The organism is Paraburkholderia ginsengisoli NBRC 100965 (genome assembly GCF_000739735.1).
GTDB lineage: Bacteria > Pseudomonadota > Gammaproteobacteria > Burkholderiales > Burkholderiaceae > Paraburkholderia > Paraburkholderia ginsengisoli.
This window is the reverse complement of the sequence record NZ_BBJF01000006.1, coordinates 1-115,343: the sequence shown is the minus strand read 5'-3', so window position 1 is coordinate 115,343 and position 115,343 is coordinate 1. Positions and strand designations below refer to the sequence as shown.

Annotated in this window: 101 protein-coding genes and 1 pseudogene; 71 read left to right on the top strand and 31 right to left on the bottom strand. The window is 64.6% G+C overall.

The features are described 5' to 3' along the window. The first annotated feature begins 39 nt into the window (after positions 1-39). Together epsC and BGI01S_RS13495 are read left to right on the top strand one after the other, a co-directional pair. The gene (epsC, locus tag BGI01S_RS13500) at positions 40-966 is read left to right on the top strand and encodes a serine O-acetyltransferase EpsC (RefSeq protein ID WP_042326243.1); all 927 of its coding nucleotides are present in this window, start codon (positions 40-42) and stop codon (positions 964-966) included. A 93-nt stretch (positions 967-1,059) separates the two neighbouring features. Beyond that, complete coding sequence (locus BGI01S_RS13495) at positions 1,060-1,914, top strand: AraC family transcriptional regulator (protein ID WP_232624423.1); 855 nt, start codon at positions 1,060-1,062, stop codon at positions 1,912-1,914. Here the strand turns inward: BGI01S_RS13495 and BGI01S_RS13490 are convergent. From BGI01S_RS13490 to BGI01S_RS13480, 3 genes are all read right to left on the bottom strand, one after another. Beyond that, entirely contained in the window at positions 1,896-2,411 is a 516-nt protein-coding gene (locus tag BGI01S_RS13490; protein WP_042326241.1) for a metal-dependent hydrolase, read from the bottom strand. The two genes, BGI01S_RS13495 and BGI01S_RS13490, sit on opposite strands and share 19 nt — an antisense overlap. Before the next feature lie 141 nt (positions 2,412-2,552). After that, positions 2,553-3,023 (bottom strand): hypothetical protein, encoded by a 471-nt coding sequence (locus tag BGI01S_RS13485; protein WP_042326239.1) that lies wholly within the window; start codon positions 3,021-3,023, stop codon positions 2,553-2,555. A 195-nt stretch (positions 3,024-3,218) separates the two neighbouring features. After that, the gene (locus tag BGI01S_RS13480) at positions 3,219-4,370 is read right to left on the bottom strand and encodes a porin (protein WP_042326783.1); all 1,152 of its coding nucleotides are present in this window, start codon (positions 4,368-4,370) and stop codon (positions 3,219-3,221) included. A 626-nt stretch (positions 4,371-4,996) separates the two neighbouring features. On the opposite strand from BGI01S_RS13480, the gene BGI01S_RS13475 reads away from it, so the two are divergent. Next, positions 4,997-5,533: a hypothetical protein gene (locus BGI01S_RS13475; protein ID WP_042326237.1), complete on the top strand. Its 537-nt coding sequence runs from the start codon at positions 4,997-4,999 to the stop codon at positions 5,531-5,533. A gap of 160 nt (positions 5,534-5,693) precedes the next feature. On the opposite strand, the gene BGI01S_RS13470 is transcribed toward BGI01S_RS13475, so the two are convergent. Then, complete coding sequence (locus tag BGI01S_RS13470; RefSeq protein WP_042326782.1) at positions 5,694-6,125, bottom strand: hypothetical protein; 432 nt, start codon at positions 6,123-6,125, stop codon at positions 5,694-5,696. Positions 6,126-6,365: 240 nt separating this feature from the next. Here BGI01S_RS13470 and BGI01S_RS13465 point away from each other — a divergent pair, with 240 nt between their 5' ends. From BGI01S_RS13465 to ggt, 6 genes are all read left to right on the top strand, one after another. After that, complete coding sequence (locus BGI01S_RS13465; RefSeq protein WP_042326235.1) at positions 6,366-7,067, top strand: CDP-alcohol phosphatidyltransferase family protein; 702 nt, start codon at positions 6,366-6,368, stop codon at positions 7,065-7,067. Next, entirely contained in the window at positions 7,064-7,894 is an 831-nt protein-coding gene (locus BGI01S_RS13460) for a HalD/BesD family halogenase (RefSeq protein WP_042326233.1), read from the top strand. Before BGI01S_RS13465 ends, BGI01S_RS13460 begins: the two co-directional genes overlap by 4 nt. After that, positions 7,891-8,910 carry a lysylphosphatidylglycerol synthase domain-containing protein gene (locus BGI01S_RS13455; RefSeq protein WP_042326232.1) on the top strand — a complete coding sequence of 340 codons (1,020 nt, stop codon included), beginning with the start codon at positions 7,891-7,893 and terminating at the stop codon, positions 8,908-8,910. The genes BGI01S_RS13460 and BGI01S_RS13455 overlap by 4 nt, the downstream gene beginning before the upstream one ends. 27 nt (positions 8,911-8,937) lie before the next feature. Continuing rightward, a complete protein-coding gene (locus BGI01S_RS13450; protein WP_042326230.1) occupies positions 8,938-9,702 on the top strand; it encodes a phosphocholine cytidylyltransferase family protein in 765 nt (254 codons plus the stop codon). A 265-nt stretch (positions 9,703-9,967) separates the two neighbouring features. Next, positions 9,968-11,371: an MFS transporter gene (locus BGI01S_RS13445; RefSeq protein WP_042326228.1), complete on the top strand. Its 1,404-nt coding sequence runs from the start codon at positions 9,968-9,970 to the stop codon at positions 11,369-11,371. Between the two features lie 213 nt (positions 11,372-11,584). Further along, on the top strand, positions 11,585-13,318 hold the full coding sequence (gene ggt / locus BGI01S_RS13440) for a gamma-glutamyltransferase (RefSeq protein WP_042326226.1): 1,734 nt from the start codon (positions 11,585-11,587) through the stop codon (positions 13,316-13,318). A gap of 104 nt (positions 13,319-13,422) precedes the next feature. On the opposite strand, the gene BGI01S_RS13435 is transcribed toward ggt, so the two are convergent. Continuing rightward, positions 13,423-14,475 carry a S1C family serine protease gene (locus tag BGI01S_RS13435; RefSeq protein ID WP_042326224.1) on the bottom strand — a complete coding sequence of 351 codons (1,053 nt, stop codon included), beginning with the start codon at positions 14,473-14,475 and terminating at the stop codon, positions 13,423-13,425. Between the two features lie 274 nt (positions 14,476-14,749). Here BGI01S_RS13435 and BGI01S_RS13430 point away from each other — a divergent pair, with 274 nt between their 5' ends. Together BGI01S_RS13430 and ppk2 are read left to right on the top strand one after the other, a co-directional pair. Beyond that, on the top strand, positions 14,750-15,148 hold the full coding sequence (locus tag BGI01S_RS13430; protein ID WP_042326222.1) for a VOC family protein: 399 nt from the start codon (positions 14,750-14,752) through the stop codon (positions 15,146-15,148). 214 nt (positions 15,149-15,362) lie between these two features. Further along, complete coding sequence (ppk2, locus tag BGI01S_RS13425) at positions 15,363-16,289, top strand: polyphosphate kinase 2 (RefSeq protein ID WP_042326220.1); 927 nt, start codon at positions 15,363-15,365, stop codon at positions 16,287-16,289. A 118-nt stretch (positions 16,290-16,407) separates the two neighbouring features. Here the strand turns inward: ppk2 and BGI01S_RS13420 are convergent, their stop codons facing one another. Beyond that, positions 16,408-17,994 (bottom strand): inorganic phosphate transporter, encoded by a 1,587-nt coding sequence (locus BGI01S_RS13420; RefSeq protein ID WP_042326218.1) that lies wholly within the window; start codon positions 17,992-17,994, stop codon positions 16,408-16,410. A gap of 258 nt (positions 17,995-18,252) precedes the next feature. Then, on the bottom strand, positions 18,253-18,846 hold the full coding sequence (locus tag BGI01S_RS13415) for a short chain dehydrogenase (RefSeq protein ID WP_042326216.1): 594 nt from the start codon (positions 18,844-18,846) through the stop codon (positions 18,253-18,255). A gap of 229 nt (positions 18,847-19,075) precedes the next feature. On the opposite strand from BGI01S_RS13415, the gene BGI01S_RS13410 reads away from it, so the two are divergent. Next, positions 19,076-19,957, top strand: coding sequence for a CHAD domain-containing protein (locus BGI01S_RS13410; protein WP_042326214.1), 882 nt, complete (start codon positions 19,076-19,078; stop codon positions 19,955-19,957). A 115-nt stretch (positions 19,958-20,072) separates the two neighbouring features. After that, on the top strand, positions 20,073-21,647 hold the full coding sequence (locus BGI01S_RS13405) for a GGDEF domain-containing protein (RefSeq protein ID WP_042326211.1): 1,575 nt from the start codon (positions 20,073-20,075) through the stop codon (positions 21,645-21,647). Positions 21,648-21,939: 292 nt separating this feature from the next. Here BGI01S_RS13405 and BGI01S_RS13400 read toward each other — a convergent pair whose 3' ends face one another. Next, entirely contained in the window at positions 21,940-22,977 is a 1,038-nt protein-coding gene (locus tag BGI01S_RS13400; protein ID WP_042326209.1) for a VTT domain-containing protein, read from the bottom strand. Between the two features lie 277 nt (positions 22,978-23,254). Between BGI01S_RS13400 and BGI01S_RS13395 the strand changes: the two genes are divergently transcribed. Next, on the top strand, positions 23,255-24,178 hold the full coding sequence (locus BGI01S_RS13395) for a DMT family transporter (RefSeq protein ID WP_042326206.1): 924 nt from the start codon (positions 23,255-23,257) through the stop codon (positions 24,176-24,178). Positions 24,179-24,284: 106 nt separating this feature from the next. Here BGI01S_RS13395 and folE read toward each other — a convergent pair whose 3' ends face one another. Together folE and BGI01S_RS13385 are read right to left on the bottom strand one after the other, a co-directional pair. Next, the gene (gene folE / locus BGI01S_RS13390; RefSeq protein WP_042326780.1) at positions 24,285-24,917 is read right to left on the bottom strand and encodes a GTP cyclohydrolase I FolE; all 633 of its coding nucleotides are present in this window, start codon (positions 24,915-24,917) and stop codon (positions 24,285-24,287) included. 157 nt (positions 24,918-25,074) lie between these two features. Then, entirely contained in the window at positions 25,075-26,004 is a 930-nt protein-coding gene (locus BGI01S_RS13385; RefSeq protein ID WP_042326204.1) for a LysR family transcriptional regulator, read from the bottom strand. A gap of 407 nt (positions 26,005-26,411) precedes the next feature. Here BGI01S_RS13385 and BGI01S_RS13380 point away from each other — a divergent pair, with 407 nt between their 5' ends. From BGI01S_RS13380 to pcaC, 5 genes are all read left to right on the top strand, one after another. Then, positions 26,412-27,119, top strand: coding sequence for a 3-oxoacid CoA-transferase subunit A (locus BGI01S_RS13380; RefSeq protein WP_042326201.1), 708 nt, complete (start codon positions 26,412-26,414; stop codon positions 27,117-27,119). A gap of 14 nt (positions 27,120-27,133) precedes the next feature. Beyond that, complete coding sequence (locus BGI01S_RS13375; RefSeq protein WP_042326198.1) at positions 27,134-27,793, top strand: 3-oxoacid CoA-transferase subunit B; 660 nt, start codon at positions 27,134-27,136, stop codon at positions 27,791-27,793. A gap of 363 nt (positions 27,794-28,156) precedes the next feature. Further along, the gene (locus BGI01S_RS13370) at positions 28,157-29,536 is read left to right on the top strand and encodes a 3-carboxy-cis,cis-muconate cycloisomerase (RefSeq protein WP_042326779.1); all 1,380 of its coding nucleotides are present in this window, start codon (positions 28,157-28,159) and stop codon (positions 29,534-29,536) included. 5 nt (positions 29,537-29,541) lie between these two features. Beyond that, positions 29,542-30,333: a 3-oxoadipate enol-lactonase gene (gene pcaD / locus BGI01S_RS13365; RefSeq protein WP_042326197.1), complete on the top strand. Its 792-nt coding sequence runs from the start codon at positions 29,542-29,544 to the stop codon at positions 30,331-30,333. Next, a complete protein-coding gene (pcaC, locus tag BGI01S_RS13360) occupies positions 30,330-30,728 on the top strand; it encodes a 4-carboxymuconolactone decarboxylase (RefSeq protein ID WP_042326195.1) in 399 nt (132 codons plus the stop codon). The genes pcaD and pcaC overlap by 4 nt, the downstream gene beginning before the upstream one ends. 57 nt (positions 30,729-30,785) lie before the next feature. Here the strand turns inward: pcaC and BGI01S_RS13355 are convergent, their stop codons facing one another. Then, a complete protein-coding gene (locus BGI01S_RS13355; protein ID WP_042326193.1) occupies positions 30,786-31,529 on the bottom strand; it encodes a TetR family transcriptional regulator in 744 nt (247 codons plus the stop codon). A 369-nt stretch (positions 31,530-31,898) separates the two neighbouring features. Here BGI01S_RS13355 and BGI01S_RS13350 point away from each other — a divergent pair, with 369 nt between their 5' ends. From BGI01S_RS13350 to BGI01S_RS13335, 4 genes are all read left to right on the top strand, one after another. Next, positions 31,899-33,851, top strand: coding sequence for an ABC transporter permease (locus BGI01S_RS13350; RefSeq protein WP_042326775.1), 1,953 nt, complete (start codon positions 31,899-31,901; stop codon positions 33,849-33,851). Next, positions 33,848-34,666 carry an ABC transporter ATP-binding protein gene (locus BGI01S_RS13345; protein WP_042326192.1) on the top strand — a complete coding sequence of 273 codons (819 nt, stop codon included), beginning with the start codon at positions 33,848-33,850 and terminating at the stop codon, positions 34,664-34,666. Before BGI01S_RS13350 ends, BGI01S_RS13345 begins: the two co-directional genes overlap by 4 nt. Further along, entirely contained in the window at positions 34,663-35,376 is a 714-nt protein-coding gene (locus BGI01S_RS13340; protein WP_042326190.1) for an ABC transporter ATP-binding protein, read from the top strand. Before BGI01S_RS13345 ends, BGI01S_RS13340 begins: the two co-directional genes overlap by 4 nt. A 181-nt stretch (positions 35,377-35,557) precedes the next feature. After that, entirely contained in the window at positions 35,558-36,766 is a 1,209-nt protein-coding gene (locus tag BGI01S_RS13335) for an ABC transporter substrate-binding protein (RefSeq protein ID WP_042326188.1), read from the top strand. Between the two features lie 263 nt (positions 36,767-37,029). Here BGI01S_RS13335 and BGI01S_RS13330 read toward each other — a convergent pair whose 3' ends face one another. Next, positions 37,030-37,281, bottom strand: coding sequence for a hypothetical protein (locus BGI01S_RS13330; protein WP_042326185.1), 252 nt, complete (start codon positions 37,279-37,281; stop codon positions 37,030-37,032). 303 nt (positions 37,282-37,584) lie between these two features. Here BGI01S_RS13330 and BGI01S_RS13325 point away from each other — a divergent pair, with 303 nt between their 5' ends. Then, entirely contained in the window at positions 37,585-38,109 is a 525-nt protein-coding gene (locus BGI01S_RS13325; protein ID WP_042326184.1) for a DUF6496 domain-containing protein, read from the top strand. A gap of 171 nt (positions 38,110-38,280) precedes the next feature. On the opposite strand, the gene BGI01S_RS13320 is transcribed toward BGI01S_RS13325, so the two are convergent. Then, positions 38,281-39,609 (bottom strand): omega-aminotransferase AptA, encoded by a 1,329-nt coding sequence (locus BGI01S_RS13320; protein ID WP_042326181.1) that lies wholly within the window; start codon positions 39,607-39,609, stop codon positions 38,281-38,283. Positions 39,610-39,858: 249 nt separating this feature from the next. On the opposite strand from BGI01S_RS13320, the gene BGI01S_RS13315 reads away from it, so the two are divergent. Then, positions 39,859-41,274 carry an aminotransferase-like domain-containing protein gene (locus tag BGI01S_RS13315; protein ID WP_042326179.1) on the top strand — a complete coding sequence of 472 codons (1,416 nt, stop codon included), beginning with the start codon at positions 39,859-39,861 and terminating at the stop codon, positions 41,272-41,274. A 28-nt stretch (positions 41,275-41,302) separates the two neighbouring features. Here the strand turns inward: BGI01S_RS13315 and BGI01S_RS13310 are convergent, their stop codons facing one another. Both BGI01S_RS13310 and BGI01S_RS13305 read right to left on the bottom strand, forming a co-directional pair. Next, the gene (locus BGI01S_RS13310) at positions 41,303-41,926 is read right to left on the bottom strand and encodes a LysE family translocator (protein ID WP_042326176.1); all 624 of its coding nucleotides are present in this window, start codon (positions 41,924-41,926) and stop codon (positions 41,303-41,305) included. A 296-nt stretch (positions 41,927-42,222) separates the two neighbouring features. Further along, positions 42,223-43,434: a GGDEF domain-containing protein gene (locus BGI01S_RS13305; RefSeq protein ID WP_042326174.1), complete on the bottom strand. Its 1,212-nt coding sequence runs from the start codon at positions 43,432-43,434 to the stop codon at positions 42,223-42,225. 434 nt (positions 43,435-43,868) lie between these two features. Here BGI01S_RS13305 and BGI01S_RS13300 point away from each other — a divergent pair, with 434 nt between their 5' ends. From BGI01S_RS13300 to BGI01S_RS13295, 3 genes are all read left to right on the top strand, one after another. Beyond that, positions 43,869-44,396 carry an Ohr family peroxiredoxin gene (locus tag BGI01S_RS13300; RefSeq protein WP_042326171.1) on the top strand — a complete coding sequence of 176 codons (528 nt, stop codon included), beginning with the start codon at positions 43,869-43,871 and terminating at the stop codon, positions 44,394-44,396. 66 nt (positions 44,397-44,462) lie between these two features. Next, on the top strand, positions 44,463-44,627 hold the full coding sequence (locus BGI01S_RS30170; protein WP_157004166.1) for a hypothetical protein: 165 nt from the start codon (positions 44,463-44,465) through the stop codon (positions 44,625-44,627). Between the two features lie 52 nt (positions 44,628-44,679). Continuing rightward, positions 44,680-45,087, top strand: a complete 408-nt coding sequence (locus tag BGI01S_RS13295) for a hypothetical protein (RefSeq protein ID WP_042326169.1) — start codon at positions 44,680-44,682, stop codon at positions 45,085-45,087. Between the two features lie 17 nt (positions 45,088-45,104). Here the strand turns inward: BGI01S_RS13295 and fabI are convergent, their stop codons facing one another. From fabI to BGI01S_RS13270, 5 genes are all read right to left on the bottom strand, one after another. Beyond that, the gene (gene fabI, locus BGI01S_RS13290) at positions 45,105-45,887 is read right to left on the bottom strand and encodes an enoyl-ACP reductase FabI (RefSeq protein ID WP_042326167.1); all 783 of its coding nucleotides are present in this window, start codon (positions 45,885-45,887) and stop codon (positions 45,105-45,107) included. Between the two features lie 2 nt (positions 45,888-45,889). Beyond that, positions 45,890-47,068, bottom strand: a complete 1,179-nt coding sequence (locus tag BGI01S_RS13285) for an acetate/propionate family kinase (RefSeq protein WP_042326165.1) — start codon at positions 47,066-47,068, stop codon at positions 45,890-45,892. Between the two features lie 9 nt (positions 47,069-47,077). After that, positions 47,078-48,019, bottom strand: coding sequence for a phosphate acetyltransferase (locus BGI01S_RS13280; protein WP_042326163.1), 942 nt, complete (start codon positions 48,017-48,019; stop codon positions 47,078-47,080). Between the two features lie 85 nt (positions 48,020-48,104). Then, on the bottom strand, positions 48,105-50,378 hold the full coding sequence (locus BGI01S_RS13275; protein ID WP_042326161.1) for a DUF3141 domain-containing protein: 2,274 nt from the start codon (positions 50,376-50,378) through the stop codon (positions 48,105-48,107). A gap of 339 nt (positions 50,379-50,717) precedes the next feature. Further along, positions 50,718-51,641: a LysR substrate-binding domain-containing protein gene (locus tag BGI01S_RS13270; protein ID WP_042326159.1), complete on the bottom strand. Its 924-nt coding sequence runs from the start codon at positions 51,639-51,641 to the stop codon at positions 50,718-50,720. Positions 51,642-51,778: 137 nt separating this feature from the next. On the opposite strand from BGI01S_RS13270, the gene BGI01S_RS13265 reads away from it, so the two are divergent. Continuing rightward, positions 51,779-52,945 carry a mandelate racemase/muconate lactonizing enzyme family protein gene (locus tag BGI01S_RS13265; protein ID WP_042326157.1) on the top strand — a complete coding sequence of 389 codons (1,167 nt, stop codon included), beginning with the start codon at positions 51,779-51,781 and terminating at the stop codon, positions 52,943-52,945. A gap of 162 nt (positions 52,946-53,107) precedes the next feature. Next, the gene (gene dctA / locus BGI01S_RS13260; protein ID WP_042326155.1) at positions 53,108-54,472 is read left to right on the top strand and encodes a C4-dicarboxylate transporter DctA; all 1,365 of its coding nucleotides are present in this window, start codon (positions 53,108-53,110) and stop codon (positions 54,470-54,472) included. An 83-nt stretch (positions 54,473-54,555) separates the two neighbouring features. Here dctA and BGI01S_RS13255 read toward each other — a convergent pair whose 3' ends face one another. Next, positions 54,556-55,689 carry a retroviral-like aspartic protease family protein gene (locus tag BGI01S_RS13255; RefSeq protein ID WP_052400466.1) on the bottom strand — a complete coding sequence of 378 codons (1,134 nt, stop codon included), beginning with the start codon at positions 55,687-55,689 and terminating at the stop codon, positions 54,556-54,558. A gap of 263 nt (positions 55,690-55,952) precedes the next feature. On the opposite strand from BGI01S_RS13255, the gene BGI01S_RS13250 reads away from it, so the two are divergent. Next, positions 55,953-56,723: a tetratricopeptide repeat protein gene (locus tag BGI01S_RS13250; protein ID WP_042326153.1), complete on the top strand. Its 771-nt coding sequence runs from the start codon at positions 55,953-55,955 to the stop codon at positions 56,721-56,723. Between the two features lie 256 nt (positions 56,724-56,979). Here the strand turns inward: BGI01S_RS13250 and BGI01S_RS13245 are convergent, their stop codons facing one another. Then, positions 56,980-57,234, bottom strand: coding sequence for a hypothetical protein (locus tag BGI01S_RS13245; RefSeq protein ID WP_042326151.1), 255 nt, complete (start codon positions 57,232-57,234; stop codon positions 56,980-56,982). A gap of 644 nt (positions 57,235-57,878) precedes the next feature. Here BGI01S_RS13245 and BGI01S_RS13240 point away from each other — a divergent pair. The 5 genes from BGI01S_RS13240 (at position 57,879) to BGI01S_RS13220 (ending at position 62,655) form a co-directional block, all read left to right on the top strand. Continuing rightward, a complete protein-coding gene (locus BGI01S_RS13240; protein ID WP_042326150.1) occupies positions 57,879-58,964 on the top strand; it encodes an alpha/beta fold hydrolase in 1,086 nt (361 codons plus the stop codon). Positions 58,965-59,156: 192 nt separating this feature from the next. After that, positions 59,157-60,125, top strand: a complete 969-nt coding sequence (locus BGI01S_RS13235; protein ID WP_042326149.1) for a hypothetical protein — start codon at positions 59,157-59,159, stop codon at positions 60,123-60,125. Between the two features lie 212 nt (positions 60,126-60,337). Continuing rightward, complete coding sequence (locus tag BGI01S_RS13230) at positions 60,338-60,616, top strand: hypothetical protein (protein ID WP_042326148.1); 279 nt, start codon at positions 60,338-60,340, stop codon at positions 60,614-60,616. Positions 60,617-60,666: 50 nt separating this feature from the next. After that, the gene (locus BGI01S_RS13225) at positions 60,667-60,927 is read left to right on the top strand and encodes a hypothetical protein (RefSeq protein ID WP_052400480.1); all 261 of its coding nucleotides are present in this window, start codon (positions 60,667-60,669) and stop codon (positions 60,925-60,927) included. Between the two features lie 57 nt (positions 60,928-60,984). Next, positions 60,985-62,655 (top strand): PepSY-associated TM helix domain-containing protein, encoded by a 1,671-nt coding sequence (locus tag BGI01S_RS13220; protein ID WP_042326146.1) that lies wholly within the window; start codon positions 60,985-60,987, stop codon positions 62,653-62,655. A gap of 177 nt (positions 62,656-62,832) precedes the next feature. Here the strand turns inward: BGI01S_RS13220 and BGI01S_RS13215 are convergent, their stop codons facing one another. After that, on the bottom strand, positions 62,833-65,028 hold the full coding sequence (locus tag BGI01S_RS13215) for a TonB-dependent receptor (protein ID WP_042326145.1): 2,196 nt from the start codon (positions 65,026-65,028) through the stop codon (positions 62,833-62,835). Positions 65,029-65,409: 381 nt separating this feature from the next. Here BGI01S_RS13215 and BGI01S_RS13210 point away from each other — a divergent pair, with 381 nt between their 5' ends. Beyond that, complete coding sequence (locus BGI01S_RS13210; RefSeq protein WP_042326142.1) at positions 65,410-65,841, top strand: response regulator; 432 nt, start codon at positions 65,410-65,412, stop codon at positions 65,839-65,841. Between the two features lie 50 nt (positions 65,842-65,891). Here the strand turns inward: BGI01S_RS13210 and BGI01S_RS13205 are convergent, their stop codons facing one another. Beyond that, complete coding sequence (locus BGI01S_RS13205) at positions 65,892-66,221, bottom strand: ArsR/SmtB family transcription factor (protein WP_042326140.1); 330 nt, start codon at positions 66,219-66,221, stop codon at positions 65,892-65,894. Between the two features lie 87 nt (positions 66,222-66,308). Between BGI01S_RS13205 and BGI01S_RS13200 the strand changes: the two genes are divergently transcribed. The 4 genes from BGI01S_RS13200 to BGI01S_RS13185 all read left to right on the top strand — a co-directional run bounded on the left by BGI01S_RS13200 (position 66,309) and on the right by BGI01S_RS13185 (position 70,097). Further along, positions 66,309-67,409, top strand: coding sequence for an NADH:flavin oxidoreductase/NADH oxidase (locus BGI01S_RS13200; RefSeq protein WP_042326138.1), 1,101 nt, complete (start codon positions 66,309-66,311; stop codon positions 67,407-67,409). A gap of 225 nt (positions 67,410-67,634) precedes the next feature. Further along, on the top strand, positions 67,635-68,672 hold the full coding sequence (locus BGI01S_RS13195; protein WP_042326137.1) for a MerR family transcriptional regulator: 1,038 nt from the start codon (positions 67,635-67,637) through the stop codon (positions 68,670-68,672). A gap of 34 nt (positions 68,673-68,706) precedes the next feature. Continuing rightward, positions 68,707-69,342 (top strand): RNA polymerase sigma factor, encoded by a 636-nt coding sequence (locus tag BGI01S_RS13190; protein ID WP_084585358.1) that lies wholly within the window; start codon positions 68,707-68,709, stop codon positions 69,340-69,342. Between the two features lie 71 nt (positions 69,343-69,413). Continuing rightward, positions 69,414-70,097, top strand: coding sequence for a RibD family protein (locus tag BGI01S_RS13185; protein ID WP_042326135.1), 684 nt, complete (start codon positions 69,414-69,416; stop codon positions 70,095-70,097). Between the two features lie 125 nt (positions 70,098-70,222). Here BGI01S_RS13185 and BGI01S_RS13180 read toward each other — a convergent pair whose 3' ends face one another. Further along, the gene (locus tag BGI01S_RS13180; RefSeq protein WP_042326134.1) at positions 70,223-71,002 is read right to left on the bottom strand and encodes a DUF4410 domain-containing protein; all 780 of its coding nucleotides are present in this window, start codon (positions 71,000-71,002) and stop codon (positions 70,223-70,225) included. 658 nt (positions 71,003-71,660) lie between these two features. Next, positions 71,661-72,098 carry a hypothetical protein gene (locus BGI01S_RS13175; RefSeq protein WP_042326132.1) on the bottom strand — a complete coding sequence of 146 codons (438 nt, stop codon included), beginning with the start codon at positions 72,096-72,098 and terminating at the stop codon, positions 71,661-71,663. Between the two features lie 350 nt (positions 72,099-72,448). Here BGI01S_RS13175 and BGI01S_RS13170 point away from each other — a divergent pair, with 350 nt between their 5' ends. From BGI01S_RS13170 to BGI01S_RS13160, 3 genes are all read left to right on the top strand, one after another. After that, positions 72,449-72,871, top strand: a complete 423-nt coding sequence (locus BGI01S_RS13170) for a phasin family protein (protein ID WP_042326130.1) — start codon at positions 72,449-72,451, stop codon at positions 72,869-72,871. Between the two features lie 574 nt (positions 72,872-73,445). Continuing rightward, positions 73,446-73,895, top strand: coding sequence for a DUF2844 domain-containing protein (locus BGI01S_RS13165; RefSeq protein WP_084585380.1), 450 nt, complete (start codon positions 73,446-73,448; stop codon positions 73,893-73,895). A 10-nt stretch (positions 73,896-73,905) separates the two neighbouring features. Further along, positions 73,906-75,183, top strand: a complete 1,278-nt coding sequence (locus BGI01S_RS13160; RefSeq protein ID WP_042326125.1) for a DUF3443 domain-containing protein — start codon at positions 73,906-73,908, stop codon at positions 75,181-75,183. A gap of 456 nt (positions 75,184-75,639) precedes the next feature. On the opposite strand, the pseudogene BGI01S_RS13155 reads toward BGI01S_RS13160, so the two are convergent. Continuing rightward, positions 75,640-76,704: pseudogene (locus tag BGI01S_RS13155) on the bottom strand (zinc-binding metallopeptidase family protein); the annotation flags it as partial. Between the two features lie 322 nt (positions 76,705-77,026). Between BGI01S_RS13155 and BGI01S_RS13150 the strand changes: the two are divergent. From BGI01S_RS13150 to BGI01S_RS13030, 25 genes are all read left to right on the top strand, one after another. Continuing rightward, entirely contained in the window at positions 77,027-80,524 is a 3,498-nt protein-coding gene (locus tag BGI01S_RS13150; RefSeq protein WP_042326121.1) for a transglutaminase family protein, read from the top strand. A gap of 29 nt (positions 80,525-80,553) precedes the next feature. Beyond that, the gene (locus BGI01S_RS13145; protein ID WP_042326118.1) at positions 80,554-83,193 is read left to right on the top strand and encodes a circularly permuted type 2 ATP-grasp protein; all 2,640 of its coding nucleotides are present in this window, start codon (positions 80,554-80,556) and stop codon (positions 83,191-83,193) included. Then, positions 83,190-84,080, top strand: a complete 891-nt coding sequence (locus BGI01S_RS13140) for a transglutaminase family protein (RefSeq protein ID WP_042326116.1) — start codon at positions 83,190-83,192, stop codon at positions 84,078-84,080. Before BGI01S_RS13145 ends, BGI01S_RS13140 begins: the two co-directional genes overlap by 4 nt. Positions 84,081-84,216: 136 nt before the next feature. After that, positions 84,217-84,966, top strand: a complete 750-nt coding sequence (locus BGI01S_RS13135; RefSeq protein WP_042326770.1) for an IclR family transcriptional regulator — start codon at positions 84,217-84,219, stop codon at positions 84,964-84,966. Between the two features lie 84 nt (positions 84,967-85,050). Further along, on the top strand, positions 85,051-85,806 hold the full coding sequence (locus tag BGI01S_RS13130) for a transporter substrate-binding domain-containing protein (protein WP_042326114.1): 756 nt from the start codon (positions 85,051-85,053) through the stop codon (positions 85,804-85,806). A gap of 17 nt (positions 85,807-85,823) precedes the next feature. Further along, positions 85,824-86,492 carry an amino acid ABC transporter permease gene (locus BGI01S_RS13125; RefSeq protein ID WP_042326112.1) on the top strand — a complete coding sequence of 223 codons (669 nt, stop codon included), beginning with the start codon at positions 85,824-85,826 and terminating at the stop codon, positions 86,490-86,492. Continuing rightward, positions 86,489-87,265 (top strand): amino acid ABC transporter ATP-binding protein, encoded by a 777-nt coding sequence (locus tag BGI01S_RS13120; protein ID WP_042326110.1) that lies wholly within the window; start codon positions 86,489-86,491, stop codon positions 87,263-87,265. Before BGI01S_RS13125 ends, BGI01S_RS13120 begins: the two co-directional genes overlap by 4 nt. Continuing rightward, positions 87,262-88,227: a formimidoylglutamase gene (hutG, locus tag BGI01S_RS13115; RefSeq protein ID WP_042326108.1), complete on the top strand. Its 966-nt coding sequence runs from the start codon at positions 87,262-87,264 to the stop codon at positions 88,225-88,227. Before BGI01S_RS13120 ends, hutG begins: the two co-directional genes overlap by 4 nt. 255 nt (positions 88,228-88,482) lie before the next feature. Continuing rightward, the gene (locus tag BGI01S_RS13110) at positions 88,483-88,905 is read left to right on the top strand and encodes a MarR family winged helix-turn-helix transcriptional regulator (protein WP_042326106.1); all 423 of its coding nucleotides are present in this window, start codon (positions 88,483-88,485) and stop codon (positions 88,903-88,905) included. A 93-nt stretch (positions 88,906-88,998) separates the two neighbouring features. Then, positions 88,999-89,421 (top strand): MarR family winged helix-turn-helix transcriptional regulator, encoded by a 423-nt coding sequence (locus tag BGI01S_RS13105; RefSeq protein WP_042326104.1) that lies wholly within the window; start codon positions 88,999-89,001, stop codon positions 89,419-89,421. A gap of 81 nt (positions 89,422-89,502) precedes the next feature. Then, a complete protein-coding gene (locus BGI01S_RS13100) occupies positions 89,503-90,603 on the top strand; it encodes an HlyD family secretion protein (protein ID WP_174447407.1) in 1,101 nt (366 codons plus the stop codon). Between the two features lie 7 nt (positions 90,604-90,610). Next, entirely contained in the window at positions 90,611-92,182 is a 1,572-nt protein-coding gene (locus BGI01S_RS13095; RefSeq protein WP_042326100.1) for a DHA2 family efflux MFS transporter permease subunit, read from the top strand. A gap of 10 nt (positions 92,183-92,192) precedes the next feature. Next, complete coding sequence (locus tag BGI01S_RS13090; protein ID WP_042326098.1) at positions 92,193-93,632, top strand: efflux transporter outer membrane subunit; 1,440 nt, start codon at positions 92,193-92,195, stop codon at positions 93,630-93,632. Between the two features lie 81 nt (positions 93,633-93,713). After that, on the top strand, positions 93,714-94,901 hold the full coding sequence (locus BGI01S_RS13085) for a thiolase family protein (protein ID WP_042326096.1): 1,188 nt from the start codon (positions 93,714-93,716) through the stop codon (positions 94,899-94,901). Between the two features lie 196 nt (positions 94,902-95,097). Continuing rightward, a complete protein-coding gene (locus tag BGI01S_RS13080; protein ID WP_042326094.1) occupies positions 95,098-95,487 on the top strand; it encodes a cytidine deaminase in 390 nt (129 codons plus the stop codon). Then, positions 95,484-96,458, top strand: coding sequence for a nucleoside hydrolase (locus BGI01S_RS13075; protein ID WP_042326092.1), 975 nt, complete (start codon positions 95,484-95,486; stop codon positions 96,456-96,458). Before BGI01S_RS13080 ends, BGI01S_RS13075 begins: the two co-directional genes overlap by 4 nt. A gap of 282 nt (positions 96,459-96,740) precedes the next feature. Next, positions 96,741-97,676: a 2-dehydropantoate 2-reductase gene (panE, locus tag BGI01S_RS13070; protein WP_042326091.1), complete on the top strand. Its 936-nt coding sequence runs from the start codon at positions 96,741-96,743 to the stop codon at positions 97,674-97,676. Positions 97,677-97,771: 95 nt separating this feature from the next. Further along, positions 97,772-98,071 carry a hypothetical protein gene (locus tag BGI01S_RS13065; protein WP_042326088.1) on the top strand — a complete coding sequence of 100 codons (300 nt, stop codon included), beginning with the start codon at positions 97,772-97,774 and terminating at the stop codon, positions 98,069-98,071. A gap of 405 nt (positions 98,072-98,476) precedes the next feature. Further along, on the top strand, positions 98,477-100,000 hold the full coding sequence (locus tag BGI01S_RS13060) for a peptide MFS transporter (protein WP_042326086.1): 1,524 nt from the start codon (positions 98,477-98,479) through the stop codon (positions 99,998-100,000). 301 nt (positions 100,001-100,301) lie between these two features. Next, positions 100,302-101,777 carry a MocR-like pyridoxine biosynthesis transcription factor PdxR gene (gene pdxR / locus BGI01S_RS13055; protein WP_042326084.1) on the top strand — a complete coding sequence of 492 codons (1,476 nt, stop codon included), beginning with the start codon at positions 100,302-100,304 and terminating at the stop codon, positions 101,775-101,777. Positions 101,778-102,150: 373 nt separating this feature from the next. Beyond that, positions 102,151-102,603, top strand: coding sequence for an HU family DNA-binding protein (locus BGI01S_RS13050; RefSeq protein ID WP_042326082.1), 453 nt, complete (start codon positions 102,151-102,153; stop codon positions 102,601-102,603). Positions 102,604-102,990: 387 nt separating this feature from the next. Continuing rightward, complete coding sequence (locus BGI01S_RS13045) at positions 102,991-104,400, top strand: circularly permuted type 2 ATP-grasp protein (protein ID WP_042326080.1); 1,410 nt, start codon at positions 102,991-102,993, stop codon at positions 104,398-104,400. Positions 104,401-104,584: 184 nt separating this feature from the next. After that, on the top strand, positions 104,585-105,535 hold the full coding sequence (locus tag BGI01S_RS13040) for an alpha-E domain-containing protein (protein ID WP_042326078.1): 951 nt from the start codon (positions 104,585-104,587) through the stop codon (positions 105,533-105,535). Positions 105,536-105,546: 11 nt separating this feature from the next. After that, positions 105,547-106,365: a transglutaminase family protein gene (locus BGI01S_RS13035; protein WP_042326075.1), complete on the top strand. Its 819-nt coding sequence runs from the start codon at positions 105,547-105,549 to the stop codon at positions 106,363-106,365. Positions 106,366-106,535: 170 nt separating this feature from the next. Continuing rightward, positions 106,536-107,408 carry a proteasome-type protease gene (locus BGI01S_RS13030; protein ID WP_042326072.1) on the top strand — a complete coding sequence of 291 codons (873 nt, stop codon included), beginning with the start codon at positions 106,536-106,538 and terminating at the stop codon, positions 107,406-107,408. A gap of 258 nt (positions 107,409-107,666) precedes the next feature. Here BGI01S_RS13030 and BGI01S_RS13025 read toward each other — a convergent pair whose 3' ends face one another. Together BGI01S_RS13025 and BGI01S_RS13020 are read right to left on the bottom strand one after the other, a co-directional pair. After that, positions 107,667-108,848, bottom strand: a complete 1,182-nt coding sequence (locus tag BGI01S_RS13025) for a porin (RefSeq protein WP_042326069.1) — start codon at positions 108,846-108,848, stop codon at positions 107,667-107,669. Positions 108,849-109,281: 433 nt separating this feature from the next. Beyond that, on the bottom strand, positions 109,282-110,571 hold the full coding sequence (locus BGI01S_RS13020; RefSeq protein ID WP_042326067.1) for a YihY/virulence factor BrkB family protein: 1,290 nt from the start codon (positions 110,569-110,571) through the stop codon (positions 109,282-109,284). Positions 110,572-110,849: 278 nt separating this feature from the next. Between BGI01S_RS13020 and BGI01S_RS13015 the strand changes: the two genes are divergently transcribed. Both BGI01S_RS13015 and BGI01S_RS13010 read left to right on the top strand, forming a co-directional pair. After that, positions 110,850-111,389: a YbaK/EbsC family protein gene (locus tag BGI01S_RS13015; RefSeq protein WP_042326065.1), complete on the top strand. Its 540-nt coding sequence runs from the start codon at positions 110,850-110,852 to the stop codon at positions 111,387-111,389. 281 nt (positions 111,390-111,670) lie between these two features. Further along, entirely contained in the window at positions 111,671-113,230 is a 1,560-nt protein-coding gene (locus tag BGI01S_RS13010) for a methyl-accepting chemotaxis protein (RefSeq protein ID WP_042326063.1), read from the top strand. A 15-nt stretch (positions 113,231-113,245) separates the two neighbouring features. Here BGI01S_RS13010 and BGI01S_RS13005 read toward each other — a convergent pair whose 3' ends face one another. Beyond that, positions 113,246-113,692 (bottom strand): response regulator, encoded by a 447-nt coding sequence (locus BGI01S_RS13005; RefSeq protein WP_042326061.1) that lies wholly within the window; start codon positions 113,690-113,692, stop codon positions 113,246-113,248. A gap of 168 nt (positions 113,693-113,860) precedes the next feature. Then, positions 113,861-115,288, bottom strand: a complete 1,428-nt coding sequence (locus BGI01S_RS13000) for a SulP family inorganic anion transporter (protein ID WP_157004186.1) — start codon at positions 115,286-115,288, stop codon at positions 113,861-113,863. Positions 115,289-115,343: the final 55 nt, after the last annotated feature.

The following is a 115,343-nucleotide window of genomic DNA, read 5'->3' as shown; positions in this document are numbered from 1 at the left end:
TCACTTCGAACCGTGCTTGCCGCACGGCGTCGTTCTTCTATGCCTAACGTGCCTTCCCACAACTGGGGTCTCGAACAGATCGTCGCGGACCTGCGCGCGTCGCGTGAACAATTGCATCGCACGCGCCATCCGCTCGGCATTCGCGAGCTGCCTTCGCGCGATGCGGTGGTCAACATCGTCGCCGGCCTGCGCGCCGCGCTGTTCCCCACGCATTACGGCGCGCCCGATCTGACCGACGAAACCGTCGACTACTACGTCGGCCACACGCTCGAGAGCACCTTGCGCCTGCTCGGCGAGCAGATTCGCCGCGCGTTGCGCTTTCTGCCCGAGTACGCCGCGGCCTCCGACGCGGAGTTGCATGAGCGCGCGTTCGACGTCGCACGCGAATTCGGCACGCAGTTACCGGGGATTCGCGCGCTGCTGGTGAGCGACATTCAGGCAGCCTTCACCGGCGACCCGGCCGCGCAGCACATCACCGAAATTCTGCTCTGCTATCCGGGCGTGTGGGCGATGACTCACCACCGGCTCGCGCATGCGCTGCATCGCCTCGGCGTGCCGTTGCTCGCGCGCTTCATCAACGAGATCGCGCACTCGGCGACCGGCATCGACATTCACCCAGGCGCGACGATCGGGCCGAGCTTCTTCATCGACCACGGCACGGGTGTGGTGATCGGCGAGACCGCGATCATCGGCGAACGCGTGCGCGTATATCAGGCGGTCACGCTCGGTGCGAAGAGTTTCGCCGCCGATAGCGACGGCTCGCTCATCAAGGGCAACGCGCGCCATCCGGTCGTCGAGGACGACGTCGTGATCTACGCCGGCGCGACGATCCTCGGACGCGTCACGATCGGACGCGGTTCGGTGATCGGCGGCAACGTGTGGCTCACGCACAGCGTGCCGCCGGGCAGCAGCGTGTCGCAGGGCAAGGTGCGTGAAGGCGAGCGCACCGACGAGAGCCGGCGATGATGCGCGCCGTGGCACCGCTCACGCGTTCCTCCTGCTCCTCTCGTCGCAGCTACCGCTGCTAAGGCATACCTGATGCCGCGCGGCTGCGTCCACATGCCTCGTTGCGCGCTGACCGGCGTCGAAGCGACGGTGGCCGACACCGCGCATTCGTTTCCGCGTCATTCGCATGACCGCTTCGGCGTCGGCGTGATCGTCAGCGGCGGCCATCGATCGGCGAGCGGACGCGGGCAGGTCGAAGCGCGCGCGCACGACGCGATCATGGTCAATCCTGGCGAGGTGCACGACGGCAGTCCGCTCGACGAACGCGGGCGCGCGTGGCGCATGCTGTATGTCGAACCGTCGATGTTGACGCGCGCCGCCGTCGAGCTGACCGGCGCGGCGCCGCGCGAGATCGAACTCACGCAGCCGGTGGCGCATGATCCCGTGTTGAAGCGATTGTTCGAGCGGCTCTTCGCGGTGTCGGTGCAAGCGCAGGTCGTGCCCGACGAACTGGTGCGAGAGGAGGCGTTGCTCGCATTGCTTGGGCATCTGGTGCGCGCTCACGCAACCGGGCCCGCGCATGCGCGAATCACGGAGGCGCGGGGCCCGATTGCGCGAGCGAAAGCGCGCATCGACGACGACCCCACGGCGCCGCTCACACTGGCCGATCTCGCCGCCGACACCGGCCTGAGCCGCTTCCAGTTATTGCGCGGCTTCGCGCATGAGACGGGATTGCCGCCGCACGCGTACCGGATGCAGCGGCGCATCGCGCTCGCGCGGCAATCGATCGCACACGGCGCGCCGCTTGCCGACGCGGCGGCCGCGGCCGGCTTTGCCGACCAGAGTCATATGACGCGCGCGTTCGTGCGCCTGCTCGGCGTGACACCCGCGAACTACGCGGCGGCCACGCACGGTGCGTCTGCAACGCGGCGACGGGTAATGGACGATGCTTATCCCGTGCGCAGATAGCGCAGCAGCGACAACTCATGCGCGCCATGCCACCACACATGCTCGCCGATAAACCACGCCGCCGCCCACGAAGCCGCCACGACGATCAGATCGCAGTGGCCGCTTTTCCACAGATTCAGCGAATGACGTCCGGCAATCCACGGCACGCCTAGCGGATTCGGCCAGTCGGCCAGCAGATGCATCAACCCGCCGCACGCGAAGCCGAAGGCGGGCGCGGCATAGATCGAATGTCCGAGCCAGTGGTAGGAAAATGCGAACAGCGCGAGCCAGCCCACTCCCCAATGCGTCAACGTGCGATGCGTGATCCACAGACGCCGCGCGCGCGACCACCATGCCACCTCCAGCCAGTCCGGCGCGGTGCTGCCCGCGAGGCCCGCGAGGAAACTCAGCAACACGCCGAGATGGTACGAGTCGGCGTCGCCGATGCGTGCGACGATGGCCGCCGCGATGACGCCGGCTGCGAAACCAGTTGCGTGATGTGCGTTGCTCGATGCCATGAAACTCGCGGCACGGTGCGCCGCATGAAAGACGAAGGGCGCGTATGTTCGCAGATGAGCCGATAAAAAAATAGCCGCCGCGCGAGATAAAAATGTCGGGCGGCGGCAGCGTCTTCACGAGTCGAACGCGTGAGCGGAATTTCAGGTCGCGCAGCGGGCGATGTCGAAGCGGAGTTCCTCTTCCGGTGGATCGTCGGGTGAATTCGCGGGGCGCATCACCTTGATGGCCGACCCCGCGTTCTGCGGTGTCAGCGTAATGAAATACGAGTTGTTCGAATCCGAGCCGACGGCAAGTTCCGTCGCCGAGCCGACTTGCGACGCGCGTACGCGCGGCAGACGGTCTTTGAGGCAAGCGGCGATGGAGGCGGGGGCGCGTTGCGACGACACGTACATCAGCGGCACGGATGCATCGCGGGCGGGGCCTTTGGAAGAACCGCAGGCAGCGAGAGAAGCAATGACGGCAACAGCGGGAGCTAGCAGGAGAAGTCTTTTCATAGTCCGATCGTCGGCGTCCCCGGTCGTACGCGGGAACTTGGGGCGCGGGCGAAGCTCGGTGCGTTTCAGCACAACGTGATGCTTCGCGACGAAGCCGCCGTGCCATCGCAGCGACACTCGCGGCGGCACGGACAGCTGCGTCAGTATACCGAGCGAGCGGCGACGTGGTCACTTCGCGTTGTTGCGAGGCGCGGTGATTGCCACTACGTCGAATCGCAGGCATAAGAAAAAACCCGCGATGTGATCGTGTCACGCGCGGGTCGAAATGCAGCGGAATGGATAGACTCGCGCTGCGGGTACTGCGTGGAGAACTTAGAAGCGGTGCCGCAGGCCGACAGCCGCCGCCACCTGATTGCCCGTCGACGACGGCGCCAGCGTGTTGATCGCCGCCACGTTCGCACCGAAGTTGCCGAGCTCGCCGGACGCATGCTGGTACACGCCTTCCACATACACGTCCGTCCGCTTGCTCAGCGCGTAGTCGCTTTGCAGCGACACGGTGTGCCACTTCGGATCACCGGTGCCGTTCGAGCCGGTCACGCGGCCGTCGGTGAACGTGTACGCCGCCGCGAGGCTCAGTGCCGGCGTCAGTGCGTAACGGCCATTCAGTTCGTAGTTGTCGAGGCGCAGGTTGGTGCCCGCCACGCCAGGCAGCGTCACGCCGCCCACGTTCACGCCGCTGATGCCGTCGAGTTGCGTGTGCGTGTACACGAAGCCGGCGGTGGCCGGGCCGTACGTGTAGTTCAGGCCCGCGCCGAACGAGCGTTGCAGATTCGCCGCGATTGCCGCGGTGCCGTTGCCTTGCGACACGGCGCCGCCCAGGTTCGAACTGCCCGAGTTGTTCAGTTGCAGATACGAGGCCGCGAAGCTCAACGGACCGTTGTCATACGAAGCGCCGGCGCTCCATGCACGATTGTTCGCGAACTGGCCGGCCGCGTTGCTGAAGCCATACAGACCGCCGAATTTGAGGCCCGCGTAATTCGCGCTCGTGTACTTGACCGCGTTCTTGATCGAGAACGATCCGTCGAGATTGTCGTTGTCGAACGGGTGGGCCGCGAGATTGTTGCCGTAGCCCGCGCCCGAGGCGGCCAGCGGCGACAGATAGTCGACCATCGAGTCATATTGCCGGCCGAGCGTCAGCGTGCCGTACTGATCGCTTTGCAAACCGACGAATGCCTTGCGGTTGAACAGCGTGCCGCCTTCCGAGTTCTGGCCGTTGTTCAGATTGAAGCCGCTTTCCAACGTGAAGATGGCATGCAGACCGCCGCCGAGGTCTTCGCTGCCGCGCAGGCCGAAGTACGTGTTCGACACCGAGCCGCTGCCTTGCTGCCAGTTGTTGTGGCCGCCCTGGTTGTTCGAGTACACGAGGCCGGCGTCCAGCGAGCCGTACAGCGTGACGCTGCTCTGTGCGTGCGCGGTGACGGCGAACGCGCCCATGAGGCTGGCTGCGATGAGGGTTTTTTTCATATTCAGATAGCTCCGGGACAGTGCGTGGAGAATCGCATTCCAGCGCTTATCGGCAATGACGCCGGCTGCCTGACGATTCGCAACGAAGTGTATTCCTGCCATTCGTATCTTTAATCTCGCACGGCGCAACAATTAATTCGCGAATCCGTAATGACTGATTCGAAATTGTCTAAGTGATGGTAAATAAAGAAAAAACCATTTTTGAGATCGAGGCGGGTGAGGCCTGGCAATCATCGTGGTGTTGCTGGCTCGCGACGCGCTCGCTCTGCCATACGTGACGGGCATTACAAGGACTTACAGAGAAGTCGATGATTCATTCCGTTTTCGGCAATGCACTCTTCCGGATTGCACCATCTATCTCGATGAGTTGCGGCTTTACAATTCCGGCACCCTCTGACCAAGGGTGTCTTTTTCATTTTATACGCGGCCTTCGGGTCGCGTTTTTTTATGGGGTTTTTATTACGGTTTTAATAAATGACGGCGAATTGGAAAAAAGAGCACTGCGCCGGACCATCGGCGCATTGCGGCTTGTCCGTTCGTCATAGAGACGCGGGCGGCTCGCGCAGGGCGGGTAGAATTGCGTGCTTGAGATGTGTTTCCGCCCCGCGAACGTGAGTGAACCTGTAATGACCGATACACCCCTTCCATCGTCCGACACCCCTGCTGATTTCACGACGGAAGGCGCGCCCGAACTGGACGAAAGCGTGCATGAAGCGCGTCTGTGGCGCGACGACGGCTGGACCGCGCGCGTCATCAAGAATGAAGACGACGAAGGCTGGGCCGTCGAAATGATCAAGGACGGCGAAGCGGAACCCGCGCTCGTCGGACCGTGGACCATGGGCCGTAACAAGAAGGACCCGAAGCCGCTCGACACGTCGGCGTTCAACACGCTGGTGAAGACCGCGTCGGAAGTGCTGCGCCGTCACGAGCAGCAACTGCGCGCGCAGTTGCATAAGGAAGTGCGGGTCGCGAGCGCGGACGGTAACGACGAACTCACCATCACGCTCGACATCGTCCCCGATGAACTCGAACCGTACGCGCTGTTGACCGCGCTCGACGTGTTCGGCGAACAGCTCGCGCAAGTGCAGGTTGCGCCCAACTTCAAACTTGGCAAGGCGAGCGCCGCGGCCTGGGTTGAAAACGGGTTTCGTCGTCCGGGTTGATGGTGTGCGGGTGGTGTGCGGGTTGACCAAGGCCAGGATGCTCGTTAGCCGGCCGGTGCCGAGTGCGGGCGCTTCGATCATCGCCATGCTGTTCGACGGGGCGCTTCGGGCAAGCTGATTGACCGGCGCATCCCGCAAACGGGGCCGCCGCCTTCGCGCATTAACTGCGCTTGCAGAAAATCGCCGTGACGAGCGGCGCGACGCGATGCACGATTGCCGTGCTGCCACTGCCGGCCAGTGCATTGCGCACCCTGGATTCGCTGCCGAGCACCACGACGCCGTAGGCCGAGCGCGCGACCGGCTCGCCGTCGCCGACGCGGAATATCGGATCGTCCTTTTCGTAGCCGACCACCGCGAACACGTGAAAACCGAATGCGCTCAGATCGGCGCCGGAGGCCGGCGAGAACGCGTTGATCGAGTTCTGTTCGACGCGCGTCGGCTTTGGATCGATCAGCTGTTGCTGCGAGAGGTCGGCAATGAACTGATGCCCGCTTTGATTGCAGGTGAGCGCGTTGTCGAGCGACGCGGCGAAACCGCTGAGCGGCAACGCGGCCGTCAGAAGCAGGAGTACAGAAGAAATAAAACGTTTCATAAGCGTGAGCGGCAAATCGGATTCGATGTCGTGGTTTTGCAACGGGCGACGGCGCGAGGCCCGGTCCCGAAAGACGTTGCGCATCGAAGGGATTCCGCGTAACAGGCGCAACTGGGTTCGCACTGTATCGCGATTCGGCAAATCTTGCTTTGCGGCGGACACGCGCCGGTAACGAACGCACCTCAAAGAAACGCGCGGGAAGAAAGCAATCTTTTTCGATCCCGTATATATTTCCGGGTTATGACTTCGCCACGCCAAACTCCAATCAACGTTCCGCCGCCCCGCACCTGGGACGCCCGGCTCGCCCGCCGGCTCGTCACTCCGCTGGTGAATACCTGGGTCACGCCGAATCATCTCACGACGCTGCGCCTGCTGATCGGGCTCGCAGGCGCGCTGTGCCTGGCTCACGGCGGATTCGCGTGGGCCAATGCGGGCGCGCTTCTGATCGTGCTGTCGAACTTCGTGGACCACACGGACGGCGAGCTCGCGCGTATCGGCGGCAAGTCGAGCCGGATCGGTCATTTTTACGACCTCGCATGCGACGCCCTCGTGACCGTGATGCTGTTCGTCGGCATGGGCGTCGGGGTGGGTGTGTCGCAGATCGGCGGCCTGAAGGTCGCGCCGGGCGTGCTCGGCGCGGTGGCCGGCGTGGCGATCGCGTTGATCTTCTTTCTGCGCATGCGCATCGAGGAAATGGCGGGCAAGGCCGGCACGAAGCAGGCCTCGGTCGGCGGCTTCGAAACGGAAGACGTGCTGTACCTGCTGCCCATCGTCACGCTGACGAACGTCGTGATGCCCTTCGTGGTGGTCGCGTCGATTGGCGCGCCGCTGTTCGCCGCATGGGTCGTGATCGACTATTGGCGCGTGGCGCGCCGTGCCGCGCGTCCGGCGGCCGTCGCCAAGGGGACGGCCGAAACCAGTCAAATGTGGGCCAGTGAATGAGTACGCATGCCGAAGGCGACGTGATCGCCGCCGAGTCTGTCGAAGCTTCCTGCGCCGCGGCGCAGGAAGCGTCCGTGCCGGCCGCACCGGATGCGGACCGCGCGATCGCGAGCCGCACGCGCACGTTCGACACCCCGCGTTTGCGCAAGGACTTCGCCGCACAGGACGCGTTTCTCTATCTGGAAGATTTTCTCGCGCCTGAAGTGACGGCGCAGCTCGCCCACAGCGCGCGTGCGCTGCTCGACGAGGTGAACCGCAACTATCTGCCGGGTCACAAGCAGGGCGGTAGCGTGAGCCGGCATACGATCGACCGCCTTGCGCCGTTCGTCGCCGAGTTGTATCGCTCGAAGGAATTGATCGGCTGGCTCGAACAACTGAGCGGCGACAAGCTGCAGGTCTCGCCGCCCGACGACCCGCACGCGTACGCGCTGTACTACTACACGCGGCCGGGCGACCACATCGGCTGGCACTACGACACTTCGTACTATGACGGCCGCCGCTACACGCTGCTGCTCGGCGTGATCGACGACTCGTCGTGCCGGCTCGACTACGAACTGCATACGCGCAATCCGGACGTGCCGGACCAGCCGGGTTCGGTGCAGTATCCGCCAGGCAGCCTCGTGTTTTTCGACGGCGACAAGCTGCGTCATCGCGTGACGCCTGCCGGCGAGAACGAAATGCGTGTATCGCTCACGTTCGAATACGTGACGGATCCCAACATGCGACCGTGGCGCCGTTTCATCTCGAACATGAAGGACGCGATCGCGTACTTCGGTTTCCGCCAGGTGTTCCGCCAACTCGCCGCGCGCGGCAAGGAACGCGCATGAGTCGCGCGGCCCTGCTTCTGCTGTCGATCGGGACGGCGCTGTTCGTCGGCCTGCTCGCGTGGCAGGGCTTCGGCTCGGTTGCGTCGACGTTGCTCGCGGCCGGTTGGGGACTCGCGCTCGTCGCGGCGTTCCATGTCGTACCGCTGGTGCTCGACGCCGGCGCGATCTCCGTGTTGTTCAAGCGTCGTCGCGACGGCGCGCATCACGACCTGTCGTTGCGCGACGCGCTGTTCGCGCGCTGGATCGGCGAATCGGTGAATAGCCTGTTGCCGGCAGGGCAGATCGGCGGCCCGGTCGTGATGGTGCGGCAGTTGTCGCAACGCGGCATGCGCATGCGCGACGCCGCCGCCGCGATCACCGTCAGCACGACCGCGCAGGCGCTCGCGCAAATCGTCTTCGCGCTCGGCGGGCTGCTGCTGTTCGGCGCGTATGCCGCGAACGGCGCGCTGCACGACCTGCAAACCGCGACGCTGATCGCCACAGGCGTGCTCGGCGCGATGATCGTCGGCTTCTATTATGCGCAGCGGCGCGGGCTGTTCGGCCGGCTGCTCGGCGTGGTCTCGAAGGTATTCGGCAAGCGTGACTGGTCCTCGCTGATGACCCGCGCGGAAGCCGTCGACGCCGCCGTGCAGGCGCTCTACCGCGAACGCGGCCGCGTCGCGGCGAGCTTCGCGCTGAGTCTCGCGGGCTGGATCGTCGGCACGGTCGAGGTGTGGCTCGCGCTGCGCTTTCTCGGCCATCCGGTCGACTGGATCGACGCGCTGCTGCTGGAAAGCATCGGGCAAGCGATTCGGGGCGCGGCGTTCATGATTCCGGGCTCGCTCGGCGTACAGGAAGGCGGCTATCTGCTGCTCGCACCGCTGGTGGGTTTGCCGCCGGATGCGGCGCTGGCGTTGTCGCTCGCCAAGCGCGCGCGTGAAATCCTGCTAGGCTTGCCAGGTTTGCTGGTTTTGCACTTCAGCGAAAGAAGCTGGCAACGGCGGCGTGCCACGGGGCGTGTGCCGATTACCGATTAATCTCCGTATTTTTTCAAAGGACCGCGCATGCGTGCCATCATTCTCGCGGCGGGCCTCGGCCTGCGTCTTCAGCAACCGCCGCAAGCTCAGTTTCCGAAATGTCTGTTGCAGTTCGACGGCATGAGCCTGCTCGAACGGCATCTGCAAATGCTCGAGACCGCCGGCGTGACGGACGTCGTGCTGGCGCTCGGCTTTCAGCCGGAATCGGTGCAGGCGGAACTGGAGCGCATCAACTGGCCGCATCAGGTTGAAACGGTGCTGAACCCGCGCTTCGATCTGGGCAGCGTGCTGACGGTGCATACGGTGGCGGACGCGCTCACGCGCGGCGGCGACGTGCTGCTGATGGACGCCGATGTGCTGTACGACGAGCGCATTCTGAGCGCGCTGGTGGCGGGCGAGACGGTCAACCGCCTGTTGATCGACCACGATTTCGAAGCGGGCGACGAGCCGGTCAAGCTGTGTCTGAAAGACGGTGTACCGGTCGAATTGCGCAAGCAGCTCGCGGTCAATCTGGAGTACGACACCATCGGCGAGTCGGTCGGCTTCTTCCGCTTCCGCCAGGAAACCGCGCAGCGTTTCGCGGAGATCGTCGCCGGTTATATCGACAGCGGTCGGGCCAACATGCCGCACGAGGAAGCCGTGCGCGATCTGCTGCTGGAGCGCAGCCAGGTGTTCGATACCGCCGACGTGACCGGCGCACCGTGGATCGAGATCGACTTCCCGAACGACGTCGTGCGCGCGAGCACCGAGATCCTGCCGCAACTGCAACCACTCGTCAGCGCATCGCGCTAAGCGGTTTCTCGAAGCATCCCGCTGTATTGCGAGGGTGAACCGGCTGCATGCCGGTTCACCTTCGTTTCGTTGTGTATGCTCATCGTGGCGTGCATGACCAAGGCTGCGCACGCACGTACACGCACCACGACAGCCAACTGCTGCCGCGCAACTGCGCGCCACTTCACGCAACCGCGCGAAAGCCCCGGCGCAACAACAAATGTTGCCGCTGCAATGCCATAATCGCCGCTTTACCTCGACGGCCTAGCAGCCCATCGTCCTGCCAATGCCTCTCGCTTTAGGCACCTTCATTGTTCCGCTGATCGTCGCGTGCGCGATGTTCATGGAAAACGTGGACGGCACGGTCATCGTGACGTCGCTGCCGGTTCTGGCGCGCGATCTCGGCCAGGATCCCATCACTCTCAAGCTCGCGGTCACGGCCTATGTGATCGGCCTCGGCGTGTTCATCCCGATCTGCGGCTGGGTCGCCGACCGCTTCGGTTCGCGCACGGTGTTCCGCACGGCGATCGGCGTTTTCATGGCCGGCTCGCTGATGTGCGCTGCCTCCACGTCGCTTGGCACGTTCGTGGTTGCGCGCTTCGTGCAGGGCATCGGCGGCGCGATGATGGTGCCGGTGGGCCGCATCATCATCTTCCGTTCGGTGCCGAAGTCCGAGTTCATCCGCGCGGTCAACTATCTGACGGTGCCTGCCCTGCTCGGGCCGGTGGTCGGGCCGCCGCTCGGCGGCTTCATCACGACGTATCTGCATTGGCGGCTGATTTTCGTCATCAATATTCCGATCGGCCTGCTGGGCATCTGGCTCGCCAACAAACACATCGCCAACGTGCGCGAAGCGCATCCTGGCCGCCTCGACTGGACCGGCTTTCTGTTGTCCGCGAGCGGCGCGTCGTTGTTCATGCTCGGGCTCTCGCTGGTGGGCGGCGAACTGGTGGCGACCAGCGTGTCGATCGCCATGTGCGCGAGCGGTGTGCTGCTGCTGTTGCTGTATGCGCTGTACGCGAGCCGCGTCGAGATGCCGGTGCTCGATTTGCGGCTTCTGCGCATTCCGAGTTTTCATGCGAGCGTGGTGGGCGGCTCGCTGTTTCGCATCGGACTCGGCGCGGTGCCGTTCCTGTTGCCGCTCGCGCTGCAGGAAGGCCTCGGCATGACCGCGTTCAGGGCCGGGTCGATCACCTGTGCGTCCGCGTTCGGCTCGATCTTCATGAAGGCGGCCGCGTCGCGCATTCTCGGACGCTTCGGCTTTCGCACCGTACTGATGTTCAACGCGGCTTGCGCGGGCCTGGCGATCGCCGTGTATGGACTGTTCTTTCCCGGCACGCCGCACTGGTTGATCTGGTGCGTCGTGCTGTTTGGCGGCTTCTTTCCGTCGTTGCAATTCACGTCGTTGAATACGCTGGCCTATGCGGATATTCCGAGCAGCGACGTCGGCCGCGCGACGAGTGTGGCGAGTGTGATCCAGCAGATTTCGTTGGGACTCGGCGTGACGATCGCGGGCATCGTGCTGCAGATTTCGCACAACGTGCAAGGCCATTCGACTATCGTGTTCTCCGACTTCTGGCCGGCGTTCCTCGTGGTCGGCCTGTTCTCGTTCCTGTCGATTCCGGTCACGGCGCGCATGCCGCACGATACGGGCGATGAAATCGCAAGGGGGAGTCGCGGGCGGGCGTGAGTGAGGGAGGGGCGGGGCGGTCATGAGCCATCGCGCTGGCCGACGCACACCGCCAACGTCCCCGCGCCGCGCCCCTTCGCATGCGATGTTTGTGTGCCGCAGCATGCCCCCTACGAAATGTAGCGGCTTCGCAAACCGCAGCTTCGCATGTTATAAGCCCAAGGCAGCTTGAATCGTCGTCAGATGAAACAGTCGTCCCTGGGGGTATTCATAATGAGGTTGTTCCGCAACGCCAAAGCTTCTGCCAGCGGATTCGCGCTGGTCGCACTCGTTTCCGTATCGACCGGTTTTCTCGAAGTCACGCCGGCCTTCGCGAAGGCGCCCGAGAAAGCGCAACCGGCCGTCCTCACCGCGTCCGCGATTGCGGTCGCCGATAAATACAGCGCCGACGCCGCCGAGCAGATCTTCAAGCAAGGCGGCAATGCCGTCGATGCGGCCGTCGCGATTGCCTTCACGCTGGCCGTGACGTATCCGGAAGCGGGCAACATCGGCGGCGGCGGTTTCATGACGCTGTATGTCGACGGCAAGCCGTACTTCCTCGACTATCGCGAACGCGCGCCGCTGGCCGCGACGCGGAACATGTACCTGGACGACAAAGGCGAAGTCATCAAGGGCATGAGCCTGTTCGGTTATCGCGCGGTGGGCGTGCCGGGCACCGTCGACGGCATGTGGCAGGCGCAGCGCCGCTTCGGCAAGCTCAAATGGAAGCAGGTCCTCGCCCCGGCGATTCACTATGCGCGCGACGGCTTCGAAGTCAGTGAACAATTGCAGGAGCGTCGCGATGCGTCGGCGAAAGACTTCGCGGGCAAGACCAACTTCGATGCGTACTTCGGCAATCTGAAGCAGGGCGTCAACTTCAAGCAGCCCGATCTCGCCGCGGTGCTGCAACGCATTTCGGATCAGGGCGCGAAAGATTTTTACTCGGGCAAGACGGCCGATCTGATCGCCGCGTCGATGCGCGGCCACGGTCTCATCACGAAGGCCGATCTGCAGCAGTACAAAGCCGTGTGGCGTGAGCCGATCCAGGCCGACTGGAACGGCTATCGCGTGGTCACCGCGCCGCCCCCGAGTTCGGGCGGCATCGGCCTCGTGCAACTGCTGAAGATGAAGGCCGATCTTGCGCCCGACTTCAAGGACGTGCCGCTCAATTCGCCGCAATATGTGCATTTGATCGCGGAGATCGAGAAGCGTGTGTTCGCGGACCGCGCGCAATATCTCGGCGACCCGGACTTCTACAAGGTGCCGGTCGCGCAATTGACCGACGACGCGTACATCGCGAAACGCGCCGCCGAAGTGAACCCGAGCGCGCCGTCGGACACGAAGAGCGTGCAGCCGGGGCTCGGCACCAACATGCCCGAAAAAGCCGAAACGACGCACTTCTCGGTGATCGACAAGTGGGGCAACGCGGTGTCGAATACGTACACCATCAACGGCTATTTCGGCTCCGGCGTGGTGGCCGATCGCACGGGTATCGTGCTGAACGACGAGATGGACGACTTCTCCGCGAAGCCGGGTGTCGCGAACATGTTCGGCGTGGTGGGCAGCGATGCGAATTCGATCGAACCGAAGAAGCGCCCGCTCTCGTCGATGAGCCCGACCATCCTCACGAAGGACGGCAAGGTCGCGCTCGTGATCGGCACGCCGGGCGGCTCGCGCATCTTCACGTCGATCTTCCAGGTGATCAACAACGTGTACGACTACAACATGCCGTTGCCGGAAGCGGTTGGCGCGATGCGCTTCCATCATCAGCTGTTGCCGCCGAACACGATTTTCTGGGAGCCGTACAAGCCGATCGACGGCGAACTTGCGCAGCAGATCGAAGCGAAGGGCTACACGCTGAAGGGGCAGGATTTCAGCGGCGATATCCAGGCGATCAAGGTCAACGGCGATACGCCGGAAGCTGCGGCCGATCCGCGTGGGCGTGGAGTGACGCGGGTGATTCAATAGGCGCGCTTCGGAGCACGCATGGCTGAAAACGAAAAGCCTCGCGCTCGATGGAGCGCGAGGCTTTTTTGTAGCTCATTCCCGGCGCGACGAACTCGCCGCTTCCCTCAACTCACCTGCTCAACCGGCGTCAACGTCAACTCGACCCGTTGCGCCCCCCGCAGCACCGTCACGTTCACCGGCTTGTCGATCTTCGACGCGTCGAGCGTGCGTTGCAGCCCATCGACATCCTGCACCGCCACTGAGTCGATCGCGACGATCGTATCGTCGGTGCGCAAGCCGCCGAGCGCGGCCGGGCTGCCTTTGACGACCTCCATCACGTGCACGCCGCTCTCCGAGCTCAAGCCGAAGTACCGCTGCACGCGACGCGACAGCGGCGTCGTGGTGCCCGCCACGCCGATATACGCGCGTCGCACGCGGCCGTGCGCAAAGATCTGCATGATGACCCACTTGGCCGTATCGATTGCGGTCGCGAAGCAGATCGCCTGCGCGCCCGGAATGATCGCGGTGTTCACGCCGATCACCTGGCCCGCCGAGTTGATCAACGGGCCGCCCGAGTTGCCGGGATTGAGCGCGGCGTCGGTCTGGATCACGTCGTCGATCATGCGGCCGGAGTTCGAGCGCAGCGAGCGCCCGAGCGCCGACACCACGCCGGTCGTCACGGTTTGCGCGAGGCCGAGCGGATTGCCGACGGCAATCGCAATCTGCCCGACGCGCAGCTTCGACGATTCGCCGAGTTCGACGTGCGGCAGCGGTTCCGGCGAGCCGATGCGCAACACGGCCAGATCGCTGCCGGGGTCGTCGCCGACCAGGTCGGCGTCGAACTTCGCGCCGTCGGCGAGCGTCACCTGGATATGCGTGGCCCCGTGCACGACGTGACTATTGGTGAGCAGGTAGCCGTCGGGCGTGAACAGAAAGCCCGAGCCGGTGCCGCCGCGTGTGCCCCGGCCGCGACCGGGCGACTCGGACGGTTCGCCGGGCAAGCGGCGTTCGACGGAGATGAAGGCGACCGCCTGCTGCACGCGTTCTAATGCACCGATCACGGTGCGGGAGTACGCGTCGAGCAGGGCGTCGTCGGATAAGGCGTTGAGTGAATGGGGCCCGGGGGCGTCGGATGCGGCGCGCGACAGGTCATCGATGAAGCGTGGACGGCTTCCCATGGCGATGCTCCGGATAAACGGAGTCGCAGATGCAGGGCGCGGTTCGGGTTTTCAAGGGTGAGCGCGGGGCAGGGCGGTTGGGCCGGCTGTGAGACACTTTCTTCGTGAGTCGCGCCTGTGTGCATTGCAGGCGAAGTGCGAGGCAAGCTCGCATGGCTAGCGCAGCGGCGGGCGCGGTTGCTGCTGCGTAGTTGGCGCCGGCGCCCATCGCCACGAACCACCGGCGCGCATCCGCGCCCGCCCACGCTCCACCCACGCCGAAGAGGAGACACCCATGTCCGCACCGACGCCCCCATCCTCCATCGACACGCCCGCACAACCGCGCATCGAATCGCTCAGCGCGATCACGCTCGCGACCCGCGATATGTCGCGCGCCGTATCGTTCTACGACGCGCTCGGCTTCCCGATGAAGTTCGGCGGTCCGCAGGAGGCATTTACATCGTATGCGTTTGGCGGCGCGTACCTGAACCTGATTGTCGATACGCGCGCGCCGGTCAACTGGTGGGGCCGTGTGATCGTCTACGTATCGGACGTCGATGCGCTTTACCGCAAGGCGCTGGCCGCCGGCCTGAGGCCCTCGCTCGAACCGTCCGATGCGCCCTGGGGCGAGCGCTATTTCCATATCACCGACCCGGACGGCCACGAGCTGAGTTTCGCGCGGCCCTTGCGTTAGCGGCGGGTGCGCGTGCAAAACTCGCTATCATCGATGTTCACGCTGCGTGCCGATCGCACGCGCGCAGCGCCGGCGCGAACCTATCCGCCGCTACGCGGCCGGGCGGACAGCCGCAGCGGTAACACGGCTGACACTTGGCGCTTCGATAATCGAACGCGTTCGCGTCGCGCTTGCCGCCGCGCGCCTAATCATGTCTGTTGCCAGGAGAGCCGCAATGAAAGAGCAGGACCCGAGACCTGAAGCCGAGTGGCTCGCGGAGCGGCAGCGCCGTTTCGAGGAAGACCTCATCGACGCGTACGACGAAGAACTCGAGATGGAGGTCGATGACCGCATCATCGACGGGGCGGACGGCTTTACGCCTGAGCATCGCGAAGCACGCAAGATGTACTTTCGCGAGCTGTTCCGCTTGCAGGGCGAGCTGGTCAAACTGCAGGACTGGATCGTGCAGACCGGGCATCGCCTCGTGGTGATTTTCGAAGGACGCGACGCGGCGGGCAAGGGCGGCGCGATCAAGCGCATCACGCAGCGGCTCAATCCGCGCGTGTGCCGCGTGGCGGCGCTGCCTGCGCCGAACAACCGCGAGCGCACACAGTGGTATTTCCAGCGCTACGTATCGCATCTGCCGGCGGGCGGCGAAATGGTGCTGTTCGATCGCAGCTGGTACAACCGCGCGGGCGTCGAACGTGTGATGAATTTTTGCAGCGACGAAGAGTATGAAGAGTTCTTCCGCTCGGTGCCGGAATTCGAAAAGATGCTCGCGCGCAGCGGCGTGCAGATTCTCAAGTACTGGTTTTCGATTACCGACGAAGAGCAGGAAATCCGCTTCCAGAATCGCATTCACGATCCGCTGAAGCAGTGGAAGCTCAGTCCGATGGATCTCGAGAGCCGACGTCGCTGGGAAGCCTATACGCAGGCGAAAGAGGTGATGCTGCAGCGCTCGCATATTCCCGAGGCGCCGTGGTGGGTCGTGCAGGCGGTCGACAAGAAGCGCGCGCGGCTGAACTGTATTCATCATCTGCTGAGCCAGGTGCCGTATCACGAGATCGAGCATCCGACCATCGAGTTACCGGCGCGTGTCTATCACGACGAGTACAGCCGTCAGCCAGTGCCGGGGTCGATGATCGTGCCCGAGGTGTATTGAGGGAAGCGGGAGAGCCTCAACGAATCAATGAAAAAGCGCGGCCTGGCCGCGCTTTTTTCATGCTGATCGCGATCAGGCCGGCCAGTCGCGAAGACCGGCCGCCCCGATTGACACGAACCTAGAACACCATCCGGAACACCCAGTACAAGCCCGCCGCCAGCGCGATCGATACCGGCAGCGTCAGCACCCAAGCGAGGATCAGGCTACGCACGGTGGCCCATTGCAGACCCGAGCCATTGGCCGCCATCGTGCCCGCTACCCCCGAGGACAGCACGTGCGTCGTCGACACCGGCAAGCCGTACATGTCGGCGGCGCCGATCGTCACCATCGCGACCAGTTCGGCCGATGCGCCCTGTCCATACGTCAGATGCTGCTTGCCGATCTTCTCGCCGACCGTCACGACAATGCGCTTCCACCCGACCATTGTGCCCAGACCCAGCGCAATCGCCACCGCCACCTTGACCCACGTCGGGATGAACTTGGTGGCGTGATCGGTTTGCGCCTTGAAGTTGCTGATGATCTTCGCGTGCTCCGGCGCGAAGGCGGGCTGTTGCGCCTTCAGCATCAGGCGGATCGCTTCGGACGCGACGTACATGTTGTTGCGCACGTTATCGACATTGCTCTGCGGCACCGCCGCCATCGAGCCCGATTCGCCGACCTGGTCGCCGATCTGCGTGGTCAATTGCTGCAACGCCGGCACCGTGGCGGGCGTCAACTGGCGGGTGCGCACGAATGCTTCGACGTCGGCACGTGGATTCGCGGACGGCGCGGCGCCTTGTGTATAGTGCGCGAGCGTCGCAGCCGTTTGCTGCGCGACCGCGATGAAGGTCTGCGTTTCCGCCGGCGTGACCGCCTTGTTCAGCGCGTAGGCGGTCGGCACTGTGCCGATCAGGATCAGCATGATGAGGCCCATGCCCTTCTGGCCGTCGTTCGAGCCGTGCGCGAACGACACGCCCGTGCAGGTCAGAATCAGCAGGCAGCGAATCCAGAACGGCGGCGGTTCCTTGCCTTTCGGCTCCGCGTACAACGCGGGCACGCGCACCACGGCTTTCAGGATCAGCAGCAGCAAGCCGGCCGCGAGAAAGCCCACCAGTGGCGAAAACAGCAGCGACTTGCCGACGCCGAGCGCCTGACTCCAGTCGACACCGCTCGTCCCGTTGGTGCCATGCAACAACTGGTTCATCAGGCCCACGCCGATGATCGAGCCGATCAGCGTGTGCGAGCTCGACGACGGCAGGCCGAAATACCAGGTGCCGAGATTCCAGATGATCGCGGCAATCAGGAGCGCGAAGACCATCGCGAAGCCGGCGCTGCTGCCGACCTGCAGAATCAGCTCGACGGGCAGCAATTGCAGAATGCCGAAGGCGACCGCGCCGCTCGACGTCAGCACGCCAAGGAAATTCCACGCGCCGGACCATACGACCGCGAGGTTCGGCGTCAGCGAGTGCGTGTAGATCACCGTGGCGACCGCGTTGGCGGTGTCATGGAAGCCATTGACGAATTCGAAACCGAGCGCGATCAACAGCGCGATGCCGAGCAGCAGATAGGGCAGAGCCGAGCTTTCGCGGACCGGCTGCAAATCGTCCAGCAAGTGCATTGCGCAGTAGACCGCGCCGACCGCGATTACCGCGAGGAAAATGAAGAGGCTGATATTGCGCCCTTTACCGTTTGCAGCGGCTGGCTGCGGATACGAAATTTCCGGCATGACGTAAGCCCTGAGTTTGTCGCGGAGCTTTCGATGCTGCGACGGCTGTGTGTCGCAATGATGACAGCAACGTGACGGCGCGCCGGGAAGCGGCGGCACAAGGCACGGCGCGGGCGACGGCCGCGCGCGCTGCTGGGTGAGCGTCCGTTGCTATGCAGGATCGCAATGGCGCGATAGCCGAAAAGAACTACATGAACCCTTTTCAAGAACCTTGACGAAGCCCGGGCGGCGTTCTCATGAAGCGCTTCCGCTGCGCAACTAGGAAGCCCCGACGACCTCCCCACTCGCACTGCCCCCGAGCGTGCGTTTATAGGCTTGCGCGACCATCGCGGCCGGCACGCCTTGCGACGGATCGCGGCCCATCGACTCCAGCGTCTCGGCGACCCAGCCGGGACTCACCGCATTGACGCGCGCCTTGCCGCGCAGTTCGAGCGCCGCCGCGCGCACGAACGCTTCCACGCCAGCATTCACGACGCTCACCGCCGCGCTGCCTTCCATCGGCTGTTGCGCGAGCACGTCGCTCGTTAGCGCGAAGCAGCCGCCTTGCGATACGTGAGGCGCGCCGCAACGCACCAGATTGATCTGCCCCATCAATTTGTTGGCAAGACTAAACGAGAAGTCGTCGTCGGAAAGCGATGCGAACGGCGCGAATTTCGCCGAGCCGGCCGCGCAGATCACGGCGTCGAGCGTGCCCGCTTGCCGGTACATCGACTCGATGCTCGCCTTGTCCGACAGATCCACGTGCAAGTCCGAACCCTTGCGGCTGGCGGTCACGAGTTCGTGTTCTGCCGACAGCAGCTTCACGACTTCGCCGCCGAGCAGCCCCGTGGCGCCGACGATAAGTATCCGCATACATCCCTCCTGGCGGTTGGCGGTGAAGCGCGTCCGCTCGCAGGTCGAGCGCGACAGCGGACCGCTATGTTCAAGATAGACGTTCGCGCTTCGACACGCCATCGCTCGCGACAAACGAAACGCCAGCCATGCGCCGTCCGCTTGCGTACCGCGCGCAGAAATACGCCATGCAAACACCCGCAAGGAACTATTTTTGCTACGCTGCCTGTAAAGCCATCAGGGAGCATCGATGAAGCGAGACAGCGGGAAGAAGGACAATCGTTCCACCGCCGGCGAGCCAGATGCCGCTCAGGCCAGCCCAGCGCCGTCGGCGCAGGCGGCCTTCGCGTCGTATGCGGCGCCGCTCGTCGCCGATGCAATCGAATTCGCCGAGGCGGTGCGCGAGGACACGTCGCCTGAAGCATTGCACAAACTACGCGTTTCGCTGCGGCGCTTGCGCTCATTGTGGTGGGCCTTCGAGCCGCTGCTGAAGAAAGAGGAAAATACCCGCCAACGCGCGCTCTTCAAGTTTCTCGCGACGGCGGCCGGCAAGACGCGCGACTGGGACATCCTGATCGAATTGTTGGCGCACGAGGACAGCGGCGCACACGAGATCGCGCCCACATTCCAGGAAGCGCGAGGCGACGCGTTGGCAGTCAGCCGTGAAACGCTGGCGAACGCCGACGTCAAACATCTGCTGCGCGAGGCGTTGAGCGGCGCCTCCAAAGAACTGAACACCGCGCATGAGCGAGTGGCGCTGCGCAAGTTCGCCACCCGCCGTGTGGACTCGGCGAAGCGTTCGTTGAAAAAGCGCACGAAACGCGCGAGCCGCGCGAAGCGCTCCGATTACACGGCCTTTCACGATGTCAGGAAAGCGGGCAAGAAGCTGCGTTATCTGCTCGACTTTTTCGCGCCGGTTCTGAAGGGCAATTGCAAGCGCACGGTGAAGCGTTTGAAGCAGATTCAGAAACGCTTCGGTGCCCTGAACGATGTAGTCGCGAGCGAGGGGCTGCTGCGCGAGCATGCCGCGTCGCTCGCCGGCTCGGGCGATACCGGCGCGGTGCTGGCGTGGTTCAGGCAGGAGCGCAAACGGCGCCTGCGCACGGCGGCGCAACTACTGCGCAAACGGTGAAGAACTGACGAGCCGGGCGTCGGCGACACGCGCCAGGCGGCATGTATAACGACATCCGCAGTGTGTCCTCACCCGGCAGGCGGTGCGGATCATTTGCGAAGGAGGCGCTGCGCACGTGGCACGTCAAACGCTTTCGCTGCGCCGGAGGCTGCGCAAAAGGTTGCGCGCGGCCGGAGCCGGCGTGACGCGATATGTGGGCAACCATCCGCTGGTCGCCGGGGTGGCCGGTACGCTGATCGCCGTGGCGATGGCGGGCTTGACGCTGCTCACACTCGGCACCGGCCGCGCCGACGCGCTCGACCATGCGCGCCAGACGTCGCAGAATCTTGTCGCGATCATTTCCGGCGATCTCGCGCGCAACGTCGAAATTTACGACCTGTCCTTGCAGGCGATGGTCGACGGTGCGCGTGACAACGTCGCCGCGACGCTGCCCGCCGACGTGCGCCGTGCGGTGCTATTCGACCGCGCGACCACGGCGGCCTATCTGGGCGGCGCGTATCTGATCGGGCCCAAGGGCGAGGTGATCGCTTCGCAGAACGACGATGTCAACGATGCCGTTCGCCTTGCCGACCGCGACTATTTTCTGGTGCATCAGCGCAGCCCGACAGTCGGCCTGTATTTCTCGCATCCGTTCCGTTCGCGGCTGCGCGACGGCAAGCTCTCGGTCGGCCTCACGCGACGCATCGACGACGCCAGCGGCGCGTTCGCCGGCGTCGCGTTGCTGGCGATCCGCATCGAGTACTTCCAGCATCTGCTGGACCGGATCGACACCGGCCAGCTGGGTTCGGTTTTCATCGTGATGGACGACGGCACCTTGCTCGCGCGCAAGCCTTTCGTGCCGCGTGATATCGGCTCGAGCATGGCGAAGTCGCCGACCTTCGAGCGGATGTCCGCGCACACCGCCGGCACCTACGTGGCGCGGTCGTCGATGGACGGCGTGCGCCGCATGTACACCTACGCGCGCGTGCCGGGCACGCCGCTGATCGCGGCAGTGGCGCCCTCGGTCGATGAAGTGCTCGCGCCGTGGTGGCATCGCAGCCGCATCGCGGGCGCGATGACGCTCGCGTTCGGCGCGGTCTTCGTGACGGTGTCGTGGCTGCTGGCGTTCGCGTTGCGCGACAAGCTGCGCGCGCAGGCCGCGCTGCTGCGCCTCGCCGCCACCGACCCGCTGACCGGCCTGGGCAACCGGCGCGTGCTCGATAACCGGCTCGACGAAGAGTGGCGGCGCGCGCAGCGCAGCGGGCAGCCGCTGTCGGTGCTGTTCATTGACGTCGATCACTTCAAGCACTTCAACGACGCGTACGGTCACGCGAGCGGCGACGAGGCGTTGATCACGGTGGCCGAATGCATCTCGGCGGCGGTGCGGCGCTCGGTCGACGTGGTCGCGCGTTATGGCGGCGAGGAGTTCGCGGTGGTGTTGCCGGACACCGCGGCCGAGGGCGCGCTGAGTGTCGCGGAGAAAATCCGTCGCAAGGTGCAGGGTCGGGATGTCGTGCAGAGCGACGGCGCGCCGGTCACGGTGACGGTGAGCGTTGGCTGCGCGACCTGCGTGCCGGCGATGGGCGAGAGCGCGCACGATCTGCTCGCCGCCGCCGACCGCCAGCTCTATGCGGCGAAGGCGGGCGGGCGCAACCGGACCTGCTCGGCGCAGTGGGCGGCGGCTTCGGTGGCGCAGGATTCGTCGGCGTGAAGGAGGGGGGGCGGTTCCGGCGGTGCGTTGCCGGAAGGCGTGCGTCCATGCAGCGACAGCGCTCTGCTTCTCCAGACAGCGCAGTGGTGCCCGCTGCGCGAACTACCTCGAAAGGTCAGCGTCCCGCGCGATGCGCGTCCCGCAGCGCGAACACATGGCTTCTCCTTAACGGCGGTCGATACCCGCCGCTTCGCCAAGCTTCACCGCTTCCTGCCGCCGCCCCTTGCAGCCCTTCGTGAATCCGGGCGCCTTGTCTCTGCCTCGCGCGCGTCGGCAAGCGTCGCCGGACGCCTCACGTCGCCTGACTGCTCCGCGGTGCAAACCCGCGCAGCGTGATTGCGCCGAGCGCCGCGTCGCGCGACTGCTGGGTGCGTGCGCCGATGCCGAGCTCATCGGCGGGTGCGAGCGGCTCGACGGGAAAGCCGCGCCGCTGCCACGCGTCGAGGCCGCCGCGCAGCGCGCGAATTCGTGTGTAGCCGTTGCTGCGCATGCGTTGCGTGACTTCGACGGCGGTCGCGCTGTCCGGGCAGATGCAGTAAATCACCATGTCGTGCGCGCGCAGTGCGCCGTCGATCTGTTCGGGCGAGGAGGGGTCTAACGCGAGCGCACCGGGAATGCGGCGCGCCGCGTCGAACGCGCGTGTTTCGGGGCGCGCATCGAGTACGAGCGACGGCGCACTGCGGCGCCATCTTCCGGCGGCTCGGCGTGCGGCCTGCGCGTACGCGAACTTGCGCCGCGCGCGGCGTCGCTGATACAGCCGATAGAGCAGAAAAAGCAGCGCCGCGCCAAGCAGGATATCGACGATCGTGCCGCCGCGCGATTCGACGAAATCGTGCAGCATGTGCAGCTCGCGCTGTGCGGCGGCGCCGCCGAGCAGCCAGAAGGTCGCCCAGGCGAACGCGCTGGCCAGATCCCATAGCGCGTAAATGCGGATATCGACGGCGGTCGTGCCCATCAGCGGCGGCGTGATGAGGCCGAGTCCGGGGACGAACTTCGAGATCGACACGAGCGGCACGCCGAAGCGCTCGAACAGCGAGCGCGCGTTCTCGACTCGGGTATCGACGGCGGGCGACAGGCGGCCAAGCATCGCCAGCAGCTTGCGGCCATACAGACGGCCAGCCGTGAACCACGCGCCGTCGCCGAGCACCGCGCCCAACACGGCGGCGCCGAGAATCGGCCAGAACGACAGGGTGCCGGCGGCTATCGCCGAGCCCGCGAACAGCAGCACGGGCACCGCGGGAATCGGCACACCGAGGCGCGTCAGCAGGACGTTGACGAATACCACTGCGCCGCCCCAGGTCGACACTGCCGAAGACGGAAATGCTACCAATTGAGGCGCTCCTGTGAGTGCGGTTGACGTGCGCCTGTGTGCGCTTGAAGTGGGCCGGGCCGCCATGCTGCGAGGGCCGCCTCGCGGACATGCAAAGTACGTTCCCGATACCGCGTTCGATCAGCATACCCCGATGGCGGCGGCCACGTCCCCGGCTCGGAGACTCGTCGATCCATTGGTTTGCCGGAGCGGCCATGCGCTGCAATTTCGTTCAAGACTGTCGGCGGCGCTCCACCTACTCTGCGTGTTCGTCCCCCTCCCCAACCGACAGGTCAGCATGAATTCGCGCTACACCGGATACCTGTTTTGCGCGCTGGCGATGCTCGGAGTCGGCAGCACGGTGGTGGTCAGCAAGGCGATTGCCGCCGGACTGCCACCGTTCAGCGCGACCGCGCTGCGCTTCGCCATTGCGTTTCCGTTGTTCGTGCTGGCGATGCGCTGGCGCCGTGTGCGCTGGCCGCGTCTGGATCGGCGCGATGCGTTGCTGGTGATCGCGCAGGCCGGAGCGGGCAGCGTCGGCTATACGGTGTTGCTGATCAGCGGGATGAGACTCGCGTCGGCCGCCGATGCCGGCGTGATCGCCGGCACCTTGCCGGCCGTGTCGGCGGGCGTCGCGATGCTCGCGCTCGGCGAGCGCCCCGCGCCCGCGTTGCTCGGTGCAATCGTGCTCGCGACGGCGGGCGTGCTGGTGTGCACCGTACGCATCGACTCTTTCGACGCCTCCGACGCTTTCGCCGCGCCGCATGCGGGCGGCTCGCCGCTCGGCAACGCGCTGGTGTTCGCGGCGGTGGTCTGCGAGGCGCTTTTCATCCTGCTCAACCGCAAGCTGCGTACGCCGGTCGCGCCGCTGCCGCTGTCGGCGCTGATGTGCGGAATCGGCTTCGCGGTGGCGCTGGTGCCGGCCTGCTTCGAAAAGCCGTGGAATTTGCCGCTCGACGCGAGCGCGCTGCGCGGCGTGTTGTACTACGCGCTGGTGCCGACCGTGCTGGGTTTCGTGCTCTGGTATGCGGGCGCCGCGCGCATCAGCGGCGCGGAGGCCGGACTGACGACCGCGCTCGTGCCGGTGAGCGCGGTCGCGTTTGCCGCGCTGGTACTGCGCGAGCCGGTGGGGGCGGCGCAACTGGCGGGCGTCGCGTGCGTGCTGGGCGCGGTGCTGCTGGCTACCTTCGGACGCCGGCGCGTGCCGCGCGGCGCGGGGTGAGAGGTCGGGTGAGAGGTTGCATCAGAGGTCACGTGAGAGGACGGGCCGCCTGCCTGGCAGCATGAGAGAACGCAGGTTTCAGCGCGCTTTTGCTCACTTCGCCGCCTCACGTATTAGCGATCGCCACCGCCCCCGGATTGCCGACGATCGACAAAAACTCGCGGCGCGTCGACGGGTCCGAGCGGAACGTGCCGAGCATGCGCGACGTGACCATCGTGACGCCGGCCTTGTGCACGCCGCGAGTCGACATGCACTGATGCGCGGCTTCGAGGATCACGCCGACGCCTGCCGGTTGCAATACTTCGTTCAACGTATCGGCGATCTGCACCGTCATTTTTTCCTGGATCTGCAGCCGCTTGGCGAACGCATCGACCAGCCGCGCCAGCTTCGAGATGCCGACCACCCGATGCTGAGGCAGATACGCGACGTGCGCGCGCCCGATGATCGGCACCATGTGGTGTTCGCAATAGCTTTCGAAGCGGATGTCTTTCAGCACGATCATCTCGTCGTAGCCATCCACTTCGGAGAAGGTGCGGGCAAGGATCTCGCGCGGGTCGACCTGGTAGCCCGCGTAGAACTCCTCATACGAGCGCACCACGCGCGCCGGCGTGTCGAGCAGGCCTTCGCGTTCGGGATCGTCGCCGGCCCAGCGCAGCAGCACGCGCACCGCGGCTTCAGCTTCATCGCGGCTCGGACGCTCCGCTGCGGGTTGGGTCTTGTTTGCCTTGCTGCTGGTCATGCGGGGTTCCTCCGGGATCGCGCGCCGGCGCTGCGCGGGGCGCGCGGGGTCAATGAGTGCGGCCATTGTTCCATGTTTTGTGTCCGCTCGTGCCGATGCCCCCTTTGACTGTCGGGGCGCGCCGGGCGGGACTGTTGCAGGTGCGCCGCACGCCGCTTTACTTCGGCCACTCGTCCATCGCGTCGTTGAAGAGTTCGGCGACCACGCCGCGCAGCCAGGTCAGGCGCGGATCGTTATGGAATTTGCGATGCCAGTGCTGGCGCAGATCGAAGCGCGGCAACGGCAGCGGCGGCTCGACCAGCATGATCGACGCATGCTCCGACACGTACGCGAAGCCGATCGCGTGAGGCACGGTCGCGATGAGATCGCTGCGCGCGAGAATGAACGGCAGGCTCATGAAGTGCGGCGTTTCGAGCACCGCGCGGCGCTTGATGCGCTTCTTCTCCAGATACTGTTCGAGGACCTCCTGGCTGCGGCCTTCGGCGCGCACGACCGCATGGCCCGACGCCACGTATTGCGCGAGCGTGAGCGGCGCCTTCGACAGCGGATGACCCGAGCGCATCAGGCAGATGAAGCGGTGCGTGAAGAGCCGTTGCTGGAAGAAGTTATTGCCCGACAGATCGGGGAAATAGCCGACCGCGAGATCGACGTCGCCCGATTCGAGCCCGCGCTCCACCTGCGAAGGCGACACCGTCACCGAGCGCAGATTCGCGGACGGCGCGCGTTCGGCGAAGAGTTGCAGCAGGCGCGGCAGGAACACGATTTCGCCGACGTCGGACAGCGCGATCGAAAAGGTATGCGTGCTGGTGGCCGGGTCGAACTCCTGCACGTCGAGCATCCCTTTCTCGATGCGCAGCAGCGCGTCGCGCGCGGCGGGCAGGATCGCGAGCGCGCGCGGCGTCGGCTCCATGCCTTTGGAAGTGCGCACGAATAGCGGGTCGTTGAAGTATTCGCGCAGGCGGCCCAGCGCGGCGCTCACGCGCGGCTGGTTCACGCCGAGCTGCTCGGCGGCGCGGCTGACGTTGCGGGCGTCTCCCATCGCGACCAGATAGGGGATCAGGTTCAGATCCAGTTGTGTCTCGGACATGCTCTTGTTGGCTGTGTGCTGAAAGTGGGGCGATACGCAGCTATCGGCCGGTGACATAAAGGGTAGTTGAAAAATCGCCCTCGTGGATAGTGCGATCTGCTTTGCCGCGCATGGGCGCGCGCGCCGCGCGGGGCAACGAACCCGTCATTATCCCCGCCGAGAACCTATGATTAAGGGGATTTCCCTGCCTTGACAACCCGCCCGAAGGACAACCATAATCGCCTGAGCGTTCGCTAAACGAATCCATGTTCATATAACGAACAAATCGCCAGCGAACCAACCGAGGCGCCAGCCCGCATCCCTATCGGCGAGCCGCCGCCAGCATTGGCCCGGAGACCGTCCCGCGAGCCCCGCCATTCCAGCGCGGCCAGCTCGGCGGCACGCAGCGCCCCAAAAGGAAATTCGACATGATCAACAAGATTTTCGAGTCACTTCAATCGGCGGTTGCCGATGTCCACGACGGCGCGACCGTTATGATCGGCGGCTTCGGCACGGCCGGCATGCCGTCGGAGCTGATCGACGCGCTCATCGAGCAGGGCGCGCGCGAACTCACCATCGTCAACAACAATGCGGGCAACGGCGACATCGGCCTCGCGGCGCTGCTCAAAGCGAAGCGCGTGCGCAAGATCATCTGCTCGTTCCCGCGTCAGACCGACTCGTATGTGTTCGACGCGCTGTATCGTGCGGGAGAGATCGAACTCGAACTGGTGCCGCAGGGCAATCTCGCGGAACGCATTCGCGCGGCGGGCGCGGGCATCGGCGGTTTCTTCACGCCCACCGCGTACGGCACCAAACTCGCCGAAGGCAAGGAAACCCGTTTGATCGACGGCCGGCACTACGTGCTGGAGGCGCCGCTGCATGCGGACTTCGCGCTGATCAAGGCATATAAGGGCGACCGCTGGGGCAACCTCGTGTATCGCAAGACGGCCCGCAACTTCGGCCCGATCATGGCGAGCGCGGCGAAGACCGCGATCGTGCAGGTGTCGCAAGTGGTGCAACTCGGCGAACTCGATCCGGAAAACATCGTGACGCCCGGCATTTTCGTGCAGCGCGTGATCGAAGTGCCGCAAGCGGCCCACGCCCCGACGCCCAATCCCCACGACGCTGCCGCCTGAACCGGAGACCCGACATGAAAAAACTGACTCGCGATGAAATGGCCAAGCGCGTTGCGCTGGACATCCCCGAAGGCGCTTACGTGAACCTCGGCATCGGTGTGCCGACGCTGGTGGCCAATCACCTCGGCGCCGACAAGGAAATTTTCCTGCACAGCGAAAACGGCCTGCTCGGCATGGGCCCCGCGCCCGCGAAGGGCGAAGAGGACGATGAGCTGATCAACGCCGGCAAGCAGCACGTGACGCTGCTCACGGGCGGTGCGTACTTCCATCACGCGGACTCGTTCGCGATGATGCGCGGCGGCCATCTCGACTTCTGCGTGCTCGGCGCGTTCCAGGTGTCGGCCAAGGGCGATCTGGCGAACTGGCACACCGGCGCGCCCGACGCGATTCCGGCGGTCGGCGGCGCGATGGATCTGGCGATCGGCGCGAAGCAGGTCTACGTGATGATGGAGCACCTGACCAAGCAGGGCGAAAGCAAAATCGCCGCCGAGTGTTCGTATCCGGTGACGGGCGTGGGCTGTGTCGACCGCATCTATACGGACCTCGCGATGATCGACGTGACCGAGCAGGGCCTCGTGGTGCGTGAGATTTTCTCGGACATCGATTTCGACGCGCTGCACAAGCTGACGGGTGTGCCGCTGATCGACGGCACGCAAGGGGCTCGCGCGGCCTGACGCGAAACGCCGGCGAGTGGCGAGCTGTTCGCTCGCCGGCACGGTGCGTGATAGCACACAGGTTCGACGCGGCGCGCGAGATTTCAGGAATGCGGCGGCGGGTGTGGAGCAGAGCTCCGTGCCCGCCCCCATGCCAACCTGAACGACATGCGGGCCGCGTTTGGCGCACAATACGCCGCAATGCTGTGTGCGCTGCGCCGGCTACGGTTCATGCGGCACGAAGCGGCGCCGAGCGGCGCCAGGCAACACGAGCCGCGCCGAACCGCGCTTCACCGCCTGCATTCAACGCATTGCGGCGCGGCGCGCCGCGCCGGCAAACCGCGCCAACCTTCATTCCCGATTCTCTCGATTCTCGACGTCATCATGCTCGACTCCAGCGCCCGTCTGACCGGCCTTCTTTGCGGCACACAGCCAATGAACGACATCTGGGCGCCGCGTGCGACGCTGCAACGGATGCTCGACGTGGAAGCGGCGCTCGCGCGTGCGTCGGCCGCACATCAGGTGATTCCGCAGTCCGCCGTGCCCGCGATCGAAGCGGCCTGCCAGGCCGATCAGCTCGACGCCGACGCGCTCGCGCGCGACGCCGCGCTCGGCGGCAACCTCGCGATTCCGCTCGTCAAGCAACTCACCGCGCGCGTCAAGGCGGCCGATGCCGAAGCCGCGAAGTACGTGCATTGGGGCGCAACGAGCCAGGACATCATCGACACGGCGACGGTGCTGCAATTGCGCGACACCTTCGATCTGCTCGACACGAGCCTGCGATCCACTTGCGACGCCATTGCGAAACTCGCGGCCACCCATCGCGCGACGCCGATGATCGGCCGCACATGGTTGCAGCAGGCGTTGCCCATCACGCTCGGTCTGAAATTCGCGCAATGGCTCGACGCGCTGCTGCGTCATCGCGATCGGCTCGATGCGCTGCGCGCGCGTGTGCTCGTGCTGCAATTCGGTGGCGCGGCGGGCACGCTCGCGAGTCTGCGCGATGCCGCACCGCAAGTCACGCAGTCGCTCGCAAAAGAACTCGGCCTCGCGGTGCCCACGTTGCCGTGGCACACGCAGCGCGACCGCATCGCTGAAACGGCGGCGCTGTTCGGCATGCTGATCGGCACGCTCGGCAAACTCGCACGCGACATCTCGTTGCAGATGCAAACCGAAATCGACGAACTCGCCGAGCCCGCTGCGGCAGGCAAGGGCGGGTCGTCGACGATGCCGCACAAGCGCAACCCGGTCGGCTGCGCGGCGGTGCTGACCGCCGCAACGCGCGCGCCGGGGCTGGTCGCCACGGTGTTCGCCGGCATGGTGCAGGAGCACGAGCGCGCGCTCGGCGGCTGGCAGGCCGAGTGGGATGCGCTGCCCGACCTCGCGCGCCTCGCGGGCGGCGCGCTCGCCAACATCGAGACGATTGCTGCCGGGCTGAACGTCAACGTGCCGCGCCTCGCCGCGAATCTCGATGTCACGCACGGCCTGATTCTCGGCGAAGCGGTGATGCTCGCGCTCGGCGACAGCATCGGCCGGCTCGACGCGCATCATCTGGTCGAACGCGCGTCGAAGGCCGCGATCCGCGACGGGCAGACGCTCTTCGACGTGCTCGCCGCCGACGCAGCCGTCACCGAACATCTTCCGCTCGAGCGCCTGAAGCAACTGCTCGACCCCGCTCACTACGTCGGCCAGGCACACGCTTATGTGGACGCCGCGCTGGCACTTCACACCTCGCGCGCTGAGCGCGCCCATTCCAAGGAGTAACCGGCATGCCCTACGCCGCAGTCAACGGCACCGAGCTTCACTATCGAATCGATGGCGACCGTCACGGCAACGCGCCGTGGATCGTGTTGTCGAATTCGCTCGGCAGCGATATGTCCATGTGGACGCCGCAAGTCGCGGCGCTGTCCAAACATTTCCGCGTGCTGCGCTACGACACGCGCGGTCACGGTCACTCGGAAGCGCCGAAGGGTCCGTACACGATCGAACAGCTGACCGGCGACGTGCTCGGCCTGATGGATACGCTGAAGATTGCCCGCGCGAATTTCTGCGGGCTGTCGATGGGCGGCCTGACCGGCGTCGCGTTGGCCGCGCGTCATGGCGAGCGCTTCGAGCGTGTCGTGCTGTGCAACACGGCGGCGCGCATCGGGTCGCCGGAAGTGTGGGTGCCGCGTGCCGCGAAGGCGCGCAGCGAAGGCATGCTCGCGCTGGCCGACGCGGTATTGCCGCGCTGGTTCACGGCCGACTACTTCGAACGCGAGCCGGTGGTGCTGGCGATGATCCGCGACGTGTTCGTGCATACCGACAAGGAAGGCTACGCATCGAATTGCGACGCGATCGACGCGGCCGATCTGCGCCCTGAAACGGCCGGCATCAAGGTGCCGACGCTGGTGATCAGCGGCACGCACGATCTCGCCGCAACGCCCGCGCAAGGCCGCGACCTCGCGCAGTCGATTCCCGGCGCGCGTTACGTCGAGCTGGACGCCTCGCATATTTCCAACATCGAGCAGGTCGACGCTTTCACGAAGACCGTGCTCGACTTCCTGACGGAGACGAAATGAACGACGAAGACCGCTACGAAGCCGGACTCGGCGTACGCCGCGCGGTGCTGGGCAGCGCGCACGTCGACCGCTCGCTCGCGAATCGCACCGAACTGACGGACGAGTTCCAGAACCTGATCACGCGCTATGCGTGGGGCGAAATCTGGACGCGCGATGGCTTGCCGCGGCATACGCGCAGCCTGCTGACCATCGCGATGATGGTCGCGCTCAATCGCAGCGAGGAACTCGCGCTACATTTGCGCGCCGCGAAGAACAACGGCGTGACGCGCGAGCAGATCAAGGAAGTGCTGCTGCAAACCGCAATTTATTGCGGTGTGCCGGCGGCTAATTCCGCGTTTCATCTGGCGGATAAGCTGTTTCGTGAGGATGATGCGGCGGCGGCAGCGAACCCGTAACACTGTTGGTTCATCGTCTTGCGATGAGAAAAGCGCGCCGTCGATCGGCGCGTTTTTTTATGCCGCGCCGCGCGCGGGCTCGTTTCCACCCCTCTCGGTGGAGGCGATGCCTGCGGTCGAAATCGCCGACGCATTCATCGGCAACTCCACCCGCACCGCCCGCAACACCGTATCCCTGATAACCTCGCGCCAATGTTCGAGCGCTGCCTTTTCCATCAGCGGCTCCCCGAGAAACGCACCCAGCGTGTACTGATTGGCATTATAAAAATACCCAAGCGATACGATGATCAGATACACGTCACGCGCTTCGATGTCGGCGCGAAAAACGTTTTGCTCACGGCCCGCATCCAGCAACTGCTGCACGACCGAAATCGCATGGCCCGAAATCTCTTTCAGCTTCAGCGATTTTTTCGCGTGCTTGCCCCGATGCAGATTCTCGCTCGACAGCAGCGTGACGAACTCGGGGTGATCGAGGTAGTACTGCCAGACGAATTCGACCATCTGTTCGAGGCCATGCACCGGATCGTCCAGATCGAGATCGAGTTTGCTTTCCGCTTCGGTGAACTGCGTGTAGATCGTTTCCAGTACTTCGACGAACAACTGCTCCTTGCTGCCGAAGTAGTAATAGATCATGCGATCGTGCGAATGCGCGGCCTTCGAAATGCTTTCGACGCGGCCGCTCGCATATCCCTGTTTTGCGAACACCTTGATGGCCGCTTTCAGCAGCTTGGCGCGCGTGTCCTGTGCCTGTTTCGCACGGATGCCGGGGGCGCCCGGCTTGCGGGCGGCTGTGGGACTCATGGCGGTCTCGAAGCTGGATGTTCGCATCGGTTCGACAGCATGCGCCGCAGCCGGTCACGCGTGGCGACTTTTGCACGGGCGCGCCTTCATGATACAGCCCGCTTGGGCGGCAGAGGCATGCGCTGCGCGATGCCCCGCTTCGGCGTAGATTGAGGCGTGATGGACGGCGGCAGCAGCGCACTCGATCCGGCCGACGGGCAACGGCACCGCGTGGGTGGGTTCGCCGGTCTCGCCGGCTCTCAGTGAAACTTGACGTACCATCTCGCCGTTGACGCGGGCGCGCATGGTGCCGCACGCGCTGCAACGACCTGCCGAACGTGCCGTGTGCGCCCGCCGCGCGCGCCGTCCGGCAAGCTGCCGAGGGGCGCGATGTTTTCGAATTTGCTGGTACAACTGGTCAACGGACTCGCCGATGCGTCGACGCTGTTTCTCGTCGCCGCCGGTTTGTCGCTGATCTTCGGTGTGACGCGCATCGTCAACTTTGCGCACGGCTCGTTCTATATGTTCGGCATCTACGTCGCGTATAGCATCGCGAGCCGTTTCGGGCAGACGACCGGCGGCTTCTGGCTGTCGATGCTGGCCGCCGCGCTGGTGGTCGCGGTGCTCGGCGCGCTGGTCGAGATAGTCGTGTTGCGGCGCATCTATCAGGCGCCCGAGTTGTTCCACCTGCTCGCCACGTTCGCGCTGGTGTTGATCTTTCGCGATGCCGCGCTATGGCTGTGGGGCCCGGAAGATCTGTTCGGACCACGCGCGCCGCATCTGGCGGGCGCGGTCGATTTTCTCGGCCATCCGCTGCCGACTTACGACATCGCGTTGATCGTGATCGGGCCGGCCGTGCTGCTGCTGCTCTGGTATGCGTTGACGCGCACGCGCTGGGGCACGCTGGTGCGCGCGGCGACCCAGGATCGCGAGATGCTCGGCGCGCTCGGCATCAATCAGGCGTGGCTGTTTACCGGCGTGTTCTTTGTCGGCGCGTTTCTCGCGGGACTTGGCGGCGCGCTGCAAGGGCCGCGCATGTCGGCGAATCTGTCGCTGGACCTGGAGACGATCGGCAATGCGTTCGTCGTGGTGGTGGTCGGCGGCATGGGCTCGATTCCGGGCGCGTTCATCGCCGCGTTGATCATCGCGGAGATCAAGGCGCTGTGCATCGGCATCGGTCACGTGACGATCCTCGGCGTCGGGCTTTCGTTGAGCCGTTTCACGCTGGTCGCCGAATTCGTCGTGATGGCGGTCGTGCTGGTAGTGCGGCCGTGGGGACTGCTCGGCCGCGCGAGCGCCGCCGTGCGTGGGATGGCGGCGCCGGAAACGCCGTTGCGTCCGGCAGGCAAGCGGCTCAAGTGGCTAGCCGCACTCGTGTTGCTGGTCCTCGCACTCGCACCGCTCGCGGCGAACGCGTTTCCGTATTTGCCGGTGCTGCTGGTCGAAATACTGATTGCGGTACTGTTCGCGACGAGCCTGCATTTCATCATGGGACCGGGCGGTATGCATTCGTTCGGTCACGCCGCTTACTTCGGCCTCGGTGCATACGGCGCGGCGCTGTTCCTCAAAGTGCTGAATTTGCCGATGGAAGCCGCGCTGCTGCTCGGACCGTTGCTGGCGATCGGTGGCGCGCTGGTGTTCGGCTGGTTCTGCGTGCGCCTCTCCGGCGTCTATCTGGCGATGCTGACGCTCGCGTTCGCGCAGATCGTCTGGTCGGTCGTGTTCCAGTGGGACGACGTGACCGGCGGCAGCAATGGCGTGCTTGGCTTATGGCCGTCGAACTGGCTGTCGTCGCCGGTGGCGTTCTATTACCTGACGCTCGTGTGCGCGGTGCTCGGCGTGTGGCTGTTGCGCAAGATGCTGTTCTCACCGCTCGGTTACGCGATGCGCGCGTCGCGCGATTCGGCCTTGCGCGCCGAGGCAATCGGCATCGACGTGAAGCGCGTGCAGTGGGCCGCGTTCGTGATCGCGTCGCTGTTCTGCGGGCTGGCCGGCTCGCTGTACGCGTTCTCGAAGGGGACGATCTCGCCGGAAGTGATCAGCGTGAGCCGTTCGGTGGACGGGCTCGTGATGGTGCTGCTCGGCGGCTTGCAGACCCTGAGCGGACCGATCGTCGGGGCGGCCGTGTTCACGTGGCTGCAGGACACGGTCGCGCGGCAGACCGATTACTGGCAGGCGCTGCTGGGCCTCGTGATCCTGCTGCTGGTAATCGCGTTTCCGCAAGGGGTCGTCGGCTTCGTCCGCGAGCGTTTCGGCGATGACGGCGATGGCGGTGCGGACCTGCAGGGCAGCAGCGCAGCACAGCCTGCGCAGCGCGGCGCCGCGATCGAGGAGGGGCTATGAGCTTGCTGCGCGTCTCCGGCCTTTCCAAATCGTTCGGCGGCCTGAAGGCGGTCGACAACGTATCGTTCGATCTCGAAGCCGGTCAACTGCTCGCGCTGCTCGGCCCAAACGGCGCGGGCAAATCGACCTGCTTCAACATGGTCAATGGGCAGTTGCCGCCGTCGTCCGGGTCGATTTGCCTGAACGGTCATGAGCTGGTCGGCATGCGTCCGCGTGACATCTGGCGGCTCGGCGTCGGCCGCACGTTCCAGATCGCCGCGACCTTCAATTCGATGACCGTGCTCGAAAACGTGCAGATGGCGCTGGTGTCGCGCGAGCGCAAAACCTTTGGCCTATGGAGAGCCACGGGCGCGCGCTACGCGGACGAAGCCTTCGCTTTGCTCGAACAGGTCGGCATGGGTGCGGACGCGAAGCGCGCGTGCGGCGTGCTCGCGTATGGCGACGTGAAGCGCGTCGAGCTGGCCATCGCGCTGGCCAACCGGCCGAAGCTGCTGTTAATGGATGAACCCACCGCCGGCATGGCGCCGAAGGAGCGCAACGAATTGATGGCCCTGACCCAACGCCTCGTCACCGAACATAAGATCGGCGTGCTGTTTACCGAGCACAGCATGGACGTTGTATTCGCGTACGCCGATCGCCTCATCGTTCTTGCGCGCGGCAAGCTGATCGCCGAGGGCGACGCCGACAAGATCCGCAACGACCCGCGCGTGCAGGAAGTGTATTTCGGCACCGGCAAGACGTTCCGCCCGCATGTGCCGCTACGCGGCGCGGCGGGCGGTGCGGATGGCGCGGTGGAACGGGGCACGACGCCATGAACGAGCCGATGCTGAAAGTTTCCGGTCTCAACGCGTTCTATGGCCGCGCGCATATTCTGTTCGACGTCAGCCTGGAAGTGGGGCGCGGGGAAGTCGTCGCGCTGATGGGCCGCAACGGTGCGGGCAAGTCGACCACGATGAAAGCAGTGATGGGTCTGCTGCCGCGCCGTCACGGGGAGGTCACGTTCCGTGGCCGGAACATCGCCGCGTTGCCGCCGTACAAGATCGCGCGAATGGGCATGGGCTTCGTGCCGGAAGACCGTCGCGTGTTCGCCGATCTGACGGTGATGGAAAACCTCGACGCCGGCCGTCAGCCGCCGCGCGAAGATGCGCCGCAATGGACGCCCGAAAAATTGTTCCGGCTCTTTCCGAATCTCGGCGAAATGCCTCGGCGTCCGGGCGGCCAGATGAGCGGCGGCGAGCAGCAGATGCTGACCGTCTCGCGCACGCTGATGGGCAATCCGTATCTGGTGCTGCTCGACGAACCGTCGGAAGGCGTCGCGCCGTTGATCGTCGAACAGATGGCGAACATGATCCTGGAACTGAAGCGCGAAGGGCTGTCGATACTGTTGTCAGAACAGAATCTGCATTTCGCCGAGCTGGTCAGCGACCGTGCGTATGTGCTCGAAAAAGGGCAGATCCGTTTTAGCGGCACGATCGGCGAACTCGCACGGAACGAAACGGTGAGGCGCGCCTATCTGAGTGTGTGATTCCCGCCGGCTTCGGCTCGCCTGCGCGGCCCGAACTCGGTACGATGCCGGCTTACCGCGCCGGTTTCAACGACGCCCAGCTGGCCGAATCCGTGTCGCACCTGCGTCGACGGTTCGGCGGCTCGAACGCCTGATAAAAATCACCAGCATTCACGCAATCCCATTGATAACGGAGAAACGCATGACCACGCGCGCAGGATGGATGTCTCGCCTGATGGTGTCGACGGTGTGCTCGCTTGCCGCGTTCAGCGCGAGCGCCCAGCAGACCATCAAGATCGGCGAGATCAACAGCTACAAGGCGCAGCCCGCCTTTCTCGGGCCTTACAGGAACGGCTGGAATCTCGCGCTCGAACAGGTGAACGCGGCGGGCGGCGTGCTCGGCAAGCAGCTTGAAGTCGTCTCGCGCGACGACAACGCCAACCCCGGCGACACGATTCGCGTCGCGCAGGAATTGATCGCGCGCGAGCAGGTGCAGTTGCTGTTCGGCGGGTACCTGTCGAACACCGGGCTCGCGCTGAGCGACTTCGCGAAGCAGAAGAAGATGTTCTTCCTCGCCGCCGAACCGCTGACCGACAAGATCGTCTGGGCCGACGGCAACAAATACACATACCGTCTGCGTCCTTCCACGTACATGCAGGTCGCGATGCTGGTGCCGGAAGCGGCGAAGCTGAAGAAGAAACGCTGGGCGCTGGTGTACCCGAATTACGAGTACGGGCAATCGGCGGTGGCGACGTTCAGGAAGCTGCTGACGGCCGCGCAGCCGGACGTGCAGTTCGTCGTCGAACAGGCGACGCCGCTCGGCAACGTCGACGCGGGCGCCGTGACCCAGGCGATCGCCGACGCGAAGCCCGACGCGATCTTCAACGTGCTGTTCGGCGCGGACCTCGGCAAGTTCGTGCGTGAAGGCAATACGCGCGGGCTCTTCAAGGACCGCAGCGTGGTGTCGCTCCTGACCGGCGAGCCGGACTATCTCGACCCGCTGGGCGCGGAAGCGCCGACCGGCTGGATCGTGACCGGCTACCCGTGGTATTCGATCGATACGGCGGCGAACAAAAAATTCGTCGATGCGTATAAGGCCAGATATCACGACTATCCGCGGCTCGGCTCGGTGGTGGGTTACTCCGCGCTGATGTCGATTGCCGAGGGTATCAGGAAGGCCGGCACGGTGGACTCCGACAAGCTCGCCGCCGCATTCAAGGGCCTCAATGTGCAGACGCCCTTCGGGCCGATCAGCTATCGCGCGCAGGACAATCAATCGACGATGGGCGCGTATGTCGGCGTGACGGGCTTGAAGGACGGCAAGGGCGTGATGACGTCGTACCGGTATATCGACGGTGCGAGCGTGCAGCCGTCGGATGCCGAGGTGAAGAAGCTGCGGCCTGCTGATTGAGCGGTATATGTGACGGAGTCGCGGGGCGGCGCGTCGGCTTGCATGCCGGGGCCGCCGCGTCGAGTCGTTTTTTTTGCGGCTTGTGTCTCGTGTCTTGCGGTGGGTGCTTCGCCGCGGGCGCTGGCGGCGTTGAATGTTGCCGGCGTCGCCAGACTCCGCTCAGCGCAATCTGCGCGACCCGAGCGGCACACTCCGGTCAGCGCGGCTGGCGGCGCCCGTGCCCAACTGCGGAAAGCAAACCCGGCCGCTTACGTCACGGCCGGCTACTCCTCCGCGTCGTGCTCGATCACAAAGCGCCTCAGATAAGCCAGCACGGCGGCTTCGACCGCGCGATGATCGGCGGTGCTCTTCGAGCCCGCGTTCTCCTCATCGCCGAACAGGGTGGAGGGCGCGTTGTGCACATCCACCTCCTGGCCTTCGCGAAACACGCGAATCTCGTGCACGTCTTCCGCGTATTCGGCGACCCAGTGCACGCCTTCGATATGCGCACCCGCGCGAACGGTAGGTATCTTCATGGCCGTCTCCCGTCGGGCCGGACCACGCCGCCGACCCTTGCCCACACCATACGCCGTCCCGTGAACGGGCGCGAGCCCCGGCCGCTGATTTGCCGGCGCAGCGGTTTGGTCCGGTTCGGGCGCTGGCGCGAGCTTGTCTCGGCCGGTAGCGAGCGCGCTGCCATTCGTGATGATCGGCGAACCGGCGGCACGGTGCCAACGCACCCGGTAGCCGGTGTCTCTCGAAGGATTTCTTCGCACGCCGCCGACACGCGGCACAGCCGTTGCTGCATCACAGAGGCCATAGCCAACTGGAGAACCATCATGCCCGAACAGAAAACCCTCAAGCGTGCCACAGCCGACAAACGTGCTGGCAAGGCAGCGAGTACCCAGGCGGGAGAGTTCGTCAAGGAGCAGGTCGACAAGGTGCGCGCCGGCAAGCACGGCGTCAGGTCGGCGAAGCAGGCGATTGCAATCGGCCTGTCGGAAGCGCGGCGTGCGGGCGTCGCGGTGAAGTCGCCGAAGAAGGGCACCACGAGCGAAGCGACCCGCAAGAAAGCGGACAAGGACAACGCCGCCGGTCAGCACAAGAGCACCGCGCGCAAGAGCGCGAGCACCGAGTCGACGGCGAAGCGCTCACGCGCCGCGACCAATGCGTTGAAGCGTGAGGGCACGGCTGGTGCGTCGCCGACGGCAATGTCGAAGCAGGCGAAATCGGCAGCGGCCAAGCGTCCGGCGGCGAGCCGGTCGGCGGCGGCGAAGAAGGCCGCCGCGACGAAGGGTGCGGCGGGTCGCTCGGCGGCTGCGAAGAAAGCGGCGCAGACGCGGGCTTCGCGGGCGCATCACTGAGGCAGGGGCGCATTCGCGGGTTCGCGGGTGCGCATCGTAGAGCAGGCAGTGCATACACGCGCGTTGCAACTCTGCCGGCCCTCCCAAACGAAAAACGGCGCATGCAATCGCATGCGCCGTTTTCGCTCCAGCGTTGCTGCTACCGCACAGCGTTACTGCTACCGCACAGCGTTACTGCACAGTCGCCAGCACGTCGCGCACAGTCTTGAAGATGTGCGCAATCTGCTCTTCGTTGATGATCAACGGCGGCGAAAACGCGAGGATGTCGCCCGTAAAGCGCACCAGCACGCCCGCTTCAAAGCACTTGACGAACGCTTCGTAGGCCCGCGCGCCCGGCGCGCCGTCGCGTGATTCCAGCTCGATGCCCGCGACCATGCCGAGGTTGCGCACGTCCTTCACGTGCTTCGCGTCGCGCAGCGAGTGAGCGGCAGCTTCGAACGTCGGGGCGAGCGAAGCCGCGCGCTCGAACAGGCCTTCGCGGCGATACAGGTCCAGCGTCGCCACGGCAGCGGCGGCCGCGGCCGGGTGGGCCGAATACGTGTAACCGTGGAACAGCTCGATCGCGCCTTGCGCGCCGCTATTGACGACCGTGTCGTGGATCGTGCGGCTGGCTGCGACCGCGCCCATCGGGATCGACGCGTTGTTGATCGCCTTCGCCATCGTGATCAGGTCGGGCGTGACGCCGAAGTATTCGCTCGCGGTGGCCTTGCCGAGGCGGCCGAAACCGGTAATCACTTCGTCGAAAATCAGCAGGATGCCGTGCTTAGTGCAGATTTCGCGCAGCTTCTGCAAATAGCCTTGCGGCGGAATCAGCACGCCGGTCGAGCCGGCCACCGGTTCGACGATCACCGCGGCGATCGTCGACGCATCGTGCAGCGTGACGATGCGCTCCAGTTCCTCGGCGAGATGTGCGCCCCACGCGGGCTGACCCTTCGAGAACGCATTGTGTTCGAGGCTGTGCGTGTGCGGCAGATGATCGACCGACGGCAGCAGCGCGCCGGAGAAGGTCTTGCGATTCGGCGCGATGCCGCCGACCGAGATGCCGCCGAAGCCCACGCCGTGATAGCCGCGCTCGCGACCGATCAGCCGGGTGCGCTGCGCTTCGCCGCGCGAGCGGTGGTAGGCGAGCGCGATCTTCAGCGCGGTGTCGACCGATTCGGAACCCGAGTTCGTGAAGAAGATGCGATCGAGGCCGGCCGGCATCAGCTCGGCGACCTTGGTGGCCGCTTCGAAGGCGAGCGGGTGGCCCATCTGGAAGGTCGGCGCGAAGTCGAGCGTCGACAGTTGCTGGGTGATCGCGGCGACGATCTCGTCGCGACTGTGACCCGCGTTCACGCACCATAGACCCGCGCAGCCGTCGAGCACTTCGCGCCCGTCCGTACTGCGGTAGTACATGCCCTTAGCCGATTCCAGCAGGCGCGGCGCGGCCTTGAACTGACGGTTGGCGGTGAAGGGCATCCAGAAGGACGACAGGTCGTCGATGACGGGGCGCGAAGTCATGGGTATCTCCTCGAAGGGGTGGCCGAAGGGCGTAGCGAAACTGTAGCGTTCGCGGTCTAATGGCGGCATAAACAGTTGTCGTAGTGTGGTGCTAACTGTGTTGGCGGATTCGCATCAACTGTGTCGTCGAAGGCGCTGCGCCGGACGGCGGCACGGTCAGCGTTTCCTCAGGCGCCGCATTCAGCGCTCCGGCCGCAAGCCGCGTGCGTTTTCTTCGCCCCGTGTCTTTGCCCCGATTCCGTGCTGACCATGATCGAACTAGAACTTGAGCGCGACCGGCGCGCCGCTCCGACGCTCGTCGAGCAGGTGGTGCAAGGCTTCGCGCGCGCCATCGAGGCGCAGTCGCTGCGCGCCGGCGCGTTGCTGCCGTCGGTGCGTCAGCTCGCGCAAAGCCATGAACTGAGTACCTTCACGGTCACCGAGGCGTACAACCGGCTCGTGTCGATGGGCCTCGTGGTCGCGCGGCGCGGCTCCGGCTATCGCGTGGCGGCGCGTGCGCCGGCCCCGCGCGTCGCCGTCACCGACTGGCAGCCGCCGAGCCTCACCGCGACCTGGCTGCTCTCCGACGTGTTCGCCGATCATTCGGTGCCGATCAAGGCGGGCGGCGGCTGGCTGCCGAACGAGTGGATCAACGAGACCGGCTTGCAGCACGCGTTGCGCGCGACCAGCCGGGTCCCGGCCGCGCGCCTGGGCGACTACGGGCATCCGTACGGGTTTGCGCCATTACGCGAACGGATTGCCGAACAGCTCGACCGGCGCGGCCTGCCCGTCGACGTCTCCAATGTACTGCTCACGCAAGGCGCGACCCAGGGGCTGGATCTGATCGTGCGCACGTTGCTGCGCGCGGGCGATGTGGTGATTGTCGAGGATCCCGGCTACTGCAACCTGCTGCAGATTCTGAAGCTCGCCGGTCTGGTCGTGCATGGCGTGCCGCGCACGCCGGCGGGCGTCGATACGGACGTGCTCGAAGCGCTCGTCGCCGAGCACAAGCCGAAGGCGATCTTCGTCAATACGACGCTGCAGAATCCGACCGGCGCGACCTTCGGCATGTCGGCGGCGTTCCGGCTGTTGCAGATCGCCGAGCGCCAGCGCATGTGGGTGATCGAGGACGACGTGAGCCGCGAACTCGCGCCGTCCGGCGCGCCGCTGTTCGCCGCGATGGAAGGCTTGCAGCGCGTGCTGTACGTGGGCGGTTTTTCGAAGACGGTGACGCCGGGGTTGCGCTGCGGTTACGTGGTCGCCGAGCAGGCCGTGCTGCGCGAACTCGCGCGCACGAAGATGGCGGTGGGGCTGACGTCGTCGGAGGCGATCGAGCGGATCGTCGACAAGGTGCTGCTCGAAGGGCGCTACGCGCGTCACGTCGAAGCGGTCAACGAGCGGCTCAAGCTCGCGCACGCGACCGTCGAAGATCGGCTCGATTCGCTCGGTCTGGAGGTGTTTCACCGGCCGCGCGCCGGGCTCTTTCTGTGGGCGCGTCTGCCGATCGAAGCGCAGCGGGCCGGCGAAGTGGCAACGGCCGCGCTCTCGCATGGCATCTGGCTCGCGCCGGGCTCCTACTTCCGTCCCGACGATGCGCCGAGCGCGTGGTTCCGCTTCAACGCGCCGTACTCGACTGACGACGCGTTGTGGCGCTTCATCGAGCGAGTCGGGCAGGGGGCGTTGTAGGCTTGCCGACTCAGTCTGCCCAGTCTGCTCACGCGCTGAGGCCGAGCAAGCGCAATGCGATCGGGTACAGAGAGAACACGAGCAGCAACGCCATCGCCACGTTGAAGATGCGCAAGCGCTTCGGGTCCGCCAGCACATTGCGCATCGCGGTGCCGAAGCCCGCCCATAGACAGATGCACGGAAAGCCGATCACGTAGAAAATCACCGCCATCGCGACGGCGTTCATGCTGTAGCTCTCGCTGAGGTGGATCGTCGTCGCGGCGGTCAGCACCATCATCCATGCCTTCGGATTGACCCACTGGAACGCGACCGCTTCATGAAAGCGCATCGGTCGACGCTCGCCCGATTTCACCTTCAACTCGCCCGACGTGCCGATTTTCCACGCGAGATAGAGCAGATAGGCGACGCTCGCGACTTCGAGCACCGTGTACAGCACCGGGAAATGAACGAAGGCTTCGCCGAGACCGATGCCGACCGACAGCATCAACAGAACGACCCCGAGGCTGATGCCGGACAGATGCGGCAGCGTGCGGCGAAAGCCAAAGTTGACGCCCGACGCGAGCAGCATCGTGTTGTTCGGACCGGGCGTGATGGTAGTGACGAGCGCGAACAGAATGCCGGCGGGCAGCGCGCTGAGCGTGAGGTAAGACATGATGACTCCGGTGTCGGGGAAGACGGTGGAGTACATTCTAGCGAGGCGGTCCGGTACAGTACCGGTACGATTGTGGGGATGAAAACCGGTACGGGCGAAGCGGTCCAAGACTTCGAGAACGGGGCGGCTGACGCGCGGAATGGTCGATGCCGGTCCGGTTGTCGGGCGTGAGACACCGCTTTCTTGGGGCCGATAGCACGCTGAACGCGGCTTCATCGATGAATGAATCTGCTTTGGCTGGCGCGGGGTCCGCGTTGACGACCAGGCCTTTGGGCGGAGAAGCGCCCCGGCCCGCGTTAAACGGCGCTTTTGCGGCGACGGCTTGCGACCTCCTCGGCCGACTGCGGGTCGACGGCGTCCGCCGTCCATTCAAGCCGATTGCCGCCCAGCGACTTCGCGCGGTACAGCGCCTGGTCGGCGGCGGCGAGGAGATCGGTGAGCATGGGCGTGGCGCTTCCCGACTGCGCGAGGCCGACGCTGACCGTGGCCCGTATCTCGACGCCGTTAGTCCGGTGAGAGATCGTGCCGGCGAAACGTCGAACGAGCGCTTCGCCGACCTGTTGCGCACGCGGGCCGTCATGACCGGGCAACAGCGCGGCAAACTCTTCGCCGCCGATGCGTGCGAGCATTGCCTCCGGTCCCAGCGCGTTGCGTGCGACTTCCCCAAACGACTTCAGGACCTGATCGCCTGTTTCGTGTCCGTATCGATCGTTGATCGTCTTGAAGTGATCGAGGTCGAAGGCGAGAAGCGAAACCGGCCGCGACACGGTGCCGTCGCGAATGACTCGCGCGCCCGTTTCGAAGAACCATCGGCGATTGCCGAGACCGGTCAGATAGTCCGTTTGCGATTCCTGCAGAAGCTGGCCATGGGCTTCCTCGCGGATGAGCGTCAGCAAGGTCATCGGCAGAATGACCGAATACAGGACGCCCTCGTACATCGTGATCTGGCTGAGTACCAGGAGCATGTCTCGCCCATGCCATGCCACCAGCCACGGCAGGATCAACGCGCGAAAGGCATAGAAGAGCGCATGGCCGCCCGACACGATCACGGCGATATAGCGCGATTGCAGCGATTTCATGCCGTCGTTGCGCAGCAGCTCGCGGGATGTCATGCCGCAAGCGATCGCGATGGGAAGCGCGCTCACGTAGTCCCACATCACGGTCTGCCATGGCGTGCCCGCAATCGCCCACGCCAGCGCCAGCAAGCCGAGCATGACGATGGAACCGACGCGGTACTGCCGGCGGTTCAGTGACGCGACGCCGTGCAGGATCAACAGATAGCCGCTGACGATGATGAGATTGCTCAACGCGGAGCCGGTCACGCCGGGCAGTCCGCGGCGGAACGCGGCCGCCGCGCAGCCGATTGCAAGCGTGGCGTAGCCTGCTGCCAGAATCTTCAGTTCCCTGCTGCGCTTGGGATGCGTTCGATGCTCCCACAGCGTCATCCCGGCGCTGGCGAGAAGCGTTCCGATCGCTAGGAGATAAAGGGTAATTAGATCGACATGCATCGCTGACGTGAGGGCTTTTCTACGCCGGTACATCGCGGCGGCACGCGCATTTTACGCTGAAAAACCCAACAGTATGATGATAGTCGGGGCTGGAGGTAGGGAGGGAAGGTCGCTTGGGGTGGTGCATGAAGCGATGCTCACGATCGAGCGATTCTCGCCCTCGCGATCGACGGGGCTCGATGTCGGGGGTCGATTGTTTCCTGAACGGCAACACCGTGCGTTCCAGTACAGGGCTTCCGCGCGGCATCTGTCGAGGCTACGATTTGCGCCAGCATGACCGCGTCTGTTTCATCCGCATGCGCGAGCTGATCCGTAGAAACCCGCAAGAGCCGGAAGCGCAGTAGCGCCGCGAACGAGCCGTCAGTTTGCAGGCCACCTACTCATCCTCTGGCCCATCGCGTTGAACGGGTTCGACGAATCACCGGATCGACACCATGGACAATCTCACTCCGCCCCCCTTGACCGTGCTCGATAAATATCACGGGCCGGACTTTCAGGGGCTCTATACCGGCACCGTCAGGGTGACGGGCGGCGACGCCAAACACGGCAGAGCATCCGGCGTCGTTCGTTCGGACGACGGCAATCTCGAACTCGATCTGCGCTTGCCGGAAGCCCTGGGCGGTCCGGGTGGCGGCACGAATCCCGAGCAGTTGATCGCAGCCGGCTATGCCGCCTGCTTCCACGGCGCGTTGACGCTGATCGCCGCCAGAAACAACATTCCGCTCGTCAATGCCGTGGTCGACGCGTCCGTTACGTTCGGCCGCGACCCGGTGGACGGGATGTACATGCTGAGCGCGGACATCCGTATTCAATTGCCGGGCGTGGATCGGGCCATCGCCGAGCAGCTGGTGCGCAGCACCGAACGTGTGTGTCCGTACGCGAAGATGGCGAGACAAGGAATGGTCAATGTCGTCGCGCTGCATGTGGAGCCACATTCAGCAGGCGGCATCGATCCTGGATGACATCGGCGCGACCTGGCGACTGTCCGGAGACGGCGTCACGATGAAGCCCTGCTGCCTGTCAATCAGATGCATGGCGATCTCTCACTGCCGGAATATGAGCAGATCGTGCAGGTGATCGGCGCGAATCCGTCGATACCGAGGATCATGCTCGTGCCCATTCTGACCGATGCGGTGGCGCGCAGCTTTACATGTCGCGAGGCGCGGCGCATTTTTCCACGCGTCGCGCGCTGATCGATCTGGCGAAGCTGTGCGAACAGGCGGGCAACTGGACGGACGCCCACAAGTGGCGGGCGAAGGCGCTGCGCCGCTTCGACATTGCCGATTCCGCCGATGCGAGTTCTTTGCGATCAACGCGCCCGATCTTGCACGCGAGTACATCTGGCTGAGGGATCCGTTGGCCGCCGTGCGTCTGCTGTCGACGTTCAAATCTCTGAGCGAGGACCTGTTTCCGCAAGGGTCGGTGCTCTGGTGGGACATTCATCGCGTCGAGGTGCGCGCCAGGCTCGAAACGGGCGATGCCGGTCAAAGCGGCGACCCGGCACATCCTGTCGCCGGCGCCGAGCAGCTGGCTTTGCCGACGTCGTCGCGAGATAGTTGGCAAATGCTGCCGCCGAAGAAGACGGCCGATGTCGTGAACGCGGTAATAGCGAACCGGGAACGCGGGGCGACATCATCCTGCCCGAGCGCGTAAACGGGTTCGTCGCGAGACTACCCGTTCATGATGCTCACACCTCCATCCACGAAGATCGTATTGCCCGTCATCCTGCGCGCGTAAGGCGTCGCCAGAAACGCGCAGGTGTACCCCACATCCATGATGTCGACCAGCTCGCCGATCGGCGCGCGCTCGGCCGCCTCGGTGAGTAGCAGATCGAAGTCCTTCAGCCCCGACGCCGCGCGCGTCTTCAACGGCCCCGGCGAGATCGGATGCACGCGGATGCGCTTCGGCCCGAGCTCGTGCGCGAGATAGCGGCACGACGCTTCGAGCGCCGCCTTGACCGGGCCCATCAGGTCATAGTTGGGCACCACGCGGCTCGCGCCCAGGTAGCTCATCGCGAACAGCGAGCCGCCTTCGGTCATCAGCGGCGCCGCGAGCCGCGCCATCCGGATGAACGAGTGACACGAGATATCCATCGCCTGCGCGAAGCCCTCGGCGGAACTGTTGAGCAGACCGCCTTGCAGATCGCTCTTCGGCGCGAACGCGATCGAATGGACCGCGACGTCGAGCCGTCCCCAGCGCTCGCGGAGCGTGTCGAATACGCTGTCGAGTTCGCCCGGCTTCGAGACGTCGAGCGGCAGCAGGATCGACGCGCCGAGTTCTTCGGCCAGCGGTTCCACGTAGGCCTTCGCCTTGTCGTTCAGATAGGTGATCGCGAGGTCCGCGCCCAGCTCGCGAAAGGCGCGCGCGCAGCCATAGGCGATCGAGTGTTCGTTGGCGATGCCGACGATCAGCACCTTGTGTTGCGCGAATGGCTGCGCGGAAAGCTTATCCATCGTCATCCCTCCAGTCGTTCGAGCGTGTGCCGGGCAATCATCAGTTCCTCATTGGTCGGAATGACCCAGACTTCCACCGCGCTTTGCGCATCGTTAATGCGCGGTCCGTGCCGTTCGTTCGCGCTCGCGTCGAGCGACACGCCGAGCCACGCGGCCGCGCGGCATACGCGTTCGCGCACCGGCGCCGCATATTCGCCGATGCCCGCGGTGAACACGAGCGCGTCGAGCCCGCCGAGCGCGGCCCCGAGCGAGCCGAGTTCGCGTGAAATCCGGTAGCAGAACAGATCGACCGCCTCGGCCGCGGCGGGCGCATCGCTGGCGAGCAGCGTGCGCATGTCGCTCGAAATGCCGGAAACGCCGAGCAGCCCCGAGCGCTTGTACAGCAGCGAGCCGATCGCGCGTGCGTCCATCTGCGCTTCTTCGATCATCCACAACACGACGCCGGGATCGAGACTGCCCGAGCGTGTGCCCATCACGAGTCCTTCGACGGCGGTGAAGCCCATCGTGCTCGCAACGCTCCTGCCTTGATCGAGCGCCGCCATGCTCGCGCCGTTGCCCAGGTGCAGCACGACCGTCTTGCCGCGCGCCGCACGCTCGCTGTATTGCGGCAGCACGCTCGCGACGTACTCGTACGAGAGGCCATGAAAACCGTAGCGACGCACGCCTCGGTTCGTGATCTCGGGCGGCAACGCATAGCGCGTCGCGAGTGGCGGTTGCGTGTGGTGAAACGCGGTGTCGAAGCACGCGATCTGCGGCACGTCCGGATTGCGCGCTGTGATCGAACGGATCGCCGCGAGGTTATGCGGCTGATGCAGCGGCGCGAGCGGCACGAACGTCTCGAGCACGGCAAGGACCTCCGCGTCGACGCGCACCGGCTCGGTATAACGGCCGCCGCCGTGCACGACCCGATGACCGACGGCCTGCAACGTCGCGCCGTCGGCATGCGAGCGCAGCCAGTCGAACAGGAACGCGATCGCGTTGTCATGGCCGAGACTTTCGCCCTCCGGCCAGCGCCGTTCGTCGATCACTTCGCCGTCGTGCCGCTTCACCATAAGACGCGGCGCGGTGTAGAGTTCTTCGAGCTTGCCGCCCGCGATCGGATCGAGCGCGTGGCCGTCGACCGCGTAGGCCTGGAACTTGATGCTCGACGAGCCGGAGTTGATAACCAGAATGACGTCCATGCCGGCGCCTCAGACGATGGCCGCGGCGAGCGTCTCGCGCCGCGCGAGCGCGACGAGCGAGGCGACCGCGCAGGACGCGAGCCGGGTGATCACCGAGTCGGCGCGGCTCGTCAGGATGATCGGCACCTTCGCGCCGAGCACGATGCCGGCGGCGTCCGCACCCGCGAGAAACGACAGGCTCTTCGCGAGCAGGTTGCCTGCTTCGAGGTCCGGCACCACGAGGATGTTCGCGCGCCCCGCGACCGGCGACACGATACCCTTGATTTTCGCGGCCTCTACGCTGATCGCGTTGTCGAGCGCGAGCGGGCCGTCGAGAATGCCGCCGGTGATCTGCTGCCGGTCGGCCATCTTGCACAGCGCGGCCGCGTCGAGGGTCGACGGCACTTTCGAGTTGACGGTTTCCATCGCCGAGAGAATCGCGACGCGCGCGGCCGGAAAGCGCAGCGCGTGCGCGAGGTCGATCGCGTTCTGCACGATATCGCGCTTGTCGTCGAGTGTCGGCGAGATATTGACGGCCGCATCGGTGATGATGAGCGCGTCCTCGCGGCCCGGCACATCCATCACGAAGCAATGGCTGACGCGGCGCTCGGTGCGCAGACCCGTGCCACGCGCGACGACTTCAGCCATCAACTCGTCGGTGTGCAACGAGCCTTTCATCAACGCCTGCGCCTGGCCTTCGTGAACGAGTTGCACGGCGGCCGCCGCCGCAGCATGACTATGCGGCACGTCGACGATCGGCAGATCGCCGAGTTCGAGATTGCCCGCTTGCGCGGCGGCGCTGATCTTCGCGCGCGGCCCGACGAGAATCGGCGCGATCAGCCCGAGCCGCGCCGCTTCGATCACCGCCGACAGCGAATCGTGATCGGCCGGATGTGCGACCGCGGTCGGCGTGGGCGGCAGCGTGGCGGCAAACGAAACGAGCCGCTCGTACTTGTCGCGCTGGTGTTCCATATGATGAACCCTCGATGTCTCAACGTGGGGGGCGCCCAGCGCGAATTCGGCGCCGGGCGAACGTGCGAATGTCCGGCGCCGAGCGTTATTCGACCTTCTGACGAACCTCGTCACGCTGCGTCGTTTTCGCTTTCTCCGCGGCTTTGAAAATCGCCAGCACGCGAGCGAGATCGGCGCGCTCGTGTTCGTCGAGGGCGAGCGTCGCGGAGAGCTTGTCGAGGTGGCGCGCGGCGGAGCGCACATCGGCGGGCGGCACGCCCTTCAGCAGGACGGGCAGCGCGTCGATCGCGGCGTCGCTGTCGAAACGCAGCAGCGCGGCCTGCTCGCGAACCACCGTTTTGAAAGCGAGAATCCCGCGATCGGAGAGCGTGCCAAGCATCGCGCGCGCGAGATTGAAGCGCCGCTCATCCGCTTCGCCATGCGTGCGGCGCACGAACAGCAACGCACGCACGCTCGCTTCGACGAGTCCGCCCGTCGCCATGGCCGCGCGCAGGCGGTCGTGGCCGGCCGCGATCGGCGCGTCCTGTTCCTGCACCGCGCCCGCCTGGGTCACGGCGGCGGTGGCTTCGTCGTCACGCGCGGGGGGAAGGCCGGCCATTGCCTGCAGCCAGGGCGCGCCGTAGATCGTCTCGAACATCTGCTCGACCGCCGCGTCGCGTACGTCGCGGTAGTAGTCGAGCGAAGCCTCGATCGCGTTCGACATATGCGTTTGCATCTGCCAGAACGGATTGTCGGCGCCGACGCTCTTGCGCTGCTCTTTCACGCTGTCCGCGAGATGAGCGACGCTCGACGCGAGCGGATGACGATCGGACCAGCACTCATACGGCACGCGCAGCGGGTGCACACGGCTTGCGACACCGGCGGACTCCGGCGTCGTGCAGGCACGTACCCACGGCTGCACGAAGCTGCGGTACAGCCCGAGATTGAAGTTGGACACATAAGCCGCCGTCGCGAAGCGGCGGTCGCTCGCCGGGTCGGGCTGCACGATCGCGCGCACATCGTCGACGCTGCGCCGCGTGACGGCCAGCACATGTTCGCCCTCGACGAGTTCCGCGCTAGCGGTGGCGGCGACCTTCTTTCCCATCTGCGCTTCGTACACACCCGACGGAAGCAGATCGATCAGATCGATATTGCTGACGAACTCGTGATGCTCCTTGCGCCCCGTGCTGCTCGACACGAAGATGCCGAGATGGCCGATGTTCTCGTGCGTGGCGTACACGATCGTCTGATCGTGGGCGAAAAGCTCGGCGTCGTCGCGGTACAGGTCGGTGATCCAGCCGAGCGCTTGCGGTGGCGGAGTGATGTTGTCGCCGTACGAGCAGAACACGACGATCGGCGAACGGATATTGCGCAGATCGAGGCGAATGCCGTCCGAGGTGACGATCTCGCCACGCACGAGCCGGTTGCCGACGAACAGGTTATCGACGATGTACTGCATTTCGTCCGCGTTCAGAAACACGTGGCCGCCCCAGTACTTTTCGAAGCCGAGATAGCGTTGCGCCTCGGTGTCGATGTTCGCATACAGGTTGTACTGCTTGTGCCACAGCGTGTTGGCCGGGTTCATGTTCTCGAAGTTCTGCACGAGCCATGCACCGTCGAAGCGTCCGCCGCCGAGGTCGCCGGTGAGCGCGGTCAGCCACGAACCGCCGAGCAGTCCGCCGGAATAGCGCATCGGATTCTTGCCGCGCCATCCGGCCCAATACGACACCGGCGCACCGGCGACGATGATCGGTCCGAACAGTTCGGGCCGCATCGCGGCGGTCATCAGCACTTGCCAGCCGGCCTGGCAATTGCCGATCACGGCGGGCTTGCCGGGGCTGTCGGGATGCAACTCGATGACTTTCTCGAGGAACGTCGCTTCCGCGCGCATCACGTCTTCGACCGTCTGGCCCGGCACCGGGTCGGGCAGAAAGCCGACGAAGTAGCACTTGTGGCCGGCGCGCAAGGCGGCGCCGATTTCGCTGTCGCGCTTGAATCCGCCGATGCCCGGACCATGCCCCGCGCGCGGATCGAACACGACGAACGGGCGCAGGCGGCCGGGATCGTGCGCGCTGACGGCGTCGCGCTCGGGCTTGAGGTCGTCGGGGGCGACGATGCGCACGAGCCCGTAGTTGACCGGTCGCGGCAAGGTTCTTCCGTCGACGATCAATTCGGCGGCGAAGTCGAGCACATTCGGTGTGCGTTCGCGCAGATGCGCCTGATACTGGTTGCCGCGCTCGCGCAGCACGTCGGCGAACAGAACGCCGCGTTGCCAGGCGTCGATGGAGTAGTCGACAGCGGCCTGCACGAACGGCACACCAACCGGAACGGCGGGCGCGCTAAAGTCGGGCGAGGCGGGTAGCGGTGGTGACTGGGTCATGATCGCTTCGAACTCCTCAGGTAGTCGGCTCGACCCTGTCGCATCCCCTATGCGCGGTTTTACGCGGCACGCGTGGGACTGGGCGAGACTGAGTGCGCCGTGTGGAGGGCGCGGCTTTTACCAGAATCAGCGAGGAAAACGCGCAGCACGTCCAGGTGGGTTATCACCGCCGTTTGTCACGCGCGTGACACGGACCCGCAACGCCATGTGCTGCACCGCATCAACCAGACCAGTTTAGACGGTCAAGTTTCCACTGGCAAACCGAAATGACCCGCGGTGGCTTGTGGCGAACGTGCCGCCGCTCTGTGCGCCGCGCTGCATGGACCGCTCGCTCGCGCGTTATGGGGAAAGAGATGGAAGAGTATTTGCGCTTCGTTTGAAGCGATCGACGAGGAAGTCGATGAAGGCCCGCGCGCGCGCCGATTGATTGCGTTTATTCGGGTAGTAGACGAACAGGTCGGCCGACGGTTGCGCGAACTCGGGAAGCACGATCCGCAAGCGCCCGCTCTCCAGGTACTTCGCGAGATCCCATTCCGAGCGCACCAGAATGCCGTGGCCGTCCAGCGCCCAGCCCAGCACGATGTCGCCGTCGTTGCTCGACAGCATGCCGTGCACCTTGATCGCCTGGGCGTCGCCGTTGTGCATCAGGCGCCAGATACCGTACGCGTCGTCGTTCTGGCGATGCACGATGCACTGATGATCCGACAAGTCAGCAAGCGTTTCAGGCGTGCCGTGCAACTCGAGATAGCGCGGCGATGCGCAGAGAAAGCGGCGATTCGACATGACGCGGCGCGCGTTGAGACGTTTGTCCGGCAATTCGCCGAAGCGGATCGCGAGATCCACGCCGCTTTCGACGAGATCGATCGGCCGGTCGGTGACATCGAGTTGCACTTCGACGTGCGGGTAGCGCTTTGCGAATTCGGAAACGAGTGGCGCGATCGTCGTGCGGCCGAATCCCAGCGTTGCATTGATCCGCAACAGCCCTCGCGGCACCGAGCGGCTCGACGATACGACTTCTTCCATCTCGCGCACGTCAGCCAGAATGCGCGTCGCGTAGTCGAGGTACGTCTCGCCTTCGGCGGTCAGGCTGATGCTGCGCGTAGTCCGATTGACCAGTCGCACGCCGAGGCGCGCTTCGAGTTGCGCGAGCCGTTTGGTGGCCGCCGGCGGCGTGATGTCCATGTCGCGCGCCACGGCCGACAGATTGCCGTGCCGCGCCAGCAGCACGAAAAACTCCAGTTGGGACGACAGGTCGCTTTTCACCCGGTTCTCACCCGCTTTTCACCGTAAGTTAATAAAGAAGTGACTTTGGGTGAATCATAACGCCGGTCCCCGCGAATAACCTACGCATTCCCACCGCCCGTTGCCCGGTCAACCGGCAGTGCAACAAGGAGACATCCATGAGAATCGTAGAAATCCGCGAGAAGACCGTTCCGATCAGCTCGCCGATCCGTAATGCGTACATCGACTTCAGCAAGATGACGCTGAGTCTCGTCGCCGTGGTGACCGACGTGATCCGTGACGGCAAGCCGGTGATCGGTTACGGCTTCAATTCCAACGGCCGCTACGGCCAGGGCAAGCTGATGCGCGAGCGTTTCATTCCGCGCATTCTCGAAGCCGATCCCGCGACGCTCGTCGATGCCACCGGCAACAATCTCGATCCGCACAAGATCTGGGCGACCATGTTCACCAACGAGAAGCCGGGCGGTCACGGCGAGCGCTCGGTCGCAATCGGCACGATCGACATGGCGATCTGGGACGCGGTCGCGAAGATCGAAGGCAAACCGCTCTTTCAGTTGCTCGCGGATCGTTATGGCAACGGCCAGCCTGACCGCAAGATTTTCGTGTACGCGGCGGGCGGCTATTACTACCCCGGCCAGGATCACGGAAAACTGAAAGACGAAATGCGCAGCTATATCGATCGTGGTTACACGGTCGTGAAGAAGAAGATTGGCGGCGCGTCGCTCGATGAAGACCTGCGCCGTATCGACTCGATTCTGAGTGTGCTCGGCGACGGACAGAAACTCGCCGTCGACGCGAACGGCCGCTTCGATCTGGATACGGCGATCCAGTACGCGAAGGCTCTGTCGCAATACGATCTGTTCTGGTACGAGGAACCGGGCGACCCGCTCGACTTCGAATTGCAGGCTACGCTGCGCAACTACTACGACAAGCCGATGGCGACCGGCGAAGATCTGTTCTCGATGCAGGACGCCCGCAATCTGATTCGCTACGGCGGCATGCGTCCGGATCGCGACTGGCTGCAGTTCGACTGCGCATTGAGCTACGGCCTCGTCGAGTATCTGCGCACGCTCGACATGCTGCATCAGCACGGCTGGTCGCCGAGCCGCTGCATTCCGCATGGCGGGCATCAGATGTCATTGAACATCGCGGCCGGCCTGGGTCTGGGCGGCAACGAATCGTACCCGGATCTGTTCCAGCCGTACGGCGGCTTTCCGGACGGCGTGAAAGTGGACAACGGCTATATCACGATGCCCGATTTGCCGGGTATCGGCTTCGAAGGAAAAGCCGATCTGATTGTCGAGATGCGTAAGTTGTCCGCTTGAGATTAAGCGGCGAGTTTTAAGCGCCGATCTGAAAGGTCGGCGCAGCGCTTGGAAAACATAAAAAGAATGCAGGCGAAATCCGGCCGTATTCGCGGCAGCGGTAGGCGCTGTTGCGAATGCCGGTCCGAACTCTCATGAAGACGCCACGCATAGGAGACAGACATGCGGGTTTCAAAGATCGGAAAATATCTCAGCAGACTCTATGTACAGGTACTGATCGGCATTGTGGCCGGCATCCTCGTCGGACACTTCTACCCCGATATCGGTTCGCAGTTGAAGCCGCTCGGCGACCTGTTCATCAAACTGATCAGAATGCTCCTTGCGCCGATCATCTTCGCGTCGGTCGTGGTCGGCATTGCGCGGATGAACGATCTGCATGAGGCGGGTCGAGTGGGCGTGAAGGCGGTGCTTTACTTCGAGGTGGCGTCGACGATCGCGCTGATGATCGGCCTCGTGATCGTCGATGTGATACGGCCCGGCAGCGGGATGAACATCGACCCCGCGCATATCGACAGTTCGTCGATTGCCAGCTACACCCACGCGGCCCAGCAGCACGGCATGCTGGATTTCTTCATGAGCATCGTGCCGAACAGCATTGTCGGCGCATTTGCGAACGGCGAAATTCTGCCCATCATCTTCTTCTCGGTGCTTCTCGCCATTTCTCTCGCGAAGCTGGGGCCGCGCACCGCGCCATTCGTCGATATGCTCGACATGTTCCTGCAAGGCATGTTCGGCGTGGTGCGGATCGTGATGTACGTGGCGCCGATCGGCGCATTCGGCGGAATGGCGTTTACGATCGCGAAGTACGGGATCGGCACGCTGGCATCGTTCGGTCAGTTGATGCTTTGCCTGTATCTCACGTCGATCTTCTTCGTGGTCGGCGTGCTCGGACTCGTGATGCGATTGTGCGGACTGTCGTTGTGGAAGTACCTTCGCTATATCAAGGATGAGATCTTTATCACGCTCGGCACTGCGTCGACCGAGGCCGTACTGCCGCAGATGCTCATCAAGATGGAAAAGCTCGGCTGTTCGCGGCCGGTGGTCGGAATGGTGTTGCCGACCGGCTATACCTTCAATGCCGACGGCACCGCGATCTATCTGACGATGGCGGCGATGTTCGTCGCTCAGGCGATGAATATCCACCTGACGATCTGGGATCAATTGCTATTGCTCGGCGTGCTGCTGCTCACCTCCAAAGGCTCGGCGGGTGTGGCCGGAGCGGGCTTCGTGGCGCTAGCCGCGACGCTTGCCAGCATGCACAAGATTCCGGTGTCCGGACTCGTGCTATTGCTGGGTGTCGACCGCTTTCTCAACGAGGCGCGCGCGGTGACGAATCTGATCGGCAATGGCGTTGCGACTATCGTGGTCGCGCGCTGGGAAGGGGCGCTCGATATGAACAAGGCGCGCGCGGTGCTCGACCGGCAATCGGCGGGCAGCGACATCGACGCATTGCGGCCTGCCGGCAGGGAGGCTCAGGAGCGGCCGGTGTCGGCAGAGGAAACGTTGCTTCGCTCCGGAACGCATTGATTCGCCGAGTCGATGCTCACGCCTGGTCCTGGTGCGCCAGATGACGGTCGTGCCGGGAACACGTTCGCGGTTCTGACCGGCTATTAACCTTTTAATCCGGTCGGCCGGATGGACCAGTGGGTCGGCGTGAACTCGGTCTGGAATCGGGACAGGAACGACTGTCCCAGCAAACCGTCGATGCCATTGCCGAGCGGCGAACCAGTGCGCTCGTCCACAGTCAGTACGATGCGGTCCGCGCTGGCGTGGCCGACATTGACCGACGAAGCCTGCGTCAACAATCCGGCCCGCTGGCCGTTCGCTGTCATCAGTTGAATCTTCCGCGCGTTGTCGACCGGCACGTGCGCGCGTTGTGCGAACGTGCGCGTCAACAACACGTAGCTCGCCCCCGTATCGACGATGAATGTCCCGCTCACGCCGTTGACGAGCGCCTTCACGCGGATCGTCTTACCGGCCTCGCGCGCGAAGCTGTCGTCGCCCGACGCGTACGACGACGGGCAGGACTGGTGCGCCGCATAGTCGGCGATCTGCCGGTTGGCCTGCGGATTGTTCGCGCGTCCGGGTTCGGCCGATGTCCACATGTGAATCATGCTGATCGCCTCGCAATAGCGTCCCGCTTTGGCGTGCATGTCAGCGGAGCGAATGAACAGATTGCTCGTGATATGCGACACATCCGGCACCAGCGCGATGGTTTGCATGTAGTCCGCGAGCGCGCTTTCATAGTCGTGCGCGCCTTCTCTCGCCTGGCCGCGCAGGAAGTAGTACTGCGGATTGATGCCGTCGGTTTGTACGAGACGGTCCGCGACGCCAACTGCGGCGTGATAGTCGCTGACCGCCATCAGGTCGTTCGCCGCCGCACTCAGAAAGCCGTCCATACGCCCGCACCGGTCGACGAACTGCGTCAGCGCGTTCGCCGCTTCCCGCCGGTAACCGGTACGTTCGAGCCGCACCGCCAGGGTGTTCATTGCGTCGCGATTGCAGGCGTCCCGGCCCAACTGGGACAGTGCGCGCGAGGTATCCGCAGCGGTCAGATCGCTCGCGGCAACTGTGCCCAGATGGTAGTGATCGACCGCGGGTTTGAGTTCCTCCGGAACGGATTGGCCGCATCCGCCCAGCGAAAACAATAGCGACAGTGCGCCGATACGGAGCAGTGATGCGCTATTCGTGCCGCTCGAAACGCCGGTGCGCCTGCCAATGGTCCAGTATGCAAGTCGCGCCATAACCGAGAGCGGTTGAATGGATGATCTATCGGCGTTCTTTATCGTTCTGAACCACATGCGCTGATCTTTTATCGTGAGTTAGGCTGATGCCGTCGCTATTCTAGAAAGCAATTGGCTCAAAGTCGATCCATCAACAATGAATGCGTTGACCTGTCGACGCAGTGAAATGTCGCGTGAGCATTCCGCTGTAATAAACTTGCCGATAAAGAATCAGCGCGGCCATTTCCGGCAGGTGCTCTCATCGGCTCGAAGGTTGAATAAACATGCGATATTTTTTCGGAATCGGTCTTCACGTCATTGTCGCGATCTACTTCGCCGTACACGCGGTGCGCAGCGGACAGGGCCTGTACTGGCTTTTCATCCTGTTCGCCTTCCCGATGCTGGGCAGCCTCGTGTACCTCTTCGCGATCTATCTGCCGAGCTTGCGCCAGTCGCCTGGCGCACGGGCGGCGACGCAGGCCCTCACGCAGTTCGTCGATCCCAATCGCGCGGTACGCGAGGCGCGCGCTCAGTTCGACCGCGCGCCCACGGTCCAGCACCGTCTGCGGCTCGGCGATGCGTTGCTGGCAGCCGGCAATCCCGGCGAAGCGCTCGAGCATTATCAGGCCGCCGCGAACGGCCCATTCGCCAACGACCCCGCACTGCTGCACGGCCTCGCTCGCGCGCAGTTTGCGCTGGGCAACTACACCGCCGCCGACGCCACTTTGTCGAGCCTGTTCGCCGCCAATCCGCAGGCCCGCAATCAGGGAGAGCCGGCGCTGTTGTATGCGCGCACGCTCGCCGCACTCGGCGCGCCGGGGACGCGCGCGGCGTTCGAGCAGGCTTTGACCTGCGCGAGCGACGTGGCTCCGCGCTGCCTGTTCGCGGACTGGCTGGCAGTGCAACCGGACGCGGCGGATCGTCGGCGAGCGGACGAGTTGTATGCGGAAATCGTTCAGGACGCGAGGCACTGGCCGCGCCACGCGAGGGAGCACAATCGCGAATGGCTGCAGCGCGCGCAGACAGCGCAGGCGACGGCGTCGACGCGTCGTTGAGCGGGTGGGGAAAAGCGTTCGGCGGCGGTGTCAGGCGGTCGGCGAGACCGCGTCAGCGATTTTCCGCCCGCGATTTACAAGGCGGGCGATCTCGGTGATTTCGATTGATGTCCGGACGCGGGTCTATGGATACCCGAAATACAACTGGTCCATCCGACACGGCACTTCGGTGCGTTTTACGAAGACCTGCGGGTATAAACCTCGTGGAGGCCACGCATATGGGTGTCGATGCGCGTGGCGCCAACACTGCGATTCTTTACTCGACAATCCCGATCAGATTGTCGATGTCCTCCTGAATACGCATCTGTGCTTCGCGTACTGCGGCGTCGGGTGTATTGGCGACGAGTGGCAGCATCAATCCCGAACCCTTGAATTCGGCTTCGAAATGCACCCATGCCGCGTATGTGCAAACACCGGAGGCCTTTTGCACGAGGTTCACCGTGATGTCATAAGTGCGTCGCTTGCCGTGCCGACGGGTGTATTGAAAGCGGCTTAGTACGGGTTTGTACATTGCGTCTCCTTTGCGTCGCGTTGCTGTTTGACCGACGGCTAGCTATGTACCGCTTTGTCAACGGTGGATGATTGGCCGAACGGGCAGCGGGGCATTGGCAGACCGTCGACAAAAGCACTCGCACAGCGCACGGCGAATTCGTAGGCGCACACGGGGCTTGCGAACTGACCCAAGTCACCCAGCGAGGTGGATTCGCCGTCTTCTTTCAGAATGCAGGCACGGGCGACGAAGGTGTGGCCGTGCCTGACGCTCGACGCTTGAATTGCCGCGCCGCGGTGAAATAGAACCATTGCGTGCCTTCCAATTGTTAAGAGAAAGGTCATTGTAATGTTGTCAAATATGTATTGGGTGACTGTTACCTTTTCTCATGTGGCGTTTAAGTACGAATGAAGTGAGATGCCGCGGGACAACGTTTGCACGCGGTGTTTGTATTGGGTAGTGCATTGACGAATGCTCTCTCGCATAAGCGGCCTATATACGATTCAATCCATCGCTGATGGTTTCTGCGTTTGCTGTCCCGCCTTGGGAACTCGCCCGCTTGACTTCACAAACACGCCTTCCTATGTTGGAAGTCGGCCTGCAGTGCGCGCTATTTCAAGTCCCGCAGCCGCCAGCTTTTAAGTCATCGGTTACATGCTGACTTCATGTCCGCCAGCCCGCCCAGTCTCAGGCAGCAGATACGCTTCTGTACCAGTAGCGACGGCGTACGCATCGCCTATGCACAGTCCGGCGCGGGACCCGCGATTGTCAAAGCCGCAAACTGGCTGAGTCATCTCGAACTGGATCTGACGAGCCCCGTCTGGAGTCATCTGATTGCCGAGTTGAGTCGCAAGCACACGCTTGTGCGTTACGACCAGCGCGCTTGCGGACTGTCCGATCGCGAGGTCGCGGATATCTCCTTCGACGCGTGGCTGCGTGATCTCGAAGCCGTAATCGACGCGAGCGGCGCCGAACGCTTCGCACTGCTCGGCATCTCGCAAGGCGCATCGATCGCGGTAGCTTATGCGGTCGCGCATCCCGAGCGTGTCACGCAGTTGATCCTGTACGGCGGCTACGCGCGTGGCAAGCTCAAGCGGCAGGCCGGCGACGCGGTACGCGACGAGGCGGAGACGCTCGTCAAGCTCGCGGAACTCGGCTGGGGACAACAGAATCCGGCGTTCCGGCAATTCTTCACGACGCAGTTCATACCCGGCGGCACGCCCGAACAGCATCGCTGGTTCAACGAACTCGAACGCATGACCACCACGCCGCACAACGCCGCGCGCATCATGCGGGTATTCAATGATATCGACGTCGTCGACCTGCTCGATCGGGTCGCGTGCCCGACCCTCGTGTTGCATGCGAGCGGTGACGCGCGTGTGCCGTTCGAGGAAAGCCGTTTGCTCGCAGGCCATATTCCGGATGCGCGTTTCGTGCCGCTCGAAAGCGAGAACCATCTGTTGCTCGACACCGAACCTGCGTGGCTGCGATGGCGCGACGAAACAAGAGGCTTTCTGTCGGCCAATGCGCCCGCTGATCCCGTATTCGCCACGCTGACGCCGCGCGAGCGCGATATTGTCGAATTGATTGCCGGCGGACGCGACAACGCCCAGATCGCCGCGCGTCTCGCGCTCAGCGAGAAGACCGTGCGCAATCACATCACGAGTATCTTCGCGAAGCTCGAAGTGGAGAACCGCTCTCAAGCCATCGTGCTGGCGCGCAAGGCCGGCTTCGATTCGCCGGCTGCGTGACTGCGGACGGTTTAACCGGCATCCGGGACACAGGTCCCGCTCTTTTGAATCGATCCGCGTTATTCCGGGTGCCGGCCGGGACAACCGCCTCATTCGGTGTGCCGCTTCGATGCGGAGAATTCGATCCAGACGGTGACTCATGCGAACGCGTGCTGCACCGCTCGAATCCCTTTTCCAATCGAGGAGACAGATATGAACATCCATCAGGCCGAATTGCCGTCGCAACGTTACGCAAAATGTATTGAAGTGTCCCGCCGTATTCGCTGGGATATCGACCGCGACGTCATTCGCGCACGCGGCTTCGATGTCGCGCATAAGTTTTTGCCCGACGGATTGACCGAGGTGGCGCGGCTGCCGTTTCTGAGCGAAGACGAACGACGCTTGATGTCGCAAGTGCAAGGGCGCACCTACGCGAACATGTTCAGGCTGGTCGAGCGCTTCGTCGGCGCGAAGATGCTCGAAGTCGGCCGCGACCACGCGCTCGGCGATCAGATTGCGCTTGAAGCGGTAATGCGTTTTACCGAAGAGGAACTTAAGCATCAGGAATTGTTCCGCCGCATCGAAATGCTGGCCGCTGAAAACATGCCGGCGGGCTATCGCTTCATGCCGCCGACCGACGACGTCGCGAACTTCGTGCTCGGCAAATCGACGTGGGCGATCCTCGCGCTGACCTGTTGCATCGAGATCGTGACACAAGTGCATTACCGGCAGAGCATGGAACTCGACGACTCGCTGTCCCCGCTATTCAAGGACGTGTTCCTGTTTCACTGGAAGGAGGAGTCGCAGCACGCGATCATCGACGAGCTCGAATGGGTTCGCGACGATGCGAAGCTCGACGACATGGCGCGTCATCGCGCGGTCGACGATCTGATCGAATTGATCGGCGCTGTCGACGGTTTGCTGCAATTGCAGGCCACGGCCGATGCGGAGTACTTTCTGGCCAATGCGGGGCGGCCTTTCACGGAGCACGAGCAGGCCGACGTGCGCGCCGGGCTGCTGGATGCGTACCGCTGGCAATACATCGTGTCGGGTGTCGAGGAGCCGCGCTTCTCCAAACTTCTGACGAGTCTGATCGACGAACGTCAGGGGGAGCGTCTCGGTGCCGCGCTGGCGCCGATCGTACGGCGCACGTTGAACCGCGAGATGTTTGGCCGGATATGACGGCGAGGAAGGCAGCCGGGGCCGCCTTCCTGTTGAAACACCCGATCGAGTGCGAGTTCGATGTTCGTGCACATGCCGGCAGCAGGTGACGACGGATGTTCACCTGGTGCCGAACGAACCGCGGCGGGCGGTTTGACCGACTAAAAAGCGACCCTCCGTGTATGATAACGATTCTCATTGGTGGGTTAGGGCCGCACGCCGCTTCGTAGAATATGGGGAATGTTTTGATCGTCGTGTCGGCATTGGCCGGCGCATTGCTGTTCTATGTGGGTGCGCCGAGCCAGCGTTGGCTGCGCGCGCCTTTGCCGGCAAGGCCAGCGCGTTTCGCGGCGACGGCGTGCATCGCACTCTCGCTCGTTTGCGCGGCTCGCGCGTTGCAGCCGGCTACGTCGCTGTCGGTTGTCGTGACGATGTTGATGGCGGGCCTGACCGCGTACCCGTTCATCGGCGCGCTGCTCGAACGTCGTCGCGCGCGGCTCTCCGCTCGATGACGCGCGCGTCCGCCAGCCGGCGCGCCGCAGGTTCAATCGAGCGCGCGCTGATGACGAAGTTCGTCGCCGGTGTGGTCGGCGGTTTCGGCCTCGCAATCGCGGCGAGCGCGCTGTTCGCGCGCCTGTCGCCGGGTGGCCTGACGGCGGCCAGCAAATTCCACGTGACGATGTGGCTCGTGCCGCCGCTGTGGATCGCTGTCGCGTCCGCGTCGTTCATGTTTCGCAGCGGTGCGCGCGCGCTCGGCTGGCTCGCGCTCGCCAATCTGGCTGCGTTCTCGCTGGTTCTGCTCTGTCAGCGCGTGCCGTTCTGAGCGCTTCAGCCGTTTATTCCGTGAGCGGTGCGCCGCTCCCTCCCTCTCCGTTCCAGCATGCGCAGCGATACTCTTCGCGTCTATAAGACCGTTCATACGTGGACCGGCATCGTCGCCGGTCTGCTGCTTTTCATCGCGTTCTACGCGGGCGCGATCACGATGTTCAAGGACTCGTTGAGTGCGTGGACGACGCCGCCCGCAGTCGTCGCGACGCCGTCGGTGCCGCTTGATCGCGCCGATGTGTTGATCGCGCGCACGCTCGACGCGCATCCGGCGGCGCGCAAGCTGTTCACGCTGTCGCTCGTCGACGGCGATCGCGTGCGGATGTCGTGGCAACCCTCTGCCGGCCAGCGTTGGGATGCGTGGCTCGACGATCAGGGCCAGTTGCACACCGCGCAAAGCCGGCCGTCGGACGCGGCGCGCTTCATCGACCTGCTGCACATGACCGCGGGCGTGCCGGGCGGTTACGACGTCGGCGTTGGCGTGATGGGCGTGGTCTCGCTGCTGTACGGGCTCGCGCTGGTGGCCGGCGTGATCGTGCTGCTGCCGACGCTGGTGAAGGACCTGTTCGCGTTGCGCATCGGCAAGAACCTGAAGCGGATGTGGCTGGACGCGCATAACGCGGTCGGTATTCTGAGTCTGCCGTTTCATCTGGTGATGGCGCTGTCGGTGGTCGCGTTCGGCTTGAGCGATTACATCTTCGACGTGCAGGACAGGGTGATCTACGCCGGTGCGCTCAAGCCGATGATGGTCGCGCAGAACCCGTACTTCGCGAAGGCGCCCGCCACGCCGCGTGCGGACTCGGCCCCGCCGCCGACGATGCTGCCTCCCGCGCGACTGCTCGCGAAAGTCCGCGAGCGTGCGCCGCAATTCGAACCGACGGCGCTGCGCTATCGTCGCGCGGGACAGGACGGCGCCACCGTGTTCGTGGCCGGCGACGACGCGCGCTACCTGGCGCGCGACGGCGGCTTCGCGTTGATGGACCCGGTCAGCGGCAAGTTTCTCAACGCGCAGTTCCTGCCGGGCGATGGCGAGGACGAGGGCAGCAACTGGTCGGCGTCGACGAGCGCGTTTTACGCGTTGCACTTCGGCAGCTATGGCGGTGCGCCTGTGCGCTGGGGCTATTTCGTGCTCGGGCTCGCGGGCGCGTTCCTGTTTTACTCGGGCAACCTGCTGTGGATCGAGAGCCGGCGCAAGGCATTGCACCGCGACGGCGTGCCGGTGACGCAGCGGCGTTCGACGTACGTGATGGCATCGTTGACGGTGGGCGTTGCGCTCGGCTGCATCTGCGGGATTTCGCTGACGCTCGTCGCGGGCAAGCTGTTGGCCGGGCGTGTGGGAGATCTGCACGCGTGGCATGTCGGCATCTACTACGCGACGTTCGTCGCCGCGATCGTTTGGGCGATGGTGCGTGGCGCCGCGCGCGGGTCGGTCGAATTGCTCGCATTGGCGACTCTCTCGAGCGCGGCGATTCCGGTGACGAGCCTGGTCGGCGCGCTGCTGCCCGCGAGCGGATTGTGGTTCTCCACCGACCCGGGAGCGCTCGGCGTCGATGTCGGCGCGGCGCTCGGGGCTCTGTGTTTCGCGTGGATGTGGCGCAAGACGTGTCGGCGTATCGAGGCGGGGCGGGTGGATAGTGTGTGGTCGGTGCGGAAGGGAAGCGACGCGCGTATCGACGACGTGGACGAGCGTGTCGATGAGGTCGTGGAGACGCAGCAGGGGCGTTGAGAGGCGGCGATTGTCGGTTGCGTGCGCGATGCAAGCGCTGGCGGCTGTAGTGGCTGTTGTGATGGCAAGGCGCAGCATGCTTATCACTCACGCAAACAAAAACGCCGCCGGGCGCAAAGCCCAGCGGCGTTTTTTATCATGCGTCGAAATCGCCGCAAGGCGATTCGCATTCGACGATTAGAAGTCCGTCGTCATCGACAGCAGGAACGTGCGCGGCGCACCTTGCGTCAGATAACCGCCCGTCGACGATGCCCAGTACGACTTGTTCGCGACGTTCAGCACGCTCGCGCGGAACGTCGTCGGCTTGCCGAACAGCACGGCCGCGTAGCGCGCGCCGAGGTCGACCGTATCCCATGTCGGGATCGACAGCGTGTTGGTCGTGTTCAGGTACTGCGGGCCGGTATGCGTCCAGCGTGCGGTCAGCGTCAGGCCGTTGACCATTGGCACGTCGTACTCCGCGCCCAGATTGAACATGAAAGTCGGCACGCCGATCGGCCGCTTGCCGTCCGTCGCGCCGCTTTCGGTGTTCTGTTGCGTCGCGTTGATGTACGTCGCGCCAGCGATCACGCGCACGCCCTTGACCGGTTCGCCGAACACGGACGCTTCGATACCGCGATGGCGCTGGTCGCCGTCCGCGACGAAATAGCCCGCGCTATTCGTGAAGGTTTCCGGCTTCTCGATCTGGAACGCGGCGAGCGATGCGCCGAACTTGCCGTTGTCGTATTTCGCGCCGACTTCGTACTGTTTTGAACGCTCCGGCGGCAGCAACTGGCCGAAGTTCAGCGCACTGCTTGGCGCCGCATCGCCGATGGTCAGCGCTTCGCTGCGGTTCGCGAAGAACGACACGTTCTGCCACGGCCTGACGACGAGGCCGAACAGCGGCGTCGTGATCGAGTCGTTGTAGGCTTCGGTCTGCTTGCCCGTGTAGTCGAACGAGTTGGACACGAGCGACTGGTGACGCGCGCCGACCGTGAACAGCACGCGATCGTTCAGGAATCCGAAGGTGTCGGAGACGGAGACGCTACGCAGCAGAGAGTGTGCGGTGGTCTGCGGATCGGCCATGTTGCCGCCGAAGTAGATCGACGGCGGCGACGGCACTTGCGGCGTGTTGTAGAGATCGGTATTGAACGAGCCGCTCATCGTGTAGGCGGACTTCGCGTCGAGCCGCACGATCGACGCGCCCGCGGTCACGAAGTGCGACACGGGGCCGGTGTTGAAGCGGCCGCGCACGCCGGTTTCGGCGGAGGTGGCGTCTTCCTTGTGAGGCGCGGTGAGACGCGAGGCGGTCGTCGCGGTATTGCCGACGTACGGCGACGAATAGCTGCCCTGTTCGTCGGTGTGGCGCGCGCCGCCTGCGACGTACGCGGTCCAGCCAGGCAGGAAGTCGTATTCGGCGCGCACGATGCCGACCGTGTCTTCGAGCGAGCTATAGGTCCACGTTTGCGCGTAGTTGTAGGTGGCCGACGGCGGCTCCGGCACGGTGTCGCCCGTGACGTAGACGACCGGGCGGCCGCCGTTTACGCGCTGGCGCTGGTACAGGAAGTCGCCGGACAGGCGCAGCTTTTCACCGCGCCAGTCGAGCGAGACCGCCGTGGTGTTGTCGCGCCGGTGCTCGCCGTCGATCGAGGTTTCGCCGTCGTGGTTCGCCTGGTTCACACGAATGCCGAACTGATCCTCGCTGCCGAAGCGGCGGCCCACGTCGATGTGTGCGCCGATCTCGCCCGAGCCCGTGCCTTCCAGCGTGACGCGGGTGAGCGGCTTGTCGTCGGCGCGCTTCAACTGCAGGTTGATGCCGCCGCCGACGGCGGTGCCGGTCGGCGAGGCGCCGCCGAGGAATGCATTGGCGCCTTTGAACACGTCGACACGTTCGAGCGCGTCGGTCGCGACCAACTGGCGAGGCGTGACGCCGTAGAGTCCGTTCAGCGACACGTCGTCGCCGTTGAGCTGGAAGCCGCGAATCACGAACACCTGCGCGAAGTTGCCGTAGCCGTACGCGGTGCGGACCGCGGGGTCGTTCGCGAGCACGTCCGCGAGGGTGCGGGCCTGCTGGTCTTCGATCAGCTTCGACGTGTACGTGGTCATGCTGAACGGCATGTCGATGTTCTTCTGCTGGCCGAGCACACCGAAGTTGCCACCGCGAGCCACCTGGCCGCCGGCGAAAGTCGGCGCGAGATCGCCGGGCAGCACGTCTTTGGCTGCCTGAACCTTCACGGCGGGCAGGGTGTTGCCGGCGGGCGGGCTCGTGTCGGTGGACTGGGCGGAGGCGATGGCCGGGATGCTGAAGGCGACGGCGATGGCTGCGAGAATGGCGGCGCGATGAGCCGCGGTTTTAGCAGGCGCTGCCTGCAGTTCCTGCAAACGTGAAACAGACATGAAGTGAAAGTTGGTGTGATCGTCGATTTTCCGTCCCGGGGCGCGTTTGGAATCCGGGCGGCATTTTTCTGGGTTGCTGGCGCGGGCGTTTGACGGCGGTTTGTACGCAGCGAGAACTATTGTTCAGCATATTATAGTGCAAATGGGAATCGTTCTCATTGTAGAAAAACAACGATCGCCTGTTCCTGGATTGTAAAGATTGCGAAAGTGTGGTTGAAAGGGCGCAGAAGCGGGGCATGCTTCGGCGTGTGCTGGAGCGGCGGGCCCGTCGCGATAAACGAGTGAAAGGAGGAGGCCGAAACACGTGTTGGCGCCGCGCCGATTCCCCTGCCGTGGTACGCCGTTTGCTGGGCAACGGTGTTTTTTTCGCACGTTGCCTACATGTCTCGAACACCGTCTACTTGTCAAAGGTGGAGCGCCCGCGAAGTCCGGGTATTGCACGAAGTGCCGCGCGTCCTGGTCGTCGACGACAATGCCGGAGCGGCCGAAGCGCTCGCCACCTATCTCTCCTATGAAGGCGTCGAAGCCCGCGCCGCCGTCGGTTGCGCGGAAGCGCTGCGCTGCGTGAAAGACTGGGTGCCCGATGTCGTCGTGCTCGACATCATGATGCCGGAGCGCGACGGCTATGAAACGGCCAGCGCGCTACGCAGCTATCTGCCGACGCAGAGTCTGGGCATCGTCGCGTTCACGTCGCTCGACGAAGATCACGTCAAGGAAACCGGCAAAGCGCGTCACAATTTCGACGGTTATTGTCAAAAAGGCACGGCGCCGACCGCGTTGCTCGCGCTGATGCGCAAGCTCTGGCGGGAATAGCGTGCGTGGCGGTGTCTGCGTGACGGCCAACCGCTCCTGAAAACCAACCTTCAAGCCGGCTCGCCCAACGCCGGCTCAGCCACGATCTGCCGAACGATCGCCTCCATCAAGCCGGGAAAGCGCGCGTCCAGCTCCGCACGCCGCAGCGAATTCTGATGCACGGTGCCCGCCACGCGCGTGCGCACCAGCCCCGCCTCACGCAGGATCCGGAAATGATGGGACACGCTCGACTTCGGGCGTCCGCCGTCGAGTTCACCGCAAGTGGCTTCGTCGACCGTCGACAAGCGCCGGACGATTTCCAGGCGAACCGGGTCGCTCAGCGCATGAAATAGCCGCCCGAGCGTGAAATCCTCGGCGGCGGGGTGGGTATAGGCGCGCATTCTGCAAATAGTAGAGGTTTCTGCGATACTCCGTAGTTCGATGTTTGTCGAACTACCGTACAAGCTTATTCATTGGAGTTTAGCCTGATGTCCGCATTGTTTCAGCCCTACAAGCTCAAGGACGTGTCCTTGCGTAACCGCATCGCTATTCCGCCGATGTGCCAATACACCGCCGAAGACGGCCTGATCAACGATTGGCACCGCGTGCACCTCGCCGGTCTCGCGCGCGGCGGCGCGGGGCTGGTGATCGTCGAGGCGACGGCCGTGTCGCCGGAAGGGCGCATCACGCCGGGCTGCGCGGGCATCTGGAACGACGAACAGGCGCAAGCTTTCGCGCCGGTGGTAGCGTCGATCAAGGCGGCCGGCTCGGTGCCGGGCATCCAGATCGGGCACGCGGGCCGCAAGGCGAGCGCCAACCGTCCGTGGGAAGGCGACGACCACATCGCCGCCGACGACAACCGCGGCTGGCAAACCATCGCGCCGTCGGCGATCGCGTTCGGCGGCAATCTGCCGAAAGTCCCGCGCGCGATGACGCTGGACGACATCGCGCGGGTCCGCGAAGACTTCGTCGCCGCCGCAAAGCGCGCCCGCGATGCCGGCTTCGAATGGCTCGAACTGCACTTCGCGCACGGCTATCTCGGCCAGAGCTTTTTCTCGACGCACTCGAATCAACGCGACGACGCGTACGGCGGCAGCCTCGAGAACCGTAGCCGTTTCCTGCTGGAAACGCTGGCCGCGGTGCGCAAGGTCTGGCCCGAGCATCTGCCCTTGACCGCGCGTTTCGGCGTGATCGAGTACGACGGACGCGACGAGGAAACGCTCGCGGAGTCGATCGAACTTGCGAAGAATTTCAAGCGCGAAGGGCTGGACATGCTGAGCGTCAGCGTGGGTTTCTCCACACCGAAGGCGGCGATCCCGTGGGCGCCCGCGTTCCTCGCGCCGATCGCCGAGCGCGTGCGTCGAGAGGCCGGCATTCCGGTTTCGTCGGCATGGGGCATCGACACGCCGGAACTGGCGAACCGCTCGGTGGCGAATGAACAGCTCGATCTCGTGATGGTCGGCCGCGCGCACCTGGCCGACCCGCACTGGCCGTACCATGCGGCGCGCAAGCTCGGCGTCGAGCGCGCGTCGTGGACGTTGCCCGCGCCGTACGCGCATTGGCTCGAGCGTTACGCGGTCGCGTCGTAAGCGCACTGAACCGAAGTTGGCGGTGCCGATGAGCGCCGCTCGCCCGCTGCGGATTTGAGCGGGCGAGCGGCGCTTTTTTTTACGCCGTCGGGATTTCTGTGACTGCCCACATGAAAACGCGGTGAGTTGAAAAAGCGTTTCAAGTGCTGAGATGAGTCGAAAAGACATATTGATTTCCCATAAATGCGCGTATTCTTGAATCGGGAATCGACATTGTGAGGATTCATGGTGACTTCGTCTGATGAACAGCCCGAGACGCAACCGGTGCAATCCGGCCAGCAGGGTTACAGGAGCGGCGAGGCGGCGCGTCTGGCGAAAATGCCGGTCACGACGCTGCGCATCTGGGAGCGCCGTTACGGCGTGGTCGGCCCTGCCAAAACCGCGTCAGGCCAGCGTTTGTATTCGGAAGACGACGTCCGGCGACTCACGTTGATCAAGTTGCTGGTCAGCCGGGGCCACGCGATTGGCGCAATCGCGCGGCTCGACCGGGAGCAATTGCAATTTCTTACGGCGAGCCACGGCCGCGAGAGCATCGGCGCGCCCGACGCGGGCGTCGCCGGAACGGGCGAGCTTAAGCTGGCGCTCGTCGGCGGCAATCTTGCCCAGCGGCTGCAAAGTTCGCGCATCGATTTGCGGCACTACGGCGTAGCCGCGCTCACCACCTTCGACGATCTCGCGTTGGCCTCGACCGCGCCGGACGGCGAGCGTCGCGAGCCACTCGACGCGCTGCTGGTCAGCGTCGACTCGCTGCAGGAAGACATCGCCGCGCAGATCGTCGCGCTCGGCGACGCGTTTCGTGCGAAAGCGATTGCGGTGGTCTACGGCTTCGGCACCGGCGCGGCCGCCGACAGTCTGCGCGCGGCCGGGGTGCGGCTTTATCGCGAGCCCGGAAGCCGGACCGAATTCGGGCAGATGCTCGGCGATCTCTGCGAGCGGGCCCGCGCGCAGGAGCGCATCGGCGATGACGCCGTGTGGTCGCGCGTGCGCCGTCGCTACGACGACCGCGAACTGGAAACGATCGCGACACGCTCGTCGACGATCGCGTGCGAATGCCCGCGACATCTCGCCGAGCTGGTCATGAAGCTGTCCGCGTTCGAACGTTACAGCGACGAGTGCACGTCGCGTTCGACGCAGGACGCCGCGCTGCATCGCTATCTCGGCGACGTCAGCAATCGCGCTTGCGCCATGATCGAGGCCGCGCTCGAACGGGTCGCGCGCGAAGAGGGCTGGTTCGCCGCGCCGCCGCCGGCCGCACAGGAATAGCACACACGCTCACACCGTCCGCGGAGGATGCGCCATGCAACATGATGCTTCGGTGGATGTCGCCCTCTGCGCGCACGCGCTGAATGAAAAGAGCGCCTATCTCGCGGCGCTGCTCAAGCGGGTTGCGCAACACGACGCGCGCGCGTTCGAGGCGCTGTACCGCGCCTCGGCGCCGTCGCTGTTCGGCCTGGCGCTGCGCGTGACCCGCAACGCCGAAGCCGCCGAAGACGTCGTGCAGGACGGCTTTCTGAAGATCTGGCGCTTCGCCGGTTCGTACGACGCGCGGATGTCGTCGCCGTCGACGTGGATGTCGACCATCGTGAAGAATCAGGCGCTCGACTATCTGCGGCGTAATGCGTATTCGGGCGTGTATGTCGAGGAACTGGACGCGCGCGTTGCCATGGCCGATGACGACGCCGGCCTTGCGCAGCAGTTTTCTCTGGATGCCGAACGGCTGTCGATCTATCTCGGCCGACTCGCGCCGATTCAGCGGCAGGCGATCGCGCTTGCCTACTTCCGTGGCCAATCGCAATCGGAAATCGCACATACGCTGGATGCGCCGATCGGCACGGTCAAGACCTGGATCAGCCGCGGGCTGGAGTCGCTGCGAATCATGATCGACGGGCGGCATGCGCCGCATCATGGCGGTTCGTGTCGAGTGGCTGAGTGATCGGGTTGCTGGCCAGCGGAACGGCCCTTGCTGGAAGGTTGATTCTTCCACCCGCCACGGAGCCTTTACGTATGAAACCTTATATCGTCGCTCACATGATGTCATCGCTCGACGGCCGCAGTCTGACGGATGGCTGGCATCTCGACTTCGCGACCGACCTGTACGAAGACACCGCGGCCCGCTTCGAAGCCGATGGCTGGATCTGCGGACGCGTGACCATGCAGGAGATTTCGCATGGCACCGACTATTCTAAAGATCTCGCGAAAGGCGCGCTGCCCCGCACCGATCATTTCGTAGAACGTAACGCTGAGCAATACGCGATCTCGATCGATCCGCAAGGACGCGTCGCGTGGAAGAGCAATACGGCGCTCAAGTCGCATGTGATCGAAGTGCTGACCGAACAGGTCGCCGACGACTACCTCGCTTATCTGCAATCGATTGGCGTGTCGTACGTGTTCGGCGGCAAGAGCGAAATCGATCTCGACAAGGTGGTGCAGACGCTCGCGCGCGAACTCGGCGTGAAGAAGCTGATTGTCGAAGGCGGCTCGCACGTGAGTGGCGCGTTCGTGAACGCGGGTCTCGTCGACGAAGTCAGTGTGCTGATTTTGCCGCTGGTGGACGGCCGCAGCGAGCATCCTTCGTCGTTCGAAGTGTCGATGGACAAATGGCAGGCGCCCGCGTATCTGAAGCTGAGCTCGGTGGAGCAGGTGGAGCACGATGCTGTGTGGCTGCGCTATACCAGAGCGAAGGCATGAATGGACGCGCGAATGAACGCGCATGAATAAAAAAACGCGGCGGCGTGGAGCGAAACTCCAAGCCGCCGCGCTGTGTTTCGCACGTTCCTGGTGCTATCGGATTTCAACCGTTGAACCGCAAGCACTCAGCCCTTTCCCTTTGCATGCTCCGTCGACAACCACCCGCCGCTCACACCAATCTGCGCAATCTGCTTCGCTACCGCATCGCCGAGACGCTTCGCGTCCGCTGACACGCCCGCCCGTTTCGTTTCGGAGACGGCGTGCAAGCCGCCGCCCACTGCCGCCGTCGTCGCGATGCTGCCAGCGGCCGCGCCGACGCCCGCCGTTTCCGCGACGCCCGGCGCTTTGCCGCTGTCCGCGTTGGCGTCGAAGCTCTGCACCAGACGCGGTGCGCCGCCCGCGGGTTTGTACAGAATCTGCACCGTGCTGCTGACTTCGCTCTTGCCCGCGCCGAGGCCAATCAGAGTGCGACGACGGCGATTGCCCGCGTCGATCGTATCGAAGCTGCCTTGCACGAGGAGCACGTTCTGATCGGCGGGGGCGGGCGCGTCCGAACGAACCGCGTGCAGTCCCATCGCTTGCAAGCGACGCACGATTTCGTCGGCGACCTGCTCGCGCACCTGGTCCGCATCGCCGACCTGTTTTTGCGCGGCGGACGAGCCGCTCAATTGCGTCTTCAGTTTCTGCAACATGCCGCCGTCGAGCTTGACCTGATCGGGATCGGCGTCGAAGGTGTACACGTAGATGTTGTCCGGCCGCACCTGCGGTTGCGCGGTCGCCGCGCTTGCGCTCGTGTTCGTGATGCCGCTGCCGGCGCAACCGCTCAGCAATGCGGAACCGCAGACCATCGCCACACAGACCAGACGGGTGGCGTTCTTTTTGAGAAAATTCACTGAAGTCAACATGTTGATCCTGTCGTCGGCACACGGTGCCGGTAGCTGCGAACGTCTCAACCGATGATCGGGCAACCGTAGGATCGTTGATCATCGGCGAGATGGTTTCGCACGTGAAACACCCTTGATCTCATGCGTCCTTGTTTCGTACGCACCGGCAGCGAAGCGAAGTATGGACGCGTCGCCTGGCGAACTCCATTCAGCAATTATTTCGCGCGATGTCACGATGAGGCGCCGGCACGCGCGCGCTTTACGCGGCGCTCGTCGACGCTGTGTCGATGCGAAAGAGGGGGCGAGGCGGGAACGAGGATAAGCGCCGCAACCGGCGTTATTCGCGCGATGTGAAGTGATGAAGCGGCACAAGATGCGCCGCGAGAATCGGCATCAATTCAATGCGAGCTTGATGATGCAGCACAGGACCAGCACGAGCAGGACGCCGGCAACGGCCAGATTCAGCGGGTATCGCATTCTTCACCACACGCGAGCGTTTCGGTGCTCCTATCCTAATCACCTGACGGAAGATGAAAAGTGCCACTGAAGGGGCAATGTGGGACAGCTAACGTAGCATCCCGGACGAATGCGTTGCGGAGGCGAGGGAGCGCTTCCAATCGCGCGATGGATGCTGAGGCGCCGCGCCGTTACAGAAGGGCGCCCAGCCAACCGGCAACTTTTATTGCGCTTGCCCCGGCGTTCCCGGCGCACCGTGCAGCGGTTTATTCGCCGCAGCCAGGTCCTCCGACAGACTCATGCGCAACGTCGCGATCGCCTGCTCGGGGTTCGCGGGCTTCAACTGCTCGCGCGCGAGCGAGTCGTAGACGTAGTGACGCAGCATCGGATCCTGCGTCTTGCCGAGGACGTCGTGATACACCGCGACGATCTCTCCCGGATGGCCGCTGAGTGCATACAGGCGGCGCAACTGCTCCAGATCGTTGATCACCGCGAAACCCGGCCCCCTCGGACCCATCATCGGACCCATCGCATCGTGCGGCGCGGGCGGAGCGTCGCCGCGCTGCGCTTCGCCGTGCATCTGCGCTTCCTGCGCGAGAGCAGCCGTCGCGGCCACGCTCAGAACGGCGGCCATGGCCGCGCTGAAGATTGCTTTTTTCATGATGTCGCTCCCGTCAAGACAGAGCCGGCGCCACAGTGCGCCGGCACATGAGCAACGATAGTCGACCTGCCGATTCGTAGGGTTACTGAAGCCGTCACGTAACTTACGGAACCTTGCATGCGCCGCGGCCTGTGCCGCCGTAGCCGCGTCAAAAGCGCGCCGCGAGCCAGGGTGAGCGCCGCTGGCGCAATGTGGCCGGATGGCGCATGATGACCCAATGTGCCGTCCGACCCCAGAACTGGCAAGCCTTCACGGGTCGCGCGGCGCAACGTCGCCGCCGGTGCCTGCGTCGCCGAACCATGTCGCGGTTGCGCTGCCGGCGAGTATTCAACCGCTAAGGAGGAATTTCGATGGACCGACCTGACGCCGCCAATCCGTTTGGCGATCTCACCAAAATGCTGGAGCAGTTCAAGCTTCCCGGCTTCGACGTACCCGCCATCATGGAAGCGCGACGCAAGGATATGGAAGCGCTGGTCCAGGCGAATCAGACCGCTTTCCAGGGCATGCAGTCGCTTGCCCAGAAACAGGCCGACATGTTGCGCACGACACTGACCGAGCTGCAATCGCTGACGGGCCAGTTGTCGGCCGGCGGCGCAGCGCCGTCGGCAAAAACCGCGGAGCTGATCCAGCAAAGTCTGCATAAGTCGCTCGCCGACATGCAGCAACTCGCGCAAGCCGCGTATCAGACGCAAGCCGAGTCGTATGCGGTGATCGCAAAACGCGTAGAAGAGAATGTGCAGGAACTGAAGTCGCTCTTGCAGCAGAAAAAGTAACGGGTGCCCAAGCGTCGAATCGGCTGATTCGCGCGTGACGCATCTTCTCTGATGAAGCCGATACCGCGGATGGCCGCTGAGCCGTTCGCGGTATTTTTTTGTACGAGTTTTCTTTGATTGGCGGCGGCGTGAGCAACGGTTTCTCGTCAGAGGAATCGAGCGTTTCCACGCATATTTTTCGGCATGTGCTTACATCCGGCCGAACGATGCACGTCGCACGAATTTTTTTTCTGCTGGCCGCAGTTATTTTTCGCACCCGTTTGCTTTAAACGGGCCGCAACGTAAAAATGACTGTCGGAGCGCCGCTCCAGCGGGGCTGAGTCTTCAAAGATCAAACGGCTTCGAACGGCCGCACACGTGCCGAAGGTTTAAATCGTTCCGCAAACGATTGCCGCCGCGCGCCGCGTCCGCTCAAGTTTCGCGCGCCCGCTCCGTAGACGCATTCGCGCAGCCCGACCGGCGTGGGAGCAGCGTCAGCACCACCGGTCGGGCGTGCACCCGATAGTTTTCCGTTCGTGATCGGCCGATAGCCGCGTCACGAGCGTTTCACCTCGAAGGAAATCTCGTGAAACCGATGCTCCCTACCCGCATTGCTCACGCAATGCTCGGGGCGAGCTGCGCGCTGTCGTTTGCCGCGCACGCCACGCTAGGTCAGAACGCCAGCACTGTCGACAGCGATCAGACGCACCTGCGCGCGGTCGCTCGCGCCGCCACCACGCAGAGCGCCTATACGGTCCATCTGATGACGATGCCCTCCGGCACGCTGGTGCGCGAGTACGTCGCACGCAACGGCATCGTGTTCGGCGTCGCTTGGGAAGGCCCGACGCTGCCGGATCTGAAATCGATGCTGGGCGCGTCGTTCGACGCCTACGTCGCGGCCACCGCGACCCGGCGCGGCACGCCGCTCGCGGTGTCGAACAGCGATCTGGTGATCTTCTCCGGCGGCCATCTGCGCGCATTCTCCGGCTACGCGTATCTGCCGCAAGCGGTGCCCGCCGGCGTCGACGTCGGCGTCATTCAATAACGGAGCGGCCATGCGTGAAATCTCTTCGTGGCGGACCCTGTTGAGCGCGGCGCTCTTCGCGTTGCTCGTGAGCGCATGCGGAGGCGGGGGCGGTGGCTCCGGCGGCGCGAGCACCACGGCCAATTCCAGCGGCTCGAACAGCGGGCCGTCCGGTCCGACCGTGACCAACACGTCGCCCGCGCCGCAAGTGCTCGCCGCGAACGCGGTGCGCGTGACGGTGGACTCCGGCGTGAGCAACGTGCCGAATATGCCGTTCGTCAGCATCACGCTGTGCGTGCCGGGCACGAGCGAGTGCCAAACGATCGATCACGTGCTGGTCGATACCGGCTCGTGGGGCGTGCGCGTATTCGCGTCGCAATTGCCCGCGTCGATGAAGCTGCCGCAGCAGAAGGACGCGGCTGGCAACCTGGTCGCCGAATGCATGCAGTTTTTCGACGGCTACACGTGGGGCTCGGTGCGGCTCGCGGATTTGCAGATCGCCGGCGAAAAAGCCGCGTCGCTGCCGATCCAGGTGATCGACCCAGGCTACGCTGCGTTGCCCGCCGATTGCGCGAGCCTGGGCGCGTCGCGCAACACGCCGGCGACGTTGCAGGCCAACGGCATTCTGGGCATTGGCGTGTTCAAGCACGACTGTGGCGCGGCCTGCGTGCAGCAGGCGCTGGCCGGCACCTATTACGGTTGCCAGGGCGTGGCCTGCGCGTCGATTCCGCTCGCCGAAGAGTTTCAGGTGGCCAATCCGGTGCCGTACTTCGCGACCGACAACAACGGCTCGATACTGAGCCTGCCGACGGTATCCGGCGGCGCGGCGTCGGTCTCCGGGCAACTGGTGTTCGGCATCGGCACGCAGAGCAACAACGCGCTCGGCAGTGCACAGGTGATCGGCGTCAGTCCGTCGAACGGCACATTCACGACGGTGCAGAACGGCACGACGTATTCGCACAGCATCATGGACAGCGGCTCGACGGGGCTGTTTTTCCAGACCACCGCGATGACGGCCTGCCCGAGTCCGAACAGCGCGTACTACTGCCCGGCGTCGACCCAGCAATTGAGCGCGCTGATCCAGGGCGTGAACGGCACGACGAGCGCGGTGAACTTCACGGTGGGCAACGCGGCGTCGATCGCGCAGACGTATAACGGCGATGCGGCGTTGCCGCTGCTAGCGGGACCGGCTTTCGTGACGTCGACGATTTTCGACTGGGGGCTGCCGTTCTTCTACGGGCGCAATGTGTACGCCGCTGTCGAGCAGCAGGCAACGCCTGGGGGCACCGGGCCTTACGTTGCGTATTGAGCGCTAGGGCTGGGTCTGCGTTGAGGTTGGGTAAGCGATAAAAGCCCGCTGCCGGATCGACCGGCAGCGGGCTTTTTGATGGGTCGACGGCACGAGTAACGCGAGCGACACTGGCACCGCGAGTGTTTCGGCGAACCGGTGACATTATCCGGCCTGCTTGTCCGGCGCTTTATCGGCCGAGGCGGGCTTCGAGGTTGGCTGCGGAGCCGGCGGTGCTTGCGGCGGCGTGACGGTTTGCGTGGCGGCAGGCGGCTGGTCAGCCGGTTGCGATGGCGCGGGAGACGAGGCGGTCGTCGACAGACCCCCGGCGTCGTTCTGCGACTCCCCCTCAGGCTTCGTCATGGACGCCGCAGCGACCGTTGCGGCCGGTTGCGCATCAGGCTGTATACGCTCGTGCGCCGCTTCAATCGGAGCACCCGCACCCTCTCCCGGCAACTTCGCCGCCTCGCGCGGATGCGACTTGTCGCTTGCCTGCGCAATCACCCGATGCACGAAGCGCAGCTTTTCCACCACCGACGCGGCCAACGTGAACGGATAGCCATCCGCCATCCCGAGACTGCGGTTCAGGCTGTTCAACGCATACGTGAGCGGATACCAGCGCTTGATCAGATTCTCGAAGCTCGCGTCCTCGACCGGCGTGCGATCGGTGAGCGTCGGCTCGCTCGGATCGTCGGGCAACAGCGCGAGGCCATACGAGGTCGACGTATCGAGCACGTCGACGATCAGCAGATAGTGCGCCCATGTCTCCGCCCAGTCCTCCCACGGGTGCATCGTCGCGTACGCGCTGATGTACGACGCCTGCCAGTCGGCCGGCGCGCCGTCGCGATAGTACGCGTTCAGCGATTCGCCGTAGTCGGCGCGCTCGTCGCCGAACAGCTCGCGATACGGTTCGAGCCAGCGCGGGTCATTCTGTACCAGCTGGTCGAAGTAGTAGTGGCCGGTCTCGTGGCGGAAGTGCCCGAGCAGCGTGCGATACGGCTCGCCCATCGCGGTGCGCACTTCTTCGCGGTGAGCGTCGTCGGCCTCGGCGATGTTCAGCGTGATGAGCCCGTTGTCGTGACCGGTCATCACGCGCGAACCGTCGCCGCCGTCCTCGAGGAATTCGAACGCGAGGCCATGTTCGGGGTCCTCCTGAGCCGACTTCACGTCGAGGCCGAGTTCGGCCAGCGTGTAAAGCAGGCGCCGTTTCGCCATCTCCAGCCGATACCAGTAGAGCCGGTTGTCCGGCGCGCTCAGGTTCGGGATCGTACGGGTCAACTGGCACGCGCGGCACAACGTGTCCGGCGAATCGGCGGGAATCATCCAGTTACAGACGTTCTCGACCGCGTAGTTGTGGCACTGGCGAAACAGCGCGCCGTCCGCGCCCGGGTGCAGGCTGCGCCAGCGGCCTTCGCCGGCGTCCTCGAACGCGCTGATCTCAGCCAGTTCGGGCACGTAGCCGAGCAACGACTCGCAACGTTCGCAGCGAACGTTTTCAAAGAAGACCAGGTGCGAGCAGTGATTGCAGTGGAAGGTTTTCATCGGTGGAGCCTGTGGGAAAGTGACGGTCTGAAGCGAAGAGCCGCCGCAATCTTCATGCCGCATTTGCCAGACGTCACCGGTTTAACGCACATTACGTACATGATCGTGCATGGCGGCTGCGCCGCTTTGGTGCGTGGCATGCCGAGCCGTACCGAACGACATGAAGTTCGATCGTGCGAGGCATCGGTCATGCGCGGCGCACTTCGCGCCAGGCGGTGTGGCGGGGCGGTACATGCAGTTCACGAGGTTTATCACGCTCGTTCCAACAACGGCATGAAGCTTGCTTTTTGGCGGGCTGCCATCCTTCGTCCAGGAGTCCGGTGTGTCCATACGCGTCGCGTTGCATCACGTCACACATTACCGCTACGACAGGCTGGTCGCGCTGTCGCCCCAGGTCGTGCGTCTCAGGCCTGCGCCGCATTGCCGGACCCCGATCCTCGCCTATTCGATGCGGGTCGAGCCGGCCGAACACTTCATCAACTGGCAGCAGGACGCGTTCGCCAACTATCAGGCACGGCTCGTCTTTCCGGAGAAGACGCGCGAATTCAAGGTGACCGTCGATCTGATCGCCGAGATGGCCGTCTATAACCCGTTCGACTTCTTCCTGGAACCGTCGGCCGAGCAGTTTCCCTTCGACTACGCGCCGGGCCTCGCGCTCGAACTCGCGCCGTACCGTGTCAAGCGGCCGATGACGCCGCGCTTCGCCGAGTTCGTGGCGAGCATCGACCGCACGCCGACCGGCACCGCCGACTTCCTCGTCGGCCTGAATCAGCGGCTGCAACGCGAGATCCGCTATCTGATCCGGATGGAGCCGGGCGTGCAGACGCCCGAGGAAACGCTGGTGAGCGCCGCGGGCTCGTGCCGCGATTCGGGCTGGCTGCTGGTGGAGACGCTGCGGCAATTGGGGCTTGCCGCGCGCTTCGTGTCCGGCTACCTGCTGCAACTCGCGCCCGACGTCAAATCCATCGACGGCCCGAGCGGCACCGAAGTCGACTTCACCGATCTGCACGCGTGGTGCGAGGTGTACCTGCCGGGCGCGGGCTGGATCGGCCTCGATCCGACCTCCGGTCTGCTCGCGGGCGAAGGGCACATCCCGGTCGCGTGCACGCCCGAGCCGGGCAGCGCCGCGCCGATTTCCGGCGCGGTCGACGAATCGGAGGTCGAGTTCGAGCACACGATGTCGATCGAGCGGGTGCTGGAAACGCCGCGCGTCACGCTGCCTTATAGCGAAGCGGCATGGAGCGATGTGCTGAAAATGGGCGAGCAGGTCGACCGGCAACTGGCCGACATGGACGTGCGCCTGACGATGGGCGGCGAGCCGACCTTCGTGTCGGTGCGCGACCGCGACGCCGCCGAATGGAACACCGACGCGCTCGGCCCGACCAAGCGCGGCTACGCGGTCGCGCTGATGGACAAGCTGCGCGCGCGTTACGGCGCGAACGGCTTCCTGCATATCGGCCAGGGCAAGTGGTATCCGGGCGAGCAGTTGCCGCGCTGGGCGATGTCGCTCTACTGGCGTGCCGACGGCGAGCCGTGCTGGCGAAACCCGACGCTGTTCGCCGACGAGCGTGAGCCCGGCCGCTACACCGCCGGCGACGCGCAACGCTTCCTTGAGCATCTCGCGACCAGGCTCGCGCTCGACACCGACTGCATCCAGCCCGGTTTCGAAGACGTCTGGTACTACCTGTGGCGCGAGCGCCGCTTGCCGGTCAACGTCGATCCGTTCGACGCGCGCCTCGACGACGAACTGGAGCGCGTGCGTCTGCGCCGCGTGTTCGATGCGGGCCTGAGCGGCGCGACCGGCTACGTGCTGCCGCTCGCGCGCGAGCGCGACGTGCCGAACGAAGCGCCGAAGTGGGTGAGCGGCCGCTGGTTCTTCCGTGACGAACGCATGTACCTGATTCCCGGCGATTCGCCGATGGGCTACCGGTTGCCGCTGGACTCGCTGCCGTGGGTGTCGAAGACCGACTATCCGTATCAGCACGCCCACGATCCGTTCGCGCCGCCGGTGCCGTTGCGTTCGGCCGCGCAGTTGCGGATGCAATACGAAGGCGATCCGCGAGGCGGCGAACCCGCCGCGAGTGACGCGCAGACGCTAGCCGAGAAGCGGCGCGTCGCCGCGTTGTCGCTATCGGCTGCGGACCTGCTGAGCGGCATGCCGGGCAGCGGCGCGTTGGCCTATGCGCGTCAAGCCGGCGACGAGCCGCCGCCGGCGCGCGGCGAGTCGTCGAAGGAAACGCTGCGCACCGCGATCTGCGTCGAGGCGCGCGACCCGAAGCGTGCGGCCGGTCCGAAAGCCGAAGCCGACGCGTTCGGCAGCGGCCGCTCGTTGCTGCATGTGTTCATGCCGCCGCTCACCGAACTCGACGATTATCTCGACCTGCTCGCCGCGGTCGAAGCGACGGCCGCCGAGTTGAAGATGCAGGTTGTGCTCGAAGGCTACCCGCCGCCGCGCGACGCGCGTTTGAAAATGCTGCAGGTAACGCCGGACCCCGGCGTGATCGAAGTGAACATTCATCCGGCCGCGAACTGGGAGCAACTGGTCGATCACACCGAGTACCTGTACGAGTCGGCGGCGCACAGCTATCTGAGCAGCGAGAAGTTCATGACCGACGGCCGGCACACCGGCACCGGCGGCGGCAATCATCTCGTGCTCGGCGGCGCGACGCCCGCCGACAGTCCGTTCCTGCGCCGGCCCGATCTGCTCGCGAGCCTGATCGCGTACTGGCACAACCATCCGTCGCTGTCGTATCTGTTCTCGGGGTTGTTCATCGGACCGACCAGCCAGGCGCCGCGCATCGACGAAGCGCGCAACGATCAGGTCTACGAACTCGAAGTCGCGTTCCGCGAGTTGCAGCGGCAGATCGATCTGCTCGGCGGGCGTGACAGCGCGAACCTGCCCGCATGGATGATCGACCGCTCGTTGCGCAACATCCTGATCGACGTGACCGGCAACACGCACCGCGCCGAGTTCTGCATCGACAAGCTCTATTCACCCGATGGCCCGACCGGCCGTCTCGGCCTGCTCGAATTGCGCGGCTTCGAAATGCCGCCGCACGCGCGCATGAGTCTCGTGCAGCAGTTGCTGCTGCGCGCGCTGGTGGCGCGCTTCTGGCGCAAGCCGTACACGCAGCGGCTTACGCGCTGGGGCACCGAGTTGCACGACCGCTTCCTGCTCGGCACTTTCGTGAAGATGGATTTCGACGACGTCCTCGGCGAGTTGAATCGCGCGGGCTTCGCATTCGACAGCAGCTGGTTCGCGCCGCATTTCGAATTCCGCTTCCCACTGGTCGGCGAGACCACGGTGAACGGCGTCGAGCTGACGATCCGCAACGCGCTCGAACCGTGGCACGTAATGGGAGAGGAGGGCTCGCCAGGCGGCACCGTGCGTTACGTGGATTCGTCGGTGGAGCGGCTCGAAGTGCGCGCGCTGGGCCTTAACGGCAATCGCCATGTGCTGAGCGTCAACGGCGTGCCGGTGCCGTTGCAGCCGACCGGCCGCGTCAGCGAGTACGTAGCGGGCGTGCGCTTTCGCGCGTGGTCGCAACCATCGGCGCTGCATCCGACCATCGGCGTCGACGCGCCGCTCACTTTCGATCTGGTCGACACCTGGACCGGCCGCTCGGTGGGCGGATGCCAGTATCATGTCGCTCATCCGGGCGGGCGCAATTACCAGACCTTCCCGGTCAACGCCTATGAGGCGGAAAGCCGGCGGCGCGCGCGCTTCTTCGCGTCGGGTCATACGCCGGGGCCGCTCACGGTCGACATGCCGCAGCGCAGTCTCGAGTTTCCGTTCACGCTCGATCTGCGCTACTGGTGAAACCCGCCTAGATATAAAACGACACGACCTTGGCCTTTCAATCGACTTTTCCCTTCGAAGCGTCCGCGACTCGCGCCGACGCTTCGTCCCTGTTGCGGCTGCTGCCGGGCTATGACGGACATTGGGACGAGTTGCGCGACGCGTCGGGCGGGTTGCGCGAACCGTGGCGGCAATTCTTCGAGCGGCTCGGCGAAGACGGGGTGGCGCGGCTGGAGGGTCACCGCGCGTCGGTCGCTCAGCAGGTTCGCGACAACGACATCAGCTACAACGTCTACGCGGATAACGGCGAGTCGCGGCCCTGGGCGCTCGACCTGCTGCCGTTCCTGATCAGCGAGGACGAGTGGGCGCACATCGAGCGCGGCGTGACGCAGCGAGCGCATCTGCTCAATGCAATCGTCGCCGATATCTATGGGCCGCAGACGCTGCTCGAACGCGGGCAACTGCCGCCCGCGCTGGTGTTCGGGCATCCCGGCTATCTGCGTTCGGTGAAGGGCTTCACGCCGCCCGGCGGCCAGTTTTTACAGGTGGTCGCGGTCGATCTCGCGCGGACCCCGAATGGCGAGTGGACGGTGATGGCGCATCGCACGGAAGCGCCGTCGGGTCTCGGCTACGCTTTGGAAAACCGGCTGATCGTCTCGACGCTGTTCGCCGATCCGTTCCGCTCGATGCGCGTGAGCCGTCTCGCGCCGACCTATTCGCAACTGATCGCGACGCTCGCGCAATCGGCGCGTTCGACCATGCGCGATCAGGCCGGCAGTGCCGGTGCCGAAGCGTCGCCGCATATCGCGCTGCTCACGCCGGGGCCGTTCAGCGAGACCTATTTCGAGCACGTGTTTCTCGCGCGCTATCTCGGCGTCACGCTGGTCGAGGGCAAGGACCTGACCGTGCGCGACGACATGCTTTATCTGAAGACGCTCGCCGGGCTCGAACGCGTGCACGTCGTATTGCGCCGTCTCGACGACGCCTTCTGCGATCCGGTCGAACTGCGCGCCGATTCGAGCATCGGCGTGCCGGGCCTGTTGCAGGTGATGCGTGCGGGCAATGTAATCGTGTCGAACGTGCCAGGCTCGGGCTTCGTCGAGTCGCCGGCCTTGCATGGTTTTCTGCCAGGCATCGCCGAAGTGCTGCTCGACGAAGACCTCGTGTTGCCCAGCGTCGCGACCTGGTGGTGCGGCGAAGAGGCCGCGCGCGAACATGCGTTCGCGCGGCTCGACGAAGCGTTCATCGTGCCGACGTGGCCGGTCGCCGGGCGCGATGCGCCGCCCGGCATCGAGCAGGGCAAGCAGACGCTCTCCGCATGGCGCGAGCGCATCGAAGCGATGCCCGACACCTACACGATCCAGCAGGTGCAGCGCTTTTCGTGCACGCCCCGTTACGAGGACGGCACCATCGGCCGCCGTCCGTCGGTGCTGCGCGCCTATGCGATCGCCGACGTCAACGGAGGCTGGCACGTGATGCCGGGCGGCTTCACGCGGATGGCCGCCGAACGTCAGGCGACAGTGTCGATGCAATACGGCGGCAGCAGCGTCGATACATGGGTGCTGTCGAGCCAGCCGACTTCGACGTTCACGCTGCTGCCTTCGCCGATGCAGCCCGCCGACCTCGCGCGCAAACATCGCACCGTGTCGAGTCGCGCGGCGGAAAATCTCTTCTGGGCAGGGCGTTACGGCGAACGCGCCGAAAACAACGTGCGGCTGTTGCGGCTGATTCTCGGCTCGCTGGAAGGCAACGATGCCGACGCGATGTTCCCGACGCTGGTCGAACTCGCGCTGCAATGCGGCCTCGTGCAATCCGGCGACATGGCCTCGCCGCCTTCGCCGCAAGCGTTCGAACGCGCGCTGGTCGCGAATCTGAGCGAGAGCACCGGGGCCGCGAGCATCGGCCAGAATCTGAACTGCCAGGCGCGCTCGAATGGCGAAGTGCGCGGCCGGCTGTCGAACGATCATTGGCGCACGATCCTCGCGTCGCGCAACGACTTCCGCGATGCGTTGCAGACGCTGATGCCGGCGACGGGGGCGGGGAACGGCAGCAACGGCAGTGGCGGCACAAATGGTCGTGGCCAACGCTATGACCGTTATGACCGCGTGACGCTGGTCAACGCGCTCGAACGGCTGTCGGTGCAATTGTCGGCGATCAGCGGCGCACAAGGCGATCGCATGACGCGCGACGAAGCATGGCGTTTGCTGTTCGTCGGGCGCCATATCGAACGTGTGTCGGCGATGACGTCGTTGCTGCGCGCGGTTGCCGATCACGGTCAGCTCGCGACGCCCGCTGGTTTCGATCTGCTGCTGCAGCTGTTCGACAGTACGCTCACTTATCGTTCGCTCTATCCGGGCCGCTTCGAAGTGCCGGCCCTGCTCGATCTGCTGGTGATCGAGCCGACCAACCCGCGCGGCATCTACGGCGTGTACGAACGTTTGCGCAAGAAGCTCGATGAGATCGCCGTGGCCGCGGGCAGCGTGCGGCATCGTCCGTTCGCGGAACTGATGCCGCCGGCCGCGTTACTGCCGTCGCTGGAGTCGCTGTGCGAAGTCGACGACAACGGCGCTTACCCGCAACTGACGGCGGTCTGCGATCAGATTGGCGGGTTCGTCGGCGCGGCCGCGCATGAAATCAGCGCGCGCTACTTCAGTCACGCGAGCACCGTCGCTTCACAGGTGTGGTCATGAAGCACGCGCCGATTGTTCTGTCCGTTTCACATCGCACGACTTACCTTTACTCGACGTATGTCGAGACCGCGCAGCATCTCGCGACGATCCGCCCGATCGCCTGTTCATGGCAGCGGCTGGTCTCGCATAGCGCGTGGATCGAACCGGAGCCGTCGTATCTGCATAGCCGCACCGATGCGTTCGGCAACGACGTGCTGTACTTCGCGCTGGATGCGCCGCACGAACGCCTGCAACTCGTCAGCGAAACGACGGTGGCGCTGACGCCGCGCTGGACCGACCTCGATCCCGACGCGACGCCCGCATGGGAAGAAGTCGCGGATGCGCTGCAGTTCCGCGTCGGCGGCCAGTTCAGGCCGGAGGTGGAGTTCTGTTTCGCGTCGCCGAACATCGTGCCGCGGCCGTCGCTGCGCGCCTATGCGTTACCGAGCTTTCCGCCGGGCCGGCCAATCGCTGCCGGATCGATCGATCTGATGCATCGTATTCACGATGACTTCGCCTACAAGCCATCGGCAACGATGTTCGATACCCCCGCCGAGCGCGCGTTCGAATTGAGGAGCGGTGTGTGCCAGGACTTCGCGCAGGTGATGATCGGCTGCCTGCGATCGCTGGGTTTGCCGGCGCGCTATGTGAGCGGGTATCTGCGCAACGATCCGCCGCCTGGGCAGCCGCGTTTGATCGGCGCGGATGCGTCGCATGCGTGGGTGTCGGTACATTGTCCGCAAAGCGGCTGGATAGATCTCGATCCGACCAACGACGTGCTAGCCGATGTCGATCACGTGACGCTCGCAATCGGCCGCGATTACAGCGACGTGTCGTTGCTGCGCGGAATGATTCTGGGCGGCGGCGCGCATCGCGTGGAAGTGGGTGTGACGGTGATTGCGCTTTAGCGTCCCGTGCTCGCACTCATTTCATCCCGACTTGGGGAAATCCCTTGCCCTCCATTCCCATTCAGTGGGAATTCTATTTTTGAAACCTGAGAACGTTCTGGCATCCTGAGCCCTTGATGGATTGCGGGCGGTGATCGTGAACGTGGAACAAGGTGTGACAGGGGCCGAACGGGTGCTGCTGGTGCTGGCGGCGCTCGCCAGTCATGGCAGGGCGATGTCGGTCAAGGATCTGCTGGCGGTGACCGGCCTTGCGCAAAGCACGCTGTACCGGCAGATCGCGCTACTCAAGCGCTGGGGTTTCGTCGCCGAAAACGCCGGGTATTACGCGCCCGGTCCGATCAGCCTGCAACTCGCGCTTGGCTTCGATGTGAATTCGCTGCTCGTCGAAGCGAGCCGCAGCGAAATGCAGCAACTCGCGCGCGCGTCGCAGGAAAGCATTGGGCTGGTGGTCGCGGTCAAGCATCAGGTGATGTGTCTCGAGATGGTCGACAGCCAGCATTCGTTGCGTTGCTCGTTCGAGAAAGGCCGCGCCGTGCCGCTCAAGGCGGGCGCTTCGGCGAAATCGCTGCTGGCGTTCATGGCCGACAAGGCGCGTGCCGAAGTGCTCGATAGCGTGTTCGACCACGACCCCGCTGGCCGCGCCAGCATCGAAGCAGAACTCCAGCAGATTCGCGCCCAAGGCTACGCCGTCAGCGACAGCGAAGTCGATCCGGGCGTGTGGGGCGTCAGCGCGCCGATCTTTCATCGAAGTGGACGCAGCGCCGGTAGCGGCGCCTCGATCACGTTGATGGCGCCGTCCACGCGGGCTATCGGCCGCGAAAGCCAATTCATCGACGGGACGCTACGCACGGCCCGCGCTATTTCCGAGCACCTGCAAACCGATTGACCGGACGAAGCCTGTTCATTTCGTTCTTCAGTACGGATTCCGAATGAACCACACGAACCGACAGAACTACAAGGAGCCTGCCCCATGAAGCTGCAACGACTGTTATCCCTCGCCTGCGTCACGTTCGCCGTGACCTTTGCCGGATTTTCCGGCGCGGCGTCGGCACAAACGCCGGACGTGCTCAACGTCGCCACCGACGCCACCTTCCCGCCGATGGAGTACACCGAGAACGGCGCACGCACCGGCTTCGACGTCGACCTGATGAATGCGCTCGCGAAGGCGATGGGCAAACGCGTGCAATGGACCGACATCGACTTCAAAGGGCTGATCCCGGGCTTGATCGCGCATCGTTTCGACGCTGCGATCTCCGGCATCTACATTACCGACGAGCGCGCGAAAGTGGTCGACTTCACCGATTCGTATTACGCGGGCGGTCTGGCCGTGCTGGTGAAAAGCGATTCGCCGATCAAGACGGTGGCCGATCTGAACGGCAAGAAAGTCTCAGTCCAGGTGGGCACGAAGTCGGTGAACTTCCTGCGCGACAACTACCCGCAGATCACGCGCGTCGAGGTCGAGAAGAACCAGGAGATGTTCGATCTCGTGGGGATCGGTCGCGCCGACGCTGCCGTGACGGGCAAGCCGGCCGCGTATCAACTCGCGAAAACGCGCAGCGGTTTCCGCGTGCTCGACAAAACACTGACGACCGAAGCCTACGGCATCGCCGTGCGCAAGGACGAGCCGCAACTGAAAGCCGCCTTCAACACCGCGCTCGCCAAGATCAAGGCTGATGGCACCTATGCGGCGATCGTCAAGAAGTGGTTCGGCGCGGACGCGCAATAAACGGCCGGGCAAACGAAATGGAACTCGATTTCTCGCCGGTCATTGCCGGTTGGCCGGACATCATGCACGGCGCGCTGGTGACGGTCGAAGTGACCGCCGCGTCGCTCGCGCTCAGCTGCGTGCTTGGCCTGTTGATCGGCATTGGCCGGCTGACGCCGAAGCGGCGCATCGTGTATAGCCTCTGTACCGCGTACCTGACGTTCTTCCGCGGCACGCCGTTGCTTGTGCAACTCTTCCTGCTGTTCTTCGGCCTGCCGCAATTCGGCATTCTGCTGCCGGCGTTCGTGTGCGGCATGCTGGGGCTCGGCCTGTATTCGGCCGCATACGTCTCGGAGATCGTGCGCGGCGCGATTCAGTCCGTCGATCGCGGGCAGATGGAGGCAGCGCGTTCGATCGGCATGTCGTCGGGGCAGGCGATGCGCGCGATCATTCTGCCGCAGGCCGTCGTGCGGATGATCCCGCCGCTTGGCAACGAATTCATCGCGTTGATCAAGAACTCGGCGCTAGTGTCACTGCTGACGATCGACGATCTGATGCACGAAGGCCAGAAGATCATCAGCGTGTCGTATCGGTCGCTTGAAGTGTATCTGGCCATCGCGCTGGTGTATCTGGTGCTGACGCAGGCGACCAACTACGCGTTGCATCGCGTCGAGCGTCGTTTGCGTGCGGGAGGGATGGTGCAATGAATACCGTGGCAAAAAACAATGAGCCTATCGTCAGCATTCGCGGGCTGACCAAATCGTTCGGCTCGCATACCGTGCTCAACGGTATCGACTTCGATATCCAGCCACAACAGGTCGTGGTGGTGATCGGACCGAGCGGCTCGGGTAAGAGTACCTTTTTGCGTTGCTGCAATGGACTCGAACAAGCCGAAGGCGGCACCATCGACATCTGCGGGCATCGACTCGTCGAGCAAGGCGGGATGCTCAAGGAGCGTTCGCTGAATGTGCTGCGCACCGAAGTCGGCATGGTGTTTCAGTCGTTCAATCTGTTTCCGCACTTGTCGGTGCTGCATAACGTCACCGTTGGTCCGCGCATGCTGCGTGGTCTCAGCAAGGCGCAGGCCGAAGCGGCGGCGATGGCGCTGCTGGAAAAAGTCGGGCTCGCACCCAAGGCGCATGTGATGCCGGCGAGTCTGTCGGGTGGTCAGAAGCAACGGGTTGCGATTGCTCGCGCTTTAGCGATGCAGCCGCGCGTGATGCTGTTCGACGAACCGACGTCCGCGCTCGATCCCGAACTGGTCGGCGAAGTGCTGCAGGTGATGAAGCTGCTCGCGAGCGAAGGCATGACGATGGTGGTCGTCACGCACGAAATGGGCTTCGCGAAGGAAGTGGCCGACGTGGTAGTCGTGATGGACGGCGGGGTGATCGTCGAAGCGGGGCCGCCGGCTGAGATTTTCTCCGCGCCTTCACAGCCGCGCACACGGGCATTCCTGCAGGCGGTGTTGTCGCGCGCATGAGAGTTCCCTTCGATGACAAGGTGTGGGCAGGCCGCTCCGACGACGGCGAGCCCGGCGACACGCGGCGTGTTTTCAATCAGATGATGGCGTTCAGCAGCGTGGCGCAGATGCAGCGCGATGTGCCGGTGATCGTGGGCTTCGGCTCGGATGAAGGCGTGCGCCGCAATCAAGGCCGGATCGGCGCGGCGCATGCGCCCAGGGAGTTGCGCCGTGTGCTGGCGGGCTTGCCGGCCAAAACGTCGCTGGCGGCGCTCGCTGATGCCGGTGACGTGGTGTGCGACGACGGCGACCTCGAAGGCGCGCAGACGGAACTGGCGGACGTGGTTAGCGAAGTGTTGACGAGCGGTGGACGGCCGTTGGTGTTGGGCGGCGGTCATGAAGTCGCGTGGGGAACGTATAGCGGTTTGCGGCTGCATCAGCAGCGTGAAGCCGACAATGCCGCGCCACTCGCATCGCGCAAGCTGCAGATCATCAACTTCGACGCTCACTTCGATTTGCGCCAGAAGCGTCCCGCGAATTCCGGCACGCCGTTCGATCAGATCGCGCTCGACTGTGCGCAACGAGGGGTCTCGTTCAACTATGCGTGCTTCGGCATCAGCGATCTGGGCAACACGGCTTCGCTGTTCGCGCATGCGGAACGGCTCGGCGTGCATTACGTGCTCGACGTCGATATGCAGGAGACGCAACTGCCGCAGCGGCTGAACGAACTTCAGCAGTTGCTGGACGCAGCGGACGACGTCTATCTGACGATCGATCTCGACGTCTTGCCGGCGGCCGTCGCGCCGGGCGTGTCTGCGCCCGCTGCGCTGGGTGTACCGCTATCGGTGGTCGAAGCGATGGTGCTGCGCGTGGCGGCTTCGGGCAAGCTGCGTGCCGCGGATATCGCGGAGTACAACCCGTCGCTCGATCAGGACAAGCGCACCGCGAGAGCGGCCGCGCGACTGGCGTATCGACTGCTTTGAATCACGCTATCGCACTCACTGCACCGCGCGGGTGAAAAAAGGCGGCTCGCCGGATTAGTGTAGCGAGCCGTTTTCCGTTCCTTTCCGTGATTACCGTAGGAGGCTGGTCGGCGTGCCGCAGTCGGAATTTTAACATTCGCTGAACGTTAAGCCGCTGCTGCGGACTCGTATATTGGACGGGTGTTGGCCCCGCCGACAGAGGCCAGAGTCGAAATATTCTTGACTCTGTGCGTATGCACATATAGACTGCCCCACATGACCCACCCAATCTCTTACGACGAATGTAATTGCTTCGCGCTGCGCCAGGCGGCGCGGCACATTACGCAAATCTACGAACGCCATCTTGGCGTGGTCGGGCTGACTGCTGCTCAATTTACCATTCTCGCCAAGCTTGCCCGCACGCCGGGTCTGCCGATGGCGGACCTCGCCGACGCGATGGTGATGGAACGCACCACGCTGGTCCGCGCAATGAAGCCTTTGCAGCGGGACGGCCTGGTGGTGGCGGAGTCGGCGGAACATGACGGTCGCACCTTTCTGTTCAGTCTGACCGAGCAGGGCGAGAAGACTTTCGATCAGGCCGCCATCGCATGGCGCGCCGCGCAGGACGAGTTCGAACAGAAGTTCGGCAAGGAACGCGCTAAAACGCTGCGCGCCGAGTTGTTCACTATCACCGGTTAATCAGACACTCGCGCTTGTTTCGGCGGGCATCGTACGTTCGTATGTGTGCATACGCACTCACGAATATGGACGTACGGCGGAGGACACGCAGCAATGGAAGGGCTATTCGACGACGACTGCTTTGCGATCCGCCAGGCCGCGCGCTACGTGTCGCAGATCTACGACCGGCATCTGGCGAACGTCGGCCTGACCATCACGCAGTTTTCGCTGCTGGGCCGCCTCAAACGCACCGGCCCGATGACGATGAAGCAGATGGCCGAAGTCATGCGCATGCAGCGCACCACGCTGGTCCGCATGATCCAGCCGTTGCGCCGTCATGGCCTGATATCGAGCGAGGCGCTCGGCGCCGACGCGCGGGCGCTGACGATTGTGCTCACGGCCGCCGGTGAAGAACGGCTGAGCGCCGGACGTGAGCATTGGTATGCGGCGCAAGCCGAATTCGAACATCGCTTCGGCGAGCAGCGCGCCGCCGCGTTGCGCGGCGAACTGTTCGCCATTACACGGGAATCGATCTAAAGCCGCGCTCAGCGGCGACGAAGGCCGGCGCACTGCGCCATTTTTTTCAACGTAACGAGTGCATACGCACATATCGACATCATGTCCACAACCCCTTCGACTGTCGCCCCGCCGAGTGCGGCGCATACCGCCAGACCGGCCAGGCGCATTCCGTGGATGCTGCTCGCGGTTCTCACCGTGATCGTCGCGTTGGCGCTGGCCGCGTCGTACTGGTTCTTCGTCGGCCGCTTCGTCGAGACGACCGACGATGCGTACGTGGGCGGCGACGTTACCGTGATGGCGCCGAAGGTGAACGGCTTCGTCACCGATGTGCTGGTGCATGACAACCAGTTCGTTCACGCGGACCAGGTGCTGATCCGGCTCGACGCCCGCGATTACGACGCGCGTCTCGCGCAGGCCAGCGCGGAAGTGCAGCGCGCGCAAGCGGCAGTCACCGAGTTGCAGGCGAAGAAATCGTTGCAGCTTGCCACTATCAACGAACAGGCGGCCGAGGTTCGCGCGTCCGGCGCCGAGTTGACGCGCAGCGCCGCCGACCAGACGCGCTACCGCGAACTGGTGAAGGACGACGCGGTGTCGAGCCAGGTGGTGGAGCGTGCCGATGCCGATCTGACCAAAGCGCACGCGGCGGTGGATCGCAGCAGCGCGGCGCTGATCGCCGCGCAACGGCAGATCGCCGTGCTCGACGCGCAGATCGGCGACGCCGAGGCGCGCATCGCCACCGCGCAGGCGGCGCAGCGCGTCGCGGCTTTGAACGTCGAGTACACGACGATTCGCGCGCCGATCGACGGCTACGTCGGCAATCGCACCGCGCGTGTCGGGCTGCTCGCCAACACTGGCGTGTCGCTGCTGACGGTGGTGCCGTCGACCGGCCTGTGGATCGACGCGAATTTCAAGGAAGACCAGTTGAAGAAGATGCAAGTCGGCGACAGCGTGGACGTCGATCTCGACGCGTCGAGCAAGCGGATCCACGGCGTGGTGGAGAGCCTTGCGCCGGCGACCGGCGCGACCTTCAGCGTGCTGCCGGCGGAAAACGCTACCGGCAACTTCACGAAGATCGTGCAGCGCGTGCCGGTACGCGTACGCCTCGACGTGCCGAAGGACATGCAGGGCGTGCTGCGTCCCGGTCTCTCGGCAACCGTGAAGGTGCATCTCGACGCCGACCGCGCGCCGGCGCACGGATGAGCCGATCATGACTCAAGTCCTCGACAATCCCGCCGACCAGCCGACCCGCACCAAGGTCTTCGCGTTCGCGCTGATGTGCGTCGGCTTTTTCATGGCGACGCTCGATATCCAGATCGTCGCGTCGTCGCTGCGTGACATTGGCGGCGGCCTGTCCGCGAGCCAGGACGAACTCTCGTGGGTGCAGACCTCGTATCTGATCGCCGAGATCATCGTGATTCCGATGTCGGGCTGGCTCACGCGTGTGTTCTCGACGCGCTGGCTCTTCACGTTCTCGGCATTCGGTTTCACGGTCACCAGCATGCTGTGCGGACTCGCGTGGGACATCAACTCGATGATTCTGTTTCGCGGTTTGCAGGGCGCGCTCGGCGCCGCGATGATTCCGACCGTCTTTACCACCGCGTTCGTGCTGTTTCCCGGCAAGCAGCGGCTGATCGCGTCCACCACGATCGGCGCGCTGGCGTCGCTTGCGCCGACCATCGGTCCGGTGATCGGCGGCTGGATCACGTCGCAATGGTCGTGGCACTGGCTGTTCTATCTGAACCTGGTGCCGGGCATCGCCGTCACGGTGATGGTGCCGAAGTACGTTCACATCGACAAGGTCGATCTCCCGCTGCTGAAAAAAGGCGACTACCTCGGCATTCTGCTGATGTCGGGCTTTCTCGGCTGCCTCGAATACGTGCTCGAAGAAGGCCCGCGCAAGAACTGGTTCGGCGACGACGTGATTGTCTTGTGCGCATGGGTGTCGGCGGTCTGCGGCTTTCTTTTCCTTGTGCACGCGTTCACCGCGAAAGAGCCGATCGTCGATTTGCGCGCGCTTGCGGTGCGCAACTTCGGGATCGGCAGTTTGCTGTCGTTCATTACCGGGATCGGGATCTTCTGCACGGTGTTTCTCACGCCGGTGTTTCTTGCGCGCGTGCGCGGCTTCGATTCGTTGCAGATCGGCCTCGCGTTGCTGTCGGTCGGCTGCTTTCAATTGCTCGCGTTGGCCGCGTATTCGACGCTCGCGCGTGTCGTCGATATGCGTCTGCTGATGGTGTTCGGCCTCGCGCTGTTCGGTATCGGCTGTTATCTGTATGTGCCGTTGACGAGTCAGTGGGGTTGGCAGCAGTTGTTGATTCCGCAGGCGCTGCGCGGTATCGGCCAGCAATTCTGCATTCCGCCTATCGTCACGATGGCGCTGGGGGCGTTGCCGCCGTCGCGGCTTCGCTCCGCGAGCGGCCTCTTCAACCTGATGCGCAATCTCGGCGGCGCGATCGGCATTGCGGTGAGCAGCACGATGCTCAACGATCGTTTGAACTTTCATTACGAGCGACTCGACGAGCACCTGAGCGCGGGCCGCCCCGTCGTCGAATCGATCCTGCAGAAGCAGGCGGATTACTTCGCGGCGCTCGGCGGCAATGTGCTGAACGCGGCGCACGCGGGACTCGATCAATTGCACGACGTGCTGCTGCGCGAAGCGCTCGTGCTCACTTTCTCCGACGCGTTTCTCGCCGTGTCGCTCTGTTTCGTGGTTGGTCTGCTGAGCGTGCTGTTCTCGCGCCCGTTCGGCAACACCGCGCCGCCGCCCGAGGCCCATTGAGGAATTCAACATGAAGCCGATCGTAATCAAAGCACTGGCGAGCGCGGCGTTGCTGACGCTCGCGGCGTGCGCGGTGCAACCGGCCACGCACGCGGATTTGCCGCAGACGGTCAAGACCGTTGCGCCGGCTGCGTGGAGTGTCGATGCCCCGCAAGACAACGTCAGCGCCGACGCGTGGTGGTCGCAATTCGGCGACCCTGTGATGCACCAACTGGTGGAGTCGGTGCTGACCGGCAACCTCGACGTGCAGGCGGCCGTCGAGCGCGTGAAGCAGGCGCAGGATCTGGTGAAGCAGAATCGCGCGGCCTTGCTGCCCGAATTGAACGCCAACGCAACCGCATCGGATACGCGGCAGAACACGCCGCCGCCACTCGGTTACGTGCGTCAGGCCGGCATCGGCCTGACGGCGAGCTGGACGCCCGACGTGTTCGGCGGCGAACGTCTCGCGGTGCTGGCCGCGCAGGCGCAGGTGTCGGGACGCGAGACGGCGTTGAATCAGGTGCGGCTCGCGCTCGCGGCGAACACGGCGGCCGCGTATATCGATCTGCGCTGGGCGCAGGCGCAATTGCAGATTCTCAACGACAACGAGCAGATTCGCGCTCGCGCGCTGAAGCTCACGCAGCAGCGGTTGCATTACGGGCTGTCGTCGCAACTCGACGTCGCGCGTGCGCAAAATCAGCTGCAGGATTTGCAGTCGCAGATTCCGCGCATGCAGTCCAACGTGCAGCATCAATTGAGTTTGATCGCGGTGTATTCGGGGCGCACGCCGGAGAGCGTGGACAGTTTGCTGCTCGCCGACGCGCGCGAGATTCCAGTGCCCGCGCAAAGCGCGCCGCAGATGCTGCCGTCCGACGCGCTGTTGCAGCGGCCCGACGTGCGCAACGCGTATGCGCTGGTCGAACAGCGCGCGGCCGAAGTGGGCGTGTCGAAAGCGCAGCGCTATCCGCAGTTCAGGATCAACCTCGCCAACGGGTTGCTCGCTTCGTCGTACCTCGGCTTGCCGACACTCACCGACAACCTCTTCAGCGCGGCGTTGAACGCAACGAGCCCGATCTTCAACGCGGGTCGCATCACCGCGAACATCGACGCGAGCGAGAGCCGCATGCGTGAGTCGCAACTCGGTTTGCAGCAGATCATGCTGCAGGCGCTGAAGGAAATCGAGGACAACCGCAGCGATCTGGTGAGCGGCGCGGTGCAGGTGCAACGGCTCGGCGGCGCGCTGGATGCGTCGAACCAGGCGCTGCGTTTGTCGACCGAACTGTACAAGGGCGGCGCGTCGAGTTTTCTCGACGTGCTCGCGGCGCAGGAGGCGTATCTGCGCGACGCGGATTCGCTGAACCAGGCGAGGCGCGAGCATGCGCTTTCGGCGGTTGCGTTGTACCGCTCGCTCGGTGGCGGGTGGGATGCGGCGCCGGGCGAGGCGGTGGCGGCGGTAGCGGCGAAACGCTGATTCGCGGCGGTGACCCATGTCGCGACGGCGGCCAATGAAGTGCGCGAGCAGGCGCAGTACTGATCCAACTGGAGAGAAACCATGTCGAGTACCCGAGAAGTAGTGATCTGCAATCCGGTGAGAACGCCGATTGGCGCATTCGGCGGATCGTTGAAGGACGTGAGCGCAACCGACCTCGGCGCGCTCGCCGTGCGCGAGACGCTGCGGCGCAGCGGTCTCGAAGCGGGCGCGTTGGCGTCGGTCGTGATGGGCAATGTGATCCAGGCCGGCAATAAAATGAACCCGGCGCGCCAGGCGTCGATCGGCGGCGGCGTGCCGGTGACGGTGCCCGCGTTGACGGTCAATCGCGTGTGCGGCTCGGGCGCTCAGGCCATCGCGTCGGCGGCGCAGGAGATCTGGTTGGGCCTGGGTGACGCCGCCGTCGCGGGTGGCATGGAGAACATGGACCGCGCACCGTATCTGCTCGACGGCGGCCGCTGGGGTTATCGGATGGGCAACGCGCAGATTCACGACAGCCTGTTGCGCGACGGCCTGAACGACGCGTTTTCCGGCGAGCATTCCGGCTGGCACACTGAAGACCTCGTGAGCCAGTTCGATATCACACGCGAAGCTCAGGACCGTTGGGCCGCCCGTTCGCAACAGCGCTTTGCCGACGCGCAGGCGCGCGGCGACTTCGACGCTGAACTGGTGGCGGTGGACCTGCCCGCACGCAAAGGTCCGCAGCAGTTTACGCGCGACGAACAACCGCGCCCGGATACGACGGTGGAAACGCTCGCGAGATTGCGTCCGGCCTTTCGTCCAGACGGCACGATTACGGCGGGCAACGCGCCCGGATTGAACAGCGGCGCGGCCGCGATGCTGGTGGCCGAGCGCGGCTTCGTCGAAGCGCGCGGTATCGAGCCGTTCGCGCGACTCGTCGCTTATGGCGTGGCGGCGGTCGAGCCGGGCCTGTTCGGTCTCGGTCCGGTGCCGGCCGTGCAACTCGCGTTGGCGCGCGCGGGTTGGCAACTCGTCGACGTCGAGCGCTTCGAAATCAACGAGGCATTCGCGGCGGTGCCGATCGCGGTCGCGCGCCGGCTCGGTATCGCGGACGAACTGATCAATGTGCAAGGCGGCGCGATCGCGCACGGTCATCCGATCGGCGCAACCGGCGCGGTGCTGACCACGCGCCTCGTTCATTCGATGCGGCGCGACGGACTCAAGCGCGGCATCGTTACGCTGTGCATCGGCGGGGGACAGGGGATCGCGTTGGCGTTGGAAGTGCTGTAAGTTCGGCGGCGATGCGGCGCCCGGTTGTGTGCGGCGGCGCATTCGTCAGGTCAGGTGGGGAGGGGCGCGAACGCAGGTGCGACTGGTCCGCGCTCCCTCGTTCAGCGTACCATTGCTATCCTGTCGCTCGCGCCGTACGGCTTTCAGCACCGAGCCGAAGTCGCGCATCACGGCCCGCCGAATCGAGGATCGCCGCATGAACATGGAACAACTACTGGAACGCGCGAGCGTCGCGCGGGAAAAGGCCTACGCGCCTTATTCGAAATTCAAGGTCGGCGCCGCGCTTCTGACGCGCGACGGCCAGGTGTTCGACGGCTGCAACGTCGAGAACGCCGCTTATGGTTTGTGCAATTGCGCGGAACGTACCGCGTTTTTCAGCGCTGTCGCCGCCGGCTATCGGCGCGACCAGTTTGCCGCGCTCGCCGTGATCGGCGACACCGACGGCCCGATCGCGCCGTGCGGCGCGTGCCGCCAGGTGATCGTCGAACTGGGCGGCCCCGACTTGCCGATCCGCCTCGGGAACTTGCGCGGCGCCACGCGCGACACCACCGCGCGCGAACAACTGCCGGACGCGTTCTATCTATGAGCAAGCACAAGGTCATCTACGACACCGACCCGGGCGTCGACGATGCAATGGCGCTCGTCTTCCAGGCGCTGCATCCGGATATCGAACTGCTCGGTCTGACGAGCGTCTTCGGCAACGCGACGATCGACACGACGACCCGCAACGCGCGCTTTCTCGCGGGACGCTTCGCCGCCGGAGTGCCGGTCGCACAGGGCGCGGCGGCGCCGCTCAGGCGCGTGGCGCCCGAGCCGCTCGCGCGCATTCACGGCGACAACGGACTCGGCAACCTCGCGTTCGACGCCGCCGTCGCGGCGCCGCTCGACGCGCGGCCCGCGCATCGCTTCATCATCGACACGGTGCGCGCGCATCCCGGCGAAGTCACGCTGCTCGCGGTGGGGCCGTTGACGAACCTCGCGTTGGCGCTCGCCGACGATCCGCTGATCGCGTCGCTCGTCAAGCAGGCGGTGATCATGGGCGGCGCGTTCGGCATCGACGGCGTGCTCGGCAACGTGACGCCCGCGGCGGAGGCGAACATCCTCGGCGACCCCGACGCGGCCGACATCGTGCTCGGCGCGGCATGGCCGGTTGCGATCGTCGGACTCGACGTGACGCAGCCCACCATCATGAGCCAGGACTACCTGGCGTCGCTGCGCGAGCGCGGCGGCGCGGCGGGGCAGTTCATCTGGGATGTGTCGCGGCACTACGAGGCGTTTCACGAGCAGAGCGCGCAATTGAAGGGCATCTACGTGCATGATTCGTCGGCGGTGGCCTATCTGCTGGCCCCGCAGCTTTATACGACGCGCAGCGGTCCCGTGCGCGTGCTGACCGAAGGCATCGCGGTGGGCCAAACCATCCAGAAGCCGGCGACCTTGCCCGTGCCCGCGCCGGACTGGGACGGCCGCCCGGCGTGCGAGGTTTGCATCGGCGTGGACGTGGCCGGCATGCTGGCGCTTTACGAGCGCACCATTTGCGGGTCGCCGCGATCGACGTAGTGGTTTGAAAGGGCGCGGCTCGCGTGCGCGACCGGCCGACAGCGAAGAGTGAAGAAGGCGCCGATCCGAGCCGCGAACCAGGGCACCGCCGCGATTGATCTGCTTTAACCCGGATCGCGTACCGACGGTGCATCGCAACACACGCGTCCCCTCGCAATCGTCGCCGATGCGTCGCGTCATTCTTTGCTACATTCTGCACACGCACTGCGTACGCGAACCCGAATGAAAGTTTCCGTAGCCGGGGCGCTGCGCACGTGACCGAAATCTATCAAGAGGCCAAAGATGCGAATTCTAGTAGTAGGGGCGGGCGCGGTGGGCGGTTACTTCGGCGGGCGTCTCGCGGCGGCGGGTGAGGACGTGACCTTCCTCGTGCGCGCGGGCCGGGCCGACAAGCTGCAGCGTGAAGGGCTCATCATCAGGAGTCCGCGCGGCGACCTCAAGCTGGACGGCGTCAAGACGATCCTCGCGGGGGTCAACGCCGAACCGTTCGATCTGGTGCTGCTCAGCTGCAAAGCGTATAGCCTCGACGACGCGATCGATTCCTTCGCGCCGCTGGTCGGCGAGTCGACGCTGATCCTGCCGATGCTCAACGGCATGCGCCATATCGACATGCTCACCGCCAAGTTCGGCGCGGCGCGCGTATTGGGCGGTCAATGCGTGATCGCCGCGACGCTCAACGCCGAGCAGCACATCGTGCATCTGAACGACATGCACGCGGTCACCTTCGGCGAACTGGCGGGCGGGACGTCGGAACGCGTGCAGGCGATTGCGGAGGCGATGGCCGGCGCGAACTTCGACGTGTCGGTCAGCGAGAACATCTTGCTGCGCATGTGGGAGAAGTGGGTGTTCCTGGCCACACTGGCGGCGAGTACCTGCTTGATGCGCGGTTCGGTCGGCGATATTCTGGCTGCGCCCGACGGCAAGCGCGTGATCGAGAACCTGTTGGGCGAGTGCCGCGCGGTGGCCGAACACAACGGCTTCACGATGGGCCCGGACTTCGACGCGCGGGCCACGCAGACGCTGTTCACCCCTTCGCCACTGACCGCGTCGATGCTGCGCGATGTGGAAAACCACTCGCACACCGAGGCGGACCACATTCTCGGCGATCTGATCGCGCGTGGCGGCGATGCGCAAAAGGGCGAGCACGGCGTGTCGCTGCTGCGCATCGCGTACAGCCATCTGAAGACCTACGAAGCACGGCAGACGCGCACGTCCTGAGTAAAGGCGCAACGGCGGAGCGGGCGCGGGAACGCAGAGGGGGAGCGAGGGATCGGGAAGGACCGTCAGCGCAGCCCAACGACAGGAGGTGAAGCATGCCGAGTCCATCCGGATCGGTTCCCGCACTGAGTTCCGCGTCGGCGACGATCTTCTCGATCGGCATCGTCTTTCTCGGCTACTGGGGCATGTATGAGCCAACCAAATGGCGCCCCGCCGACATCGTCGTGTTCGCTTGCGCGCTGATCGGGTTCGGCTGCCTCGGACTCGTGCCGTGGATGGCGACAAGTCCCGTCGAATCGGAAAGCAACGATGCGCGCGTGCGCATCGCGCGGCATCTTTTTTTGGCGGGTGTTGCCGCGATCTGGCTCGCGGTCGCGATCTCGGTGGTCTTCTGACGCGAGGGTCGCGTCGCCCCAGAAAAATGCGCGCGCCTTGTTGCAGCATGGCGCGCGTATTTCCGTCGAACCTGAACAGCCCCCGGCCGACTTTTCCTCCACCGCCCGCGCCGAACCAGCCCGCCACCGTCTTTTTCCGCGATGCTTTATCATTGAGCCCGCTCCGCTTGCCGGAGCCCGAGCCCGATGCGGCGCAGCTTACCGCGAGGCGGGCCTCCATACCCCATCCTCTGGTTTTTCCGCTGGTAACTGGCGTAGTGACGCGAACGAATGCGCCGCTGACGCCATCGCGTCTGCGCCTGCCGCGCAAGCTTCGCCGACCGCTTTTCCAGATCCGTATTTCGCGCCGCGCGGCTCGCCCGCGTGACGTCGCAACCGTTTGAACGTTTGAACAAGAGGTACACGATGAATTCATCCCACCCGCCGGGCGCACGCGTCTCGCAGACCCGTTCGTTTTCGACGGTCTTTCTGATCGAGATGTGGGAGCGTTTCGGCTACTACGGCATGGCCGCGCTGCTGGTGCTGTTCATGATCGACAAGCTGAACTTCACCGACAGCCACGCGACGCTCACATGGGGCGCGTTTACGGCGCTGGTGTATGCCTCGCCGTCGATCGGCGGGTGGATCGGCGACAAGATTCTCGGCGCGCGCCGCACGATGATCTTCGGCGCGGGCGTGCTGAGCATCGGCTACTTCATGCTGGCGCTGCCCAACGAGCAGCTCGCGTACCTGTACGCGTCGCTCGGCGTGATCGTGGTCGGCAACGGGCTCTTCAAGGCGAACGCGGCGAACCTCGTGCGCCGCATTTACGAAGGCGACGACGCCCGCATCGACAGTGCGTTCACGATTTACTACATGGCGGTCAATATCGGCTCGACCGTGTCGATGCTCGCGACGCCGTGGATCAAGGATCACTGGGGCTGGCATGCGGCGTTCGCGGTGTGCTGCGCGGGCATGCTGCTGTCGGTGCTGAACTACTTCGTGATGTTCCGCACGCTCGCGCATATCGGCTCCGCGCCGGACGCCGAACCGGTGCGCTGGAAGCGCGTCGGCGCAGTGGCGTTCGGCGGACTCGCGCTCGGCGCGGCGACGATGTTCGTGCTGCAGCACAAGGCAATCGCGGTGGCTTGCGTGTACACGGCGGGCGTCGCGATTCTCGCGATCTTCGGCTACATGCTGATGAAGTGCGAACGTTCGGAGCGCTCGGGACTCGTCGCCGCGTTGATCCTGACCGCACAGGTGATCCTGTTCTTCGTGTTCTACGTGCAGATGTCGACGTCGCTTACGCTGTTCGCGCTGCGCAACGTCGACCCGCGTTTCACGGTGTTCGGCACGACGCTGTTCACGTGGAGCGCCGCGCAGTTCCAGGCGCTCAACCCGATCTGGATCATGTTACTGAGCCCGCTGCTCGCGCTGCTGTACACGAAGCTCGCGAGGAGCGGCAACGATGTGTCGGTGGCGGGCAAGTACGCGGTCGGCTTCGCGGTGGTGGCGGCCGGCTTCTTCGTGTACGCGGCGAGCGGCAACTACGCGGTGAACGGGCGCGTGTCGTCGTGGTTCATGGTGGGCGGCTATGGGCTGTATTCGCTGGGCGAATTGCTGGTGAGCGGACTCGGCCTCGCGATGATCGCGCGCTACGTGCCCGCGCGGATGAGCGGCTTCATGATGGGCGCTTACTTCGTGGCGACCGGCGTGTCGCAATACCTCGGCAGCGTGGTCGCGAACTTCGCGCAGATGCCGGCCGGCAATCTCGATCCGCTCGAATCGCTGCCGCTCTATACGCGGCTGTTCACCGGTCTCGGCTGGCTCGCGGCAGCCGGTGCGCTGGTGGCGGTGTTGCTGCTGCCGCTGATGCGCAAGCTGTCGCGCGAGCATCAGCGTTGCAGCGATGAAGCGCGCGAGAGCGCGCGGAACGCGGCGATCCAGTAGCGCGGCGGTGGGAGTGATCCGCCTTGGCTTCGAAAGCGGCGAAGGCGCCGCGCGGCATGAAACCACGTGCCGCCGGGCCGGATGAGTGAAAGCCCTGGTGCGGCCACGCGGAAGCATCGGCCGCCGCGACACAAGCACGATCGGAACAGGCTCGCCTTGCACAGCAAGGCGAGCCTTTTTTATTGCGGTGCGCACCGTGCTCGCTCGCGCATGTCCACTCCGAACGCGGCGGCGGTATGCTCACGCTTGCCACGAGTCTTCATCAACAATCATTTCCCCGAAAGCCGGGGCAGCCACCCGAATGGACATTCATATCGCGGTCGAAGGGCATCACGATCTGTCCGGACAGATCTATCGGCAATTGCGCGCCGGCATACTCGAAGGACGCCTCGCCGGCGGCACGCGGCTGCCGTCCACGCGCGATCTCGCGACGCAACTCGGTGTGTCGCGCAAGACCACGCTCGACGTCTTCGAGCGGCTGCTCTCCGAAGGCTATCTGAGCGCGCGCGCCGGTTCGGGCACCTTCGTCGCCGATGGCCTCGAACGTCTGCCGGTGGAGCGCTCCGCGCAGGCGCGGGCGGCCCACGCATCGCGCGAGCGGGCCAAGACCAAAGCCGCTGCCGCGCGTGCGCAGCCGCTGTGGGAACAGATGCCTGAGAGCTTGCCGCTGCCTCGGCCGTCGGTGCCATCGCCGCAAGACTTCGTCGGCGGCGCAACCGACAAGGCGCTGTTCCCGTTCGACGTCTGGCGCCGCTGCGTCAATCAGGCGTTGCGCACCCAGGCGCGCGGACCCGGCACGTATCGCGACGCGGCCGGCGAACAGGAACTGCGCCTCGCGATCTCGCGTTACCTCGCGTTCAACCGGGCGGTGTCGAGCAACTGGGAAGACGTGATCGTCACGCAGGGCGCGCAACACGCGCTCGATCTGATGGCGCGGGTCACGCTGCGGCCGGGTGAAATCGCCGCGCTCGAAGACCCCGGCTATCCGCCCGCGCATGCGTGCTTCACGGCCACCGGCGCGCGCGTCGTGCCGGTGCCGGTGGACCGCGAAGGGTTGATCGTCAGCAAGCTGCCGGACAAGGCTCGGCTCGTCTACGTGACGCCGTCGCATCAGTTTCCGCTCGGCATGCCGATGAGCCTGGAGCGTCGTGTCGAGCTGCTCGAATGGGCGCAGAAGCGCGGCGCGGTCATCATCGAGGACGACTACGACTGCGAGTACCGCTTCGAAGGCCGGCCGATGGAGCCGTTGAAGAGCCTCGACCGCGCCGGCCTCGTCGCGTACGTGGGGACCTTTTCGAAGACGATCTTTCCGGAGCTGCGGGTCGGCTACGTGGTGCCGCCGGCCTCACTCTACGGTCCGCTCTTCAAGGCGCGTCAGATCGCCGACTGGCACGGCTGCACGCTCACGCAAACCGCGCTCGCGTCGTTCATGCTCAACGGCGATTTCGCCAAACATCTGCGGCGCATGCACAAGATCTACGCGGCGCGCCGCGCGATGCTGCTCGGCCATTTGCACGGCGACCTTGCGCCGTGGTTCGAGCCGATCGTGCCGACCGCGGGCATCCATATGGCGGCGCGCCTGCGCGCGCCATTGACAGAGCAGGCGGTGGTGAACGCGGCGCGCGACGCGTCGATCGGGCTGTATGGGTTGGCGCCGTTTCATCTGCACGCGCGGCCGCAGCCTGGCCTGATGTTTGGCTACGGCAGCATCGCGGTCGAACACATCGACGCGGCGCTCACGACGCTTGCCGGCATCCTGCCGCGCGTCGCGCGTTGACGGTCGCCGGTAGCCGGCCTCGCGCAGACAGCTGCGGGCGGCCATGTTTTGCGGCCGCTCGAACAACACCTTCCACGCGCCCGCGCAATGCCCGGCGCGCGCCATGCGCCAACGACGAAAGTGCCTGTATTCATGGGTCGAAACGAACTGTAACGTGCGTTACGTGTTCGTGTCGCGTGGGTCGCCAACACACGTTTACCCGCTAAAACAAGGATCAAAATGTGTTGCGGAGTCAACGCCGCGCAACAAACCTTCGCGTCGATACACAAAAGAGTCGCGCAAATCGCATTAGCGCTTGTAGAATCCGGCGTTGAAGCGTGCACATACCGTGTGCGCTTCGTGCAATTCACTGACCACAACAGGTAGGAGAAACATGCCGACTTCCGCAAAAAAGGTGGCCAAGAAGGCTGCTGCCCCGGTACCGACCAAAAAGGTTGCTGCAAAGAAAGTTCCTGCGAAGAAAGCCGTCGCAGCTAAGAAGGTCGCCGTGAAGGCGTCCAGCGCACCGTCGCCGATCAAGGACACCTTCACGAAGGCCTCGTTGGCTGCTCACGTCGCTGAACGCGCCGCTGTGGAACCGAAGACCGCCAAGGCCGTGCTGGCCGCGCTCGAAGACACGATCCTCGGCGCCGTGCACAAGAAGGGCGCTGGCGAATTCACGCTGTCGGGTCTTCTGAAGATCGTCGTGCAAGCTGTGCCGGCGAAGAAGAAGCGCTTCGGCAAAGACCCGTTCTCGGGCGAAGAGCGTTGGTTCCCGGCCAAGCCGGCGAGCGTGCGCATCAAGGCACGTGCGCTGAAGAAGCTGAAAGACGCTGCCGCAGGCTGATCGCATCGAGCGTCGGCGTGGCGTTCAACGCTGCAAGGCTGGACCATGCAGTTTGACCATGCTTGACGTTTGAGCTGATCCGCAGTGCAAAGTAGTCGCGAAAGTCCCCGTGGGTGCGAATCCACGGGGACTTTTTTTGCGCATGTTTTTCGTTGCGTGAGTGCCGCTCGCGTGCATCGCGGTGCCGCTCATGCACCGTACTAGCGCATCATGGGCCGCCGCAGTACGATGACAGCGAAGCCGTGCCGGCCTGGATGCGCTGTTAGCGTGCATGCAACTTGTTTCGCACGCCAAAAGCTCAATGGCATAGCGCTTGCTTGATCGATTGTCGAACACCGAATGCGCAGCGCATTCGCCTTCTATCCGACAACAAGAGCGGGGCGTGACATGCGATGCTATGACGAGATGCGTCATCATGACGATGCCGTGCGGCCACACTACGCGCGTTTCGAGCGCTGGTTGGTCAAGCAGGGCAACGAGGCGATCGCACGCAAGCGTGCGGAAGCCGACCTGCTGTTCCGGCGGGTCGGCATCACCTTCGCGGTGAACGGCGATCTGTCCGGCACCGAGCGGTTGATTCCCTTCGACCTGATCCCACGCATCATTCCGCGCGGCGAATGGCAGACGCTCGAAGCCGGTCTGCGTCAGCGCGTCCAGGCGCTCAATCTGTTCATCCACGACGTCTATCACGATCGCAACATCGTGCGCGCCGGTATCGTGCCGGCCGAGCAGGTTTATACCAATGCGCAATACCGGCCGGAGATGCAGGGCGTGAATGTGCCGCTCGGTGTTTACGCGCATATTGCGGGTGTCGACGTCGTGCGCGCTGGCGACGGGGGCGAGTTCTACGTGCTGGAAGACAATCTGCGGGTGCCGTCGGGTGTGTCGTACATGCTCGAAAACCGCAAGATGATGATGCGGCTGTTCCCCGAGCTATTCGTGCAGAACCGCATTGCGCCGGTCGCGCATTATCCCGATCTGCTGCTCGACACGCTGCGCTCGGTTGCCCCCGAAGGCGTCGACGATCCGGTGGTGGTCGTGCTCACGCCGGGCATGTACAACTCCGCGTATTTCGAGCACACGTTCCTCGCGCAGCAGATGGGCGTCGAACTGGTGGAAGGCAAGGACCTGTTCGTCGACGACAACTATGTGTTCATGCGTACCACGCAGGGGCCGAAGCGCGTCGACGTGATCTATCGCCGCGTCGACGACGACTTTCTCGATCCGCTCGCGTTCCGCAACGACTCGGCGCTCGGCGTGCCGGGTTTGCTGACCGCGTATCGCGCCGGCCGCGTCGCGCTCGCGAACGCGATGGGCACCGGCATCGCCGACGACAAATCGATCTACCCGTACGTACCGGAGATGATCGAGTTTTATCTCGGCGAAAAGCCGATCCTCAACAACGTACCCACGTTCCAGTGCCGCAAGCCCGACGACCTGGCGTACACGCTCGCGCATCTGCCCGAACTGGTCGTCAAGGAAGTGCATGGCGCGGGCGGCTACGGGATGCTGGTGGGACCGGCGTCGACCAAAGCCGAGATCGAAGCGTTCCGCGAACGTTTGATCGCGCGGCCGGCCGGTTATATCGCGCAGCCGACGCTGGCGCTGTCCGCATGTCCGACATTCGTCGAAGCGGGCATCGCGCCTCGCCATATCGATCTGCGGCCGTTCGTGCTGTCGGGCAAAACGGTCACGATGGTGGCCGGCGGCCTCACGCGCGTCGCGTTGCAGGAGGGCTCGCTCGTCGTCAATTCATCGCAGGGAGGCGGGACCAAAGATACGTGGATGGTCGACTGACGGGGTTGCTTGCGCGTGCGCCGCTGCCGCTGCCAGGCGGCCAGGCTCGCGCGTTCGCAACCCAGCGCGCCGGGGCGGCACGCGTAGTACGCGCAGCCCGCCGCCGGCGCATACGGATAACCAGCGCGAGCCCTTAACTTTTACTTTTGCGAAAGTCTCGCGTCATCAGATACGGAACGCCGTCATGCTAAGCCGCACCGCCGATCACCTCTTCTGGATGGCCCGCTACATGGAGCGCGCGGAGAACACCGCCCGCATGCTCGACATCAATCTGAAGGCGCTGCTATTGCCGCAGACGCCCGAACAGGAGGCGCGCGCGCAACGTTCGGTGCTGCGCATCTCCGAGCTCGAAGGCGCGTTCGCGCAGCGCTACGACGAACCGACGCGCGAACACGTGCTCGATTTCATGGTCGCGGATGCGAACAATCCGTCGAGCATTCATTCGTGTTTGCAGGCCGCGCGCGAAAACGCCCGCGCCGTGCGCGGCACGTTGACGACCGAATGGTGGGAAACCATCAACGATACGTGGCTCGAGTTCAATGAGCGCGTGTCGTCCGGTCAGGCCGCGAGCAATCCGGGTGCGCTGTTCGAATGGGTGAAGTTCCGCTCGCATCTGTCGCGCGGCGTGACGATCGGCACCGCGTTGCAGGACGACGCGTTCTTCTTCACGCAACTCGGCACTTACCTCGAACGCGCCGACAACACCGCGCGGATTCTCGACGTGCGCTTTGCGGACGTCGAACCGAATTCACGCGACGCCGCCCGCCAGCTCGAAGACTTCTATTACTGGACTTCGATTCTGAGTTCGGTGTCGGCGCTCGAAATCTATCGCAAGGTGTATCGCGACGTCGTCACGCCGGCGCGAGTGGTCGAACTGATGATCCTGAACCAGCAGATGCCGCGCTCGCTGCTCGCGTCGATCGATGGCGTCTGCACGAATCTCGCGATGCTGCGCACGTCCGGCTCGAACCAGTGCGAGCGCTTCGCCGGCAAGCTGCGCGCGGAGCTGGTCTATTCCGACATCCGGCAGATTTTCGAAGCCGGCCTGCACGCCTATCTGACACAGTTCCTCGCTCGCGTGTTCGAGCTGGGCAATCTGGTTGCGCGTACCTATCTGATGCTGCCAGTCGCCTGACGGAGTTTTCTATGTACCTGACGATCCGCCACGACACGTCCTATCGCTACGAAGCGACGGTCCACTATTCGATCCAGCAATTGCGTCTGACACCGGCGAGCGGCGCCGCGCAGGTCGTGCGGCGCTGGAGCATCGACGCGCCGGGCAAGCTCGACGCCACCTTCGATGCGTACGGCAACGTGCTGCACACGCTGGTCATCAACAAGCCCCATAGCGAGATCCAGTTGCAGGTGTCCGGCGAAGTGGACACGATTCCGCTCGTCGACGGCTTGCTGCGCGATGCGGCCGGTCCGATTCCGCTCGAACACTTCACCTGTGCGACGCGCCTCACCGAGGCCGACGCGGCGATCCGCGAACTGGCCGCCTCGGTGCCGAGTCTCGCGAGTTCGGCGAATCTGATCGAACTGTCCGAGCAGATCGTGCAGCGCGTGCAGTACAACCCGGGCATCACCGAAGTCACCAGCACGGCCGCCCAGGCGCTCGCGCTCGGCAACGGCGTGTGCCAGGACCATGCGCATCTGATGCTGGCGTGCTGCCGTGCGCGAGGCATTCCGGCGCGCTACGTGAGCGGTTATATGGAGCCGGGCGACGACGGCTCGGCCACGGAGGCGTCCTCAGGCGCGAGCCACGCGTGGGTCGACGTGTGGCTCGACGGCAAGGGCTGGATTTCGATCGACGTCACGCACGCCGCGTTTGCCAGCGAAATCTACTGCCGCCTCGCCGTCGCGCGCGACTACGAGGCCGCCGCTCCGGTGCGCGGACGGCGCATCGGCGGACTCGAAGAGCATTTGAAGGTGTCCGTGACGGTCAGCGCGCAGATGTCCCAATAGGAGCGGCATAGGGCGCTTCGCGGACGGCTGGGCGGCAGCTCGTCCAGGTCCGCGATCGCCGGTCCGCACAATCCTTCACATTTGGGCCCGCAAAAGGCCGTAATACGCAACGGACGCGCATGCGCGCCGCATTACAATAACGCCGTTCAGTTGCTTTTCGCGGATACCTTATGACCTACTGCGTAGGGATGGCCGTCGACGACGGCCTCGTGTTCCTGTCGGACACGCGCACCAATGCGGGCGTCGATCACATCAGCACCGCGCGCAAGATGTCGGTGTTCGAGCAGCCCGGCGAGCGCATGCTCGTGCTGCTGGGCGCCGGCAATCTGTCGCTCACGCAAGCGGTGCTGCACGAGTTGTCCGAACCCACCGACGCGACGCTGCCGACGCTCTGGAGCGCCCCCACGATGGCCGACGCGGCGCGCGTGGTCGGCCGCGCGGTGCGCTGCGTGCATCAGCGCGAGGCGCAGGCGTTGCAGGAATTCGGCGTCGACTTCAATTGCAGCTTCATTCTCGGCGGGCAGATCGCTGGCAACCGGACGCGCCTGTTCATGATCTATTCGGCGGGCAACTTCATCGAAGCGTCGGCCGTGAATCCGTATTTCCAGATCGGCGAGGCGAAATACGGCAAGCCGATCATCGACCGCGTGCTGACGCCGTCCACGCCGCTCGACGAAGCCGCCAAGTGCGCGCTGATCTCGATGGACTCGACGCTGCGCTCGAACCTGTCGGTGGGCTTGCCGCTCGATCTGCTGGTGTACGAGAAGGACTCGCTGCGCGTCACGCGCTTCGTCTCGATCGATCACGACAACGCCTACTTCGAGATGATCCACAGCACGTGGGGCGAGCAGTTGCGCCAGGTGTTCGGCGCGATTCCCGATCCGGACTGGCAGGACGTGGCCAATGTGCCGTCGTTGCAGCAGGAGCGGGCGCTGGTGCTGCATCGCGCGCCGGTGGGCGCGGACGGCATCGAGCATGAGCTCGATGCGAAGCCCGCGCAGACGCTCGCGCAGGCGGAGAAGGGCAAGACGCAGCGGCGCTAGCGGGAGCCGCTGCTAGCGTGCGGGTGGTGCGTTAGGGCGGCGCGTGGCTGTGGGTCCCTGGGTCGCGCTTCCGAAACGGAAGAACGTTCATGAAGTACAGAGGTCGTCGCGAGTCCGGCAAGGGTTCGTCGGCGGCCTTTTCTTTTGGCACCACTCCGTCGCACCGCAAAGCCTCGGGACGAAAAAAAGCCAGCCATCGGCATTTGCCTCTGGCTGGCTTTTCACTACGCGGCTTTGCAGCCACGTAGCAAGTCCCGATTAGAACTTGTGACGGATACCGACGCTGACCATGACCTGGTTGTCCGTGCTCGACTGGTTGCCGTACGAACCGATCGAAGCCGTAGCCGAGGTAAGGCCGCCGCCCGGAACGCGCTGGTCGCCGCTTGCGTGCTGCCATGCGCCGACTGCGTACAGGTCCGTGCGCTTGGACAGCGAGTAGTCCGCGCCCAGCGACACCTGGTTGTACGTCGCCGTTGCGTCGCCCGTGCCGCGCGTGTACGCGTAGCCGAGACCCAGCAACGCTGCCGGCGTGACCTGGTAACCCAGGTAAGCGCGGCCGACGTTGAACTTCTGCGTCGTCAGGAAGCCCGACTGCGAGTCCGGCTTGTATTGCGCGTTGCTGTAGCTCAGGTTCGCCGTGAACGGGCCCGTCACGTACTGGACAGCAGCCGAAGCGATGCCGATTGCCTTCGCCGAAGCGTAGGCCGCGTTGATGCCAGCAGCAGCCGGGAACGAGGAGTCGAACGTGCCGTCAGACGTAGCCGTCGTGCTCCAGCCAGCGCGCTGCGCCAGCGTCGTCGATGCGTTGCTTGCGTGCAGGTAGCCAGCAGCGACGCTGAACGGACCCGTCGCATACGTTGCCGCGCCCGACCACGTTTGGCCCGAACCCGTCGAACCTGCCACGCCGCCCAGTGCGTACAAACCTTCGAACTGGAAGCCAGCGAACACCGGCGACACGTACTTCAGCGAGTTGTTGACGCGGAAGCTGTTGTCGTTGTTGTCGACGTCACCCGGCGTAGCGAACGTGCTGCCGAAGTAGTTGTCGCCCGTCAGCGGCTGGATCATGTCGACCAGCGGATCGTATTGACGGCCAGCCGTGAACGTGCCGAACGAGTCCGAAGCCAGACCGACGTAAGCTTGACGGCCGAACAGGCGGCTGCTTTGCTGCAGCTTGCCCGTGTTGATATCAAAGCCGTTTTCCAATTGGAAAATCGCCTTCAGGCCGCCGCCCAGATCTTCCGTGCCCTTCAGGCCGAAACGGCTACCTTGCAGGTTGCCGCCGAACAGTTGCACCAGGCTGCCACCCGCCGGGGTGGCATTGTTCACGTATTGGACCGATTCATCGATCAAGCCATACAAGGTGACGCTGCTTTGAGCATGCGCCACGCCGGTGACGCCCAGAAGCGCCAGCGAGAGGGTAGACAGTGCGATGCGTTTCATCCATTTCTCCACGCGATGATTAGTTTCGTTGTTGCGGATTGGAGAATAGCTCACGCTGTCTACGGGCAAGAACTGGAAAAAAAAGAGTGTCGTCAAAAACTGACAAGTCGCGCAAGGCCTTGTATTTAAAGCACGTTAAGGATTGTTTCTGTTTAAGCAATATTTATTCGTTGATCTAGCATTATTGTTGTTTCGTTGACAGTGAAGGGTCGGCTAACCGCACTTTTGGCACTGATTTGAAGGTTGTCTGTAATAAAGTCGTCTAATTGTCTGGACGTTTGGCGAAAGAATTCATAAAGACGCGGCGATGGGCTCGAGGGGAACGTGCTGGACAGAATTTGCCGGGTCAGGGCTGGCGCAACCGGGCTGCCCCGGACGTGCAACCACCGCTGCGCGTGCTGACACTGGGAGTCGCAGCCTGCGCCAGTGGTGGTCAGCGCTCGCCGCTATGGCGCCGCGCCACGGTGACGGCAGCCACGCCGGCCACTGCGGCAAGCAGCACCGAAGTCCACGGATTGCGCCTGACATAGCGGTCGGCCGCGGCGGCCTGGCGGCCCGCTTCGACCAGCATATCGGCGGCGATACGCGTGGCCTGAGCTTCCGCTTCGACGACGCCGCGTCCGACTTTGACAACCGTCGCACGCGCCGATTTATGGGGGTGCACGTGCGCGCTGCGGAAAGTTACCGCTGTCCGCGCGGCGGACGCTGCGGGCGCGAGCGCGCCATCCTCGACAGCAGGCCCGCCGGCGTGTGGCGCCGCATACGCGGGCACCGTCGACGCCGCCAGCACCGACGCCAGTTTCGCGCGGCTACCCGGCGGCGCGTCCGCCTGCATCCCCCAGCCGCCGCGCGGATCACGCAGGCGTCCGCGCGCCGCCGAAAACTCCGCGCCGAGTAGCAGCACGACCGCCGAGAAGTAAAGCCACATCAACAGCACGGCGAGCGAGCCTGCCGCGCCGAACGAACTGGCCATTCCCGCGTGCGCCAGGTAGAGCGCGAACAGTTTCTTGCCGGCCGAAAACAGCACGGCCGCAACGATCCCGCCGACGAACGCATCGCGCCAGCGCACCGTGGCGTCCGGCAAAAACTTGAGCAGCGCGGCGAACGCGAACGCCAGTACCAGCAGACCAACGCCGAGCTGCAACAGATTGCCGATCACCACGTACGGCGAGTTGCCCCACAACCAGTTGCCGATGAAGGTGATGACCGTGTCGAGCACCAGCGAAACGATCAGCAGGAAAGCGACGCCCAGTACCAGGCCGAACGAAATCAGGCGCACCCGCACCAACGCGATCACGCTCGACATACGCGGACCGGTGTACGGCCACACTTGATTGAGCGCGGTATTGAGCGACGAGAAAGTGGCCGATGCACCGATTACCAGCGCCGAGAACGAAATGATCGCCGCAATGCCACCGGCACTGCCGCTGTGATGCGCGTTTTCGACGATGGTCTGGACGCCGGCGGCGGCCTGGTCGCCGAGCAGTCCGTTGATGTGGTGGTAGAGCTCTCCGCGCGCGGCCGCCGCGCCGAAGAACCAGCCGGCCACCGCGATCACCATGACGAGCGTCGGTGCGAGCGAGAAGGCCGCATAGAACGCGATGCTGGCGGCCATCGCGGCGCAGCGGTCGTCGGCGAACTGCTTGAACGCGCCGATTGCCCAGTTGGCCTGCTTGCGGGCCTGGTGCTGGAGATTCTCGGCGGAAAGGGAGTCGATATCCATGGTCGTGTGTCTCAATGGGATGCCGCCGTGACATACGCCGTGGGCGAGCCGTTGAGGCAGCCCCCGAGGCAGTCTTCGCATGAGTGCCTTTCGCAAACCTTGTGCCCGTCACTATACAAGCTAACGGTGTACAAGCTGATTGGGTGGCGGGCGGTGCTTGCCAGTAGCGGTCCATGGACTTCATGGGCGCAAACGCCCCGGCCGGGGCCGCACGCTGCGCGCAAGCGAAACGTGCCGTTAGAATGCCGAGTGACCTTCACACACCTTGCTCACTCACTATGCACTCGCACGAACTCGTAAAGCAGTTGGACGTCATCGCGACGGAACAATGGAGCGCGCATTTGCCCGCGCATGTCGTCGAGCAGTTGCCGGCCCAGGGCGTGACGGTGTTCGCGGTCGCCGACGACGCCTCCGACACCGCCGCATTCAGCGCGCGCTATGGCTTCGGCCTCCAAGACTGCGCGAACACGATCGTGATCCGCTACAAGAAAGACGGTGGCGAGCACTACGCGGCGGTGGTGTCGCTGGGTTCGCTGCGGCTCGACATCAACGGCGCGGTGAAGGCGGCGCTCGGCGCGCAGCGGCTCTCGTTCGCCAAACGCGAGCAGGCGGTGGAGCACAGCGGCATGGAGTTCGGCGGGATCACCGCGTTCGGCTTGCCGGCCGACTGGCGCATCCTCGTCGATGCCGCCGTGATGGAGCGGACGCAGATCGTGATGGGCGCGGGCGTGCGCGCGGCCAAGCTGTTGCTCGCGCCGGACGTGCTGCGGCAGTGGCCGCGCTGCGAAGTCGTTTCGCTGACGCTGCCGGCGCAGTGAAACCCGGCGTGCGCGTGATGGACAGACTGGGGCAGAGCCCTAAACGAACCATCGCGCCGCCGCCTGTAGCAAGCCGGCGCGCTCGCGTCGGCGTAGTGAACGCGGCGAACCCGACGACCGCCGTGCCCGCGCTCCGCAATGACTGCCTCACGCATCCCTCATCCGCATCGAAGAACAAAGCCTGAAGTTTTCCGCCGTTGCGCCGTTAATCCAGAGGCTGACATGAACCGTCGCGGCGCCCGCTTGCGCGGACGTCGGCGACAAGTACAAAGGATACGGAGATGGAACGGTTTCGCCTGAAAGTGCGGCTTTGGCTCGCGCTCGCTGTGATGTGCATGGGCATTCTGGCGATCGGTCTATGGGGCGCTTTCAAAGCACGCGACACGATGATCGCCGACCGCCAGGCCGAGTTGAAGAGCGTGGTGAGCATCGCGTACAGCGTGCTGGATCGCTACAACGGACTCGCGGCGGCCGGCACGCTGCCGCTCGCCGACGCGCAACGCGCCGCAATGGACGACCTGCGCGCGATGCGCTACGACGGCGCCGGCGGTTACCTCGTGCTGGAAGACAGCCACGCGCGGGTGCTGATGCACGCGACGCGCGCCGACCTCGTCGGCAAGGACATGACGGGCGTCACCGATCCGGACGGGCGCCATGTGTTCAAGGAAGGCTCGGAGCAGACCCAGCGCGAAGGCGAGGCGTTCGTCCATCTGCAATTCCCGAAGCCGGGCTCCAGTCAGCTGGCGCCTAAGATCAACTACATGCGCCTCTTCAAGCCGTGGGACTGGACGATCGTCACCGGCGTCTATACCGACGACATCGACAGCGCGTTCTACACGGCGCTCGCGAAGTACGCGGGCGCGTCGCTGCTGCTGAGCGTGCTGGTGTCGCTCGTGATCGGCGTGATTTTGCGCAGCATTCTGCGGCAGCTCGGCGGCGAACCGGCCTATGCGGCACAGATCGCTTCGCGGATCGCTGACGGCGATCTCGACGTGGTCGTCGAGACGAAAGCCGGCGACGAGACCAGCCTGCTCGCCGCGATGCGGCGCATGCAGCATCGCCTCGCGCAGGCGATCACGCAGATTCGCGGCGGCGCGACGCTGATCGCGACGGTGTCGCACGAAATCGCTGCCGGCAACGCGGACCTGTCGCGCCGCACCGAGCAGCAGGCGAGCGCGCTCGGCGAAACGGCGTCGAGCATGGAGCAGATCACCGCGACCGTGAAGCAGAACGCCGACAACGCGAAGCAGGCCAGCCAGCTCGCGCACAATGCATCGGAGACGGCGGCGCGCGGCGGCGAAGTGGTCGGCCAGGTGGTCGACACGATGCGCGGCATCTCGCAGTCGTCGCATCGGATCGGCGACATCATCGGTGTGATCGAAGGGATCGCGTTTCAGACCAACATCCTCGCGTTGAACGCTGCGGTCGAAGCGGCGCGCGCAGGCGAAGAAGGACGCGGCTTCGCGGTGGTGGCGGGCGAAGTGCGCACGCTCGCGCAACGCAGCGCGGCGGCCGCGAAGGAGATCAAGGCGCTGATCGAGGAGTCGGCGGCGCAGATCGCGGGCGGCTCCCAATACGTGGGGCGCGCCGGCGAAACGATGCAGGAAGTCGTGCTGGCGGTGCGCCGCGTGACGGACATCATGGGCGAGATCAGCGCGGCGTCGGTGGAGCAGAGCTCGGGCATCGAGCAGGTCAACATCGCGGTCGCGAGCATGGATCAGACGACCCAGCAGAACGCGGCGCTGGTGGAGCAGGCGAGCGCTTCGGCGGAAGTGTTGAAGGAGCAGACCGGTCAACTGTCCGCGGCGATTGCGGTGTTCACGCTGCCGGATGCGCGCTGAAACGGCGGCGCTCGCTCACGCGGGCGCGAAGTAGCCTTCGAGAATATCGACCACGCGCCACAGCGAACACGGCCGACGGCAATGGCCGTCGAAACCGGCTTCTTTTAGCTGGCCGATCGGATCGAGCGGCCAGATGTTGCTCATCGCGAGCAACAGGACGTCGATGTTGGAGGGCTCGGCGCGCACCGTGCGGGTGAAGCGATAGCCCGCCACGGCGTCGAGCCGCGTGTCGAGCAATACCGCATGAGGTTTCCACCACGTCAGGAAGGACTGCAACCTGGTCAGGTCCGCGGCATGGATTGCGTCGTATCCCTTCAGCGAAAGCAGCAGCACCAGCGATTCGCCGATCGCCTTGTCGCGATGTCCGATCAGAATGCGGCGCGACGGCGTGTCCGCCTCTGCGCTGCGGCTTGTCCAGATCGCGAATTCGGATTCATCGTCAAGGGATACGCGTCGCGTCACTCTGGCCTCCGGGGACGCACGCGGAACGCCTACTGTAGCGAAAAAGAATGGGTGTCGGGAACTATTACCTTTGGTCAGCGTTTGCATAATGCATACATAACGTGTCGGCGCGACTCTCAAGGCGCGACACGCGTGTGAGCGGCGCCCGCGAGCGTACGCCCGGCACGCTCAGGCGAGTCCGATTCCGGCCCGGTCGAGCAAACGCCGATTGCGCTCCGACAGGTTCTTTATGCGCAACTGCTTGCCAGCTTTGCGATAACGCTCGACCAGTCCCTGCAACGCGGCGAGCGCTGAATGGTCCGCGAGCAGCAGATGACTGCAATCGACGGTAACGCGCTCCGGATCGGCGACCGGGTCGAACAGGCCGTGAAAACGCGTCGTCGATGCGAAAAAGAGCGTGCCGCGCGGCACGTAGGTTTTGTCGCCGGCGCAATCTTCGACGTGCGCGTGAATTTCACGCGCGTGCTGCCACGCGAAATTGAGTGCGGCGATCACGATGCCGCACATCACGGCGATCGCCAGATCGGAGAACACGGTGATGACCGTGACCGCGACGATCACCAGCGCATCGTTGCGCGGCACCTTGCCGAGCACGCGCAGCGAGCGCCATGCGAAGGTCTGCTGCGCGACCACGAACATCACGCCGACCAGCGCCGCGAGCGGAATCCGTTCGATCAGCGGCGACAGGAACAGGATGTACATCAGGATCATCACGCCGCTGACGATGCCCGACAGCCGTGAACGTCCGCCCGAATTCAGATTGATCATGGTCTGGCCGATCATCGCGCAGCCGCCCATGCCGCCGAACAGACCCGACGCGATATTCGCCACGCCCAGCGCGAGACATTCGCGGTTCGGCTGGCCGCGCGTTTCGGTGATCTCGTCCGTCAGATTGAACGTGAGCAGCGTTTCGAGCAGACCGACGATCGCGATCAGCACCGCGTAGGGCAGCACCACGTGCAGCGTCTCCAGATTGAACGGCACGGCCGGCAGTTGCAGCGCGGGCAGGCCGCCCGCGATGTGCGCCATATCGCCGAGCGTGCGCGTGGGCAGATGCAGCAACTGCACGAAAAGCCCGACGCCGACAATCGCCACCAGCGCCGGCGGCGCGGCGCGCGTGAACCGCGGCAGCAGATAGACGATTGCCATGGTCAGCGCGACGAGACCGGCCATCATCGCGAGCGCGCTGCCGTGCAACCACTGTTCGCCATCTGGCGTGATCTGTTTGAAGTGCGCGAGCTGGGCGGTCGCGATCACGATCGCGAGCCCGTTGACGAAGCCGAGCATCACCGGATGCGGGACCATGCGGATCAGTTTGCCGAGACGCAATGCGCCGAACAGCACCATCAGGATGCCGCTGAGTATCACGGTGGCGAGCAGATATTGCGCGCCGTGCTGCACGACCAGCGCGACGATCACGACCGCCATCGATCCGGCGGCCCCGGAGATCATGCCGGGCCGTCCGCCGAACAACGCGGTGATGGTGCAGATGAAGAACGCGCCGTACAGACCCATCAACGGATTGAGGTGGGCGACCAGCGCAAACGCGATGCACTCCGGCACCAGCGCGAACGACGAGGTCAAGCCGGCGAGCACATTGCTTTTGATGCCGGGCAGCGCGGCGAGCCGACCGTGAGTGGGACTAGCGGTG

Coding starts and splice junctions, on each gene's coding strand:
- ggt (WP_042326226.1), top strand. CDS start 11,585: ATGAGGTTGTTCCGCAACGCCAAAGCTTCTGCCAGCGGATTCGCGCTG.
- BGI01S_RS13305 (WP_042326174.1), bottom strand. CDS start 43,434: ATGCATGTCGATCTAATTACCCTTTATCTCCTAGCGATCGGAACGCTT.
- BGI01S_RS13370 (WP_042326779.1), top strand. CDS start 28,157: ATGCTCGACTCCAGCGCCCGTCTGACCGGCCTTCTTTGCGGCACACAG.
- BGI01S_RS13310 (WP_042326176.1), bottom strand. CDS start 41,926: ATGTCTTACCTCACGCTCAGCGCGCTGCCCGCCGGCATTCTGTTCGCG.
- ppk2 (WP_042326220.1), top strand. CDS start 15,363: ATGAAAGAGCAGGACCCGAGACCTGAAGCCGAGTGGCTCGCGGAGCGG.
- BGI01S_RS13490 (WP_042326241.1), bottom strand. CDS start 2,411: ATGGCATCGAGCAACGCACATCACGCAACTGGTTTCGCAGCCGGCGTC.
- BGI01S_RS13110 (WP_042326106.1), top strand. CDS start 88,483: ATGACCCACCCAATCTCTTACGACGAATGTAATTGCTTCGCGCTGCGC.
- BGI01S_RS13380 (WP_042326201.1), top strand. CDS start 26,412: ATGATCAACAAGATTTTCGAGTCACTTCAATCGGCGGTTGCCGATGTC.
- BGI01S_RS13445 (WP_042326228.1), top strand. CDS start 9,968: ATGCCTCTCGCTTTAGGCACCTTCATTGTTCCGCTGATCGTCGCGTGC.
- BGI01S_RS13030 (WP_042326072.1), top strand. CDS start 106,536: ATGACCTACTGCGTAGGGATGGCCGTCGACGACGGCCTCGTGTTCCTG.
- BGI01S_RS13045 (WP_042326080.1), top strand. CDS start 102,991: ATGCGATGCTATGACGAGATGCGTCATCATGACGATGCCGTGCGGCCA.
- BGI01S_RS13340 (WP_042326190.1), top strand. CDS start 34,663: ATGAACGAGCCGATGCTGAAAGTTTCCGGTCTCAACGCGTTCTATGGC.
- BGI01S_RS13450 (WP_042326230.1), top strand. CDS start 8,938: ATGCGTGCCATCATTCTCGCGGCGGGCCTCGGCCTGCGTCTTCAGCAA.
- BGI01S_RS13245 (WP_042326151.1), bottom strand. CDS start 57,234: ATGTACAAACCCGTACTAAGCCGCTTTCAATACACCCGTCGGCACGGC.
- BGI01S_RS13180 (WP_042326134.1), bottom strand. CDS start 71,002: ATGTTGACTTCAGTGAATTTTCTCAAAAAGAACGCCACCCGTCTGGTC.
- BGI01S_RS13160 (WP_042326125.1), top strand. CDS start 73,906: ATGCGTGAAATCTCTTCGTGGCGGACCCTGTTGAGCGCGGCGCTCTTC.
- BGI01S_RS13020 (WP_042326067.1), bottom strand. CDS start 110,571: ATGGATATCGACTCCCTTTCCGCCGAGAATCTCCAGCACCAGGCCCGC.
- BGI01S_RS13225 (WP_052400480.1), top strand. CDS start 60,667: ATGACGAAGTTCGTCGCCGGTGTGGTCGGCGGTTTCGGCCTCGCAATC.
- BGI01S_RS13420 (WP_042326218.1), bottom strand. CDS start 17,994: ATGCCGGAAATTTCGTATCCGCAGCCAGCCGCTGCAAACGGTAAAGGG.
- pdxR (WP_042326084.1), top strand. CDS start 100,302: ATGGACATTCATATCGCGGTCGAAGGGCATCACGATCTGTCCGGACAG.
- BGI01S_RS13385 (WP_042326204.1), bottom strand. CDS start 26,004: ATGTCCGAGACACAACTGGATCTGAACCTGATCCCCTATCTGGTCGCG.
- BGI01S_RS13010 (WP_042326063.1), top strand. CDS start 111,671: ATGGAACGGTTTCGCCTGAAAGTGCGGCTTTGGCTCGCGCTCGCTGTG.
- BGI01S_RS13090 (WP_042326098.1), top strand. CDS start 92,193: ATGAAGCCGATCGTAATCAAAGCACTGGCGAGCGCGGCGTTGCTGACG.
- BGI01S_RS13120 (WP_042326110.1), top strand. CDS start 86,489: ATGAATACCGTGGCAAAAAACAATGAGCCTATCGTCAGCATTCGCGGG.
- BGI01S_RS13495 (WP_232624423.1), top strand. CDS start 1,060: ATGCCTCGTTGCGCGCTGACCGGCGTCGAAGCGACGGTGGCCGACACC.
- BGI01S_RS13175 (WP_042326132.1), bottom strand. CDS start 72,098: ATGAAAAAAGCAATCTTCAGCGCGGCCATGGCCGCCGTTCTGAGCGTG.
- BGI01S_RS30170 (WP_157004166.1), top strand. CDS start 44,463: ATGCATGGCGATCTCTCACTGCCGGAATATGAGCAGATCGTGCAGGTG.
- BGI01S_RS13395 (WP_042326206.1), top strand. CDS start 23,255: ATGAATTCGCGCTACACCGGATACCTGTTTTGCGCGCTGGCGATGCTC.
- BGI01S_RS13170 (WP_042326130.1), top strand. CDS start 72,449: ATGGACCGACCTGACGCCGCCAATCCGTTTGGCGATCTCACCAAAATG.
- BGI01S_RS13235 (WP_042326149.1), top strand. CDS start 59,157: ATGAACATCCATCAGGCCGAATTGCCGTCGCAACGTTACGCAAAATGT.
- hutG (WP_042326108.1), top strand. CDS start 87,262: ATGAGAGTTCCCTTCGATGACAAGGTGTGGGCAGGCCGCTCCGACGAC.
- BGI01S_RS13280 (WP_042326163.1), bottom strand. CDS start 48,019: ATGGAACACCAGCGCGACAAGTACGAGCGGCTCGTTTCGTTTGCCGCC.
- BGI01S_RS13375 (WP_042326198.1), top strand. CDS start 27,134: ATGAAAAAACTGACTCGCGATGAAATGGCCAAGCGCGTTGCGCTGGAC.
- BGI01S_RS13140 (WP_042326116.1), top strand. CDS start 83,190: ATGAAGCACGCGCCGATTGTTCTGTCCGTTTCACATCGCACGACTTAC.
- BGI01S_RS13065 (WP_042326088.1), top strand. CDS start 97,772: ATGCCGAGTCCATCCGGATCGGTTCCCGCACTGAGTTCCGCGTCGGCG.
- BGI01S_RS13190 (WP_084585358.1), top strand. CDS start 68,707: ATGCAACATGATGCTTCGGTGGATGTCGCCCTCTGCGCGCACGCGCTG.
- BGI01S_RS13470 (WP_042326782.1), bottom strand. CDS start 6,125: ATGAAACGTTTTATTTCTTCTGTACTCCTGCTTCTGACGGCCGCGTTG.
- BGI01S_RS13335 (WP_042326188.1), top strand. CDS start 35,558: ATGACCACGCGCGCAGGATGGATGTCTCGCCTGATGGTGTCGACGGTG.
- BGI01S_RS13300 (WP_042326171.1), top strand. CDS start 43,869: ATGGACAATCTCACTCCGCCCCCCTTGACCGTGCTCGATAAATATCAC.
- BGI01S_RS13460 (WP_042326233.1), top strand. CDS start 7,064: ATGAGTACGCATGCCGAAGGCGACGTGATCGCCGCCGAGTCTGTCGAA.
- BGI01S_RS13315 (WP_042326179.1), top strand. CDS start 39,859: ATGATCGAACTAGAACTTGAGCGCGACCGGCGCGCCGCTCCGACGCTC.
- fabI (WP_042326167.1), bottom strand. CDS start 45,887: ATGGATAAGCTTTCCGCGCAGCCATTCGCGCAACACAAGGTGCTGATC.
- BGI01S_RS13355 (WP_042326193.1), bottom strand. CDS start 31,529: ATGAGTCCCACAGCCGCCCGCAAGCCGGGCGCCCCCGGCATCCGTGCG.
- BGI01S_RS13200 (WP_042326138.1), top strand. CDS start 66,309: ATGTCCGCATTGTTTCAGCCCTACAAGCTCAAGGACGTGTCCTTGCGT.
- BGI01S_RS13060 (WP_042326086.1), top strand. CDS start 98,477: ATGAATTCATCCCACCCGCCGGGCGCACGCGTCTCGCAGACCCGTTCG.
- BGI01S_RS13325 (WP_042326184.1), top strand. CDS start 37,585: ATGCCCGAACAGAAAACCCTCAAGCGTGCCACAGCCGACAAACGTGCT.
- BGI01S_RS13475 (WP_042326237.1), top strand. CDS start 4,997: ATGACCGATACACCCCTTCCATCGTCCGACACCCCTGCTGATTTCACG.
- BGI01S_RS13255 (WP_052400466.1), bottom strand. CDS start 55,689: ATGGCGCGACTTGCATACTGGACCATTGGCAGGCGCACCGGCGTTTCG.
- dctA (WP_042326155.1), top strand. CDS start 53,108: ATGCGGGTTTCAAAGATCGGAAAATATCTCAGCAGACTCTATGTACAG.
- BGI01S_RS13025 (WP_042326069.1), bottom strand. CDS start 108,848: ATGAAACGCATCGCACTGTCTACCCTCTCGCTGGCGCTTCTGGGCGTC.
- BGI01S_RS13330 (WP_042326185.1), bottom strand. CDS start 37,281: ATGAAGATACCTACCGTTCGCGCGGGTGCGCATATCGAAGGCGTGCAC.
- epsC (WP_042326243.1), top strand. CDS start 40: ATGCCTAACGTGCCTTCCCACAACTGGGGTCTCGAACAGATCGTCGCG.
- BGI01S_RS13275 (WP_042326161.1), bottom strand. CDS start 50,378: ATGACCCAGTCACCACCGCTACCCGCCTCGCCCGACTTTAGCGCGCCC.
- BGI01S_RS13165 (WP_084585380.1), top strand. CDS start 73,446: ATGCTCCCTACCCGCATTGCTCACGCAATGCTCGGGGCGAGCTGCGCG.
- BGI01S_RS13215 (WP_042326145.1), bottom strand. CDS start 65,028: ATGTCTGTTTCACGTTTGCAGGAACTGCAGGCAGCGCCTGCTAAAACC.
- BGI01S_RS13095 (WP_042326100.1), top strand. CDS start 90,611: ATGACTCAAGTCCTCGACAATCCCGCCGACCAGCCGACCCGCACCAAG.
- BGI01S_RS13220 (WP_042326146.1), top strand. CDS start 60,985: ATGCGCAGCGATACTCTTCGCGTCTATAAGACCGTTCATACGTGGACC.
- BGI01S_RS13430 (WP_042326222.1), top strand. CDS start 14,750: ATGTCCGCACCGACGCCCCCATCCTCCATCGACACGCCCGCACAACCG.
- BGI01S_RS13185 (WP_042326135.1), top strand. CDS start 69,414: ATGAAACCTTATATCGTCGCTCACATGATGTCATCGCTCGACGGCCGC.
- BGI01S_RS13210 (WP_042326142.1), top strand. CDS start 65,410: ATGTCTCGAACACCGTCTACTTGTCAAAGGTGGAGCGCCCGCGAAGTC.
- BGI01S_RS13435 (WP_042326224.1), bottom strand. CDS start 14,475: ATGGGAAGCCGTCCACGCTTCATCGATGACCTGTCGCGCGCCGCATCC.
- BGI01S_RS13100 (WP_174447407.1), top strand. CDS start 89,503: ATGTCCACAACCCCTTCGACTGTCGCCCCGCCGAGTGCGGCGCATACC.
- BGI01S_RS13075 (WP_042326092.1), top strand. CDS start 95,484: ATGAGCAAGCACAAGGTCATCTACGACACCGACCCGGGCGTCGACGAT.
- BGI01S_RS13050 (WP_042326082.1), top strand. CDS start 102,151: ATGCCGACTTCCGCAAAAAAGGTGGCCAAGAAGGCTGCTGCCCCGGTA.
- BGI01S_RS13480 (WP_042326783.1), bottom strand. CDS start 4,370: ATGAAAAAAACCCTCATCGCAGCCAGCCTCATGGGCGCGTTCGCCGTC.
- BGI01S_RS13455 (WP_042326232.1), top strand. CDS start 7,891: ATGAGTCGCGCGGCCCTGCTTCTGCTGTCGATCGGGACGGCGCTGTTC.
- BGI01S_RS13085 (WP_042326096.1), top strand. CDS start 93,714: ATGTCGAGTACCCGAGAAGTAGTGATCTGCAATCCGGTGAGAACGCCG.
- BGI01S_RS13105 (WP_042326104.1), top strand. CDS start 88,999: ATGGAAGGGCTATTCGACGACGACTGCTTTGCGATCCGCCAGGCCGCG.
- BGI01S_RS13410 (WP_042326214.1), top strand. CDS start 19,076: ATGAAGCGAGACAGCGGGAAGAAGGACAATCGTTCCACCGCCGGCGAG.
- BGI01S_RS13415 (WP_042326216.1), bottom strand. CDS start 18,846: ATGCGGATACTTATCGTCGGCGCCACGGGGCTGCTCGGCGGCGAAGTC.
- BGI01S_RS13205 (WP_042326140.1), bottom strand. CDS start 66,221: ATGCGCGCCTATACCCACCCCGCCGCCGAGGATTTCACGCTCGGGCGG.
- BGI01S_RS13195 (WP_042326137.1), top strand. CDS start 67,635: ATGGTGACTTCGTCTGATGAACAGCCCGAGACGCAACCGGTGCAATCC.
- BGI01S_RS13035 (WP_042326075.1), top strand. CDS start 105,547: ATGTACCTGACGATCCGCCACGACACGTCCTATCGCTACGAAGCGACG.
- BGI01S_RS13250 (WP_042326153.1), top strand. CDS start 55,953: ATGCGATATTTTTTCGGAATCGGTCTTCACGTCATTGTCGCGATCTAC.
- folE (WP_042326780.1), bottom strand. CDS start 24,917: ATGACCAGCAGCAAGGCAAACAAGACCCAACCCGCAGCGGAGCGTCCG.
- pcaC (WP_042326195.1), top strand. CDS start 30,330: ATGAACGACGAAGACCGCTACGAAGCCGGACTCGGCGTACGCCGCGCG.
- BGI01S_RS13240 (WP_042326150.1), top strand. CDS start 57,879: ATGTCCGCCAGCCCGCCCAGTCTCAGGCAGCAGATACGCTTCTGTACC.
- BGI01S_RS13345 (WP_042326192.1), top strand. CDS start 33,848: ATGAGCTTGCTGCGCGTCTCCGGCCTTTCCAAATCGTTCGGCGGCCTG.
- BGI01S_RS13125 (WP_042326112.1), top strand. CDS start 85,824: ATGGAACTCGATTTCTCGCCGGTCATTGCCGGTTGGCCGGACATCATG.
- pcaD (WP_042326197.1), top strand. CDS start 29,542: ATGCCCTACGCCGCAGTCAACGGCACCGAGCTTCACTATCGAATCGAT.
- BGI01S_RS13265 (WP_042326157.1), top strand. CDS start 51,779: ATGAGAATCGTAGAAATCCGCGAGAAGACCGTTCCGATCAGCTCGCCG.
- BGI01S_RS13040 (WP_042326078.1), top strand. CDS start 104,585: ATGCTAAGCCGCACCGCCGATCACCTCTTCTGGATGGCCCGCTACATG.
- BGI01S_RS13285 (WP_042326165.1), bottom strand. CDS start 47,068: ATGGACGTCATTCTGGTTATCAACTCCGGCTCGTCGAGCATCAAGTTC.
- BGI01S_RS13230 (WP_042326148.1), top strand. CDS start 60,338: ATGGGGAATGTTTTGATCGTCGTGTCGGCATTGGCCGGCGCATTGCTG.
- BGI01S_RS13015 (WP_042326065.1), top strand. CDS start 110,850: ATGCACTCGCACGAACTCGTAAAGCAGTTGGACGTCATCGCGACGGAA.
- BGI01S_RS13350 (WP_042326775.1), top strand. CDS start 31,899: ATGTTTTCGAATTTGCTGGTACAACTGGTCAACGGACTCGCCGATGCG.
- BGI01S_RS13130 (WP_042326114.1), top strand. CDS start 85,051: ATGAAGCTGCAACGACTGTTATCCCTCGCCTGCGTCACGTTCGCCGTG.
- BGI01S_RS13080 (WP_042326094.1), top strand. CDS start 95,098: ATGAACATGGAACAACTACTGGAACGCGCGAGCGTCGCGCGGGAAAAG.
- panE (WP_042326091.1), top strand. CDS start 96,741: ATGCGAATTCTAGTAGTAGGGGCGGGCGCGGTGGGCGGTTACTTCGGC.
- BGI01S_RS13465 (WP_042326235.1), top strand. CDS start 6,366: ATGACTTCGCCACGCCAAACTCCAATCAACGTTCCGCCGCCCCGCACC.
- BGI01S_RS13320 (WP_042326181.1), bottom strand. CDS start 39,609: ATGACTTCGCGCCCCGTCATCGACGACCTGTCGTCCTTCTGGATGCCC.